Source organism: Trichococcus alkaliphilus (assembly GCF_003008695.1).
Lineage (GTDB): Bacteria > Bacillota > Bacilli > Lactobacillales > Aerococcaceae > Trichococcus > Trichococcus alkaliphilus.
In genome coordinates this window covers 57,672-173,014 of record NZ_PXZT01000001.1, presented here as the reverse complement: position 1 = coordinate 173,014, position 115,343 = coordinate 57,672, and the positions used below count along the sequence as shown (strand labels likewise).

103 protein-coding genes and 1 riboswitch are annotated in these 115,343 nt (G+C 46.9%); of the genes, 91 read left to right on the top strand and 12 right to left on the bottom strand.

All coding sequences use genetic code 11. The features are described from left to right. Positions 1–25 precede the first annotated feature (25 nt). Positions 26–1,342, top strand: a complete 1,317-nt coding sequence (locus tag C7R73_RS00755; protein ID WP_414718250.1) for a DEAD/DEAH box helicase — start codon at positions 26–28, stop codon at positions 1,340–1,342. A gap of 100 nt (positions 1,343–1,442) precedes the next feature. On the opposite strand, the gene C7R73_RS00750 is transcribed toward C7R73_RS00755, so the two are convergent. Further along, positions 1,443–2,174: a DUF1189 family protein gene (locus C7R73_RS00750; RefSeq protein WP_161525832.1), complete on the bottom strand. Its 732-nt coding sequence runs from the start codon at positions 2,172–2,174 to the stop codon at positions 1,443–1,445. Positions 2,175–2,373: 199 nt separating this feature from the next. On the opposite strand from C7R73_RS00750, the gene C7R73_RS00745 reads away from it, so the two are divergent. From C7R73_RS00745 to C7R73_RS00720, 6 genes are all read left to right on the top strand, one after another. Further along, positions 2,374–2,982, top strand: a complete 609-nt coding sequence (locus C7R73_RS00745; RefSeq protein ID WP_106448676.1) for a superoxide dismutase — start codon at positions 2,374–2,376, stop codon at positions 2,980–2,982. A gap of 213 nt (positions 2,983–3,195) precedes the next feature. Further along, positions 3,196–3,651, top strand: a complete 456-nt coding sequence (locus tag C7R73_RS00740) for a MarR family winged helix-turn-helix transcriptional regulator (RefSeq protein ID WP_106448675.1) — start codon at positions 3,196–3,198, stop codon at positions 3,649–3,651. A gap of 86 nt (positions 3,652–3,737) precedes the next feature. After that, positions 3,738–4,829, top strand: a complete 1,092-nt coding sequence (locus C7R73_RS00735) for an ABC transporter permease (RefSeq protein WP_106448674.1) — start codon at positions 3,738–3,740, stop codon at positions 4,827–4,829. 10 nt (positions 4,830–4,839) lie between these two features. Then, on the top strand, positions 4,840–5,517 hold the full coding sequence (locus tag C7R73_RS00730) for an ABC transporter ATP-binding protein (RefSeq protein ID WP_106448673.1): 678 nt from the start codon (positions 4,840–4,842) through the stop codon (positions 5,515–5,517). A gap of 35 nt (positions 5,518–5,552) precedes the next feature. Then, the gene (locus tag C7R73_RS00725) at positions 5,553–5,951 is read left to right on the top strand and encodes a DUF2177 family protein (RefSeq protein WP_106448672.1); all 399 of its coding nucleotides are present in this window, start codon (positions 5,553–5,555) and stop codon (positions 5,949–5,951) included. Positions 5,952–5,989: 38 nt separating this feature from the next. Continuing rightward, positions 5,990–7,783, top strand: coding sequence for a DAK2 domain-containing protein (locus C7R73_RS00720; protein ID WP_106448671.1), 1,794 nt, complete (start codon positions 5,990–5,992; stop codon positions 7,781–7,783). A gap of 75 nt (positions 7,784–7,858) precedes the next feature. Here C7R73_RS00720 and C7R73_RS00715 read toward each other — a convergent pair whose 3' ends face one another. Continuing rightward, on the bottom strand, positions 7,859–10,519 hold the full coding sequence (locus C7R73_RS00715) for a YfhO family protein (RefSeq protein WP_161525831.1): 2,661 nt from the start codon (positions 10,517–10,519) through the stop codon (positions 7,859–7,861). A 263-nt stretch (positions 10,520–10,782) separates the two neighbouring features. Here C7R73_RS00715 and C7R73_RS00710 point away from each other — a divergent pair, with 263 nt between their 5' ends. Further along, entirely contained in the window at positions 10,783–12,831 is a 2,049-nt protein-coding gene (locus C7R73_RS00710; protein ID WP_106448669.1) for a peptidoglycan D,D-transpeptidase FtsI family protein, read from the top strand. A 115-nt stretch (positions 12,832–12,946) separates the two neighbouring features. On the opposite strand, the gene C7R73_RS00705 is transcribed toward C7R73_RS00710, so the two are convergent. Both C7R73_RS00705 and C7R73_RS00700 read right to left on the bottom strand, forming a co-directional pair. Beyond that, complete coding sequence (locus tag C7R73_RS00705) at positions 12,947–13,453, bottom strand: hypothetical protein (RefSeq protein ID WP_106448668.1); 507 nt, start codon at positions 13,451–13,453, stop codon at positions 12,947–12,949. A 13-nt stretch (positions 13,454–13,466) separates the two neighbouring features. Continuing rightward, a complete protein-coding gene (locus tag C7R73_RS00700) occupies positions 13,467–13,832 on the bottom strand; it encodes a DUF6115 domain-containing protein (protein WP_106448667.1) in 366 nt (121 codons plus the stop codon). A 221-nt stretch (positions 13,833–14,053) separates the two neighbouring features. On the opposite strand from C7R73_RS00700, the gene rpmG reads away from it, so the two are divergent. From rpmG to C7R73_RS00670, 6 genes are all read left to right on the top strand, one after another. Further along, a complete protein-coding gene (rpmG, locus tag C7R73_RS00695) occupies positions 14,054–14,203 on the top strand; it encodes a 50S ribosomal protein L33 (protein ID WP_068560829.1) in 150 nt (49 codons plus the stop codon). Positions 14,204–14,305: 102 nt separating this feature from the next. Further along, positions 14,306–14,851, top strand: coding sequence for a 5-formyltetrahydrofolate cyclo-ligase (locus C7R73_RS00690; protein WP_106448666.1), 546 nt, complete (start codon positions 14,306–14,308; stop codon positions 14,849–14,851). Between the two features lie 35 nt (positions 14,852–14,886). Further along, on the top strand, positions 14,887–15,585 hold the full coding sequence (locus C7R73_RS00685) for a rhomboid family intramembrane serine protease (RefSeq protein ID WP_106448665.1): 699 nt from the start codon (positions 14,887–14,889) through the stop codon (positions 15,583–15,585). A gap of 29 nt (positions 15,586–15,614) precedes the next feature. Next, positions 15,615–16,583: an ROK family glucokinase gene (locus tag C7R73_RS00680; RefSeq protein ID WP_106448664.1), complete on the top strand. Its 969-nt coding sequence runs from the start codon at positions 15,615–15,617 to the stop codon at positions 16,581–16,583. Positions 16,584–16,631: 48 nt separating this feature from the next. Continuing rightward, positions 16,632–17,717, top strand: coding sequence for a YqgU-like beta propeller domain-containing protein (locus C7R73_RS00675; RefSeq protein ID WP_161525830.1), 1,086 nt, complete (start codon positions 16,632–16,634; stop codon positions 17,715–17,717). Positions 17,718–17,766: 49 nt separating this feature from the next. Then, positions 17,767–18,201, top strand: coding sequence for a rhodanese-like domain-containing protein (locus tag C7R73_RS00670; RefSeq protein ID WP_106448662.1), 435 nt, complete (start codon positions 17,767–17,769; stop codon positions 18,199–18,201). 63 nt (positions 18,202–18,264) lie between these two features. Here C7R73_RS00670 and C7R73_RS00665 read toward each other — a convergent pair whose 3' ends face one another. Then, the gene (locus tag C7R73_RS00665; RefSeq protein ID WP_106448661.1) at positions 18,265–18,399 is read right to left on the bottom strand and encodes a DUF4044 domain-containing protein; all 135 of its coding nucleotides are present in this window, start codon (positions 18,397–18,399) and stop codon (positions 18,265–18,267) included. 184 nt (positions 18,400–18,583) lie between these two features. On the opposite strand from C7R73_RS00665, the gene gndA reads away from it, so the two are divergent. The 3 genes from gndA to C7R73_RS00650 all read left to right on the top strand — a co-directional run bounded on the left by gndA (position 18,584) and on the right by C7R73_RS00650 (position 22,398). Next, positions 18,584–20,020 carry an NADP-dependent phosphogluconate dehydrogenase gene (gene gndA / locus C7R73_RS00660; protein ID WP_106448660.1) on the top strand — a complete coding sequence of 479 codons (1,437 nt, stop codon included), beginning with the start codon at positions 18,584–18,586 and terminating at the stop codon, positions 20,018–20,020. Positions 20,021–20,192: 172 nt separating this feature from the next. Next, positions 20,193–20,894: a response regulator transcription factor gene (locus C7R73_RS00655; RefSeq protein ID WP_068560548.1), complete on the top strand. Its 702-nt coding sequence runs from the start codon at positions 20,193–20,195 to the stop codon at positions 20,892–20,894. A gap of 22 nt (positions 20,895–20,916) precedes the next feature. Then, positions 20,917–22,398 (top strand): HAMP domain-containing sensor histidine kinase, encoded by a 1,482-nt coding sequence (locus C7R73_RS00650; protein WP_239992542.1) that lies wholly within the window; start codon positions 20,917–20,919, stop codon positions 22,396–22,398. Between the two features lie 102 nt (positions 22,399–22,500). Here C7R73_RS00650 and yidC read toward each other — a convergent pair whose 3' ends face one another. Continuing rightward, positions 22,501–23,433, bottom strand: coding sequence for a membrane protein insertase YidC (gene yidC, locus C7R73_RS00645; protein ID WP_106448659.1), 933 nt, complete (start codon positions 23,431–23,433; stop codon positions 22,501–22,503). A 62-nt stretch (positions 23,434–23,495) separates the two neighbouring features. Further along, complete coding sequence (locus C7R73_RS00640; RefSeq protein ID WP_106448658.1) at positions 23,496–23,771, bottom strand: acylphosphatase; 276 nt, start codon at positions 23,769–23,771, stop codon at positions 23,496–23,498. Positions 23,772–23,920: 149 nt separating this feature from the next. On the opposite strand from C7R73_RS00640, the gene C7R73_RS00635 reads away from it, so the two are divergent. From C7R73_RS00635 to queA, 23 genes are all read left to right on the top strand, one after another. Next, on the top strand, positions 23,921–24,217 hold the full coding sequence (locus C7R73_RS00635; RefSeq protein WP_106448657.1) for a DUF1033 family protein: 297 nt from the start codon (positions 23,921–23,923) through the stop codon (positions 24,215–24,217). 209 nt (positions 24,218–24,426) lie between these two features. Further along, positions 24,427–26,877, top strand: coding sequence for a DNA translocase FtsK (locus C7R73_RS00630; RefSeq protein ID WP_106448656.1), 2,451 nt, complete (start codon positions 24,427–24,429; stop codon positions 26,875–26,877). Positions 26,878–27,034: 157 nt separating this feature from the next. Further along, entirely contained in the window at positions 27,035–28,123 is a 1,089-nt protein-coding gene (locus tag C7R73_RS00625; RefSeq protein WP_106448818.1) for a BMP family lipoprotein, read from the top strand. A 264-nt stretch (positions 28,124–28,387) separates the two neighbouring features. Beyond that, complete coding sequence (locus C7R73_RS00620) at positions 28,388–29,962, top strand: ABC transporter ATP-binding protein (RefSeq protein ID WP_106448655.1); 1,575 nt, start codon at positions 28,388–28,390, stop codon at positions 29,960–29,962. Continuing rightward, positions 29,955–31,028, top strand: coding sequence for an ABC transporter permease (locus C7R73_RS00615; protein WP_106448654.1), 1,074 nt, complete (start codon positions 29,955–29,957; stop codon positions 31,026–31,028). The genes C7R73_RS00620 and C7R73_RS00615 overlap by 8 nt, the downstream gene beginning before the upstream one ends. Position 31,029: 1 nt before the next feature. Beyond that, positions 31,030–31,989, top strand: a complete 960-nt coding sequence (locus tag C7R73_RS00610) for an ABC transporter permease (RefSeq protein WP_106448653.1) — start codon at positions 31,030–31,032, stop codon at positions 31,987–31,989. A gap of 162 nt (positions 31,990–32,151) precedes the next feature. Next, on the top strand, positions 32,152–33,420 hold the full coding sequence (yfmF, locus tag C7R73_RS00605) for an EF-P 5-aminopentanol modification-associated protein YfmF (RefSeq protein ID WP_106448652.1): 1,269 nt from the start codon (positions 32,152–32,154) through the stop codon (positions 33,418–33,420). Further along, on the top strand, positions 33,413–34,714 hold the full coding sequence (yfmH, locus tag C7R73_RS00600) for an EF-P 5-aminopentanol modification-associated protein YfmH (RefSeq protein WP_106448651.1): 1,302 nt from the start codon (positions 33,413–33,415) through the stop codon (positions 34,712–34,714). Before yfmF ends, yfmH begins: the two co-directional genes overlap by 8 nt. Continuing rightward, positions 34,711–35,436 (top strand): elongation factor P 5-aminopentanone reductase, encoded by a 726-nt coding sequence (gene ymfI, locus C7R73_RS00595; protein WP_106448650.1) that lies wholly within the window; start codon positions 34,711–34,713, stop codon positions 35,434–35,436. Before yfmH ends, ymfI begins: the two co-directional genes overlap by 4 nt. An 86-nt stretch (positions 35,437–35,522) precedes the next feature. Further along, positions 35,523–36,398, top strand: a complete 876-nt coding sequence (locus C7R73_RS00590) for a helix-turn-helix domain-containing protein (RefSeq protein ID WP_106448649.1) — start codon at positions 35,523–35,525, stop codon at positions 36,396–36,398. A gap of 29 nt (positions 36,399–36,427) precedes the next feature. After that, complete coding sequence (gene pgsA / locus C7R73_RS00585) at positions 36,428–37,006, top strand: CDP-diacylglycerol--glycerol-3-phosphate 3-phosphatidyltransferase (protein WP_106448648.1); 579 nt, start codon at positions 36,428–36,430, stop codon at positions 37,004–37,006. A gap of 154 nt (positions 37,007–37,160) precedes the next feature. Continuing rightward, the gene (locus C7R73_RS00580) at positions 37,161–38,417 is read left to right on the top strand and encodes a competence/damage-inducible protein A (RefSeq protein ID WP_106448647.1); all 1,257 of its coding nucleotides are present in this window, start codon (positions 37,161–37,163) and stop codon (positions 38,415–38,417) included. Positions 38,418–38,521: 104 nt separating this feature from the next. Then, positions 38,522–39,592: a recombinase RecA gene (gene recA, locus C7R73_RS00575; protein ID WP_106448646.1), complete on the top strand. Its 1,071-nt coding sequence runs from the start codon at positions 38,522–38,524 to the stop codon at positions 39,590–39,592. Positions 39,593–39,833: 241 nt separating this feature from the next. Continuing rightward, positions 39,834–41,393 carry a ribonuclease Y gene (gene rny / locus C7R73_RS00570; protein ID WP_106448645.1) on the top strand — a complete coding sequence of 520 codons (1,560 nt, stop codon included), beginning with the start codon at positions 39,834–39,836 and terminating at the stop codon, positions 41,391–41,393. A gap of 144 nt (positions 41,394–41,537) precedes the next feature. Then, positions 41,538–42,344, top strand: coding sequence for a TIGR00282 family metallophosphoesterase (locus C7R73_RS00565; RefSeq protein WP_106448644.1), 807 nt, complete (start codon positions 41,538–41,540; stop codon positions 42,342–42,344). Further along, positions 42,341–42,715, top strand: coding sequence for a YlbF family regulator (locus tag C7R73_RS00560; protein WP_106448643.1), 375 nt, complete (start codon positions 42,341–42,343; stop codon positions 42,713–42,715). Before C7R73_RS00565 ends, C7R73_RS00560 begins: the two co-directional genes overlap by 4 nt. A gap of 33 nt (positions 42,716–42,748) precedes the next feature. Next, entirely contained in the window at positions 42,749–45,340 is a 2,592-nt protein-coding gene (mutS, locus tag C7R73_RS00555; RefSeq protein ID WP_106448642.1) for a DNA mismatch repair protein MutS, read from the top strand. Between the two features lie 9 nt (positions 45,341–45,349). Beyond that, positions 45,350–47,380 carry a DNA mismatch repair endonuclease MutL gene (gene mutL / locus C7R73_RS00550; protein WP_106448641.1) on the top strand — a complete coding sequence of 677 codons (2,031 nt, stop codon included), beginning with the start codon at positions 45,350–45,352 and terminating at the stop codon, positions 47,378–47,380. 74 nt (positions 47,381–47,454) lie between these two features. Next, entirely contained in the window at positions 47,455–48,060 is a 606-nt protein-coding gene (locus C7R73_RS00545) for a DUF937 domain-containing protein (RefSeq protein ID WP_106448640.1), read from the top strand. A 107-nt stretch (positions 48,061–48,167) separates the two neighbouring features. Next, positions 48,168–48,593, top strand: coding sequence for a peptide-methionine (R)-S-oxide reductase MsrB (gene msrB / locus C7R73_RS00540; RefSeq protein ID WP_086628073.1), 426 nt, complete (start codon positions 48,168–48,170; stop codon positions 48,591–48,593). A 169-nt stretch (positions 48,594–48,762) separates the two neighbouring features. Continuing rightward, positions 48,763–49,374 carry a Holliday junction branch migration protein RuvA gene (ruvA, locus tag C7R73_RS00535; protein ID WP_106448639.1) on the top strand — a complete coding sequence of 204 codons (612 nt, stop codon included), beginning with the start codon at positions 48,763–48,765 and terminating at the stop codon, positions 49,372–49,374. A 5-nt stretch (positions 49,375–49,379) separates the two neighbouring features. Then, a complete protein-coding gene (ruvB, locus tag C7R73_RS00530) occupies positions 49,380–50,393 on the top strand; it encodes a Holliday junction branch migration DNA helicase RuvB (protein WP_106448638.1) in 1,014 nt (337 codons plus the stop codon). 16 nt (positions 50,394–50,409) lie between these two features. Continuing rightward, positions 50,410–51,438: a tRNA preQ1(34) S-adenosylmethionine ribosyltransferase-isomerase QueA gene (queA, locus tag C7R73_RS00525; protein ID WP_106448637.1), complete on the top strand. Its 1,029-nt coding sequence runs from the start codon at positions 50,410–50,412 to the stop codon at positions 51,436–51,438. 72 nt (positions 51,439–51,510) lie between these two features. Here queA and C7R73_RS00520 read toward each other — a convergent pair whose 3' ends face one another. Beyond that, positions 51,511–51,690: a YjzD family protein gene (locus C7R73_RS00520; RefSeq protein WP_106448636.1), complete on the bottom strand. Its 180-nt coding sequence runs from the start codon at positions 51,688–51,690 to the stop codon at positions 51,511–51,513. 143 nt (positions 51,691–51,833) lie between these two features. On the opposite strand from C7R73_RS00520, the gene dnaE reads away from it, so the two are divergent. The 15 genes from dnaE to C7R73_RS00445 all read left to right on the top strand — a co-directional run bounded on the left by dnaE (position 51,834) and on the right by C7R73_RS00445 (position 68,959). Continuing rightward, positions 51,834–55,172, top strand: a complete 3,339-nt coding sequence (gene dnaE, locus C7R73_RS00515) for a DNA polymerase III subunit alpha (RefSeq protein ID WP_106448635.1) — start codon at positions 51,834–51,836, stop codon at positions 55,170–55,172. A gap of 322 nt (positions 55,173–55,494) precedes the next feature. After that, a complete protein-coding gene (gene pfkA, locus C7R73_RS00510; protein ID WP_106448634.1) occupies positions 55,495–56,457 on the top strand; it encodes a 6-phosphofructokinase in 963 nt (320 codons plus the stop codon). Between the two features lie 50 nt (positions 56,458–56,507). After that, positions 56,508–58,265 (top strand): pyruvate kinase, encoded by a 1,758-nt coding sequence (gene pyk, locus C7R73_RS00505; RefSeq protein ID WP_106448633.1) that lies wholly within the window; start codon positions 56,508–56,510, stop codon positions 58,263–58,265. A gap of 220 nt (positions 58,266–58,485) precedes the next feature. Next, complete coding sequence (locus C7R73_RS00500) at positions 58,486–59,352, top strand: CvfB family protein (RefSeq protein ID WP_106448632.1); 867 nt, start codon at positions 58,486–58,488, stop codon at positions 59,350–59,352. A 33-nt stretch (positions 59,353–59,385) separates the two neighbouring features. After that, the gene (gene fur / locus C7R73_RS00495) at positions 59,386–59,841 is read left to right on the top strand and encodes a ferric iron uptake transcriptional regulator (protein ID WP_106448631.1); all 456 of its coding nucleotides are present in this window, start codon (positions 59,386–59,388) and stop codon (positions 59,839–59,841) included. Positions 59,842–59,869: 28 nt separating this feature from the next. Next, positions 59,870–60,760 carry a site-specific tyrosine recombinase XerD gene (gene xerD / locus C7R73_RS00490; RefSeq protein ID WP_106448630.1) on the top strand — a complete coding sequence of 297 codons (891 nt, stop codon included), beginning with the start codon at positions 59,870–59,872 and terminating at the stop codon, positions 60,758–60,760. 45 nt (positions 60,761–60,805) lie between these two features. Continuing rightward, entirely contained in the window at positions 60,806–61,975 is a 1,170-nt protein-coding gene (gene deoB, locus C7R73_RS00485) for a phosphopentomutase (RefSeq protein ID WP_106448629.1), read from the top strand. Positions 61,976–61,989: 14 nt separating this feature from the next. Beyond that, a complete protein-coding gene (locus C7R73_RS00480) occupies positions 61,990–62,808 on the top strand; it encodes a purine-nucleoside phosphorylase (protein WP_106448628.1) in 819 nt (272 codons plus the stop codon). A gap of 118 nt (positions 62,809–62,926) precedes the next feature. Then, positions 62,927–63,319, top strand: coding sequence for a GNAT family N-acetyltransferase (locus C7R73_RS00475; protein WP_233442738.1), 393 nt, complete (start codon positions 62,927–62,929; stop codon positions 63,317–63,319). After that, positions 63,316–64,089 (top strand): segregation/condensation protein A, encoded by a 774-nt coding sequence (locus tag C7R73_RS00470; protein ID WP_106448627.1) that lies wholly within the window; start codon positions 63,316–63,318, stop codon positions 64,087–64,089. The genes C7R73_RS00475 and C7R73_RS00470 overlap by 4 nt, the downstream gene beginning before the upstream one ends. Continuing rightward, on the top strand, positions 64,082–64,702 hold the full coding sequence (scpB, locus tag C7R73_RS00465; RefSeq protein WP_106448626.1) for an SMC-Scp complex subunit ScpB: 621 nt from the start codon (positions 64,082–64,084) through the stop codon (positions 64,700–64,702). Before C7R73_RS00470 ends, scpB begins: the two co-directional genes overlap by 8 nt. Positions 64,703–64,736: 34 nt before the next feature. Beyond that, positions 64,737–65,474 carry a pseudouridine synthase gene (locus C7R73_RS00460; RefSeq protein ID WP_106448625.1) on the top strand — a complete coding sequence of 246 codons (738 nt, stop codon included), beginning with the start codon at positions 64,737–64,739 and terminating at the stop codon, positions 65,472–65,474. Between the two features lie 28 nt (positions 65,475–65,502). Further along, positions 65,503–66,228 (top strand): response regulator transcription factor, encoded by a 726-nt coding sequence (locus tag C7R73_RS00455; protein WP_334223627.1) that lies wholly within the window; start codon positions 65,503–65,505, stop codon positions 66,226–66,228. Then, a complete protein-coding gene (locus C7R73_RS00450; RefSeq protein ID WP_106448623.1) occupies positions 66,225–68,024 on the top strand; it encodes a sensor histidine kinase in 1,800 nt (599 codons plus the stop codon). Before C7R73_RS00455 ends, C7R73_RS00450 begins: the two co-directional genes overlap by 4 nt. Positions 68,025–68,134: 110 nt before the next feature. Further along, a riboswitch (FMN riboswitch) is annotated at positions 68,135–68,262 on the top strand. A gap of 124 nt (positions 68,263–68,386) precedes the next feature. Further along, the gene (locus C7R73_RS00445; protein ID WP_086628056.1) at positions 68,387–68,959 is read left to right on the top strand and encodes an ECF transporter S component; all 573 of its coding nucleotides are present in this window, start codon (positions 68,387–68,389) and stop codon (positions 68,957–68,959) included. Positions 68,960–69,064: 105 nt separating this feature from the next. Here C7R73_RS00445 and C7R73_RS00440 read toward each other — a convergent pair whose 3' ends face one another. Next, positions 69,065–69,301, bottom strand: a complete 237-nt coding sequence (locus tag C7R73_RS00440) for a ferredoxin (RefSeq protein ID WP_106448622.1) — start codon at positions 69,299–69,301, stop codon at positions 69,065–69,067. A gap of 37 nt (positions 69,302–69,338) precedes the next feature. Here C7R73_RS00440 and C7R73_RS00435 point away from each other — a divergent pair, with 37 nt between their 5' ends. The 18 genes from C7R73_RS00435 (at position 69,339) to nth (ending at position 89,323) form a co-directional block, all read left to right on the top strand. Then, positions 69,339–70,409 (top strand): helix-turn-helix domain-containing protein, encoded by a 1,071-nt coding sequence (locus C7R73_RS00435; protein ID WP_106448621.1) that lies wholly within the window; start codon positions 69,339–69,341, stop codon positions 70,407–70,409. Beyond that, positions 70,402–71,841, top strand: a complete 1,440-nt coding sequence (locus C7R73_RS00430; protein WP_106448620.1) for a RecQ family ATP-dependent DNA helicase — start codon at positions 70,402–70,404, stop codon at positions 71,839–71,841. The genes C7R73_RS00435 and C7R73_RS00430 overlap by 8 nt, the downstream gene beginning before the upstream one ends. Positions 71,842–71,906: 65 nt before the next feature. Beyond that, positions 71,907–72,503, top strand: a complete 597-nt coding sequence (locus tag C7R73_RS00425; RefSeq protein ID WP_106448619.1) for a LysM peptidoglycan-binding domain-containing protein — start codon at positions 71,907–71,909, stop codon at positions 72,501–72,503. Between the two features lie 61 nt (positions 72,504–72,564). After that, a complete protein-coding gene (gene cmk / locus C7R73_RS00420) occupies positions 72,565–73,260 on the top strand; it encodes a (d)CMP kinase (protein ID WP_106448618.1) in 696 nt (231 codons plus the stop codon). A 156-nt stretch (positions 73,261–73,416) separates the two neighbouring features. Then, positions 73,417–74,679, top strand: coding sequence for a 30S ribosomal protein S1 (rpsA, locus tag C7R73_RS00415; protein WP_106448617.1), 1,263 nt, complete (start codon positions 73,417–73,419; stop codon positions 74,677–74,679). Between the two features lie 177 nt (positions 74,680–74,856). Beyond that, on the top strand, positions 74,857–76,170 hold the full coding sequence (gene der / locus C7R73_RS00410; RefSeq protein ID WP_106448616.1) for a ribosome biogenesis GTPase Der: 1,314 nt from the start codon (positions 74,857–74,859) through the stop codon (positions 76,168–76,170). Positions 76,171–76,373: 203 nt separating this feature from the next. Next, positions 76,374–76,649 (top strand): HU family DNA-binding protein, encoded by a 276-nt coding sequence (locus C7R73_RS00405; RefSeq protein WP_068560639.1) that lies wholly within the window; start codon positions 76,374–76,376, stop codon positions 76,647–76,649. Between the two features lie 201 nt (positions 76,650–76,850). Next, positions 76,851–78,134: a tetratricopeptide repeat protein gene (locus C7R73_RS00400; protein ID WP_106448615.1), complete on the top strand. Its 1,284-nt coding sequence runs from the start codon at positions 76,851–76,853 to the stop codon at positions 78,132–78,134. A gap of 31 nt (positions 78,135–78,165) precedes the next feature. Further along, on the top strand, positions 78,166–78,717 hold the full coding sequence (locus tag C7R73_RS00395; RefSeq protein ID WP_106448614.1) for a YpiB family protein: 552 nt from the start codon (positions 78,166–78,168) through the stop codon (positions 78,715–78,717). A 63-nt stretch (positions 78,718–78,780) separates the two neighbouring features. Then, positions 78,781–79,569: a 4-hydroxy-tetrahydrodipicolinate reductase gene (gene dapB / locus C7R73_RS00390; protein WP_106448613.1), complete on the top strand. Its 789-nt coding sequence runs from the start codon at positions 78,781–78,783 to the stop codon at positions 79,567–79,569. Beyond that, positions 79,566–81,131 carry a CCA tRNA nucleotidyltransferase gene (locus C7R73_RS00385; protein ID WP_106448612.1) on the top strand — a complete coding sequence of 522 codons (1,566 nt, stop codon included), beginning with the start codon at positions 79,566–79,568 and terminating at the stop codon, positions 81,129–81,131. Before dapB ends, C7R73_RS00385 begins: the two co-directional genes overlap by 4 nt. 111 nt (positions 81,132–81,242) lie before the next feature. Beyond that, on the top strand, positions 81,243–81,719 hold the full coding sequence (locus C7R73_RS00380; protein ID WP_106448611.1) for a hypothetical protein: 477 nt from the start codon (positions 81,243–81,245) through the stop codon (positions 81,717–81,719). 273 nt (positions 81,720–81,992) lie between these two features. Continuing rightward, positions 81,993–84,740, top strand: coding sequence for a helicase C-terminal domain-containing protein (locus C7R73_RS00375; RefSeq protein ID WP_106448610.1), 2,748 nt, complete (start codon positions 81,993–81,995; stop codon positions 84,738–84,740). Positions 84,741–84,837: 97 nt separating this feature from the next. Continuing rightward, on the top strand, positions 84,838–85,314 hold the full coding sequence (locus C7R73_RS00370; RefSeq protein WP_106448609.1) for a cell wall elongation regulator TseB-like domain-containing protein: 477 nt from the start codon (positions 84,838–84,840) through the stop codon (positions 85,312–85,314). Between the two features lie 15 nt (positions 85,315–85,329). Beyond that, positions 85,330–86,520, top strand: coding sequence for a pyridoxal phosphate-dependent aminotransferase (locus C7R73_RS00365; RefSeq protein ID WP_106448608.1), 1,191 nt, complete (start codon positions 85,330–85,332; stop codon positions 86,518–86,520). Positions 86,521–86,567: 47 nt separating this feature from the next. After that, positions 86,568–87,851 carry an asparagine--tRNA ligase gene (gene asnS, locus C7R73_RS00360; protein WP_106448817.1) on the top strand — a complete coding sequence of 428 codons (1,284 nt, stop codon included), beginning with the start codon at positions 86,568–86,570 and terminating at the stop codon, positions 87,849–87,851. Between the two features lie 105 nt (positions 87,852–87,956). Then, the gene (locus C7R73_RS00355) at positions 87,957–88,664 is read left to right on the top strand and encodes a DnaD domain-containing protein (RefSeq protein WP_106448607.1); all 708 of its coding nucleotides are present in this window, start codon (positions 87,957–87,959) and stop codon (positions 88,662–88,664) included. Positions 88,665–88,675: 11 nt separating this feature from the next. Then, positions 88,676–89,323 (top strand): endonuclease III, encoded by a 648-nt coding sequence (gene nth / locus C7R73_RS00350; protein ID WP_106448606.1) that lies wholly within the window; start codon positions 88,676–88,678, stop codon positions 89,321–89,323. A gap of 72 nt (positions 89,324–89,395) precedes the next feature. On the opposite strand, the gene C7R73_RS00345 is transcribed toward nth, so the two are convergent. Both C7R73_RS00345 and recU read right to left on the bottom strand, forming a co-directional pair. Beyond that, complete coding sequence (locus C7R73_RS00345; RefSeq protein ID WP_106448605.1) at positions 89,396–91,960, bottom strand: PBP1A family penicillin-binding protein; 2,565 nt, start codon at positions 91,958–91,960, stop codon at positions 89,396–89,398. Between the two features lie 16 nt (positions 91,961–91,976). Further along, positions 91,977–92,591: a Holliday junction resolvase RecU gene (recU, locus tag C7R73_RS00340; protein WP_086985094.1), complete on the bottom strand. Its 615-nt coding sequence runs from the start codon at positions 92,589–92,591 to the stop codon at positions 91,977–91,979. 224 nt (positions 92,592–92,815) lie between these two features. Here recU and tig point away from each other — a divergent pair, with 224 nt between their 5' ends. From tig to C7R73_RS00290, 10 genes are all read left to right on the top strand, one after another. Continuing rightward, positions 92,816–94,096, top strand: a complete 1,281-nt coding sequence (gene tig, locus C7R73_RS00335; RefSeq protein WP_106448604.1) for a trigger factor — start codon at positions 92,816–92,818, stop codon at positions 94,094–94,096. Positions 94,097–94,340: 244 nt separating this feature from the next. Further along, positions 94,341–95,594 carry an ATP-dependent Clp protease ATP-binding subunit ClpX gene (gene clpX / locus C7R73_RS00330; protein WP_106448603.1) on the top strand — a complete coding sequence of 418 codons (1,254 nt, stop codon included), beginning with the start codon at positions 94,341–94,343 and terminating at the stop codon, positions 95,592–95,594. 145 nt (positions 95,595–95,739) lie between these two features. Beyond that, positions 95,740–96,348, top strand: coding sequence for a ribosome biogenesis GTP-binding protein YihA/YsxC (gene yihA / locus C7R73_RS00325; RefSeq protein ID WP_086628034.1), 609 nt, complete (start codon positions 95,740–95,742; stop codon positions 96,346–96,348). Between the two features lie 125 nt (positions 96,349–96,473). Continuing rightward, positions 96,474–97,748, top strand: a complete 1,275-nt coding sequence (locus C7R73_RS00320; RefSeq protein ID WP_106448602.1) for an MFS transporter — start codon at positions 96,474–96,476, stop codon at positions 97,746–97,748. A 118-nt stretch (positions 97,749–97,866) separates the two neighbouring features. Then, complete coding sequence (dnaG, locus tag C7R73_RS00315) at positions 97,867–99,744, top strand: DNA primase (RefSeq protein ID WP_106448601.1); 1,878 nt, start codon at positions 97,867–97,869, stop codon at positions 99,742–99,744. Between the two features lie 26 nt (positions 99,745–99,770). Continuing rightward, entirely contained in the window at positions 99,771–100,907 is a 1,137-nt protein-coding gene (gene rpoD / locus C7R73_RS00310; RefSeq protein WP_086628032.1) for an RNA polymerase sigma factor RpoD, read from the top strand. 138 nt (positions 100,908–101,045) lie between these two features. After that, positions 101,046–101,750: a tRNA (adenine(22)-N(1))-methyltransferase gene (locus C7R73_RS00305; RefSeq protein WP_106448600.1), complete on the top strand. Its 705-nt coding sequence runs from the start codon at positions 101,046–101,048 to the stop codon at positions 101,748–101,750. Next, a complete protein-coding gene (locus C7R73_RS00300; protein ID WP_106448599.1) occupies positions 101,747–102,880 on the top strand; it encodes a Nif3-like dinuclear metal center hexameric protein in 1,134 nt (377 codons plus the stop codon). The genes C7R73_RS00305 and C7R73_RS00300 overlap by 4 nt, the downstream gene beginning before the upstream one ends. A gap of 14 nt (positions 102,881–102,894) precedes the next feature. Further along, on the top strand, positions 102,895–104,136 hold the full coding sequence (gene pepT / locus C7R73_RS00295) for a peptidase T (protein ID WP_106448598.1): 1,242 nt from the start codon (positions 102,895–102,897) through the stop codon (positions 104,134–104,136). After that, complete coding sequence (locus tag C7R73_RS00290) at positions 104,133–104,396, top strand: DUF1294 domain-containing protein (RefSeq protein ID WP_192875226.1); 264 nt, start codon at positions 104,133–104,135, stop codon at positions 104,394–104,396. The genes pepT and C7R73_RS00290 overlap by 4 nt, the downstream gene beginning before the upstream one ends. A 44-nt stretch (positions 104,397–104,440) precedes the next feature. On the opposite strand, the gene C7R73_RS00285 is transcribed toward C7R73_RS00290, so the two are convergent. Continuing rightward, positions 104,441–105,292, bottom strand: a complete 852-nt coding sequence (locus C7R73_RS00285; protein WP_106448596.1) for a DegV family protein — start codon at positions 105,290–105,292, stop codon at positions 104,441–104,443. A 172-nt stretch (positions 105,293–105,464) separates the two neighbouring features. Between C7R73_RS00285 and truB the strand changes: the two genes are divergently transcribed. From truB to C7R73_RS00245, 8 genes are all read left to right on the top strand, one after another. Continuing rightward, the gene (gene truB / locus C7R73_RS00280) at positions 105,465–106,376 is read left to right on the top strand and encodes a tRNA pseudouridine(55) synthase TruB (protein ID WP_106448595.1); all 912 of its coding nucleotides are present in this window, start codon (positions 105,465–105,467) and stop codon (positions 106,374–106,376) included. A gap of 22 nt (positions 106,377–106,398) precedes the next feature. After that, positions 106,399–107,361, top strand: a complete 963-nt coding sequence (ribF, locus tag C7R73_RS00275) for a riboflavin biosynthesis protein RibF (RefSeq protein ID WP_106448594.1) — start codon at positions 106,399–106,401, stop codon at positions 107,359–107,361. Beyond that, positions 107,362–108,492, top strand: a complete 1,131-nt coding sequence (gene hemW, locus C7R73_RS00270; RefSeq protein ID WP_106448593.1) for a radical SAM family heme chaperone HemW — start codon at positions 107,362–107,364, stop codon at positions 108,490–108,492. It abuts the gene before it with no gap. Between the two features lie 135 nt (positions 108,493–108,627). Further along, positions 108,628–109,662 (top strand): heat-inducible transcriptional repressor HrcA, encoded by a 1,035-nt coding sequence (hrcA, locus tag C7R73_RS00265; RefSeq protein WP_106448592.1) that lies wholly within the window; start codon positions 108,628–108,630, stop codon positions 109,660–109,662. 22 nt (positions 109,663–109,684) lie between these two features. Beyond that, positions 109,685–110,221 (top strand): nucleotide exchange factor GrpE, encoded by a 537-nt coding sequence (gene grpE, locus C7R73_RS00260; RefSeq protein ID WP_106448591.1) that lies wholly within the window; start codon positions 109,685–109,687, stop codon positions 110,219–110,221. A gap of 45 nt (positions 110,222–110,266) precedes the next feature. After that, entirely contained in the window at positions 110,267–112,084 is a 1,818-nt protein-coding gene (gene dnaK / locus C7R73_RS00255) for a molecular chaperone DnaK (RefSeq protein WP_106448590.1), read from the top strand. 99 nt (positions 112,085–112,183) lie between these two features. Next, entirely contained in the window at positions 112,184–113,326 is a 1,143-nt protein-coding gene (dnaJ, locus tag C7R73_RS00250; protein ID WP_106448589.1) for a molecular chaperone DnaJ, read from the top strand. Between the two features lie 213 nt (positions 113,327–113,539). Beyond that, positions 113,540–115,186 carry a phosphoenolpyruvate carboxykinase (ATP) gene (locus C7R73_RS00245; RefSeq protein WP_106448588.1) on the top strand — a complete coding sequence of 549 codons (1,647 nt, stop codon included), beginning with the start codon at positions 113,540–113,542 and terminating at the stop codon, positions 115,184–115,186. Positions 115,187–115,343: the final 157 nt, after the last annotated feature.

Genomic DNA, 115,343 nt, shown 5'->3' with positions numbered 1-115,343 from the left:
CAGAAGAAAAACAAGAGGTGTAAACGTGGAATTTAAAGACTTTCAATTGAAGCCATTTTTGCTGGAGGCAATCAGCAAATTGAATTTCAAAGAACCGACCGATATCCAAAAACAAATTATCCCGATCATTCGAACAGGCAAGAGCGTGATTGGTCAATCGCAGACAGGAACAGGGAAAAGCCATAGCTTTTTGCTGCCACTGATAGATGACATCGATCCAACAAAAAATGAAGTCCAAGTTGTCATCACTTCACCTAGCCGTGAGCTAGCTGAGCAACTGTATCAAACAGCCAGTCAGCTGGTCTCAAATGCTCCCGAGGAAATCCGTATCGTCAGCTACGTAGGCGGCACAGACAAAAAACGTCAAATGTCGAAACTGGTCAACAACCAACCGCATATCGTCATCGGAACTCCCGGCAGGATCCTTGACCTGATCAATGAGCAAGCACTGAAGATCCATACAGCTAAAAAGATGGTCATTGACGAGGCTGATATGACGCTGGATCTGGGCTTCCTGCATGATGTCGATCAGATTGCCGGCCGCTTGCCGGAGAAACTCCAGATGCTTGTATTCTCCGCTACGATCCCAGAAAAACTGAAGGGCTTCTTGAAGAAATACGTCGAAAACCCTGTCGTTGTCCAATTGAAACCGGAACATATCATTGCACCGGCAATCGATAATCTGTTGCTGTCCACTAAAGGACAAGCAAAAATTGATGTTCTGTATCAAGTGTTGACGATGGGAGAACCGTATCTGGCATTGATTTTTGCCAATACAAAACAAAATGTCGAGGAAATCGCTGATGGACTGAGACAACGTGGCATCCAGCCGGCTGTCTTGCATGGCGATGTGCCGGCTCGTGAACGCAAACGCATCATGAGAAGAGTCCATAATCTGGAGTACCAATTCATGGTGGCTACTGATTTGGCGGCACGCGGCATCGATATCGAAGGCGTTTCACACGTCATCAACTATGAATTGCCGAAGGATATGGAATTCTTCGTACACCGTACGGGCAGAACGGGACGCAGCAACTTAAAAGGAACTGCGATCACTTTGTACGCACCGGGTGAAGAAAAGGCAATCGATGATCTGGAGAAGTATGGTGTTGTTTTCAAACCAGTCGCTATCGAAAAAGATCAACTTGTTGAAACTTACGAAAGAAAACGCCGTGAGATGAGAAACGCTCCGAGTCAATTGGAACCCGATCACCGCATCCGCGGAATGGTAAACAAGGCTAAGAAACAAGTGAAGCCTGGCTACAAACGCAAATTGAAAGAAAATATCGCCAGCCAACAGAAACGCAAACGAAGAGCAAGCAAAACCCGCAACCACGGGTAAAAAATAAGAAAAGAGGCCGCAGCAGATGATCGAAAGATCATTTGCTGCGGCCTCTTTTTGGGGTGGAACCGGACGTTGCCGAAAAATTGCGGCTTTCCTGCTATTCTTTAAGGGCTCTGTAGAAATAGAAAATACCGATGAGCGCAATCGCTTCATCCTGAATCATAGGGTAGAGGCCGAATCCGTTCAATAGGCTGAAGAAAACCACCGGGACGACGGAGGCTATCAGCGCCATCCTTAGTATTTCGCGGAACGGGAGTTTTTTCCGCATGAATCCTGTCAATACATTCGCGAACAGCGCGATAATCAACAGCGTCAGAAGCACACTGAACGAAGAAATGAAAAGACTGAACAAGAGCATGATTACGCCGGAAAAGAGCTGATCGCTGGAAAAATTTCCCAGCAACTTTTTGAACGACTGGTCCGTAAGGTCATCTGACTGCTCATAGGGCAACCTGAATGGGACATCTTGAGCGTAGAGAGTGAAGGCATCCTTTGAAAATACGAGACTCAAAATCAAAATAGGGGATGACATTTCTTTTTCGATTTCTCTCTGTGTGTAAACTTCCTGACTATCGAAAGCCAACAGGACTGTGTCGGTTTTATAAATGAAACCTCTTTCCGAGGGATTCTCCAACTGCAATTCGCTGTCCGAAATAGTGAATGAAGGTATTTTGTCTGCTATCACGCCCGCATCTGCCGAAAATTTTTGCAGCGTGGCATACCCATCCAGAAACAGGGGGATGCTGACGGTCAGTGAGAGCAAGATGAAGAGCAAAAAGGCAGGGCCTTTTTTTAATGTCTTGGCACCCAACAATTGCTTTGGATCCATAAAACTGTCTTTGACTAAACTAACGATTGAGATTGTGATCACCGCTTTCTGCATCATACTTGTCCAGTCTATCGAAAATGGATTCATTTAGCAATCAAAAATTGCTACGGCTTCGAGGCTTTATTTTTGATAAAGTGAGCAATTGATGATACAGTGAAATCAGTCAGAAATCACTAAACTATTTTAGGAGGAATTTATCATGGCTTTTACATTACCAGCATTACCTTACGCGTACGACGCTTTGACACCATACATCGATGAGGAAACGATGCATTTGCATCATGAGAAACATCATAATACCTACATTACGAATGTGAACGCAGCATTGGAGAAACACCCTGAGTTGGCTGAAAAAACGATTGAGGAATTATTGGCTGACTTGAACAGCGTTCCGGAAGACATCCGTACGGCTGTCCGCAACAACGGTGGCGGACATGCAAACCACAGCTTATTCTGGACAGTTTTGGCGCCTAATGCAGGCGGAGAACCTACAGGAGCTGTCAAGGACGGAATCGAAGAAGCATTCGGCAGCTTTGATGCCATGAAAGAAAAATTCGCTGCGGCAGCAGTAGGCCGTTTCGGATCCGGATGGGCTTGGCTGGTAGTTTCCGATGGTAAATTGGAAATCACCTCCACACCAAACCAAGATTCGCCGATCAGCGAAGGCAAAACGCCGATTTTGGGCCTTGATGTATGGGAACATGCATATTACTTGAACTACAAGAACGTGCGTCCTGAGTACATCAAAGCATTCTGGAACCTTGTGAACTGGGATGAAGTCAACAGCCGTTTAGCTGCAGCAAAATAAGCAACAAAGTTATTGCAATCCACTTAAAGGATTCAGGGCACCCGCTCTGAATCCTTTTTTTCTTGCTATCGTAAAATTGCTTTTTCGGAATTTTTTTAGTTTGCGGCACTTCCAAGTGCGATTGTTTTACTTTCCAGATTTTATCGATTAATATATATCTTGTAAGATGTATATTGATCGTTGAGATAAATTTGGAAAGGAGGCGGTATCAGGATGGATGAATCTATTTTTGAATGGCCGCTTGAGGATCAGCTTTGTTTCGAAGTCTATCGGGCTTCAAATGGTTTCGGCAAAATATATAATCGTGCATTGAAAGATTTCCATTTGACATTCCCGCAATACCTCGTTTTGCTTGCTCTATGGGATGAGGACAATATATTGATCAAACACATCGGAGAGCGGTTAGGGATGGGGATCGGGACGTTGAACCCCATATTGAACCGTCTCGAAAAACAGGGTTGGCTCACGAAGGAACCGTCTCTTTTGGATAAGCGCGCTACGATCATTTCATTGAGTGAAAAAGGGGTCACTTCTAAGAAGGCGATCAATTTGGCTATTTTGTCCGAAGTGAATGCCTGCAACCTTGAAGGCATCGATGGCTTGTTTTTGATGAAGCAGTTGAAAATGCTGAACAGCGCGATGAATCAGGGAGATGCCGGTGCAAGCTAGGAGTGTGTAGGCATCCTACTTGCGGAATCAATCTATTTTTCGTCAACGATAGATAAAATAACAGAAGAAATGAAGGAGTTGCAAAAATGTTCTTAGCTTGGAAAGAAATTAAGCATGCAAAAACAAGGTTTTCGCTGATCATCGGCGTCATGGTGCTGGTGTCCTACTTGGTGTTCTTTTTGGTGGGTCTTGCCTATGGTTTGGCCCAGGACAACCGGACCAGCGTAGATAAATGGGATGCGGACGGCATCATTCTGACGGACGAATCGAATACAAACATCAACATGTCGATGCTTCCGAAAGGCGCGATCGATGAAGTTGCGGCGGATGAGGCTGCAGTAATCGGGATAGCACCGAGTGTCGTCAACAAAAAAGGAACATCAGGTGATGATGCCAAAATCGATACGACTTTCTTCGGAATCGAAGCGGATCAATTCCTGATGCCTGAAGTGATTGAAGGGGATTCCTTCCAAAACGATGATGAGGTCGTCGCCGACATCAGCTTGAAAGAAGAGGAGGGCATCGAATTGGGCGATATCCTGCAGCTCGCGGGTTCCGACAAAGAAGTGACGGTTGTCGGATTCACGGAAGATGCCAGATTCAGCGTCGCACCAGTGCTTTATACAACAGTCAGTTCTTATCAGGAAGTCCGCTTCGAGCAAATCGACGAATCGGATGAAGGGCGTGTCAGTGCCATTGTCGTTAGGGACAATGGTGATGCCATCGCAGAGGTGGACACTGGAAGTGCGGACTTGAAAATTTATTCGATAGCGGACTACATCAGTGAAATTCCGGGCTACACTGCGCAAGTGTTGACGTTCGGACTGATGATCGGCTTTCTGATCGTCATCGCTGCCGTGGTGATCGGCATCTTCATCTATGTGCTGACTATGCAGAAAACCAGCATGTTCGGTGTGATGAAAGCGCAAGGGATTTCGAGCGGCTATATCGCAAAATCGGTCGTCATCCAAACGTTTTTATTGGCTGCTATCGGAGTAGGCATCGGGTTATTGTTGACGGGCGCAACGGCAATGGTCTTGCCAGCAGCCGTACCTTACCAAACGAACCTGAATTTCCTGGGCATCATCGCGGCCTTGTTGGTCATCATGGCTATGGTCGGCGGTGCATTTTCAGTACGGGCAGTAGTCAAAATCGATCCATTGAAAGCAATCGGATAGGAGTGAGCATATGAAATTAATCGAATTGATAGATGTATCCCGTTCATTCGGGGAAGGCGAATTAAGGATCGACGCATTGAAGTCAACCAATCTTGCTGTTGAAGCCGGAGAATTTGTTGCAATCATCGGGCCGAGTGGGTCGGGTAAAAGTACATTTTTGACCATTACGGGTGGTTTGCAGTCCCCTTCCGAAGGTCGGGTACTGATCAACGGCAATCCCTTCAGTGATGTGAGCGAGAAAAAACGGGCAAAATTGCGGTTCGAGGAAATCGGCTTCATCCTCCAAGCCTCCAATCTGGTCCCGTTTCTGACTGTCCAGGATCAGCTACACTTAGCCAATAAAGTCGAACGTAGCAAAGTGGATAAACAAAAACGGGATGAATTATTGAAAGAATTGGGTATCTTCGAATTGAAAAATAAATTTCCGAGTGACCTCTCCGGCGGCCAGAGGCAACGTGTCGCAATCGCCCGTGCCCTCTACCATGACCCTGCTGTCATTCTTGCGGATGAACCGACCGCCAGTCTGGATACGCAAAAGGCATTCGAAGTGGTGGAGATTTTGGCGAGGGAAACAAAGATGAAGAAAAAGGCTACGATCATGGTGACGCATGATGAACGTTTGATAGACTATTGTGATAAAGTTTATGTAATGAAAGACGGCATTTTGACGGAAAGAATCGGAAGCTGAAGCAACATCGGATTACGGAAAGGGAGGAAGAAATGATGGACAGCATCAAATTGTATTTCTTGACATTTTTTGTGTTCTTTTTAGTGGATATTGTCTGGCTAGGAGTGCTATCCAAAAATATTTACAGCAAGTATTTGGGCCATCTCATGGCTCCGAATGTCAACTGGATGGCGGCAATAATCTTCTATCTGTTGTTCATAGGCGGTCTCGTATTTTTTGTGGTCCATCCGGCCCTTTTGAAGGAAAGCCTGCAGTATGCCATTTTGGCTGGCGGTTTTTTCGGATTGGTTGCGTACGCGACGTATGATTTGACCAATTTGGCCACTTTGAAGGATTGGCCGATCACGATTACCCTGATCGATTTGGCGTGGGGAACTTTTTTGAATGCGGCAACTGCCGGCATCACGTATGTTGCGGCACAAAGATTTCTTTGAGCAACCAAATAAGCCTAAGAGCGGACGGGGGAAGACTAATGGACATTTCAAAATTGGACAGCGAAAAGCTTTACTATTCTTTTGTGTCGGGTGCACAGGAGGTCATAAAAAACAAAAATAGCCTGAATGAAATCAATGTGTTTCCGGTTGCTGACGGGGATACCGGCAGCAACCTTTCTTCAACCATGCATGCGATCATCTTGGAGGCGAAAATTTCCGGATCCGTCAAGGAAACGATGAACAGCATAGCCGATGCCGCTTTGACGGGGGCCAGGGGGAATTCCGGCATCATCATTGCCCAATACATCAACGGGATCTTTCTCAGCCTGTTGGATGAGGAGACGATAACCATCCCTTCATTTGCGGAAACGGTGAAAAATGCGGTTCCTTATGCCTATCAGGCCATTTCCGATCCGGTGGAAGGGACAATCATCACCGTCATCCGGGAATGGGCGGATGCGGTCTACAGCCATAAAGACCTTTCGGCTAACTTCTCCGAATTGTTTTCAAAATCGCTGATCGCGGCCAACAAATCTTTGGAAGCGACGACCTCCCGTTTGAAAGTGCTCCAGGATTCCAAAGTCGTCGATTCCGGCGCAAAGGGGTTTGTCTACTTTCTGCAAGGATTTGCGACATTTTTACGCACCGGAAAAGTGGACTTGGAGGTCAGTGATGAACCGGAAGATCTTTCTTTCAATGAGGAATTGATCCATAGCCAAGGGGAGATACGCCATCGCTACTGTACCGAAGCGCTATTGTCAGGGGATTCGATTGATTTGGAAGCATTGAAAGCGGAACTGGCACTCTACGGGGATTCCTTGATTGTGGCTGGCAACAACCACAAAGCCAGGATCCATATCCACGCCAATGCGCCGGAACAGGTATTCCAGGTTTTGCGCAAAAAAGGCATCATCCTGCAGCAGAAGGCGGATGATATGGTCAGACAGAACGAATCCGCTTTTGACCGGAAATACGACACTGCATTGATCACGGACTCGATTGCGGACATTCCGCAGGCAATGCTCGATCACTATCAAGTGCATATGTTGCCGCTCAACCTGAATTTTGACAACACTTCCTATCTCGATAAGGTGACGATGACGCCTGAACTTTTCTATCCTTTGTTGGAAGAAGCCATCGAATATCCGAAAAGTTCACAGCCGAATCCGATCGTTGTCGAGAAATATCTGGAAACGGTGCTCTCCCATTACGATAAAGTCATCATTTTGACTGTCGCAAAAGAGCAGAGCGGAACCAACAGTGTGTTCCAGAATGCCGTCTCGAAAAAACTGCACGCAGGCAAAAAAATTGCCGTGATCGATTCGAAACGGAATTCCGGTGCGGAAGGGTTGCTTGTCATGAAAGCGGCAGAAATGATTGCGGCGGAAACGCCTTTTGATGAAATCGTTGGAGCGATTGAACGCTTGAGGGACCGTACAAATATCTTAGTCAGCGTGAACAACTTAAAATACATGGTGAGATCCGGACGGTTAAGTAAAGTTTCCGGGATGGCGGCGATGACAATCAATCTCAAACCTGTCGTTTCCATCGATGCAGAAGGCAAAGGTTCAATAGCTGAGAAGGCTTTCAGCGAAAAAGGAAATGAAAAGAAGCTGTTCCGATTGCTGGAAAAAGTGGATGCACAGGAGAAGATTTCGAGATATGCGATTGTGCATGCCAATAATCCCGAAAAAGCTGAAGAATATCGTAAGCGCAGCTTCGCCTTACTTGGCAAGGAACCTGAATATATCATGAACATTTCTACAATCGTCGGAATGAGTGCCGGTGTCGGCACTGTGGCGATTTCATATATGTGTGAGGAGGAATTATAAGATTTTTCCCATGGTTCCCAAAATGACGAACAAAAGATAAGAAAAGCGGCTGGGATTGTGTCCCAACCGCTTTTCTTATTTATTTTTACGATATTTTCTCAATAATAAGGCGCCTGCGATTGAAACCCCGCTGATGGACAAGCCGGTCATAAGATAAGGGGTGCGGTACGTCAACGCGATGGTATGCTTGCCTGAGCTGATCGGCACCGCCAGCAGGCCATTCAGAGCGGCGGTTGTTTCTGCAGTTGCCCCATCGACCGTCACTTCCCAGCCTTCGCTGTAGGGAATCGTCGTCAACAATATTTCATCTTCATCCTCGATCGTGACGGAACCCGTGATGTGCGTCTGGCTGAAAGAAGTGATTGTCATGGCTTCAGCCTGACGATCTGAAATGGTTTCCTCGAACAGAGCTTTGTTCAATTCGTAAAGTTTCAGGTCCTGAACCCGAATAGAGTCCTCGCGCAGTTCGATCGTGAAGGTGATGTTTTCACCCTGCTGGTTGCTTGCGATGTTGATGACCTGATCGTTCCGGAAGGTCGTATAATAATCCAACTTCACATTATTCACATAAAGGGTTGCGTCATCGTCGTCGATGCCCGCATCCAGTATCAGATAATAAGGATTGTCGCTGGTAGGGGTGAACTGGAATTCGATCCTGGAGATTGCCCCATCCACAGACCGATAGTAGGTTGTGTTCTGTGCATCCTCAGCAGCGGATGTGACATTCTGGAAGACGTTGGAATCGAACGGACGCAATGAGAAATAAGGTTCGATGCTTTCCTGATTGTTGAAGGCATCCAACAGCTGTTCCTGCATCAATATGGGCTGATCCTCGATCAACTCGAGATCCAATACACTTTCGGAAACCCCGAATGCCAATGACAACGCGTAGGGATTCTCAAAGGTGGTGGTTCGGTCGGTCTCGGAATAAAGATTGTATTGGGTCAAATCCGGGCGGGTGGAGTTGCGCTTCAAACGGTACACGCCGTCATTGAGGTCATAAAATGTTTCCGGCAACTTCTTGTCCTGGATGAAATATTTTATGCCGAACAATGCATCCGTAAACAAAGTCCCGGTTGAGTATACGATAAATCCGTTCCCGTCCGGAAATCCCAATGATCCGAACAAGCCGGGAATCTCCTTTTCGAAAGTGGAGCTGAAATGATTGATTCCCGCATAATTGGCTTGGAAGCTGTCGTTTTTGGAGCGTTGGAACGTTTTTTCGATCCGGTAGAATGTGTCTTCGGGTGTCCGCACATCCGCCAACATCGTATTCAGATTCGCTTGATAATCGGAGAATTCGTCCTGCTTGACGTAGCCCAACCGAAACAGGTCGATGGCTGCATTTGCCGTCATCTCTGCGGTGACCACGAAAAGCAAAGCGTAGGTCAGCCATTTTCGGGGCTGGTCCCTGAGCATCAGCAACACCAGGACAAGGACGGAAACGATTGCACTGATCAATACCTGGACAGGCTCCAGAAATTCAAAGTCCTTTTTCAGTACATAGATGGCAGTGACTGCATTGGCGATCAAAAGACAGCAGGCCAGCGAAAAGGGAAAAGGACGATAGGAACGCAATGCTCGAAACCCGTTCAGCAGGAAAAAGAAACAAACGGTGAACGAAAAACGATAAGGGTACCAGATCGGATATTGTCCGGCATGCCAAATTTTATTCAGAAACTGGACGTTCATCGCCAGAAAAAAGAGGGCGGTCAGCGCAAATGAGGTGAACCGTTCTTTTTTTGAGAAGGCGGGATGAAAAAAGTAATAGATGTACGCAGTCAGAGCGACAGTGCCGATAAAGAGATTGGGATGTCCGCTGGGCATCTGGTCAAAATTGAACGCTCCGATATAAAACTTCGAAACGACTTCGAAAGGATCATAGGCGAAACTCCAATCGATCAGGTTGTTGGCATAGCTTGCCTTGCTTCCCAAGAGCGAATAAAAGGTGGGCAGCAGCAGGACGGCGGCAAAGCCAGCTCCAAGCAAGGAATAACCGATGAATCGGGCTGCTTGGGTGAAGAAGTGCTTCAGCTGCGCTTTCAGATTGTTCGGGCCGACAACTTCTTGTCTGGAAAATGCGAAAAGGTAATAGAAGACAAGGAAAACACAGATCATGAATCCGATATAATAATTGGAAATCAGCATCACTCCGAGAAGTAGGCTATAGTACAGGCCGCTTTCACCCGACATCAGTTTCTCAAAACCAAGAATGATCAGAGGCAGGAAAACGATCCCGTCCAGCCACATGACGTTCAATTGATTGACGATGACGTAACCCATCAAGGCATAACTCAAGGCGAAGGATGGAACCAACAAGCCTTTGCCTTCGAACCGGGAAATCAACAGATGAGCAAAAGTCAGTCCTGACGCCGAAACCTTCATCAGAATCAAAATGGTTACCGCCAATGGCAACTGGGACTGCGGGAAAAGCAGAAAAATGAGATTGAACGGACTCATAAGATAGTAAGCCCACAGCCCCAACATCTCGCCGCCGAATGATTTTGTGAATGAAAAGAAAAGGGCGGAAGGATCAGACAATAAGGTAGTACGGTAATAACTGAAAAAATCCACATATTGCTGGCCGAGATCGACCGTCAGCAAGGTGCTGTTGCTGAAAGGATAAACGCCCATGGTGGCATAAATGACCATCATCACAAACAAGGGCAGTAAGAACGAAAGGTAAAGCATATTTTTTTGCGGGGATAGGGTTGTGAAAGTGAAACGCTTCAGCATGCTGCACATTCCTCCTTAAAATGAAATTTTTGCGGCGTTCCTGCAGAGTCGCCTGACAATGAGTGGACGCTCGGGATAGTTGAATCGAAAATTTCACAAGTGCTTCTGCTATTTTAGCATATCCCGCTGGTTTTATGAAGAATCCGAGGTTGCCTGGGCACATCCAACAAAGGCACATCTTTAAATATTTATTGCGTCGTTTGTAATGCATGCTTTTTTTGCTATAATAGGTTGTCGAACTATGGTTTTAGGAAGGTGTAAAATTGGAAGATAATACCCAAAGCAAAAGAAAGAGAAAATCGCATATCCCGTTTCGCTTGAACCTGCTCTTTTTTATCGTGTTCTCGCTGTTTTCTGCGGTGATATTCCGGTTGGGATACCTACAGATCGTTCGCGGAGATGAATTCGAAGCCATCGTGAAACGCACAGAAACGACACTTGTGACGGAATCAGTGCCGCGCGGTTTGATATATGACAGAGACGGCAACATCCTTGTAGGTAATGAACCCCAGCATTCCATAACCTACACCAGAGGAGCAAACACAACAGCCGAGGAAATGGCGAAGGTCGCCTCTTCATTGGCTGGTCTGATAAACGTCAGCATTGATGAACTGACGGAGCGTGATCTGAAGGATTATTGGATGGCCGTAAATAACGAGGTCATGTTGAAGCGTCTGTCGGATGATGAAAAGTTGTTGCCGGGCTCCGACTTGTATGAAGTGGAGCTCGCAAAAATAACGGCGGAGGATATCGCCTATTCGGATGAAGAAAAAGAAATTGCCGCCATTTTCAAGCGGATGAACAGCGCGTACGCCTTGTCGACCACCAGCATCAAAAACAAGGATGTCTCGGATGAAGAACTGGCACAGGTGAGCGAAAATCTGTCCGGTTTGTCCGGAGTGGATGTCGCCACCGATTGGGTCAGGATTTATCCCGAATCCGACTTGCTGAAGAGTATTTTGGGTGGGGTGACCAGCGAGAAAATCGGTTTGCCGAGCGACAAAGTCGCCACCTATTTGGCAAAAGGGTACGCTAGGAACGATCGCGTCGGCAACTCCTATTTGGAGCAAGAATACGAATCCGTTCTCTCAGGCACGAAATCACAATGGGAAACGATCACGGATCAATCAGGCGAGGTTGTGACGCGGGAGGAATCCTACGAAGGAAAAGCCGGGGATAACCTGGTTCTGACCATCGATATCGATTTTCAGAAGGAAATCGAACAGATCGCGACGGATTTCCTGAACAGCAATGTCGATCCTTATAACGACCGGATTTACATTGTGGCATCGGATCCGAATACTGGTGAAATTCTGGGCATGACCGGGAAGCAAGTTTCGACATCCAACGAAATTGTGGATGATGCATTGGGCGTCATCAATTCCAGTTACGGGATGGGTTCGGTTGTCAAGGGCGCTATGGTGCTGACTGGATACATGAGCGGTGTCATCAGTACGGACAACAATGTCCTCGTCGATGAACCGCTGCAATTCCAAGGTTCAAATCTGAAAAAATCAGTTTTCAACCCGAGCGTCGGCAGCCAAGTGGCCATAAACGACATCGACGCGTTAGCCCGCTCATCGAACGTTTACATGATCAAATTGGCGATGCTGATGGGGGGACAATCCTCCTATGAATCGGGAGGTACCTTGAATATTTCCGCGGATCTGATCGACGAACTGCGCAGCTACTTTGCCCAGTTCGGTTTGGGTGTGAAGACGGGGATCGACCTGCCGAATGAAGGCAGCGGACTTACCGGGTTCAGTCAAGGCGCGGTTAACGTAATCGACCAATCATTTGGACAGTACGATCTGTACACGACCTTGCAATTGTCGCAATACGTCAATACTATTGCCAACGGCGGCACCCGTTATGCTCCCCAACTGGTTTCGGAAATCCGGAGCACGGATGCGAACGGATCGCTAGGGGCTTTGGAAACGACACTGGAGACTAAAGTGATGAATCAGGTCGACGTCGACGCGGAAGCGATGGATCGTGTCCAACAAGGATTTTACCAAGTGACCCACAGCGCGACCGGAACGGCATATTCGACCTTCGGGAAGGACTCGAACAACGTTGCCGCCAAGACAGGTACGGCAGAGGCCTTCTATGACGGCAACAACGAGAATCTGAAGGGTGAAAGTGTCTTCAACTCCACCTTCGTCGGTTATGCGCCATTCGACAATCCGGAAATCACTGTAACCGTTGTGGTCCCTTATCTCAGCACGGAAACGGGAAGGGCTACACCGATAGCCAAGAAAGTTTTTGATGCCTACTTCAATACAGGGGATTACGCAACGCCAGCGGAGTAACCGGCCAGCTCGGAAGCACCATCGGCTGACGACTACCAAATGGACAAAAAGAAGGTGCCGGAACAAGGAAATTGCAATCCTTGTTCCGGCACCTTCTTTTTTGTGGGCTGGGTTATTATTCCAGTGTGATCATATCGGCGATGACTTCATAGCCCATGTCCTGGGACAATTGGTACTCTCCGATATTGATTTTCGTGACAAGATTCCGGTCATTCAGGTACTGTTCAAAGACAGCCCGATCGGTAATGAGTCCCGCACTGACCAGATTGTCGATGACGACGGACGTCGGTTGTCCGGAAGTGATGACAAACGTGACGGGTGTGTTTGCGGCAGGGGCAGCTGAGCTTTCGGCAATGCTCGCTGTTTCAGCCGGAGCACTGGAGGCCACTTCAGCTCCCTCGGCAGGAGCGCTGCTTGTTGTTGCTTCATTAAGTTGCTTCTGCAATTCCAATTCCGCCAAAGTACTTTCATATTTCTCTTGATAATCCGTTGAATCGGCATTTGCTTCTCCGTTGAGGGTGCTGCCAGGGAGAGCTTCCGGATAGAAGAGCTGGAAGCCGGCCAACAGTACGGCAGACAACAAAAAACCGATGGATATAAAACGAAGCTTTTGTTTGTTCACTTTATTTTCTCCTCTATACGATTGATTGCTCTATGTAGTTATCGACAACGAGTTGCACGGTGGTGATAGGGACGGACAGTTGCTCTGCAATCTCATCAAACGTTCTTCCGCTTGTATACAAAGTGATGATGTGTTGCTTAGTCAGATTGTGTACTTTTTTGACGTTCTGCGAATCTTCGGAAACGGGTACTTCTTTTCCTAATTCTTCCTCCACAGCGATGAGTCGTTGCTTCAATTCATGGATTTCTTCCGTTAATTGTAAAGTGTATTCACTCATCTCATCGGCGAATTTGCGATCATTATCCTTAACGAAAAATGATGCAAACAGCAATATGATTGCGATTGTCAGTAAGACAATCACGATGGTCCATTGTTCCATCTTTGTCACCTCAATTCTTCTTTTTGACGCCTGATAACATTCTAATGAAATTCGCTTGTTTCTGCAACCTTATCTGGGATTTTATTGGCTTAAAGCTCAAAAAAATTGGACTTGCGCAGAAGTTGTTCAAAAAAAAGTGGCATAATTTTTCCATAAGTGATACAATGAGAAACGCAGAAGATGATTCGATCTTCAATTTTTTTATGTTTGGAGGGAAGAATATGCGGTTAAATATTACATTGGAATGTACGGAGTGTAAAGAACGTAATTACTTATCAAAGAAAAACAAACGTAACAACCCGGACCGTCTTGAAGTGAAAAAATATTGTCCACGTGAAAGACGCGTGACTTTGCATCGTGAAACAAAATAATTAAAACGACAACAGGATATCCTGTTGTTTTTTTATTTTATCCGGAAGGATGTTTTATACAGTAAAAACGGCTTGTGAGAGACCGCTTAAGGAGGGATTCTGATGAAAGAACAAATAAGAAAAGAGATGTTGGGGAGATTGAGGGATTTGCCGTCCCAAGATCGGATCCGGATGGAGCAAGAGCTGACGACAGCAGTCTGCACCAGCGAAGAGTGGCATGACGCAAAGACGATCGGCGTCACATGGTCCAATTTTCCGGAAATCGATACGCACAAAATCATCCAAACGGGGCTTGAAGAAGGCAAGCGGATTGTCGTTCCCTATTCCGGCAAGGACCGCGTGATGACCTTTCATGAATACTTGCCGGATACTGCCATGTCAAGGAGCAAATTCGGCATCATGGAACCTGTCGACAAGCGTAACCCGGTTCCGCCCGAAGCAATCGATCTGCTGCTTGTTCCCGGATTGGCGTTTTCGGAAATGGGTTACCGCATCGGGTTCGGCGGCGGTTATTATGATCGCTATCTCGCTGCATACAACGGTCATACCTTGTCGGTGCTGTTCCCTTTCCAATTGTTCAAGGATCCTCATTGGGAAATCGAAGCGTTTGATGTACCGATCCAAAAGTTGTTGACGACAGCATTCTAGTATAAAATAGGATAATAATGGAAGGGAGTGTCACGATGCGGGCATATAATACCAAAAGATCCTATTTACCGGATAAATTTTCTGTAACACACTTGTTCTTGGCCATTCAGATCCTCATTTTCCTTTTGATGACCCTGAACGGGGGAAGCACCAATGTACTGACCCTTATCCTGTTCGGCGCCAAATTCAACCCAGCCATCGCGCAAGGGGAATGGTGGCGTTTGATTGCGCCTATGTTCATCCATATAGGCTTCACGCACATTCTGGTGAACAGCATTACCTTGTATTATTTGGGTACGCAGATGGAGATTCTCTACGGCTCTTTGCGTTTTGCGCTGATCTATCTCCTGAGCGGCTTGATGGGTAATCTCATGAGTTTCGCCTTCAACGATTCGATTTCAGCCGGGGCAAGCACCTCTTTATTCGGGTTGTTTGCCGCAGCCATCGTTCTGGGCCGTCAGTTTCCGAACAACTCCGGGATCCAGCTTATGGCCCGGAATTTTACGATGCTGATTTTCCTGAATTTCTTCTTCGGATTTTTTTCATCAGCAGTCGACAATTTCGGGCATCTTGGCGGGGCACTGGGCGGAGCGCTTTCGGCCGTGTTCATCGCGATGCCGCGCACTGCCAAAAGCCAAAATGGACTAAGACTTCTTTTTCTTATCATTTATTTTGTGAGCGCTATATTCTTTGCTTATTCGGGTTTAATGCGGACCGGTTTTGCGTTATACTAGATACAAATTGAACAATTGGAGGAAATGACGTGTATAAAAAATTTATCGGTATTGATTTAGGCGGCACTTCAGTGAAATTAGCTATCTTAACAGCAGAAGGCGATATCCAGCAAAAATGGAGCATCCCTACGAACATAAATGATGAGGGGACGCACATCGTACCTGATATCATTGCTTCGATCAAACACCATCTGGATCTCTACCAAATGACAGCTGAGGACTTTCAGGCGATCGGCATGGGCTCGCCAGGAGCGGTGGACCGTGAAGCGGGTACCGTCGAGGGGGCCTTCAACCTGAACTGGAAAACGCCGCAGCCTGTCCGTGAAGCAATCGTGCGGGAAATCGGCATCCCTATTTTTATTGATAATGATGCAAACGTTGCCGCGCTTGGGGAAAAATGGCGAGGCGCCGGTGCGGATGATCGCGACGTCGTATTTGTGACACTTGGCACAGGTGTCGGCGGGGGAATCATTGCGGAAGGTAATCTTATCCATGGTACTGCAGGTTCCGGCGGCGAAATCGGCCACATGACTGTAGAACCAGGCGGATTTGACTGTACGTGCGGGAAGAAAGGCTGTTTGGAAACTGTCGCCAGCGCGACAGGCGTTGTCAAATTGGCCCGCAAACATGCGGAAGAATATGCCGGCAACTCGCAGCTAAAGTTCATCATCGACGATGGACAGGAGATCACTTCAAAAATGATTTTTGATTTGGCGAAAGAAGGAGACGAGTTGGCTGTTCTTATAGTCGATCGCGCTGCCTATTATCTTGGTTTGGCCTGCAGCCATATCGGCAATCTTTTGAATCCGGCTTATATCGTCATCGGTGGCGGTGTATCCGCAGCCGGGGAATACCTTTTGGAGCAAGTAAGAACCTATTTTGCTGAATTCTCATTTCCGAACGTCAAGAAGACTACGCATATCAAATTAGCCGCACTTGGAAATGATGCCGGAATAGTTGGAGCAGCTTATCTTGCACTGACTGAAATCAGCAAATAGAGCCTGAACATTTTCGAAAAAAGAAAATGCGGGAGGATGGAGGGTGGCATGGGGAAAAGAGGACTAGCATGGTTTATTCTCTCACTCTCAAGTGTTCTTATTCTGGTGGCCTGTACCCAACGGTTGACATATCCCGACCAGCCTGACGCAAGTGAGCCGGATCTTTCCTCCGGCAGCAGCCTTTCAACGATTTCCAAGGATGAATTCCTTTATGCTGTAGGCTGGTTGGACGACAAAACTATTCTTGTCGCATTGGAATCAAATGGAGAATACGGTTTGTACAGCCATGACCTGCTCACGGGGGAAGAACTGCTGATCCGGGCTTTTTCAGATAGGCTTGTTTTTGCTGCGCTTTCCGCAAACGGCCAGCGGATGCTGGTCCAAGTCGCAACGCAACAAGGAAATAACGTCATGATGATCGACAAGTCAGGGAAATCACTGGCTGATTTTCATTTTTCTGAAGGTGTTTTGAAGAGCGTTTCCTGGAATCCGACAAACGAAGGGCAGTTGTTCCTTTCCGTCCAAAAAACAATGGGAAGGCCCGTCAATTACCTTTGGGATATATCGAATAGCGAATGGATTGAAATGCTGGATACAGAGGATATGCCGGTTTGGTATTCAGAAAACATGTACCTCCACAAAAAAAACGGGAATGATGGCGCTTCTGTGCTGGTATTGAGTGACATTCGTTTTCCAGGCAAAGATACGGTCATTGATAGGGAAATACTCGCTTACGGACTGGAAGGCGAATCCGTATGGGTAGTGACACCTTCAGATTTCAATGAGGAAGAGTTGCTTGTCATTTCCTACTATCCGCTTCTGATTACCCAAGGCTATGTTACCCTGCCGCGCATCCCCGATGGAACCGGACTTGTCATCCCGGAATTTACAAAAGGGAATGACTCGGATGAAATGTTTGCTGTCATCCCGAAACAGGAGCCGGAGAGTGTTGCTGGCATCAGCTTCGAACTTGCGAAGGTCGATTTTTCAGGCAACGCTTCAGAGGAGCTGACAGAGGTCGAGCGAATGGATCCGATTTCGGCATCGCCGGATGGGTCCTATGTGCTTTACGGAAAGCGTTATGAGTATCTGTACGATGTGGAACGCAATGGCTGGGTACAATTGGCGGAATAGAAAAAAAGTCGTTAAAACTGTAGCAATGCGCCTTCTACAAGTGTAAAATATGAGAGCAAGAGTATCGAAAGGATGGATTTATTTGAATTTAACAGGAATAGATATTTTTAATATCGCATTATGGATATTCATCATCGGATATGCCATTTATCAAGCTTATTTTTATTTCCAAAGAAAGAATGCAGCTACAACGCTGACTGCAGAGGAATTCAGAAAAGATCTGCGTAAAGCGCAATTGATCGATGTCCGAGAAAGAACGGAGTTCGATGCAGGCCACATTTTGGGAGCGAGAAATATCGCTTATTCAGCTTTCAAGCAACGCTATCAAGAAATCCGCAAAGACCAACCGATTTATCTGTATGATCAAAATTCCATGTTGAGCGGACGCTGCGCAGCGATTTTGAAAAAAAATGGCTACAAAAATATTTTCATCCTGAAAGGCGGCTATGCCGGCTGGGACGGAAAAGTCAAAAAAGGCATCTGAGTCAATTAAAAAGGTTCCCGGAATCAGCTAGTGGATTCCGGGAACCTTTTTGAATGGTGCTTCTTAGATATTTATGAACAAAGAGTACAAGACAGAAAGGATCGTTCCGCCGACCATGGCCAGCAACATGACCCAGATGATGAATTTACTGAATTTATTGAATTTTGAAGAGGTAGCGCCAGTTTTCTTTATCAACATTATTCCCACCTTTTGTTTTTTACATGGCATAGTTTACAACAATAACATCTAAAAGTAAACGTTGGAGAACCAGGCAAAAGAAAAGAAAGCCATTATTTTCAATTGTTTGCTTTCCATTTAGGCGAATTTTTGTTAGGATTAAGATTATAAAATGATGTGTTCATCATGAAGGGAGTATTTATTTATGTCAAAACAGCAAATTGGCGTTGTCGGTATGGCCGTAATGGGCAAAAATCTAGCATTGAACATTGAAAGCAGAGGTTATTCCGTATCTGTATTCAACCGTTCAGGTTCGAAGACTGAGCAAGTAATCGCAGAAAATCCAGAAAAGAAACTGGTTCCTACTTATACGATTGAAGAATTTGTCGAGTCTTTGGAAAAACCAAGAAAAATCATGATGATGGTAAAAGCTGGGGAAGCAACCGACAAAACGATCCAATCGTTGCTGCCTCATTTGGATAAAGGTGATATCCTGATCGACGGAGGGAATACTTTCTACAAAGATACAATCCGCCGCAGCAAAGAATTGGAAAACTCAGGCATCAATTTCATCGGAACAGGCGTTTCCGGTGGTGAAGAAGGCGCATTGAAAGGCCCATCAATCATGCCGGGCGGACAACGCGACGCATACGATCTGGTGGCACCGATTTTGGAACAGATTTCCGCTAAAGCTCCGGATGGCGAACCCTGTGTAGCTTACATCGGCAAAGGTGGCGCCGGACACTTCGTTAAGATGGTCCACAACGGAATCGAGTACGGCGATATGCAACTGATCGCAGAAGCCTATGACATCATGTACAAGTACCTTGGCATGTCAGTGGAAGAAATTGCTGCAGTCTTCATCGAATGGAACAAAGGCGAGTTGGACAGCTTCCTGATCGACATCACTGCTGACATCTTGACTAAATACGATCCTGAAACAGGGAAACCAATGGTCGAGATCATCTTGGACCGCGCCGGCAATAAAGGCACGGGTAAATGGACTTCCCAAAGTGCGTTGGACTTGGGTGTTCCGTTGCCGTTGATCACCGAATCCGTTTTTGCCCGTTACATTTCCGCTTTGAAGACAGAACGTGTCGCTGCCAGCGAAATTCTGACTGCTCCTGCTGTTACAGCTAAAGAGGGTCTTGATAAAGCAGCATTTGTGGAGAGTATCCGCAAGGCACTGTACTTCAGCAAAATCATGAGTTACGCGCAAGGATTCGCTCAAATGCGCGTTGCCAGCGAAGAAAATGATTGGGATCTGAATTATGGCGAAATCGCTAAAATTTGGCGTGCTGGCTGCATCATCCGTGCGCAATTCCTGCAGAACATTACCGATGCTTACGTGAAGAATCCTGAACTGCAGAACTTGTTATTGGATGACTATTTCGTGGAAATCACGAAACAATACCAGGGAGCTGTACGTGAAGTAGTTGCTACGGCTGTGGTTGCAGGCGTTCCTGTACCGACATTCTCATCTGCAGTAGCTTATTTCGATTCTTACCGTTCAGCTGTATTGCCTGCAAACATCATTCAAGCGCAACGCGACTACTTTGGAGCGCATACGTATGAACGCACAGACAAAGCTGGTTCTTATCACTTCGAGTGGGATAAAGAAGTGGAAGTTCCACAAGACTAAAGCGATATAGCGCCATTCTGGCCTACACTTATGTCATCCGAAGCCGTGCTTCGGATGACATTTTACTATCAGGAGCATTTAATTAAGACTAATTCCCGACAGTATGTTAAAATAAAATGAAATTGTAATGGCATGTTGTTATTATTCAAATGAGACATTAGGGGAGAATTCTATGGAAAATAGAGACAAACAAAGAATATTGATTATCGAAGATGAAAAAAATCTGGCGCGTTTCATCGAGCTTGAGTTAAAGCACGAAGGCTACGAAACGGAAATTTGCTACAACGGCAGAGCCGGCCTTGAAGCTGCCATGAACCAGGACTGGGATGTCATCCTGTTGGATCTGATGCTTCCTGAATTGAACGGCATCGAAGTTTGCCGTCGTTTGCGCCCGGTCAAAGATACGCCTATCATCATCATGACCGCCCGCGACTCCGTCATCGATCGTGTATCCGGTTTGGACCACGGAGCCGATGATTATATCGTGAAACCATTTGCCATCGAAGAGCTTTTGGCAAGGGTCCGTGCTTTATTGCGCCGCATCGACATCGAAGAAGAGCAACGCAAAGTGAAGCAGACGACAGTCACTTATCGTGATTTGACGATCGAAAAAGAAAACCGCGTCGTGCGCCGTGGCGACGAGCACATCGAATTGACCAAACGCGAATACGAATTATTGTTGATCCTGATGGAAAACATCAACGTTGTCCTTTCAAGGGATGTATTGCTGAATAAAGTATGGGGATACAAAACAGAAGTGGAAACAAACGTAGTGGATGTATATATCCGATATCTGCGCAACAAAATCGATGTAGCCGGCCAAGAAAGTTATATCCAAACGGTTCGTGGCACCGGATACGTCATGCGCTCATAATACTATGCGCAGAATCAATTATATGCCAACCAAAAAAAGAGGAAATCCCAAGTCCATTCGGTGGAAATGGGGTTTTCTTTTAAGTATAGCTTTCTTCCTGCTGTACTTTCTGTCCGCCATGCTGATGCTGAATGTCTACAAAGGCTATCAATACGACGAACAAAAAGACGATGCCGAGAAGCTGCTGTCTTCGGTCCAAAACGCGCTGTCTGAGATCGATACGAAGCTTTCGGTCAACAGCGTCGAAAGCATGTTCGAGAAAATTTCTGTTTCCACCGTGACGAAGGGTCTCCAGTCTGTAGGGAACTACCCGTTTTTGGAGGATCTCAAGGATAGAGGGGCGAACATACGCGTATTCGATACAGATGGACAGTTGCTCTATGAGACGCAGAAGAGCTATACGACATTCATCAAAAATCCCGATACTTATTTGCGCGAGACAAAACTGAACGATCTTGAAGCATTTGTCGCAGGCAGTCCGATCCTCAGCCAAGAGGACTCCTTCCTGTTGGGGTATGTCCAGATCGTTTTCCGATTGAATGATTATCATAAAATCGTCTCACAGATGACGCGGTATTTCTGGTTAGTCACGGCAATCGTGCTCGTTTTGTCGGCGGCTGCTGGCTACGGCATCGCGATTTACTTCTTCAAGCCCATCAAACAGATGGTTGACACGATGGATGCGATCGAGGAGGACACGCTGTCGGAGACCCGCATCAAAATATCGAAAAGCAAGGACGAATTTACTGACCTTTCTGTCCACATCAACGGCCTCCTGGATAAGATGGCGCTGTACGTCACCCAGCAAAAGCAGTTTGTGGAAGACGTTTCGCATGAACTTCGGACCCCCACAGCCATTGTCGAGGGGCATCTGAAATTGCTGAACCGTTGGGGCAAGGAAGATCCGCAAATACTGGATGAATCGCTTGCCGCATCCTTGACCGAAATCCAGAGAATGAAGACTTTGGTTCAGGAGATGCTGGATCTTTCCCGTGCGGAACAGGTCGAAATCCATTATAAAAATGAAGTGACACCGATCCGGAATGTCGTGCTGCATACGTTCCATAATTTTAAGATGCTGTATCCGGATTTCGTGTTCAATCTGGATGATGATCTGAACCGCGAAATCTATGTGAACATCTATCGCAACCATTTTGAGCAAATCTTGGTGATATTGATGGACAACGCCGTTAAGTATTCGACTGACCGGCATGAAATCCATCTTTCGATTTCCGAATCCATGTCCTATGTCCAGATTGCCATCCAAGATTTTGGCGAGGGGATGTCCCAGGAAGATCAACAGAAGATTTTTTCGCGTTTTTACCGCGTTGATAAAGCCAGATCGCGGAATAAAGGCGGGAACGGTTTGGGCCTGTCGATTGCGAAAGAATTATTGGAAGGCTATAAAGGCGACATCACCGTCGAAAGCGTATTGGGACACGGATCTGTTTTCCGTATCCAACTGCCGATTCTGAAGAATTATGTGCCGGATGAGGAGTTATAGGATCCCGACAGAAGAACGCCATTTATCAAAAAAAGCCTGAAATAAAAAAAGCAGGAAGCGAACTCATAAGTGAGCCGCTTCCTGCTTTTTAATTAGCTAAGATTAAAATTTTGATTGTTTGCCTGCGTTGCGGCCTTTTTTGCCGTCCGTTTGTTGATTCTTGGAGGACAAAGCTTTTACGGCTTGCGTAGGTGCTGAAGAGGAAGCCGGCTTAGCCATTTTCACGTTCTTCTTGACCGGACGATCCTTCATTTCTTCTTCAACTTGCTTCTGGATTTTAGGTTTGATCATGTGATTTTGAAGGGCGGTCTGGGCTGCGGCGAAAATACCGCCGGCCAGCCAATAAAGTGCCAACCCTGCTGGTGAAGACCAAGAGAACATGAGAATCATGATCGGGTTCATCAGCATCATTGATTTCATCTGTGATTTGGTTTCTTGCGGCATGCCGATTGTGGAAACATAGCCTTGGATCACATAAGCCACACCTGCCAAGATTGCCAGCAACGGACTGCTGACACCAAGGTTGATGCCAAGGAATGTGCTTGCAGAAATTTCCGGCGTCAAATTGACGGCTTGGTACATGGCGGTAAAGATCGGCATCTGGATCAGAATCGGTAAGCAACCGACGCCGCCTGTCATGCTGATGTTGTTTTCTTTGTACAAGGCCATCATTTCTTGCGAAACCGCCGCTTTTTCTTCAGGCGACTGGGCATTTTTTTGACGGAATTGGATATCTTCCAATTCTGGTTTGATATACTTCATTTTTTCTTGCTGCACCATCGTTTTTTTGATCTGGCTAAAGTTCAAGGGCATGATGGCCAAGCGGACAATGATTGTGATGGCGATGATGGCCAGCCCATAATTGCCGTTAAGCATTTCCGCTAGCATAACGATCAAATTGCCTGTAGGCACCACTAAATAGTCGTATATGAAGCCGGTTGGGTTTTTATTCTCATCATATTGCATGCAGCCTGTCAGGACCACTAATAAGGCCATCATTTCCGCGGAAAGCAATAACTTCTTTTTAAGTTTCATCGTTCACGTTCCTTTACAATTTTTCGATAACATTACCACTATACCTGAAGGGGGAAATATATTCAATTGGTTACGCGAAAACTTATGTAATTCTCAATGTTAGCGTCTTCATGGATAGTAAAGGCATTGACTCTTCCGCTTGGCGAAGGGCTGCGTTTGACTGCCGCGATGAAGGCGTCAATCTTATCGCTAGGTCCGACGGCTTCGATATAGACGCTTCCGTCATCCTCGTTCCTGACGATGCCGGCAATACCGATCTGGTCAGCCACCATTTTTGTCATGTAACGGAACCCGACGCCCTGTACCCGACCACTTACGGTCATCTTGATTTTTTTCATTCAGATTACCTCCAGATTCTAGGATGAGCATACGCTGCAACTTTTAATTTCAGTTTACCGTCTTCGTCAAGAAGTTTCAATCCCGATACCTTGCGCGGGAATAATTTTCCGGGCTATGCTATACTTTTTACAACAAAGAGGGTGATAGCGTGTACCAGGTGATACGGACCGAGGGAGAATATGAACCTTGGTGGTTTTTTGAAGATTGGATGGATTTCATTGTGGAATCGACAGATTATGCCGATTTCCAGGAGGCAGTCGCTGCCTATGAGCGGGCAGCGGAAAAACTATCGGTAGTTTACCCATTCCAAAAAACAAAGGAAACCTATCTGACTGCCTACTGGTCAGACGGAGAAATCCGGTTTTGTGAGAATTGCGATGACGATGTGCAATTATATCATGGACTGATGCTTCTGCAGGACAGGAAAAAACTTCTTCAAGAATGACGGATCAAATTCCAAAAAGCTTCTGTTGCCTGCATTGACGGGAAACAGAAGCTTTTTGTCCGCGCGGATTGATTAAAAAATAGCCTCGTAAAGGGTTCGTTTTGTAGTATAATGAACCGATACGGGTAATCAAACGAACAATTTATGGGCCGCTGTTTTATGCAGACGGGCAGTGGTTTTGAGTAAATGATAAAAAGGAGTTGACATGTTTGGCGAAACGAACGACGACAACAAGAAAGAAAAAGAAGGCGACCGGGCAGAAGATATCCTACGAGCTTATCGGCGTGCTGTTTCTTTTCAGTGCAGCCCTAGGGATCGGGCAACTCGGTTTTGCCGGTATAGCGCTGGCGAATTTTTTCCGTTTTTTTGTCGGCGAAACCTATCCGGTCAGCCTGGCGCTGTTCGGCGCCTATGGTCTGTACCTGATTTTGAGAGGGAAAGAACCAAAAATAAGAAAGAACTGGCTGATCAGTGGCATCCTACTTTATTCAGCAGCGCTGCTTTATCTCCATTCACTGGCTTTTGAGACAGTCGTCACGGAGGGCGCGTCGGTCGTGTCCGTTACGCTTGCCCGCTTTTTGGTCGACGTCAGGCAAGCGGATACGGCTTCAGAAATGGGCGGGGGGTTGATCGGGGCAGCCTTTTATACAGGAACCCATTTTTTGGTTTCGCAATGGGGCACTTACATCATCATCGGCCTGCTTGTATTTTTTGGTGTGGCGGTCATATTCGGCTTCACGACGCATGACGTCATGGAAGTCGTGCGAAAAGTTGCCTTGATCTTCGGGCACAACAGCAAGCGAGCGGTGCTTTTCACGAAAGATAAAGTGGCCAGCTCGATCATCGAGTCGAAAACAGTGAAAAAACCGACCAGGTCCAACAGTGTTCCGGCTGAAAAGAAACCTTCAATAGTCGAAAAAGCCAAAAATCAGATCAAGAGCGAATCGGCAGCGAAGAAATTGATGAAGGAGGAAGCGGAAGCTTTGAAAGCAACGGAAAAAGAAACGCTCGCCGAAAAAGAGCGCGAACCCGTTCAGCTGAGAATCGACAGTTTCCAACAGCAACTTGAAAAAGCAGCCGAACACAAATATGCGGACAATGAAAAGAGCGTGTCCGCCCAACATTCCGCCCAAGCAAAAACAACGGCGGAAGGCAACGAGGAAGACAACAGCGGCGATCTTGAGTTCGAAATCAATGCCGAGCAGGAGAACAGGGATTACCAATTGCCTCCTGTCACCTTATTGAATGAAATCGAAGCGATCGATCAATCAAATGAATATGCAACAATCGAAAAAAATGTCAAAAAGCTGGAAGAAACCTTTGCTAGCTTCGGTGTGGATGCCAAAGTCACGAAAGCGAACCTTGGACCTGCCGTGACAAAATACGAGATCCAACCAGCCGTCGGGGTGAAGGTCAGCAAAATTGTGAGCCTGAGTGATGATTTGGCCTTGGCGTTGGCGGCGAAAGACATCCGCATCGAAGCGCCGATACCCGGGAAATCCTTCATCGGCATAGAAGTGCCGAACAGTGAAGTCAGTGTCGTATCCTTCCGTGATGTCATGGAAGGTCAAAAGCACACGGACAAGCTGTTGGAGGTACCGTTAGGCCGGGACATCTCGGGCGTCGTGCAAAGCGCGAATCTGACGAAGATGCCCCATCTCCTGATTGCGGGTGCGACCGGAAGCGGAAAATCCGTCTGCATCAACGGCATCATTACAAGCATCTTGATGAAAGCCAAACCGAACGAAGTGAAGATGATGATGATCGATCCGAAAATGGTGGAATTGAACGTCTATAACGGGATTCCCCACTTGCTGACGCCGGTTGTCACGAATCCCCGCAAAGCGGCGCAAGCACTCCATAAAGTTGTAACGGAAATGGAAAGAAGATATGAATTGTTTGCCGGTACCGGCATGCGTAACATCGACGGCTACAACAATCTGATTGTGGAATACAATCTGGAGAATGGGGAAAATAATCCTACGTTGCCATACATCGTGGTCATCGTGGATGAGTTGGCCGACTTGATGATGGTGGCCAGCAATGAAGTCGAAGATGCGATCACCCGATTGGCGCAGATGGCACGGGCTGCAGGAATTCACATGATTTTGGCTACGCAACGGCCGAGTGTCGATGTCATCACCGGCATCATCAAAGCGAACGTTCCTTCCCGGATCGCGTTTGCTGTATCCAGTTCGATCGATTCCAGAACGATAATCGATGGCTCCGGAGCAGAGAAGTTATTGGGCAGAGGCGATATGCTCTTCCGTCCGATGGGTGAGAACAAACCAATCCGTGTGCAAGGGGCGTTCATTTCCGACGAAGAAGTGGAGCACATTGTCACTTTCGTCAAAAATCAGCAAGAAGCGAACTATGTCGAGGAGATGATGCCGACTGAAAATGTTGCGGTTGCAAGTGAGGAACCGGAAGATGATCTCTTCGGGGAAGCTGTAGAATTCATCAGATCGGATGAAACGGCAAGCATTTCCAAATTGCAGCGGAGATTCCGGATAGGCTATAATCGGGCAGCGCGGCTGATCGACGAGATGGAAGCGCGAGGGATCGTCGGACCGGCTGATGGAAGCAAGCCCAGAAAGGTGAACATTAGCGAGGGGATATATGAAAATGATACGGATATACCTTACGATTCCGAGGTTTGATCCGGTCGATTCCGACAAATATATGGATATTAAATGAAAAAACGATTACAAAACAAGTCAATATTATTTATTTTTTAAAGAATACATGATATGATATTTTTTGTAAGAAGCTTGTACTTACAAGTTCAAAAAATTGAAGTTTATTGGAGGGGTCATGGTGAAGAAGCAAAAATATGTTAGTTTATTGGCATTAGGGTTAGGTGTCAGCACAATCCTGGCAGCTTGCGGCGGCAACGGCGACACGGCTGACAGCAGTGCAACAGGTTCCAGCACAGCAGGGGGAACGGAAGATAACTTCACTATCGCAATGGTTACCGACATCGGCGGCGTGGATGACAAATCATTCAACCAAAGCGCATGGGAAGGCCTTGTTGCATGGGGCGAAGAGAACGGCAAAGAAAAAGGAATCGATGGATATGATTATATCCAATCAAACGCCGATTCGGAATTTGTGACGAACTTGAACACTGCCGTAAACAGCAATTTTGATCTAGTATTCGGTATCGGATATAAGTTGAAATCAGCGATGCAAGATGTGGCAACACAGAACCCGGATACAATGTTCGCCATCATCGATGATGTCATCGAAGGCGAAAATACAGTTTCTGTATCATTCAAAGACAATGAAGCTGCTTTCTTGGCTGGTGTCGCTGCTGCTAAAACAACCAAAACCAACCAATTAGGCTTCATCGGCGGACAAGAGAGTGTAGTAATCGATCGCTTTGAAGCTGGATTCGTAGCTGGTGCACAATCAGTAAATCCTGATATAGATGTAAAAGTTGAATATGTCGGCTCGTTCGGCGATGCTGCCGGCGGAAAATCAAAAGCTGCCGCAATGTACGCAAGCGGAATCGATGTCATTTATCAAGCTGCCGGAGATTCAGGCAATGGCGTATTCTCGGAAGCTAAGGATATCGTAAAAGCTGATCCATCAAAAGAAATCTGGGTAATCGGTGTTGACCGTGACCAAACAGAAGAAGGCTTGCTGACTCTTGATGACGGCACTGAAAGAAACCTTACTTTGACTTCAACATTGAAGGGCGTAGGCACTGCAGCCAAGGATATCGCTACATTAACGATGAACGGCGAATTCCCGGCAGGAGAAGTGTTGAATTTCGGGTTGGCTGAAGAAGGCGTCGATTTGACTGCTGGCCAATTGAGCGAAGAAGCTTTGACTGCTGTCAACGATGCGAAAGCAGAAATTTTGGAAGGAACGCTTGCTGTTCCGGAGTCTCCAGAAAACTAATCACGTTTTAAAATTTTATGAAGCAACTTGATTCCGGTTAGGATATTGAGTTGCTTCTCTTTTTTTCGCGCATAGTCCCCAATTTAAACCGTTCCGAAAACTAAACAATTGTTTAGTTTTCGTGATAAACAAAAGTGGATAGGATTTTGGAAATACTCTATAATAGGTGTGAAATGGTGTTTTACGGTATTATATTTTATAAGCGTGTCTCACTGCTGCATGAGGGAATGCATGCATTCAATATTAGTAAGGGGTGGAATCAGCATGACAGAAGAAAATTATGTCATTGAGATGATTGGCGTAACAAAAGCTTTCGGCAATTATAAAGCGAATGATGATATTTTTCTCAGCTTGAAAAAAGGTGAAATTCACGCTTTGTTGGGTGAAAATGGGGCGGGCAAGTCGACTTTGATGAATATTCTCTCTGGACTTTTGGAACCGACCAGCGGAACCATTAAAGTCAAAGGGCAAGAAGTCAAAATCAGTTCCCCGGGTGTTGCCGATAAATTGGGGATCGGAATGGTGCACCAACATTTTATGCTGGTCAAGGACTTCACGGTCACGGAGAACATCATCTTAGGCAGCGAGCCGAGCAGACTCGGCGTTTTGAATAAAAAGGCAGCCGCTGACGTGATTGCAGATCTGTCCAATAAATATCGTTTGGCAGTCAATCCTTCCGCCAAAATCGAGGACATCACTGTCGGGATGCAACAAAGGGTCGAAATCCTGAAAACATTGTACCGCGGGGCGGACGTGCTCATTTTTGACGAACCAACGGCAGTGCTGACACCCCAAGAAATCGACGAATTGATGTCGATCATGCGGGAATTGACAAAAGAAGGCAAGTCAATCATCCTGATCACGCATAAACTGGACGAAATCAAAGCTGTGGCTGACCGTTGCACGGTAATCCGCAAGGGCAAGAGCATCGGCACCGTCGACGTGAAGCAGACATCCCAGCAAGAACTGGCCGATATGATGGTGGGGCGTTCCGTCCTGTTCCGCACAGTCAAAAAACCATCCCAACCGAAACAGGCCGTGTTGGAAGTTGAGGGATTGACGGTCAAGGAAAGCCGCGGTCTGGAAGCCGTGCGTAATTTGAATCTTACGGTAAGAGCCGGCGAAATCGTCGGAATCGCCGGGATAGACGGGAATGGCCAAAGCGAACTGATCCAAGCCATCACTGGCTTGCGGAAAGCCGAGAGCGGAACCGTCAAGCTGAACGGTGAAGCCATCACGAACTTGGCTCCGCGCAAAATCACTGAATCAGGTTTAGGGCATATCCCTGAGGACCGACAAAAGTTCGGTCTGATCCTACCGATGCGTCTGGATGAGAACATCGCCCTGCAGACTTATTATCAGGAACCTTACAGCAAAAACAGCTTTCTGAACGATAAAGCCATCGAGAGCCATGCGATTGAATTGATCAGAGAGTTTGATGTGCGAACCCAAAGTGAAAAATCGACGGCAGGTTCATTGTCCGGCGGGAACCAACAAAAAGCGATCATCGCCAGGGAAGTCGATCGGAATCCTTCGTTGTTGATCGCGGCCCAACCAACCCGAGGATTGGATGTGGGGGCGATCGAATTTATCCATAAACGCTTGATCGAGCAAAGGGATAAGGACAAGGCGATCCTCCTGATGAGCTTCGAGTTGGATGAAATCCTGAATCTCTCCGATATCATCGCCGTGATGTTTGAAGGCGAGATTGTGGCCTACGTCAAGCCGGAGGAAACCTCCGAACAAGAACTGGGCTTACTGATGGCCGGTTCTTCATTGGAAAAGGCCCGTGAAGAATTGGAAAAAAACAAGGAAGAGGAGGGAAGCATTCATGAGTAATCAACAAGGAGCGAATCGCATCCAGGGGATTATCGTACCTTTGCTTTCAGTCGTATTAGGTCTGTTGATCGGCGCAATCGTCATGTGGTCTTTCGGTTATGATGCCATCGCGGGTTATTCAGCCATGCTGAAGGGAGCATTCGGATCGCCGTTTTATATAGGCGAATTACTGCGTGAAGCTACCCCTTTGATTCTGGTCGCATTGGGTTTTGCGGTAGCCAATACAGCGGGTTTCTTCAATATCGGTGTAGCGGGCCAAACCTTATTCGGCTGGCTGGCATCCGTCAGCGTCGCCCAGATGCTGCCTGAATTGCCGAAAATCGTATTGTTGCCTTTATGTATTTTGGCGGGTGTTGCCGCCGGAGCTTTATGGGCGGGCATCGCCGGCGTTTTGCGTGCCTATTTCAATACAAGTGAAGTGATTGTCACCATCATGCTGAATCATACAGCTCTATACATCAACAACCACATCGTCAGGAATGTTTTGACGGATTCCGGGGACTCCACAGCCAGAATCACAGAAAATGCCAGTCTAAGGGTGCCATTCTTATCAGAAGTGACGCGCAATTCGACGCTGCATGCCGGTATCTTCATTGCCCTCATCATGATTGCGGTAGTTTGGGTGCTGATGAAGAAAACAACTTATGGCTTCGAATTCCGTTCAGTCGGATTGAATCCTGATGCAGCCGATTACGCAGGGATGAACGCCAAAAAGAACATCATTTTGGCCATGTTGATCAGCGGCGGATTGGCTGGTTTGGGAGGCGCAATGGAAGGTTTGGGGAATTTCCAAAACATGTTTGTTCAAGGTGCGATGCCGGCAGTCGGATTCGATGGCATGGCCGTAGCCTTGTTGGGCATCGGCAGTCCTGTTGGCATCCTCTTTGCTGCACTTCTGTTCAGCACGCTGAAAATCGGCGGAACGAGTATGCCGCTTATGTCCGGCGTACCGGTGGAAATCGTCGATATCGTGATTGCGTCAATCATCTTCTTCGTCGGCGCGAGCTATATCATCCGACTATTGGTCAACAAACTGTCCAAAGTCAATAAAAAGGAGGTGGCGTGAGATGGACTTGCTAGCGATTCTATCTATTATCGTATCCTCGGCTTTGATCTATTCAGCGCCTTTGATCTTCACCGGCCTTGGCGGAACATTCTCGGAACGGAGCGGTATCGTCAACGTGGGACTGGAAGGCACGATGGTCATGGGAGCCTTCTCAGCCATAGTTTTTAATTTGAACTACGCCGACAATCTTGGCAAGATGACTCCTTGGGTTGCGTTGTTGGTGGCTGGGGCAGTCGGCATCTTCTTTTCGATCATCCATGCAGTTGCGACCATCAATTTAAGAGCGAACCACATCGTTTCCGGAACGGTCATCAATATGCTTGCCCCTGCGCTGGCGGTGTTTTTGACTAAGGTTCTTTATGAAGGGAAAGGCCAAACAGCCTTCATCATCCAGAACTTCGGGAAAACCAGTTTCCCTATCTTGAAGGATATCCCGATCATCGGTCAGATATTTTTCACGAACACATCAGCTCCAGCCTATGCAGCGATTGCAACAGCGCTTGTCTGCTACTTCATCATCTTCAAGACGACTTTCGGCTTGCGTCTGCGTTCAGTCGGGGAACACCCACAAGCGGCAGATACATTGGGGATCAATGTCTACGTGATGCGCTACGCTGGCGTTTTGATTTCCGGATTTTTGGGCGGTGTGGGCGGTGCCATCGTCTCCCAGTCGATCAGTCTGAATTTTTCCGGATCAACGATTGCCGGTCAAGGCTTTATTGCCATGGCTGCAATGATTTTCGGCAAGTGGAATCCGATCGGTGTTATGGGTGCGGCAATTTTCTTCGGTTTTGCCCAGAGCTTGGGGGTCATCGGCAGCTATATTCCGATCATCCAGAATATCCCTTCCGTCTACCTCCAGATTGCGCCTTATGTCATTACGATCATTGTGCTTGTAGGTTTTATTGGTAAATCCAGAGGCCCAGCCGCTAACGGTACGACTTACATCAAATCAAAGTAATCTCTGACAGCAAGAAGGGTTGGCTCAAGACGAGTCAGCCTTTTCTTTTTGCGCTAAGCATGGGAGCAGAGTGGACAAGGAATGGCTTAATTGAAAAATAGTCTGAACTAGAGTATAGTTTTCCCTATCGACAAATAAAATAGCTTACAGGACGTGAAATGGATGGAATATAAATTAAAGCAAGGCGTTACGGCCTATATCGAGCCTTCCGACAAATACAAAACCGTAATGATCCAGTACAAATTCAGGACGAGTTTCGGCGGGAAAACTGCTACGGAACGTTCTTTGGTGAAGAACATGCTTGAAACGAACAGCAAGCAGTACCCTAGCCAAAACGAGATGGATCTGAAAATGGCCAGCCTTTACGGTGCGACGCTGCATACGCAATCCCAGCGCTTCGGCAAGCAGCATGTGGTGACGATGAGCCTGTCCGTCGTCAATGATAAATTCATCGGAGGCGACGATACACTTTTGGAAGAGGCGTTCGCTTTTCTGGAAGAAATCATCTTTAGGCCCAATGCTCAGGACGGCAAGTTCCACGAGAAGACTTTTCTGAGGGAAAAGGAAAATCTGAACAACTATTTCGAATCTCTGATCGAAGACAAATCAGCTTATGCGCGCAATCGCTTGAACCAAGTGCTGTTCGAGGGGACGGATCAAGCTTATCAAGGCATCGGTGATGCCGGGTTCCTTGAGGATATCACTGCGGGCAGCCTGTTCGAATGCTACGAAGAGATGATCGGATCGAATCAATTGGATATCCTCGTCTCGGGTGATGTTGCACCTGAACGGATATTGAAAATATTGGCAGCCCAGAAGCTTTCGGACAGGAAAGAAATCGAAAAAGAGGTATTCTATTTCCGCGCAAAGAACACGGAACCCGTTACTTCGAGTGAATCCCAGGACATCAATCAAGGCAAGTTGTTTTTTGGCTTCTCTTCACCCGTCTATTACATGAATGACCACTATTTTGCCGGCTTGGTTTTTGATGGACTTTTTGGGGGATTCCCTCATTCAAAATTGTTTCAGAATGTCCGTGAAAAGGAAAGCTTGGCTTACTCGGCTTCAAGCGGATTGGACTTTTTGCGTGGGGTCATGACTGTCGGCACCGGCATCGAGTTTGATAAACGGGAGCAGGTCGAGAATATCGTTCTGGCTCAACTGCAGGATATGCAAGCAGGGGATTTCTCGGATGCATTGATCGCTCAAACCAAAAGCATGCTGATCAACCACTACAAACAAAATGATGATTATCAAGGCAGAAGCTTGGCGAAACAGTACCAGGATATCCTCATCATAGAAAACCCTCTTTCGCAGGAGCAATGGATTGCTGGCTTGAATGCGGTGACGAAGGAACAGATCATGGCTGTTGCGGAAAAAATGACTTTGCAGGCGATATTTTTCTTGAAAGGCGAGGCTACAGATGAATAAAGTACACTATGAGGCACTGAACGAAACAGTCTATACGGAAGTATTGGAAAACGGATTGCAGGTAGTTTTGATTCCGAAAAATAAGTATTCCAAAACCTATGGCATCTTCACCACCGATTTCGGCTCAATCGACAACCAGTTTGTTCCGATAAACGGAGACAAGGAAATCAAAATTCCGGACGGCATCGCACATTTCCTTGAACATAAGTTGTTTGAAGGCGAGGATCATGACGCTTTTGAAGACTTCGCGAAGTATGGCGCTTCAGCGAATGCTTTCACTTCTTTCACTCGGACAAGCTATCTCTTTTCAGCCACGGATAATATTACAGAAAACACAAACAGCCTGCTTGACTTCGTTCAAGATCCGCATTTCACGGAAGAAGGCACTGAAAAGGAAAAAGGCATCATCGCCCAAGAAATCCGCATGTATGAAGATAATCCGGGATGGCAACTATTTTACGGTCTGTTGCGTAATCTTTATCCCGAACATCCGCTTTCCGTCGATATAGCCGGAACGGTGGACAGCATCCAAGCGATCTCGCCGGAACTGCTCCAAATCTGTTATGACACGTTCTACCATCCATCCAATATGAATATATTGATGATCGGCAATTTCGCTCCCGAAGAAATGATGGAAACGATCAGACAAAACCAAGCCGGCAAGACATTTCTTCCCGCAAAACCGATCCAGCGCACTTTGCCGCCAGCCTCGATCCAGGACATCATCCCGTACAAAGCAATCGAAATGGATGTGCAGCGCCCGAAAGTGATGCTTGGTGTGAAAGGTTTGGATGCGGATGTGACCGGAAACCAAGCCGAAAAATACAAAATCTATGGTTCGCTGTTGCTGGAATTGCTTTTTGGCCGGAGCTCCACGCATTTCATTGAGCTTTATGACAATGGTTTGATCGATGACAGCTTTGGCTACTCCTTCAATTTGGACCGTTCCTTCCATTTTATGGCTGTCGAATCGGATACGGAAGAACCGAAACAGCTGGAAGATAAGCTGAAACGGATTCTCTTGGATTGGAAAACGGATGCTAACCTGACGAATGAGAAATTTGATTTGCTGAAGAAGAGCATGATCGGAGAACAATTGCAGGCTTTCAATTCCCTGGAATACATCGCAAATCACTATAGCACGCTGCTGTTTTCTGGAGCGGAACTTTTTGAAGTCGTTCCATTGATCGAAGAAACCAGCCTGGAGGACATCCGCAGGTTCGCCGAGGGCTATCTCAAAGAACAAAGCATGAGCACCTATGTGATCCTCCAGAAGGGAGCAAAACAGCAATGAAAGCTGCTTTGGTGACGGGGGCCTCCGGTGACATCGGGACCTCCATCGCAAGGGATTTGGCCAGTTCAGGCTGGTCGCTTTACCTGCATTATCATTCCAATCAAGAAAAAATCAATCTGCTGCTGTCAGAACTGCAATCGGCCTATCCGGAACAGGAATTTTATCCGATTTGCCTGGATTTTACCAAAGAAGCTGGCGTTTCGACACTTGCTGACCATATTTTCTCGCTCCAAGCGATTGTTTTTGCGCACGGCACGACGGAATATGGGTTGCTTCAGGATATGACGTCCCTGCAAATGGACGTCTTGTGGGAAATGCACGTCAAAATGCCGATCTTGATCATCCAAGCGCTACAGGAAAAAATCGCCCGCTCGCGCAACGGCCGCATCGTCTTCATCAGCTCCGTCTATGGAGAAGTAGGCAGCGGGCTCGAAGTGCTCTACAGTACCGTCAAAGGGGCGCAGATCGCCTTCGTTAAAGCCTATAGTAAAGAAGTAGCCTCACTGGGAGTAACAGTCAATGCCATCTGCCCGGGAGCAATCGATACGCAAATGAACGCTCATCTGGAAAACGATGAAAAAGAGGCTCTTCTTGAGGAAATCCCTCTGGGGAGGATGGGGAAACCGGATGAAATCAGCTTCTGGGTATCCCAACTCCTGAAGGAAGAGAGTCGCTATATGACGGGACAGGCCATTTACGTATCAGGTGGCTGGCTCAGGTAAAACAGCATTGGAACTTCTGGTGAGGGAATTTTATGGTATAATATCCATGGTAACTTCAGGATTTGCAAGTGAAGGCAGGTGAAGAAATGGTTCAAATTGGGGAAATCCTAAAAAGTGCTAGACTTTCCAAAGGATACACATTGGATGATCTACAGCAGATGACTAAAATACAGAAGCGGTATCTGATTGCGATAGAAGAAGGCGATTTTGAGATTATGCCGGGCAATTTCTATGTTCGTGCCTTCATCAAGCAGTATGCTGATACTGTGGGCTTGGATGGCGATCGCTTGTTGGGGGATCATGCAAGTGTGATTCCGGAAATACACGGGAGCAGCCAAGCGGAGGATTCCGGTTCTTTTTCTCCCAGTCGCTCCGAAACTAAAAGAGCTTCAAAAAAGACGAATTTTAATTATGGCGGCTCCGTCCAGAGCCAGTTGCCTACTTTTCTGTTGGCTGTGTCGGTAATTGCCATCGTGCTTGTGGTCTGGAGGGCTACATTGAACGATGATGATGAGCAGGTTCAGATCGAAGTGGCTTCGAACATCAGCCAAACAACTATGGCATCGCAAGCGACGGTTTCTAGCGGCACAGAGCAGGCAGACAGTGCCGTTGTCGCAGAACAAACTGCGCAGGTGACCTTGGTCTCGTCTGCCGATGGTTATGCGGAATATGACGTCACCAGTTTGTCGTTGCCATCAGAGTTGAAAATCTCGGCTGTGGCAGGAGGAAGTTCCTGGATCAGCGTAAGCGTGAACGGAATCGTCCAAGAGCCTTCCGGCATCGTAGGCAGTGAAAACCCGTTGACGGTCACACTACCGTTGAACACAAGCGAAATCGAAGTGGTAGTCGGCGTGATGCCGGCAACAATCATCGAACTGGATGGGACAGTTGTCGCGATGCCAGCCGATCATCAAGAGATTCAGACCCAAACCTTATCCTTTACCGTAAAAGGTGTAGAATAAGTCAGGGAACATTAAAGGAGTTGCAGAAGTTGAATTTACCTAATAAATTGACAGCGTTGCGGATTTTTATGATTCCGTTGTTCATGATCATCACTTTGGTTCCTTTCGATTGGGGTACGCTTGCGGTTGCCCAATCACAGATTGCCGTCAACCAACTTGTCGGAGCCATCATTTTTGCCATCGCCAGTTTTACGGATTGGCTGGATGGTTATATCGCCAGAAGGGACGGCTTGGTCACCAACTTCGGGAAATTTGCTGATCCGTTGGCGGACAAGATGCTTGTCGCCACTGCCTTAATCGTACTTGTCGGCCAAGGGCTGGCTCCATCGTGGGTCGTCAGCATCATCATCAGCCGTGAGTTGGCGGTCACAGGCTTGCGCCTCTTGCTTGTGAAGGAAGGCGAAGTCATGGCAGCAGCATGGCCGGGGAAAATCAAAACAGTGACGCAAATGGTAGCCATCATTTTGTTGTTCCTGAATAATTTTCCTTTTCAGGCGACCGGCATCCCGGTCGCGGACATCATGCTGTATCTTTGCTTAATTTTCACCATTTACTCAGGGGTGGATTATTTCGTCAAGAATAAACATGTTTTTGTCGGATCCATGTAGTTTTTTATAAATAAGAAGGGCTGGGTTGCATCAGGTTGCAATCCGAACAAAAGGAAACGCGATTCTTTTGTGCCCTTCTTTTTTCTTTATCTTTTTTATGTGATTGAAGCTTTTGTTTTATTTGAGCGAATACTATGGATGTGAGGGATTAAATATGAATGCAGAAATCATTTCAGTCGGAACGGAATTATTGATGGGGCAAATAGTGAATTCGGATGCGGCATTCATCGCCAAGGAACTGACAGGTTTGGGCATAGACTCCTATTTTCAGACGGTTGTCGGCGATAATCCGGGAAAAATAAAAGATGTGATCAAAATAGCTGAATCACGAAGCGACCTGTTAATTTTCACTGGAGGGCTCGGACCCACCCAGGATGACTTGACCAAACAGACAGTGGCGGATCACCTCGAGGAAGAGCTTGTCATGGATGAAGCGGGATTGGCGCACATTCGGCAATGGTTCGATCGTTCGGGAAGGAGTATGACAAAAAACAATGAGCTTCAAGCTTTAGTGTTCATGGGCGGTATTGTCTTCCCGAACCCGATCGGACAAGCGCTCGGCACCTATACCGAAAAGGATGGGAAAGGTTATTTGCTGTTGCCGGGCCCGCCAAGGGAACTTGAGCGGATGTTCCTGCAATTTGTGAAGCCGTTCCTTTCCAGCAAGTATGAAGATCAGCAAGTCATCTCATCGAAGACGCTCCGCTTTTTCGGAATCGGCGAATCTACATTGACAACGGTGTTGGATGAACTGATCCGCAATCAGACCAACCCGACGGTAGCCCCATATGCCGGGAAATACGAAGTGACCTTGAGACTCACCGCAAACGCTGCAACAGAGGCGATCTGCGGGCAGCTATTGGATGAAAAAAAATCGGAAATATTGGCGCTCGTCGGGGAATATTATTACGGCGACGGCGACGAATCCAGCCTTGCCGAAGTGGTAGGGAAGAAATTGTTGAAGGGCAAAAGAACCATCAGCGCGGCTGAGAGCTTGACCGGAGGGCTTTTTCAAGCTGAACTTGTCAAGGTTCCCGGCATAAGCGAGGTCTTCGCGGGCGGCGTCGTTTCTTACCAAGAAGGCGCTAAGCAACAGGTCCTTGGCGTTCCGGAACACATTCTCGAGACTTACGGAATGGTCAGCCCGGAGTGCGCGGTTGCGATGGCGGAACGTGCGCGCGAACTGTTTGATACTCAGTTGGCCATTTCTTTCACGGGCGTTGCCGGGCCTGACCAATTGGAGAACAAGCCAGCCGGGACGGTATGGATTGCCTTAAGCCAAAAACAGGGACCGACTGCCGTCCAAGGCTTCCGATTTTCCCGCGATCGCCTCGGGAACAGGGAACAGGCAGTCATGCAGGGTTTTGATATGATTCGGCGGTATTTGCTGGATCCTGATTTTGAAAAATAAAAAACGAACATCTGTTCACTTTATTCTTGCTTTTTTGTCCGGAAAAGGATAGTATTACGTTGTGGTGTTAATGCATGCAAATGAAAGCTTGGAGGAAACAATAGATGGCTAATTTAAATGAAAATAGACAAAAAGCCTTGGATGAGGCTCTGAAAAAGATAGAAAGAAATTATGGTAAAGGTTCCGTCATGAAGCTCGGCGAAAAAGTGGACACGCAAATATCCACTGTGCCAAGTGGTTCATTGGCTCTTGACGTTGCGTTGGGTGTAGGCGGCTATCCGAGAGGCCGTATCATCGAAGTGTACGGTCCTGAATCATCAGGTAAAACAACCGTTGCGCTGCATGCGATTGCCGAAGTGCAAAAAAAGGGCGGCGTTGCTGCCTTCATCGATGCTGAGCATGCTTTGGATCCAAAATATGCTGCAGCTTTGGGTGTGGATATCGACGAATTGTTGCTTTCCCAACCGGATACAGGTGAGCAAGGCCTGGAAATCGCTGATGCTTTGGTTTCATCAGGGGCTGTCGACATTGTGGTCATCGACTCGGTTGCCGCATTGGTTCCGCGCGCTGAAATAGAAGGCGAAATGGGAGACTCCCATATGGGTCTGCAAGCACGTCTGATGTCCCAAGCTTTACGGAAACTGTCCGGATCGATCAACAAAACAAAAACGATCGCAATCTTCATCAATCAAGTCCGTGAGAAAATCGGCATCATGTTCGGAAATCCGGAAACGACTCCAGGAGGAAGAGCGCTTAAATTTTACGCTACTATCCGTCTGGAAGTCAGAAGAGCGGAACAGATCAAGAGCGGAACAGAGATCATGGGTAACCGCACAAAAATCAAAGTGGTGAAAAATAAAGTTGCGCCACCATTCAGGACAGCTGAAGTGGACATCATGTACGGGGAAGGCATTTCCCAAGTCGGTGAAATCATCGATATGGCTTCAGAGAAGGATATCGTCAACAAGAGTGGCGCTTGGTATGCCTACAAAGGGGAACGCATCGGCCAAGGCCGCGAAAATGCCAAGAAATTCCTGACTGATCATCCAGAGATGAGAGCTGAAATCGAGAAACTTGTCCGTGACGAATACGGCATAGGCGATAAAAAAGCGGTAGATGCAAAAGAAAAAGAAAAAGACGAGCCCGTTGAATCGGTCGATCTGTTGGACGAGTAAAAAATATTTTTCAAGAGGCCGGGACCAAAATCCGGGCCTCTTTCTTTTTTCAAAAGCGGAAAAAAGGGCAATATCGAAACAGGATTAAATGTATTTTGGTTATGTTACCGTTTTATCGTTGACATGTCAGTATTCTACGTTTAGAATGAATTTATGTGTATCGCTTCATTCTGCACATTGTAAAACTAATTTTTATTCATTTTTTTTGACAACAAAATTAAATAGATACGGAGGTGAAACTATGGATATATGGACTTTAGCCTTCGCTATCATAGCTTTAATTTTTGGTGTCGTTGTCGGATATTTATATCGAAAATCGAATCACGAAAAAGAAATAGCTGGTGCCAAAAATACCGCTTCCCAAATTCTTGAAGATGCTCGTAAAGAAGCAGAAACAGCGAAAAGAGAAGCTATGTTAGAGGCGAAGGATGAGAACCACAAATACCGCTCAGAAATAGAAGATGAATTACGCGAACGACGCGGTGAGGTTCAAAAACAAGAAAATCGATTGATCCAAAGAGAAGAAAATTTGGATAGAAAAGATACCAGTCTTTCGAAACGTGAGCAATCTATCGAGTCAAAAGAGGATAATCTTGTCAAAAGACAAAACGCTTTAGTTTCTGAGGAAAATCGCATTCAAGCATTGGTGGAAGAGCAACAACATGAACTGGAAAGAATCGCTACCTTATCACGTGAAGATGCAAGAAACATCATCATGGACGAAACGGAAAATCAACTTTCGCATGAAATTGCGGTCATGATCAGAGAATCCGACCAAAAAGCGAAAGATGAAGCAGATCGTAATGCGAAAAACATTATCCTGCAGGCGATTCAAAGAAGTGCAGCCGATTTAGTTTCGGAAGCAACGGTTTCAGTTGTTACACTGCCTAACGATGACATGAAAGGCCGAATCATTGGCCGCGAAGGGAGAAACATTCGGACTTTGGAGACCTTGACAGGTATTGACCTGATCATCGATGATACGCCAGAAGCTGTCGTGTTAAGCGGATTTGATCCTATCCGAAGAGAAATTGCGAAAATGGCTTTGGAGAAATTAATTCAAGATGGACGTATCCATCCTGCGAGAATTGAGGAAGCAGTTGAGAAAGCCCGTAAGGATATGGATGAACGCATAAGAGAAATCGGCGAACAAGCAACTTTTGAAGTTGGCATCCATTCTTTGCATCCTGACCTGATTAAAATTTTGGGACGTCTGCATTTCCGCACTAGTTATGGACAAAATGTCCTGAACCACAGCATCGAAGTCGCAAAACTTTGCGGCGTAATGGCTGGGGAACTAGGCGAAGACATCAATCTGGCCAAACGTGCAGGTCTGTTGCATGACATCGGAAAAGCTCTCGATCATGAAATAGAGGGTTCACACGTTGAAATCGGCGCAGAAATCGCCCAGAAATACAAAGAAAATCCGGTTGTCATCAATGCAATTGCCTCACATCATGGCGATGTTGAAGCAAACTCAATCATATCAGTATTGGTCGCATCTGCTGACGCTTTATCTGCTGCTCGTCCGGGCGCAAGAAGTGAATCTCTGGAAAACTACATCCGCCGTTTGGAGAAACTGGAAGGAATTGCGAACAGTTTCGAAGGCGTAGCAAGCAGTTTTGCTATCCAAGCAGGAAGAGAGATCCGCGTCATGGTCAAGCCAGACCAACTTGACGATTCTCAAGCTATTCGTGTAGCTCGTGAGATTAGAAAGAAAATCGAAGAAGAACTAGATTATCCGGGACACATCAAGGTTACGGTTATACGCGAAACAAGAGTAATTGAATATGCCAAATAATGAAATACCAAACGGGACATCCTATTGTCCCGTTTTTTGCTTTTTTTATGTATATCCCGGTTGATGGGCAAGGGTGCAACGGCTTATCTAAACAGACAAAATATGTTACTATAAAAAGACTAGAATTTAGAGAAGAGGCTGAAGATGAAAGTATTATTTATTGGGGATGTCGTAGGTTCAATCGGCAGACAGATGCTGCAGGATACACTCCCACAACTGAAGAAACATTACCGTCCGCAAGTTACGATCGTGAACGGAGAGAATGCTGCAGGCGGAAGAGGCATAACGGAAAAAATTTACAAAGAATTTTTGCAGACCGGTGTCGACGTCATCACCATGGGGAACCATACGTGGGATAACCGTGACATATTCGAATTCATCGGAACAGCGAATAAGATGATCCGTCCGGCTAATTTCCCGGAAGGGACTCCTGGCATCGGCTTTACGATCATAAAAGTGAACCAACTGAAATTGGCTGTGGTGAACCTGCACGGCCGTGTCTTCATGAACAGTCTGGATGACCCTTTCCGCAAAGCGGATGAAATACTGGAGCAGGTACGGAAAGAAACGAATTGCATCTTTGTCGATTTCCATGCCGAAACGACCAGTGAAAAACAAGCGATGGGCTGGTATTTGGATGGGCGCGTTTCTGCTGTGGTCGGTACGCATACGCATGTACAGACAAATGATGCGCGTATCTTGCCGGAAGGGACAGGCTATCTGACGGACGCCGGAATGACCGGGGCTTACGACAGCATTTTAGGCGTCGAAAAAGAAATCATCATCCAAAAATTTCTGACGCAAATGCCGATTCGGCATGAAGTGCCCGAAAAAGGCAGGAAATTGCTTTCCGGGTGCTATATTGAAATCAATGATCAGACCGGCAAGTGCGTAAAAATCGAGAACATCGTGATCAATGAAGATCGCCCATTTGGAGGGGAATTCTATTGACCCAAGAACTGCCTATCGAAGGCCCGGCAGAAGCAGAATTGAACAGACTGATCGAAATGCTGAAAAAAAATGAAGTGATTGTCCGCTATCAAGAGGCCGAAGAAAACACAAAAGACAATCGAGCGCTGGAGCAATTGGTCGAAACCCTCAAAAGCAAGCAAAAAGAAGCCGCGGCTTTTGAACATTATGCTAAACCGGCAGCGGCAGAAAAAACAGCCGCTGAACTAGCGGAGCTGAACAAGCAATTGAAGGACAGCATAGCGGTCCAACAATACCGCGAAGCTTTATGGGATGCCAACGAACTATTGGAAAATGTCATCAGCATCATCCAACGCGGCGTCGATGACGCTATCGAAAAAGATGAAGCATGAGGACTGAAGAGATATATTAATTGAGGTGAAAGAATGCCACAGAAGACTAAAAATACGCCCATGATGGAGCAATACTTATCCATAAAAGAACAGTATCCGGATGCGTTTTTGTTCTACCGCTTGGGCGATTTCTATGAATTGTTCCATGATGATGCCATGAAGGCCGCAAAATTACTGGAAATCACGCTGACGAGCCGCAACAAAAATGCCGATGAGCCGATTCCCATGTGCGGGGTTCCCTATCATGCTGCAGCGGAATATATCCGGAGACTCGTGGAAATGGGGCACAAGGTCGCCGTTTGCGAACAGATGGAGGATGCCAACCTGACGAAAGGCATGGTGCGGCGGGAAGTTGTGCGGGTCATAACGCCCGGAACATTTCTGAATGAGAACGGCAGTGAAAGCAAAACAAATAATTACTTGGCCAGTGTCATCCAAAACGAAGCAGGCGGGTATGCGCTGGGATATGTCGATATCGGAACAGGGGAGCTGAAAGTGACCCTCCTGACCAACGAAGACGCCGTATTCAACGAGCTCCAGACATTGCCTTTCAAAGAAATCGTCCTGGACACAAAAACAGCTGACGATCTGACGGAAAAGTTGGAAAAACATTTTGGTATCCTGGTTTCCATTCAGGCGAAGCTGATTCCGGAAACGGACTTCCACGATCTGGTTGCGGAATTGCCGCAACAGTCTGAAAAAGATGTGCTTGTTCTGTTGTTGAGCTATCTTTCGGAAACCCAAAAGCGCAGCCTGTCCCACCTTCAGAAAGCCGTCGCCTATCAAACGGATGCTTTCCTGAAGATGGATACCTATGCGCGGCGCAACCTCGAGTTGTCCGCATCCATCCGGACGCAGCAGAAGAAAGGCAGCCTGTTGTGGACGCTGGATGAAACAAAAACGGCTATGGGCGGGCGCATGCTGAAACAATGGCTTGAAAAGCCGCTGATCAACCTGAGCGACATACTCGAAAGGCAACGGAAAGTGGAGTCATTGGTCAATCACTACTTTGAACGAATGGACATCAACGACGCTTTGACATCGGTTTATGATCTGGAACGTTTGGTCGCCAGAGTATCGCTAGGCAATGTCAACGGCCGCGATCTGATCCAGCTGAAAACCTCTCTGCAGCAGATTCCAGGATTGGTCCAAGCCATCGCTGCAATCGACGAACCGGATGTTTGGCAGGATGTCATCGACAAGTTGGAAGCTTACCCCGATGTCATCGAACTGATCGAGCGGGCGATCACGGATAATCCGCCTATCCAGATCACGGAAGGCAACATTATCCGCGATGGCTACCATGAGCAATTGGATCGCTACCGCGATGCGATGAACAACGGGAAGCTTTGGATAGCGATGTTGCAAAAAGAGGAAAGAGAAAAGACTGGCATCAAAACGCTGAAAATCGGCTACAACCGCATTTTTGGCTATTACATAGAAGTGACGAAGGCGAACCTTGCGGCGCTGCCTGAAGGCACGTATGAGCGCAAACAGACGCTCGCCAATGCGGAACGTTTCGTCACGCCTGCATTGAAGGAGAAAGAGACGCTTATTTTGGAGGCTGAGGAAAAGTCTGTCGAATTGGAGCATGAGCTGTTTGTCGCTTTACGGGAAGAGATAAAAGGATACAGCCGACAGTTGCAGGCACTTGCCAAACTGGTGGCGGAGATCGATGTCCTGCAGTCGTTCGCCCACGTCAGCGAAGCCTATCATTTTTCCAAGCCCGAATTGAGCAACAGCGACCGCAATCTTTCCATCAAAGAAGGGCGCCATCCGGTTGTGGAACGCGTCATCGGCAAAGATAAATTTGTGCCAAACAGCATTTCCATGGACAAGGATAACCATATCCTGCTGATCACCGGGCCGAATATGTCAGGCAAGAGCACCTACATGCGCCAGGTTGCCCTGATTGTCATCCTGGCCCAAATGGGTTGTTTTGTACCGGCCGAGAAAGCCCATTTGCCTATCTTTGACCAAATCTTTACCCGCATAGGCGCGGCTGATGACCTCTATTCCGGTCAGAGCACATTCATGGTCGAAATGGTCGAAACGAACCAAGCGCTGCGATTCGCCACCGATAAGAGCCTGATCTTATTCGACGAAATCGGCAGGGGGACGGCAACGTATGACGGCATGGCCTTGGCCGAAGCGATCCTGCGTTACATCGATCGCACAATCAAAGGCAAGACACTGTTTTCGACGCATTACCATGAGTTGACCCAACTCGAAGCCGATTTGGCGGGGACGAAGAATGTTCATGTAGGGGCAATCGAAAAAGACGGAGAATTGGTGTTTCTGCATAAACTGATGCAGGGACCAGCAGACAAAAGCTATGGCCTGCATGTGGCCAAGTTGGCCGGCATGCCGCATGAATTGATCGCCGAGGCGCAGATCATCCTCAATTCATTGAATGAACAGCACGTGCTGCATGCGGGAACGGGCATACCTGTTCCGGATGATACGGTCGAACAATTGGCACTGTTCCAGGAAAGCGCGATGCTTCCGAACGAGAAGCACGTCCTGGATGAATTGTCGGACCTGGCGCTGGAGGATTGCACACCGATGCAAGCCATGCTGATGATAGACAGTTGGAAGAAGTTGCTGAAATCGCAAAAAAAGTAGGTGAGAACGATGGCCAAAATCAGGGAACTTTCCCAAATATTGACGAACCAAATCGCTGCCGGTGAAGTGATCGAACGCCCGGCATCGGTCGTAAAGGAATTGGTGGAGAATGCGATCGATGCGAACAGTACGCAGATCGATGTCTTCATCGAGGAGGCGGGATTAAAAAAGGTGCAGGTAACCGACAACGGCGACGGCATCGCGGCGGACGAGGTGAAACTTGCCTTTACGCGGCACGCGACCAGCAAAATCTACACGCAGGATGATCTTTTCCGCATCCACTCGCTGGGGTTTCGGGGTGAAGCTTTGCCCAGTATCGCTTCCGTCGCCAAAGTTTCGATCGAAACGGCTGTCGCTGATCAAAGCGGCACCTATTTGTCGATAAAGGGCGGCGTCATCGGAGAGGAAAGGCCGAACAAATCCCGTAAAGGGACGACAATCATCGTCGAAGACCTTTTCTACAACACGCCAGCCCGGCTGAAATACATCCGTTCCCTGCAGGCTGAGTTGTCGAACATCACAGACATCATGAACCGGATCGCCTTGAGCCATCCGGAGATCGCTTTCCGTTTGCATCATGAAGGCAACCAACTTCTGCATACGGCTGGGAATGGCGATCTGCGCCAGACCATCGCGGGCGTCTACGGGACACTGACGGCCAAGAAGATGAAACTGATCGAGAACGAAAATCTGGACTTCAAAGTGAAGGGCTACATCAGTTTGCCTGACACGACGCGGGCAAGCCGCAACTACATCACCTTGATACTGAACGGACGTTTCATAAAAAATTACGCCTTGAACAAAGCCATCATCGATGGCTATGGATCCAAGCTGATGGTCGGGCGCTATCCGCTAGCCGTCATTGTGATGGATGCGGATTCCCTGCTTTTGGATGTGAATGTCCACCCATCGAAAAAAGAAGTCAGGATCAGCAAAGAAAAAGAGCTAGGCGAATTGATCGAAAACGCAATCGCTGCTGTTTTGCGGACGGAAGAACGCATCCCGAGCGGCATAGAAAATCTGAAATTCAAACGCCAAAGTCCTGTTGAACCGGTTCGGACCGAGCAATTGAGCGTCTCTTTCCGGTCATTCGATCAAGAGCTCGTGCAAGAAACGGAAACGAAGCTGCCGCCGACAAGCGAAAATGAGGATTTCCGCTCTTTGGAGACAGCATGGGACAACGGGCCGGTTCATAATGAAAACGCAGAACGCGAACAAGATTATATGGGTTCTGAAGAAACCGCGCCTTCGGAGGGCCTTCCAATTCCAAGTGAAGAACAAGAAGTTTACGTTGTTCCGTTCAGTGGCCAGCCAAAACAGGACCGCAATGAACCAAGCGCGCCTTACTTGTCCGGCGAACAAAAAAATCCGGCTGCCCATGAAGAACCGATCATGAAAACCGTCCAGAAAGTCGAAGCGGAGGCAGAAAAGGGTCCGGCTAGCAAGCGGCCTTTCCCGGAGTTGCACTTTTTCGGCCAGATGCACGGCACTTACCTGTTCGCGCAGAATGAAAATGGCCTCTATATCATCGATCAGCATGCTGCCCAGGAACGCATCAAATATGAATACTACCGTGAGGAAATCGGCAAGGTTTCCACCGATCTCCAAGGTTTGTTGATACCGATCATACTGGATTACCCGGCGAATGAATTCCAGTTGATCCAGGAAAGCCGCGAGGTGCTGGAATCGATGGGCTTGTTCCTGGAACCGTTCGGCCAGAACAGTTTCATCGTCGAAAAGCATCCTGCTTGGTTCACTCCGGGTGAGGAGGAAGACATTCTGAAGGAGCTGGTGGAGATGTTTTTGGCTGAAGGCGATATCTCCATCAAAAAACTTCGGGAAGCAACAGCCATCATGATGAGCTGCAAGCGCTCGATCAAGGCGAATCATTTCCTCAGCGACAAAGAAGCGCGCCAACTGTTGGCCGATCTTGCCCAAACGGATAATCCCTACAATTGCCCGCACGGCAGACCGGTGCTGATCCAATTCTCCAACCAGGATATGGAGAAGATGTTCAAGCGGATCCAGGACCCGCACTGAGAGCGTATCATTTCTTATTTCTGCTTATTTATTGTAAAATCAGGATAGTTAAATAACAGATAGGAGTGGAAAAAATGGTGCAAATCAATGACATTTCCGAAATGATGGGCGAGCTGAACAAAGAAAGTTCAATCCAGGCCTTGGGCAGCAAGACGGGCGTTGATGCAAGCATTTTGCCGAAATTGGCTGTCGTTGCAATTCCCTTGATCCTTCGGGCATTAAGTAAAAACGCAGAGTCAAAAGCAGGGAAAGATTCCTTATCAAATGCATTGGAAAAACACAAAGGTCAAACCAAAGACGTGTCCTCGATCGAAGATGTGGTCAAGAAAGCCGATACGGATGATGGCGATAAAATATTGGATCATGCCTTCGGTGACAAAGATAAGGTCGTGGATCAGATTGCTGCCCAAACAGGCATCAGCAAATCCGAGGTTTCCAAGGTTTTGGCTTCCATGGCGCCGATGATTCTGGGCATGCTGGCGGACAAAAAGGCTGCTGACGGATTGGATTCCGACGGTGTGGCCAAACAGACCGACATCTTCTCCAAAGAAGCTGAAGAAGCAGCCACGAAAAATTTCGACATCACCGACCTCTTCCCTAAGCAATCCGGAACGACGACGCCAGCTGCAACGGGCGGATTGGGCGGCATTCTGGGAAGCATTTTGGGGAACCTATTCTGATCCACTCCTGATGACACATGGTTGAAGCAGAACAAGACTTTTTTGTTCTGCTTTTTTGTATTTTTTGATATACTGAAGCAATGAAAAGAAAGGGGTCAGATATCACGATGGATAATAAAGAGGAACAATTGAAGCGCTTGACGCCTTTACAATATGAAGTGACACAGAACGAAGCTACGGAGAGACCTTTTTCCGGCGAGTACGATGATTTTTATGAAAAAGGCATCTATGTTGATGTCGTGAGCGGAGAGCCGTTGTTCAGTTCTGCCGACAAGTACGATGCCGGCTGCGGTTGGCCTTCTTTTGCAAAACCGATTTCCACTCTGAAGGAGTTGGAGGACCGCAAACTGATGCGTAAACGCACAGAAGTCCGCAGCCCTCAAGGCGACTCCCACCTGGGGCATGTCTTTGAGGACGGCCCTGCAGAGTTGGGCGGTCTGCGCTATTGCATCAATTCGGCAGCGATGCGCTTCGTTCCTTACGACCAATTGGACGCGGAAGGCTACTCTGAATACAAACAATTATTCGAATAAGCAGCAAAGGAAAGTCCCATGGCTACCGGTCCTGGGATTTTTTGTTGCTTGCACCTGCCAAACGAATGTTCCCGCACAGAAGATGACACAACGGCTGTCATTTCCATTCCGTTTTATGTTATGATAGAAAATGAATGACAATCAGGAAATGAAGAGTAGGAGCCAAATGATGTACGAATATATAAAAGGTAAATTAGTCTATGTGGGGCCGCTTTATGTGGTGCTGGAGAACGGTGGCATCGGCTACCAATTGCAGGTGGCTAATCCTTTCCGGTTTTCCGGAAGCCTAAACCAAGAGCTGACGTTTTACATCTATCAGGCGGTCCGCGAGGATGCGATCACACTGTTCGGTTTCAAGGACTACACGGAAAAGCAGTTGTACTTGAAACTGATCAGCGTCTCCGGAATCGGACCGAAAAGCGGCTTGTCGATATTGGCGAGCGATGATCATCTGGGTCTGATCCAAGCGATCGAAACGGATAATGTGGGTTATTTGGTGAAATTCCCGGGTGTGGGCAAAAAGACAGCCTCGCAGATCATCTTGGACTTGAAAGGCAAACTAGGCGAATTGCTGCCCGATACGTATTGGATGGAAGAGCATCCTGTCCACGAAACTGCTGGCGGACAGTCCGCTGTGTTGACGGAAGCATTGGAGGCATTGGCCGGGTTGGGATATTCGGACCGTGAAGTGAAGAAAATCTTGCCGACATTAGAAAAAGAAAACTATTCCAGCGCAGAAGAAGTGCTTCGTACGGCGTTCAAGCTACTTTTAAAAGGGTGATATAGATGACAGCTGAAAACAGGATCGTTTCCGGAAATACGGAAGACCTAACTGAAGATTTGATTGAAAAAACATTGCGGCCGCAAATGATGGCGCAATATATCGGCCAAGATAAAGTGAAAAATGAACTGAAAGTGTATATCCAGGCCGCTAAAGCGCGAAGTGAAGCTTTGGATCATGTGTTGTTGTACGGGCCGCCCGGGTTGGGGAAAACGACACTGGCAATGGTCATCGCCAAGGAATTGGATGTCCGCATCCACAGCACGAGCGGGCCCGCAATCGAGCGGCCAGGCGATTTGATGGTATTGCTCAATGAGCTGGAAGCGGGGGATGTCCTCTTCATCGATGAAATCCATCGCTTGCCGCGGATTGTGGAAGAAGTGCTCTACTCTGCCATGGAGGATTATTATGTGGACATCATCATCGGGCAAGGGCCGACAGCCCATCCCGTCCACTTTACCTTGCCGCCGTTCACGCTGGTAGGTGCCACGACCAAAGCCGGCAGTCTGTCGGCCCCCTTGCGTGACCGGTTCGGGATTGTTTCGCGGATGGAATATTACAGCCTTGAAGATCTCCGACAGATCGTCCATCGCTCTTCGGATGTTTTGTCCACGAAAATCGATGAGTCAGGCGCTGTCGAAATCGCCTTGAGATCCAGAGGCACCCCGCGTGTTGCCAACAGGCTGCTCCGCCGTGTGCGCGATTTCGCCCAAGTCTATCGCGATGGCCTGATCACTAAGGAAATCGCTGACAAAGCTTTGTCCATTTTGAGCGTGGACAACAAAGGGCTTGATGACTTGGATCGGCAAATATTGATGACGATGATCCGATTCTATAACGGCGGCCCCGTCGGTCTTTCGACGATAGCCGCCAACATCGGCGAAGAAATGGAAACGATAGAGGACATGTACGAACCCTATCTGCTCCAATTGGGATTCCTGCAGCGCACCCCGCGCGGCAGGGTAGCGACCCCTATGGCATATGACCATTTGGGGATCACGTATGATACAGAAAAATAAGTGAGGTATTTTATCAATGAGGACAAGTGATTTTGATTTTTATTTGCCGGAAGAACTGATTGCGCAGACACCGCTGATGGATCGTTCGTCATCCCGGCTTCTTGCCCTGGACTCCAAGACTGGAGAAATCACGGACAAACATTTCACCGACATGGTGGAGGAACTTCAGGAAGGTGACGCGTTGGTACTGAACAACACACGTGTGCTGCCTGCGCGACTGCATGGCGTCAAACCGGATACCGGCGGGCATATCGAAGTCCTGCTTTTGAACAATATCCAAGGGGATGAGTGGGAGACGCTCGTCAAACCAGGAAAACGGGTCAAAGTCGGGACAGTCATCTCTTTCGGGGACGGACGTTTGACTGCGGAAGTGACGCAATCGTTGGATCACGGTGGCCGCATTTTGAATTTCAAATATGACGGCGTATTTTTGGAAATACTGGAATCGCTGGGCGAAATGCCTTTGCCGCCATACATCAAAGAGACGCTGGATGATCAGGAACGTTATCAGACCGTTTACGCCAAAGAAGTCGGCTCCGCAGCTGCCCCGACAGCAGGGCTCCATTTCACGCCCGAACTGCTTGAGGAAGTAGCCAATAAAGGCGTCAAGATCGTCTATCTGACGTTGCATGTGGGCTTGGGGACTTTCCGTCCGGTATCGGTCGATGATATCGCCAGCCACGAAATGCATTCGGAATTCTACCAGCTGACGGACGAGGCGGCGCAAACGCTGAATGAGGTCCGTTCCAACGGAGGCAAAATAGTCGCTGTGGGCACGACTTCCGTGCGGACACTGGAAACGATCGGCACGAAATTTGATGGGGAAATCAAGGCGGATAGCGGATGGACCAAAATTTTCATTTCGCCCGGCTATTCATTCAAGGTTGTCCAAGGCATCATCACCAATTTTCATCTGCCGAAATCGACCTTGGTCATGCTGGTCAGCGCTTTTGCCGGCAGAGACAACGTCCTGTCCGCCTACGAGCACGCAGTCAAAGAAAAGTACCGATTCTTCAGCTTCGGCGATGCCATGTTCATCAAATAGAAAAAAACCTTCAGGAAATTGATCCCTGAAGGTTTTTTCGATTTTAATGCCGACTTTGGAACGAACTGTCGGTTATTTATCGGAGGCCGTCTTCGGCATCAACGCAGAAACAAGAACTACGATCAGCGCGGTAAAGATACCCGTCATGGTTGCGATCATAAAGTCGTAGCTGCCGCCGGATAAGGCGCTGCCCAGATAAACAGATACTTGCCCTAAGATAAATCCCCAAAAAATGATTGCAATATATTTCATGTCGTTTACACCTCTTCTCGAAATTCATTTTATCACTTTTTTTGGAGATGACAAGCATTACTTGCCCAACGACTTTTTCGCTTCTTGGATTAGGACGGGTACGCTATAATGATAATATTGATTAGAAAAAGGAGGTCTCAGACATGTCTTTTGTGCATTTGCAGGTCATCAGTGCCTATTCTCTTTTGCAGACGACTACCCGAATAGAGGATTTGGTGCGCAGCGCCAAGGCAAAAGGCTATCAGGCCATCGCATTGACGGACCAAAATGTCCTTTATGGTCAAGTCGACTTCTTCAAACTTTGCAAAAAGTACGCTATCCAACCCATTCTGGGGATCCAACTGGATTTGCCCGGAATCATCAGTAAAGATCGCCCCTTTCCTCTGGTCTTGTTGGCGAAGGATTTTGAGGGCTACAAAAAGTTGATGGCTTTGTCGACTGTCAGGAATCAGGACGCTTCGGATAGGGAATTGCTTTCCCTTTTGGAGGATGATTCAAGCCGCATCATCGCGATCACCCCAGGAGAAAAGGGCGAGATCGAAAGCTTTTTGAACGGAAACGATCAGGAGAACGCCAAAGCAGCCAGTTTGGCCTGGAAAAAAATCTTCAACCACGGCAATTTTTATATAGGCGTTCAGCTCCACGAGAAAATGAAACAGATCATTCCGCAATTGAAGCGTTTATCGCAGGCGACAAACATTCCGACAACAGCTATGCATGATGTCAGATATCTGGAACCGAGCGACAATTTCAGTTGCCGTGTCCTGAAAGCGATCGAAGCGAACGAAAAGGTGGATCTGCAGTCGGAAGCTTTGGACGGTACGTATTACTTGCCGTCTTGCGGAGAAATAGAAAGAAAATTCCGGGAAGCTGATTTGGTCGAGTCGGCTGAAACGACCCAGAAAATTGCGGACGAAATCGAAATCGATCTGCCGCTGCATCAGTCGTTGTTGCCGCGCTACCCGCTGCCTGCCGGGACGACACCCCAAGCATACCTCAGGAGACTCTGCGAAGAAGGGCTGCGTCAGCGGATCACTGCCCCGGATGCAGCATATGAAAAACGCTTGGCATACGAATTGGAAGTCATCCATGAAATGGGCTTCGATGATTACTTCCTTATCGTTTGGGATGTGATGGCGTATGCCAGAAAAGCGAAAATCATGCCGGGAGCCGGCCGGGGATCTGCCGCCGGTTCGCTCGTGTCATACGTCCTGCGCATCACCCATGTCGATCCCATCAAATACAATCTGTTGTTTGAGCGTTTTTTGAACAAAGAACGCTACAACCTGCCGGATATCGATTTGGATTTCCCGGATAACCGAAGGGATGATATTCTGCATTATGTCAGGGACAAATACGGTTCGGACCATGTCGCCCAGATAGCCACATTTGGGACGCTGGCAGCAAAAATGTCTTTGCGGGATACCGCCAGAGTATTCGGACTAACGGTTGCGGAGGCGCAAGCCTGGTCGAATGCAATCCCGAATCAATTGGGCATCAGTCTGGCGGAGGCAAGACAGAAATCGAAAGAACTGCAGCATCTGATCAGCACGAACGATGTGAATCGCCTCCTGTATGAGACTGCCGAAAAAATCGAAGGCGTCCCGCGGCATGTCTCCACTCATGCGGCTGGCGTCGTCATCAGCGACAATCCGTTAAGGGACATTGTGCCTTTGCAGAAGAAAAACAGCGATCTGTATCTGACGCAATACACGATGGGCAACATCGAAGAAATCGGCCTGCTCAAAATGGACTTCCTGGGGCTGAAAAATCTGACGATACTGAACGATGCGGTGCAGTTGGCCAGCGCTGCGCACAATGAGAGCATCAACATTTGGGAAATACCGATGGATGATGATCGGACGCTCGATATATTCCGAAAAGCGGATACGAACGGGGTGTTCCAGTTTGAATCCCCAGGCATAAAAAATGTGTTGCGCAAGCTCGGGCCGGAATCGATCGAAGATGTCGCCGCCGTCAATGCGCTTTACCGGCCGGGTCCGATGGAACAGATCGACCTCTTCATTTCGCGGAAAAAAGGGTTGGCCGAAATCGATTATCTCCATCCCGATCTGAAATCGATCCTCGAGGTAACCTACGGGGTAATGGTCTATCAGGAACAGGTCATGCAGGTGGCTTCCCGGATGGCTGGCTTCAGTTTGGGGGAAGCGGATATCCTCAGAAGAGCGATAGGCAAAAAACAAAAATCGGCCATTGATGAAGAAAGAAGACACTTTATTGAAGGTTCGCTGCAACAAGGCTATTCCGAGCAGACAGCCGAGCAAGTGTACGATTACATCGAGCGGTTCGCCAATTACGGGTTCAACCGTTCGCATTCGGTCGCCTATTCTTTCATAGCCTACCAACTTGCCTACATGAAGGCGCACTTCCCGGAAGCATTTTTCGCCGCTTTGCTAAATTCCGTCAACCAACACTCGGATAAGATGAGGGAGTATTTCATCGAACTGAAAAGGCGCAACATCAGCATTTCCTATCCGGACATCAACACAAGCAACTGGAAGTTTGCGCTGCAGCAGCAGACAATCCAATTCGGCTTGGGCGGGATCAAAGGTCTCAGACGCGATTTTATCCAGGAAATCATCAAAGAACGCCAAGGTCATGGGCACTATAAGGATTTCGTTCAATTTTTGAGAAGGATCCATCCGAAGTGGCTGAGGAACGAAAATATCACACCGCTCATCTATAGCGGGGCGTTCGACAGTTTCGGGCATTCGCGCGCGACGCTGCTTGAGTCGCTGCCGGGTATGCTGAACAGCATCGATTACAGCGGAAACAACATCGATCTCTTTTCGATACTGGAACCGAAATATGTCGAAACGGAAGAACTGCCCCTGTTGGAATTGCTGGATTTGGAGGAAGCTGCACTGGGCCATTCTTTGAAGGGCCATCCGATCGACCAGTTCGGCAATTTGTACAACAACGGTGCAGTTGTGTACATCACCGAGCTGGCATACGACAAAAAAATGCGCACGATGGGATTGATCAAAGACATCCGAAGAATCCAGACAAAGAAGGGCGACCCAATGGCATTCGCAAACATGACAGACAGTACCGGCGAAATCAGCGTCACGATTTTCCCCGAGTACTATATCCGGTTCATGAAACTGCTGAAAGCAAACCAGTTGCTTGTCGTCGAAGGCAAGCTGGAGCGGTCGAAACAAGCCGACAAAACGAATTTTTTGGTCACGCATATTTGGGATGCCGAAGCCTATCAGGAAATGATGGGTAAAAAAAAGGAGAATGTCTTCATCCGTTTGACGGCGGAAAACAACACGCCTGAATTGTTCGGAAAAATGTATCGGATCCTGAACAAGCAACCAGGGGATCATCCTGTCATCCTTTACAATGAGGCCACAAAACAAACGATGCGCTTGACGGCAGAAAACTGGGTCGACATTTCGGCCGATCTGCTTGATTCACTGCAGGCCATTTTTGGGAGCGGAAATGTTGCTGTCAAATGAAAGTGAAAAGTTGATATCCGTATACTGTTTTCATAAAAGCGAAAGCTGCCTAGACTTGTTCTGCGGTATTGGTTGATCCTATCTGCGTCGGATTCGTTGGAGTCAGGCGGTAGTAATAACAATTTGTCCGAATGTGGCGATATTCCGGACAAGAAGCCATTATTTTTCATTGTTTCTTTTTTAACAATCAAAAAAACGTGAAATTAAAAGACATTTTCATAAAAAGATGATAAGATAGTGAAGGACAAATTCAAAAAATATTTAATGCACGGATTTTTTTGGAAATTGAGAGTTTTTAACTTTATTGATGAGGTGAAGTCTAATGAAACGTATTGCAGTATTAACTAGTGGTGGAGATGCACCAGGAATGAATGCCGCCATTCGCGCAGTTGTGCGCAAAGGCATTTATGACGGTTTGGAAGTATATGGCATCAATTATGGCTATGCAGGTATGGTAGCCGGAGATTTCCGTCGTCTGACGATTGATGACGTCGGAGACACAATCAGCCGTGGGGGCACAATTTTATATTCTGCCCGCTATCCGGAGTTCGCAAAACTCGAAGGACAGCTTAAAGGGATCGAGCAGTTGAAGAAATTCGGCATCGATGGCCTTATCGTAATCGGGGGAGATGGATCCTACCGTGGAGGAGCAGCGCTTACTAAGTTAGGTTTCCCGACAATCGGTATCCCAGGAACAATCGATAACGATATTCCAGGAACGGATTACACGCTTGGTTTTGATACTGCGATCAATACAGTATTGGAATCTGTGGACAGAATCAGAGATACGGCAACAAGCCATATCCGTACATTCGTTGTTGAAGTAATGGGCAGAAATGCCGGCGACATCGCTTTATGGACTGGTATCGGCAGTGGCGCGGAATCTATCGTCATTCCCGAGAAAGAATTTACAATGGAAGAAGTAGTTGCTGAAATCCAGGAAGGCAGAGCGCGCGGCAAAAAACATACGATCATCATGTTGGCTGAAGGCGTAATGTCAGGAAATGAATTTGCGGAGAAACTTTCCAAATTCGAAGAATTCCATACACGTGTCACTGTTTTGGGCCACGTGCAACGAGGCGGATCCCCATCAGCGAAGGACCGCGTATTGGGAAGCATCTTCGGCTACAATGCCGTTAAAATGTTGGAAGAAGGCAGAGGCGGAATCTGTGTGGGCGTCAAGGGCGATGAAGTTGTTTTCAACGATATCATCGATACACTTGAGAACCAAAAACACTTGCCATTATTGTCGCTTTACCAAATCAACAAAGAAATTTCTTTCTAACCAGAAGTTGATTACGTTTTACAAAATATAAAATGAGGTGCTTATTTTCTATGAAAAAGACAAAAATTGTATGTACGATCGGGCCTGCCAGTGAATCTGTAGAAACACTTGTTAAATTGATGAACGCAGGCATGAACGTTGCCCGCTTGAACTTCTCGCACGGTGACTTTGAAGAGCACGGCGCTCGTATCGTCAACATCCGCGAAGCATCAAAAATCACAGGTAAAATGTGCGCTATCCTATTGGATACAAAAGGGCCTGAAATCCGTACAAACAACATGAAGGACGGCATCGTTTCCTTGATCACCGGCGAAACAGTAAGAATCTCCATGACAGAAGTTGAGGGTACGAAAGATAAATTCTCTATCACTTACCCAGAATTGATCAACGATGTTGTTGTCGGAAACCACATTCTATTGGATGACGGCTTGATTGACCTTGAAGTGACTGAACTTGACAAAGAGAACAATGAAATTGTTACTTTGATCAAAAACTCAGGTATCTTGAAAAACAAAAAAGGTGTCAATCTTCCTGGTATCAAAACAAACTTCCCTGGTCTTACACAAAAAGATGCTGACGATATCATCTTCGGTATCGAAAATGATGTTGATTTCATCGCAGCAAGCTTCGTGCGTCGCGCAAGTGATGTATTGGCTATCACTGAAATTTTGGAAAAACATAATGCAACCCACATCCAAATCATCCCTAAAATCGAAAACCAAGAAGGTCTTGATAACATCGACGAAATCTTGAAAGTTTCTCAAGGTTTGATGGTTGCCCGTGGTGACTTAGGAGTGGAAATCCCTACTGAAGAAGTTCCTATCGCACAAAAAATGTTGATCAAAAAATGTAACGCTTTAGGCAAACCAGTCATTACAGCAACTCAAATGCTGGATTCTATGCAACGCAACCCACGTCCTACACGTGCTGAAGCAGGAGACGTTGCCAACGCTATCTTCGACGGAACGGATGCAGTTATGCTATCCGGAGAAACAGCTGCTGGTGATTACCCGGTTGAAGCTGTTACGACAATGGCTACAATCGCTATCCGTACTGAAGAAGCGATCGTTGGACAAGATGCATTTGCTTTGAAAGCATACAGCAACACAGATATGGCTGAAGCAATCGGTCAATCAGTTGGACATACTGCACGCAATCTTAACATTCAAACAATCGTTGCCGCTACTGAGTCTGGACATACAGCGCGCATGATCTCTAAATACCGTCCGAAATCACACATCGTTGCAATCACTTTCTCGGAGCGTCAAAGACGTGGATTGGCCCTTTCATGGGGTGTGTATCCGTTCGTAACCGAAAAACCAGATTCCACTGATGAAATGATGGAATTGGCTGCAAAAGTTGCCAAAGAAGAAAACTTCGCTAAAGAAGGCGACTTGATCATCATCACTGCCGGCGTACCAGTAGGCGAACGCGGCACTACCAACTTGATGAAGATCCAATTGATCGGAACGAAATTGACTTCCGGCCAAGGTATCGGCGACAAATCTGTCATCGGTAAAGCTGTCGTGGCCCTTTCAGCTGAAGAAGCAATCGCTAAAGTGACAGAGGACTGCATCTTAGTGTTGAAGAACTCTGATAAAGACTATACGCCTGCATTTGAAAAAGCTGCAGCGGTAATCGTTGAAGCTGGCGGCTTGACAAGTCATGCTGCTGTAGTCGGCATCGCAAGCGGCATTCCGGTAATCGTAGGAGCAGAAAATGCGACTACATTAGTGCAAGACAATGAATTGATCACGATCGATTCTCGTCGCGGCATCATCTACCGCGGTGCAACTACTACCATCTAAGTTTAACTAAATTAGAGAGCATCTTTGGGTCTGGGACGAGAGTCTCGGACCCATTTGCTTTGCTTAAGCATAATCGGCCTCTGTTTCAACAGGCCGATGGGATATAATGCATAAATATCAAAAATATGACAAGCTCACAACAACGACGCTTTGGAAATCATTTTGTGATATGATAAAATGGAAGAAATACAGCGACGGAAAGACCGTCTGGAGGAAAAATATGAGTAAAGTACTGGGTACAATCATTACAGGTGTGATCGTGGACGAGAACGAAAAAAGTGTGTTCGTTCAGAAAGACGGCATCACCTACAGATTGGATAAAGAAGAGTCGGAAACGGCATTGCAATTGGGTGACACTGTCAAAGGATTTGTGTACGAAGGGATGAACAAGCAACTTCGCATGACCTTAAAGGAGCCAGCGAGCCAAGTGGGCCAATATGGTTGGGGAACAGTTGTGGCTGTCCGGAAAGACTTAGGCGTGTTTGTGGACATCGGCCTGGACGACAAAGAAATTGTTGTTTCCTTGGATAACTTGCCCGACATCAAATCGCTCTGGCCGAAAAAGGGAGACCGACTTCTGATCGCCCTGGAGCAGGACAGCAAAGACCGTTTGTGGGGCATCATCGCCGACGAACCGGTATTCCGTTCCATTTCCCGTATTCCGGGTGAGGAATTGAAAAACAAGGACATTACCGGAACCGTCTTCCGTTTGAAATTAATAGGGACGTTCATCTTGACGGACGATGGTTACATCGGATTCATCCACCCATCCGAGCGGGAGATTGAACCGCGCTTGGGCGAAGTCGTCAGCGGGCGGGTCGTCGGCATCAGTCAACACGGCATGCTGAATCTGTCCTTGAAGCCGCGTGCGCATGAAGCGATCAGTGAGGATGCAGCCATGATTTTGGTATTGTTGGAGCAGAGCCCCACGCACAGTTTGCCTTATTGGGACAAGAGTGATCCGGAAGCAATCAAAGAATACTTTGGCATCAGCAAAGCGCAATTCAAAAGAGCCTTGGGCCATTTATTGAAGGCCAGACTGATCATCCAAGAAGATGGACACACTAAATTAATCAAAAAGGATTAGGTCTTCAACCTGTCCTCAAAGGAGCCGACAGCAGTGACGGAATTGTCATTAAACACCATCAAAAAACAATTGCAAGAGGCAGGATTCAAGCTCACTCCACAACGGGAAGCGACTGTCGGCGTGCTGCTGGAAAAGGAAAAGGAGCATCTCAGTGCGGAGGAGATTTTCCTGCTGTTGCGGCTTAAACATCCTGATATCGGCCTTGCGACGGTCTATCGTACATTGGAAATCTTGACCGAATTGAACATCACGTACAAAGTAGTGTTCGAAGATGGCTTATCCCGCTACGATTTAAGAAGGACCAGCAATGAGCATTTCCATCATCATCTTTTGTGCATCGAATGCGGCAACATCGAGGAAATACACGAGGATCTGCTGGGTGAGGTCGAAAAAGATGTCGAAGCCCGCTATCAATTCGTGGTAAAAGACCATCGCTTGACTTTCCATGGCATCTGCCGCGAATGCCAACAAAAACTGAGGAATAAATAGCCTCAAAAGGATGAAATGGGTTACCGACATGGAAGAAGAAATCAATGAATATGGGCGTTATTTGAGGATCGAGCGCGGGTTGTCCGACAATACAATCATCAGTTATCAGCGGGACCTCAGAAAATACAGCCATTTTTTGGAAAAGAATGCCATTCACGCATTCGGGGATGTGACCAAGCCGGATGTGCTTTTGTATCTTCAATTTTTGAATGAAGAAAAATTGGCGACAGCTTCTATCGGCAGGATGATCACGAGTCTCCGGAGATTCCATCAATATTTGAAGCAAGAAGGATTGATCGCCAACGATCCGATGGTCACCATCCAGCTGCCGAAAAAACAACAAAAGTTGCCGAAAGTGCTCTCGATGGCTGAAATCGAACGCTTGATGGCTGCTCCGGATGTCAAAACCGTCCTGGGCCTGAGGGATCGCGCCATATTGGAACTGTTGTATGCCACCGGTCTTCGCGTCAGTGAACTCATCCACATTACGATGAGCGAAATCCATCTGGATATCGGGTTCATCCAAACGATCGGCAAGGGCGATAAGGAAAGAATCGTGCCTTTGGGGGAGGAGGCCGCCTTCTGGATTGCGGAATACTTGTCGGACAGTCGTCCGGCTTTGGCGCATGGGAGGAAAGAAACGGCCTTCCTGTTCCTGAATTTCCATGGCAATGGGTTCACCCGTCAAGGGATCTGGAAAAACCTTAAGCAAACCGTGCGGGATGCCGGCATCCAAAAAAATGTATCGCCGCACATGCTGCGCCATTCCTTTGCGACGCATATTCTGGAAAACGGGGCGGATCTGCGGATCGTGCAGGAACTGTTGGGGCATGCCGATATTTCCACAACCCAGATTTATACGCACATCACAACAGAAAGAATGGCAGAAATCTATCAAAAGTATCATCCTCGTGCTTGAAGCGCAACGGATCAAGTCCGCTGAGGATAAGGGAGGAACAGGATCATGAAATTTAATCGCATCCATTTGATTGTGTTGGATTCAGTCGGAATCGGTGAAGCCCCTGATGCCGACAAATTCGGCGATGTCGGCTCGGATACGCTTGGGCATATCGCTGAAGTTGCCGGACTGGCAATTCCTAATCTGGAAAAGTTGGGTTTGGGCAACATCCGCGAACTGAGCGGCGTCAAGCCGGACAGCGCATCCATCGGCTACTATACAAAACTCGAGGAGCAGTCCGTCGGTAAAGATACGATGACAGGCCATTGGGAAATCATGGGGCTGAACATTCAGTCGCCATTCCGCGTTTTTCCTGAAGGGTTCCCGCAGGAATTGATCGAGAAAATCGAAAACCATACAGGCCGGAAGATTATCGGGAACAAGCCGGCAAGCGGGACCGAAATCCTGGATGAGTTCGGTGAGCACCAAATGAAGACCGGTGATCTGATCGTCTACACCTCGGCGGATCCGGTGCTGCAGATTGCTGCACACGAAGACATCATTCCGCTTGAAGAATTGTATGCAATCTGCGAATATGTCAGAGCAATCACTTTGGAAGACCCCTATATGATCGGCCGGATCATCGCCAGACCGTATATCGGGACTCCAGGTCATTTTACCCGCACAAGCAATCGGCACGATTACGCCTTGGACCCATTCGGGCAAACAACATTGGATCATTTGAAGGAAGCCGGCTACGATGTCATCGCAATCGGTAAAATCAATGACATCTACAACGGCCAAGGCATCACGGAATATGTGCGTACGAAAAGCAATATGGACGGCGTCGACCAGCTGCTGATGGTCATGGAAAAAGATTTCCGGGGCCTGAGTTTCTTGAACTTGGTTGATTTCGATGCTCTGTTCGGGCATCGCCGGGATGTGAAAGGGTATGCTGAGGCAATCGAAGATTTTGATGCGCGCATTCCGGAAATATTGGCTGCTTTAGCGGATGATGATTTGCTGCTGATCACAGCAGATCACGGGAATGATCCAACGTTTCCGGGAACAGATCATACGCGCGAATATGTTCCATTGTTGGCTTATTCGAAAAAAATGGCAGGCCGCGGTAAGATGGATCAAGGCAAGTTTGCGGATATCGGCGCGACCGTATCCGATAATTTTCGGGTGGCCGCTACTCAAAATGGCCGCAGCTTTTTGGATGAATTGGACTAGTGAGGTGTGGGAATATGACAAATGATCAAAACAATGTGCGGATAGCCGCCGAATTTTTGGAAGAAAAAGGCTTATTGGAACCTGAATTCGGCCTGATTTTGGGTTCAGGCTTGGGTGAGTTGGCTGATGAAATAACGGATGCGATTGCGATCCCGTATGAGGAAATCCCTTATTTCCCCGTATCGACGGTTGAAGGACATAAAGGCCAACTTGTGTACGGGAACCTGAGCGGGAAAAAAGTCATTGCCATGCAAGGGCGCTTTCATTTCTATGAAGGCTACGGGCTCGAAGCGGTCACTTTTCCGATCAGGGTAATGAAGCATCTGGGCATCCATTCCTTGGCGCTGACAAATGCGGCCGGAGGTATCAGTTATGCCTTCACGCCCGGGGATCTGATGCTGATCACGGACCACATCAATCTGACGGGCCAAAACCCATTGATCGGTCCGAATGACCCCGAGCAGGGTCCGCGTTTCACGGATATGAGCCAAGCCTACGATGCCGAATATCAAGAGACAGTCAAACAAGTCGCTGCTGAGATGGGATTGGATCTGAAGGAAGGCGTTTATCTTGGACTGACAGGTCCGACTTATGAAACGCCAGCCGAAATCCGCATGTGCCGGGGGCTGGGTGCTGACGCTGTCGGCATGTCCACAGTGCCGGAAGCCATAGTAGCGCGTCATGCAGGTTTGCGCATTTTTGGTGTTTCCTGTATAACTAATTTAGCTTCAGGCATGCAAGCGACCCTAAATCATGAAGAAGTCGTCGAAACGACTACCCGAGTCAAAGAAACATTCAAAGCCTTACTGAAGAATGTATTGGCTGCTCTGTAACAGACGGGTCATGAAAACAACTCTCTCGCACAGCGTCGCTGCGAAGAGTCGCAACCGTTCAGAATGATGCATCCCAGAACGGCTGTCGGGGTAAATACAAAGTGAGAAGGAGATTGAAGTGTTCATTTCTTATAATCAATCATGTGAAAAAATAGCTATGGGTCTGCTTTCTTATGTGACAGATCTAAAAAATGTAGCGAGGCTGAAGCCGGAAATGGAAAGCTACATTGAAAATGTCGATAGGAAACTATTCTTGTGGAAAGATGAAGAGACAGATAACATCGTTGCTTTGATAGGTGTGCAAATACATGAAGCAATGGTGTTGGTTCGTCATATCGCTGTCTCGCCTTCTTTCCGGAAGGAAGGCATCGTGCATCGGTTGCTGGATGGCTTGCAGCAAAACTATCCAACAAGCGCAATCAACGGGACTCTGGAAACCGCGCCGTTCATCGCCAAATGGAACCAGAAACAGCAGAACCGAAACGATGAGGAAACGAGTGGATCATTGTGAGCGAACAAAATGAACTCACCCTCATATTGCCGGATTTTGAGGGGCCACTGGATCTGCTCCTGCACTTGATCAAAGAGCTGAAAGTCGATATTTTCGATATTCCGATTGCGGAAGTGACTTTTCAATATCTGCGTTACTTGGACACGATGCAGGAGATGAAATTGGATATCGCCGGCGATTATCTGCTGATGGCTGCGACGTTGTTGGAGATAAAGAGCCGCATGTTGCTTCCGAAAAAAGAAGTGACCTTCGAAGAGGAGTTCTATGAAGAGGGCGAAGATCCAAGGGAAAGCTTGATTCAACAATTGGTGGAATACAAGCAATTCCAGGAAGCCGCCAAGGCATTGAAAACCATGGAACAAGAACGCGGCCTGTATTTCACAAAGCCGGCAACGGATCTGGAGGACCTCCAACAAGCAGTCCCGCTTGCTCCAGGCGAAGTTTCTGCGGCGGATCTGATTGCCGCTCTTCAGAAAATGTATCAGAAACTGCAGAAGAAAAAGCCGCTTCAGGCCAGAATGGAACAAGATCAATATACGGTGGATCAGACGATGAGCTGGATCATGGAGAAGTTGGAGAACCTGCCGCATGATTCTGACCAAAGGCTACCATTTACGGCTTTCTTTGAAGTGCAGACCAAATCGCAGATCGTGAATACATTTTTGGCGATGCTGGAATTGGTCAAAGAAAGAAAAATCAATTTTTCGCAAGAGAACACATATGGAGACATTTATATACTACGCAATATGGGAGTTTTAGCAAATGAATAAAAAAGGGGCACTGGAGAGTCTGCTGTTTGTGGCAGGGGATGACGGCTTGAGTATGGATGAAATCACCTCTTTATTGGAGACCACCCCATTGGAAGCGCAAAATTTGTTGACCGAAATGCGGGCGAGTCATAACGACAACATCCACTCCGGTTTGACGCTTATCGAAACCCGCAAAAGATACCAACTCGCCACAAAAAGAGAGTATGCAGAGCTCATAAAAATGTACGCTGTTTCGCCATTCGCGACCCACTTGTCGCAAGCTGCCCTGGAGACGCTGGCGATCATCGCATACAAGCAACCCTTGACGCGGATGGAAATCGATCAGATCCGCGGTGTGCAGTCAGCAGGATTGGTCCAAAGGCTGTTGCTGAGAGGCTTGATAAAGGAAATCGGCCGTTCGGAAACACCAGGAAGACCAATCATTTACGGCACAACCGATTATTTCATGAATTATTTCGGGTTGACCACAATTGATGATCTGCCGAATGTGGACGAATTATTCCAGATGCAGGATAATGAATCCTTCGATCTTTTTGATTTTCCTGCGGACGAAGATACAGATAACCAACTTGCTTTTTTTAAGAAAGATTCCATCATATCGGAACAAGAATGACCGAAAAAAACAAATAAGAATAATAGGTGAATAAATGGAAAGATTACAGAAAGTCATTGCACATGCAGGAATAGCTTCACGGCGGAAAGCCGAAGAACTGATCACTTCTGGTGCAGTCAGCGTAAACGGAATCAAGGTAACGGAATTAGGCGTAAAAGTTTCAAAAAATGACAGAGTGGAAGTGAATGGCTTACCGATTTATCGTGAACAGCCTGTTTACTACTTGTTCTACAAACCAAAGAATACCCTCTCTTCCGTTAAAGATGATAAAGATCGGACTGTCGTCACTGATTTCTTTAATGTAAAAGAGCGGATTTATCCGATCGGAAGATTGGACTATGATACGACCGGTCTGCTTCTTTTGACCAATGATGGCGAGTTTGCGAATCTGCTGACCCATCCGAAATACCACATCGACAAAACATATGTCGCTAAGGTAGGTTGCATCCCTACGCGCTCCGATCTGAACAAATTGGAGAACGGGATCGTGATCGACGGCAAAAAAACTGCGAAAGCGCGAGCTAAGTTGATTTCTGCCAATTCCCAAAAAAATACAGCAATCATTGAATTGACCATCCATGAAGGCTGGAACCATCAAGTCAAAAAAATGTTCGAAAAAATTGATTGTCCCGTCGAAAAACTGAAAAGGGAATCGTTCGGTTTCCTTACGCTCGGCGATCTGAAACCGGGGCAACACCGAGAGCTGAAGGCGTTTGAAATCGAGAAGCTGAAGAACATGGCTCTTGCGAACGAAAAGGCATCGAAAAGGTAGTTTTCTTATCGAATCAGAGAGGATGATCATGATGACAAATTCCAGCGGGAAAATATTGATTGTGGATGACGAGGAACGTATCCGTAGATTATTGAAACTCTATCTGGAAAAGGATGGCTACGAAACAGCCGAGGCAGAGGATGGAACAACAGCGGTGGAAATGATCTTGAACAACCATTACGATTTGGTGTTGTTGGATATCATGCTTCCTGGGATGACAGGCATTGAAGTAGCCAAAGTTGTCCGCAAGGAAAAAGAAATACCGATCATGATGATCACTGCCCGCGGCGAAGAGAACAATCGCGTGGAAGGATTCTTGTCCGGAGCGGATGACTACATCGTGAAGCCGTTCAGTCCAAGGGAAGTCATGTTGCGGGTCGCAGCCATCCTGAAGCGGACGAAGCCTTCAGAATCGGAATCGAGCACAATCGAATATCCGCTGCTGAAGATTTTTCCGGATGCCAGAAAAGTGCTGGTTGACGAGGTGGCCATCAATTTGACGCCCAAAGAATTTGAATTGCTTCTTTATCTTTCAAAGTCCCCAGAGAAAATTTTTACGAGGGAAGTTCTTTTGAAAGAAGTCTGGAAATATGAATTTTTCGGGGATCTCCGCACAGTCGACACGCACGTCAAGCGGTTGCGTGAAAAGCTGTTGAAGCAATCGAAAGCTGTTTCGAAAATGATAGTGACCGTTTGGGGGATGGGTTATAAATTTTCTCCGAATGATGACCAAGCAGCAGACGACAAACAATGAAAAGGACGAGCATATTCCTCAAATCATGGGTCCTATTGACTTTTTTGACTGTAGCCATCATGACTTTGATGTATATCGGCCACGCAATCATCAGTGTGAACTCGATCGAAGATACTTATAACAAACTGCTGCAGGAGAAAATCACAGCGTACAAGGATACGATTATGACCGATCCTGAAGTTTATCTCACCCAAGCTGAGGTCGCGCAATCGCTGGATCCAGAATTGTCCTATTTCATCAAAATAGCGGATCAGAGCCGTTTTGTCGTACAAAACCCGGATCTGCAAGGGCAGTCCGAGCTGCTTCTCGAGAACATTCTGGCGAATGATGAAATTTTGGATGCGATCGACAGTAGCGTTGATGATTTCAGCAGGATCACCATAGAGGATGAGGAAAATAATCCCTTGCTTTTGATGGTTTTTGTTCATACTTTTGAATTGCAGGGACAAGCCGGAATGCTCGTCATCGGTTACGAGCTGGATGAATTTCAGGCTTATGATCTGAACGCAAAAAGCATCACTTTGTTGTTGTTGACCGTCTATCTCATGGGGACGATCATCTACTATCAGTATCTGATCAGGAATGTTGCCGAACCGTTGGAGGTCATGACGGACATCGCCTTCAAATACTCACGGAATGATTTTTCCAAGAGGATCACGTTCGAATCCTATGATGAGATATCCGGATTGGGCACCGCCATGAATAAGTTGGGAAAGACCCTCCAAGCCACGACGCTGATGAACAGGGAGGAACGCGAACTGTTGAATCATCTGTTTGATTCTTTGCCGGCAGGGATCCTTTACTTTGACCAAAATTTTCATCTGAAATTAGTGAACGGACCTGGACAAGAGTTTTTGGATTTTTGGCGAAGGGTGGATCCCGATGCGGAAGCTAAAGCGATACCGCATCAGTTCAAGGAAATGGTACAGCAAGCCTTCACCACGACAGCCGGATCGGAAGCGGATCTCAGCTGGTCTCAGCGGCATTACAACGTAAAAGTGACGCCGGTCATCCAAACCGATCTGCAAAAAACTGCCGGCGTCCTGATTGTGTTGCAGGATGTGACGAATGAACGGCAATTGGATATTATCCGCGGTGATTTCATCACGAATGTATCCCATGACTTGCGGACGCCGTTGCAGATGATCAAAGGGTACAGCGAAGCCATTATCGACAACATTGCCGAAAGCAATGACGAGAAAATTGAAATGGCCCAAATCATTTTGGACGAAACGACCGAAATGAACAAAATGGTGAACAACCTTCTTGATCTGTCTCGCATGCAAGCGGGGTATATTGACCTGAACCGGCAAACTGTCGATCTCGCAACTTTCTTCAACCATTTGGCGGGCAGGTTCGAAAACAGTTTCAAAGAAGCAGGCATCCAATTCTCTTATGAACTTGCGGATGGCATCAAAACCTATCCTTTTGACGAAGAGAAAATGAATCAGGTATTTTACAATCTGATCGACAATGCGGTACGTTATTCAGCCGAAATCGGCACCCGCAGGCAAAAATTCATCCATATCACTGTCCGTTTGGAGGACATGTTGGATAAAGTTGTCTTTGAAATCAGCGATAACGGCATCGGTATCCAAGCGGAAAGTTTGCCTTTCATTTTCGAGCGTTTTTACAAAAATGATAAATCGCGGACATACTCGAAACAAAAAGGAACCGGCATCGGGCTTTCGATCGTAAAGACAATCGTGGAGGCGCATGACGGGGAAATAGAAGTCCATAGCGAACCGGGTGTAGGGACGACTTTCTTGGCCCGTTTTCCATTCCACGCGGGTTGAGGAAAGCGATCCGAAGATAGTCTTAAAATAAATATCTCGAAACTGTGATATTCTTCTTGACAATCATGCGTGCATCGCTTATAGTTTGTATATAACAAAATATAAATAAGATTCGTCTTCAGGGCAGGGTGAAATTCCCGACCGGTGGTAAAAGTCCACGACCTCGCAATGTTTCATTGCGGGCTGAACTGGTGTAATTCCAGTACCGACAGTACAGTCTGGATGGAAGAAGATGGGGTTTCTTTGAATTGCAATTTCAAAGGCTCTATTTTTATGTGTCCATTAGCGGATGATAAGGATAGGGTCTTTTTGGATTTGGAGAAACCCATCTCTGAGACAGTCAACAGGGAGGATTCATTAACATGCAACAAAACAAAACAAAAAGATTGGTCGGTATTTCACTATTTGGGGCATTGGCATTTGTGCTGATGTTCATCGCATTCCCGGTAATTCCAGCATTTTCGTATCTGAAGATTGACTTCAGCGATTTACCGATTCTGCTTTCATTTTTCCTTTACGGTCCAGCCGGGGGAATCATCTCCGCTGTCATCCGATCCGTTTTGCACTACCTTCAAACAGGCGGGGATATGGGCTATCCAATCGGGGACTTCGCAAGTCTGTTGGCGACGCTCTCTTACACTTTGCCTGTCTACTACCTATTGAACAAAGCTAAAACAAAAACAGCCGTCATTCTGGCGCTGTTGACGGGTACTTTGGTTTTGACGGTTGTCTTATCGGTAGCCAACTGGTTCATCATCACCCCGTTGTACATGTACTTGTTGAATTTTGAAATGGGTTCTGTCAAAGAGTTGGTATTGGCTGGCATAGTGCCTTTCAATATTATCAAAGGACTTGTCGTCAGTGCAGTCATCCTCTTGGTGATGCCGAAGTTGAAACCTTGGCTGGCGCATAATAAAGTTCCGTTTGCTCAGTAATAATTTTCGGTTTCTGAATTGATCTTTTCAAAAACAAGAGGCTGCACCCGAATCAGTGATGATTCCGGGTGCAGCCTCTTTTGGTACAACAAAGAGAGTTCAGAATCACTGTTCCGTTGGAGGGAACGGTGATTCTGAACGCAAGATGGCACCGGTCGGGCATTTGCGGTAGGCATCCAGAAACGCATCAAAGCGTTCGGCAGGTATCGGTGCGTTTCCCGCATTTGAATCCATTTTGGTGAAAGCTATCCCTTCGGAAGTGTAGTCGAAGAGATCCGGTGAAATTATTTGGCAAAGTCCACAAGCGATGCAGTTATCCTGATTTACTTTGGTATAATACATACAGTAACCTTCTTTACAAAAATTTGGTGGTGATGATATGAAAGGTTTGACATACATAGAGTATCTTTTTTTGGATTGCATTTCAACCGGGCGCCCCATCAAGGAAGCGACTCTTTTCTATAACCTGATCGGCAAGCGGACCGTGTCCACCATGCTCCAGTGCCGCCAATATGATCTGGAAGCCTATTTCACTGTCATGCCGGGCATGAAACCGACAGCGTTGAAAAAAGGCCTCGAGCGTTTGGTTTCGGATGGTCTGATCAGCGGCAACGATGGCGAGGGCTTTCTTCTCACCGAAGCCGGCAGCGCGAAAAAAGCAGATTTTTTCAGCCGTCACGCGCATTTTTCTTTAGGAAGCCAAATGGAATTTGCCCTCGTGCAAGGCGTTTTACGCCGCCGGATGCTGTTTCTGATCCAAATCCTTTCCGAAATGCTGCATAAAAATAAACACTATTATCCCATTGAGAGAGAAGCGAAGGAACAGCTTTGGATGAAGCGGTTGTTGACGCAGCATGCCGGAGATAAAGCCACTTTTGCACGCGCTTATGGAGAAGAATGGCGTACCTACTTGTCACGGTTGCCCGAAAGGGATGCCGGGCTCTTTGCGCTGCAATTTGAAGGCACTGACCACTTGAGGAAAACGACCGGTCAAATGGCTGGACTGTTCTCGTTCGAGGAAGCGGAAGTGAAAATACTGCTGCACCAAAATTGGCTGAGGCTGTATGGCGCATTGGAAAAGGAACCGGGAAAATTCCCTGTCCTTTCTTCGGTCATGTTGATGACAATAAAGGAAAACGGCTTGGCTTCCGCCAGCGCTGAAACGACCATGGGTTATTTCATGAACGGGCATGGCATGGAGGAAATCATTTCAATGCGGGGATTGAAACAGAGCACGATCCAAGATCACTTTGCCGAAATCGCCCTGATCTATCCGGAATTCCCGACGCAAAAATTTTTGGATAAAGAGAAAATACAGTATCTGCAACAACTCGTGGAACACAAAGTTCGTGTCGATTACCGGGAAATCCAAAAAGTATTTCCCGAAATCAACTTTTTCGAGTCCCGGTTGATACAAATAAGAAGTGAGGTTGCTGCTAAACATGGATGAAGCAAAATTGAAATCGGAACTTCAGAAACATTTCGGCTATACGGCATTCAAGGAAGGACAATTGGAGCCCATCCAATCCGTTTTGGCAGGCAAGCACACCTTGGCGACTCTGCCGACGGGAACAGGGAAATCCTTGATATACCAATTGAGCGGCTACCTTTTGGAGGGGATTGTCGTTATCGTTTCGCCTCTGTTGTCTTTGATGGAAGATCAAGTGGCCCAACTGAAATTCATGGGTGAAAAAAGGACGGCCTCATTGAACAGCATGCTGCAGTTCGAGGAAAGGCAAAGATTATTGAGCAACCTGGATCAGATCAAGTTTTTGTTCCTTTCCCCCGAGATGCTGCAGAACCAAGTTGTATTGAACAAACTCAAGCAGATCCCGCTCGCTTTGTTTGTGGTCGATGAGGCGCATTGCATTTCCCAGTGGGGCTTGGATTTCCGGTCCGATTATCTATTTTTGGGGGCGGCAAGGCAAGCATTGGGCAATCCTCTGACGTTGGCGCTCACTGCGACAGCGACGCCGGCCGTGATGGACGATATCATCGCTTCCCTGCATATCGACGGGAATGACTTGAACGTATTTGAGGGCCCGGTCGACCGTGCCAATATATACTACAAAGTCGCCGCAGTGCCTCCAGAAGGGAAAAACGAGTACCTCCTGGGACTTTTGGAGAAGTATCCATCTCCGGGCATCATTTACTTCTCAAGCAAGGCACAAGCTGATGCGGTCGCATTCATGATCCGGAAAAAAACAAATTTGCGCGCGGAAGCCTATCATGCCGACCGGACAAATGAAGACAGGATCACCATCCAGCATCAATTCCTTCAGGATGAGTTGGACGTCATTTGCGCCACCAGTGCATTCGGAATGGGGATCAATAAGCCGAACATCCGCTACGTAATCCATTACCATATGCCGAATTCGCTTGAGGAATATGTGCAGGAGATAGGGAGAGCCGGGCGGGATGGGCAACAGAGCACGGCGGTACTGTTGTATTCGGAAACGGACTTCAACTTTAAAGTGAAGATGCTGCAAAGCGATTTTCCGAATGATTATGCGCTTGAAAGTGCCCTCAAAAACAAGGCGATTAATCCAGAATATGGGAGTCCGACCGAGCACACTTTGTTGTTGCATATCCTGCGTCAAAATTTCACAAAAGCGGAAGCGAAGCAATTTATTGCCGCCCGCCACAATCTGAAGAAAAACTTGCTGAGGAGCATGAAGGGATTTGCCGAAACCGACGCATGCAGACGTGATTACATCTCCGCCTATTTCGGGAAAAACAATCTCGGCAAACCTGAATACTGCTGTGATAGCTGCGGGAACGAGGATCCATCGCTATCAGGGGAAGTCAGGTCGAGGAATACGGTTCCAATGACAGAAGCGCCGCATTGGGAAAAAATCCTGTCAGACCTTTTTCTTTTATAAAATTTAACCCAAAAATTGCGAAAATGTGCTACAATTAGCATGAATCACTTATAGGAGGAACCCGAATGGATAAAAAGAATCGCAATCGCAATAATGGAGAGCCATGGTCACGTAAATTCGGCGAAGATGAAAATCTGAAGAGCCGGCAGTATTCACGTTCGGCCAGAAATACAAAAAATAAAGAAGTAGCACCTCTATTAAAAGTATTGCTGTTTCTCTTTTTGGCTATTCTGATTATTCCTTTTGCAACCATCTATTTTAATAAACAGAATCAAAATACTCCCGCACCCAAGAGTGCTGAACAAGTGATGATCAACAAACGAGTGGCCAGCTCCAGTGTCGAAAGCAGTGAAGAAGCGTCTTCCGAAGAGACCTCAGAAGTAGTTTCGAGCGAAGTTGTGGAGAGCACAGTGGAGCCCGAATCTTCGATTGCGGAAACACCAAGTTCGAGCGCAGCGCCTGCAGTGGTCGAAACACCGGTTGAAACAGTTAAAGAACCGGAAACGGCTACCGGGGTATACAATAATTCATACACCATCCAAGCGGGTGACAACCTTTACCGGATTGCTCTGAACCATGGGATGACATTGGATGAATTGATGCAGGCCAACGGGTTGAGCAGCACTGAAGCACAAATCGGTATGGCATTGAAAGTTAAATAGCGAAAGCCGTCTGACAAGGCGGCTTTTTCAATGAAATCGAACAGAACGAAGTCGGAGGTTTATTGTGAAAAAAATGAATATTGCCATCGATGGTCCAGCATCGGCAGGAAAAAGCACCATAGCGAAAAAAGTTGCGGAAAAGTTGGGATACATCTATCTGGACACAGGCGCGATGTACCGAACGTTGACTTATGCGGCTTTATCCAACGGAAGCGATCTTCAAGATGAAGAGGCATTGCATAAGTTGTTGCAAGGAATCAGGATAACCTTTTCGACTGCCGAAAACGAAATGCAACGTGTTTTTCTGAATGAGGAGGACGTGACCGAATCGATCAGATCGGAGCAAGTGACCCAAAACGTCTCGCTGGTTTCGTCGTTTGCGAAAGTGCGTGAAGAGATGGTTGCCCGCCAGAAAAGCATCGCACGGTCCGGCGGCGTCGTTATGGATGGACGGGACATCGGGACTGTCGTGTTGCCTGATGCTGAGGTCAAGATATTCATGACAGCCACAGCCGAAGAAAGAGCGCTGCGTCGCTACAAAGAAAACATGGCGAAGGGTATGACCACTTCCTTGGAAGAGTTGACGGAAGACATGAAGCGCCGCGACCATTTGGACAGCACCCGGACGATTTCACCGTTGAAAAAAGCGGATGATGCCATCGTTTTGGACTCAACGCATCTGGAAATCGACGAAGTGGTGAAGAGGATTCTCGGCATTATCGAAGCGAACCTAAAACCCTTACAAACATTGGATTAACAATACTAGACGATTTTAAGCAAAGATGTTAGAATGATTGTATGCAGTATTACGCTTTCAAAAATATAGAGTCAAGGATTAATTTCTTAGCCGTAAGGCGAGGAGTTAAGGGAACTAGCCAATCGGTTGCCGCAGACTTTTAGGAGGAATAGTTACATGTCAGATTACATTGAAAACCCAGAGTTAAATGAAGAAGAGTCCAATAATGTTGAGCAGACTATGCAAGATGTGTTGGATGAAGCATTATCCATTGAGGTGGGCGATACTGTCAAGGGGGAAGTTTTAAGCATCCAAGATAGACAAGCCATCGTAGGAATCATTGGGGGCGGGGTTGAAGGAGTCATTCCTTACAACGAATTATCTGCAAAACCATTCGATGAAGTTACAGAAATCCTAAACGTAGGTGACGTTGTGGATCTGGTTGTCATAAAACAAATCAAAGATAAAGAAAATGGAAGCTTTTTACTTTCGAAGCGTCGCGTTGATGCTAAAATCGTTTGGAAAGATATCCAAGATAAATTCGAAAACAACGAAATCATCGAAGCGCCAGTCAAAGACGTCGTAAAAGGCGGATTGGTCGTTGATGTCGGCGTGAGAGGTTTTGTTCCGGCTTCAATGGTTGAAGACCATTTTGTGGAAGACTTCAGTTCTTACAAAGGAAAAGTAATGACCTTCAAGATCGTTGAACTTGAACCTAGCGAAAACCGCCTGATTTTATCGCATAAAGCGGTTGTGGAAACAGAAAAAGAAGCCAATAAAGGCAAATTGATGGACGAATTGGTTGCCGGAGACATTGTCGAAGGAACTGTCGCTCGTCTGACCAACTTTGGTGCATTCGTCGATTTAGGCGGCGTGGATGGTTTGGTCCACATCTCTCAAATTGCCCACGAGCATGTGAAAAATCCTGGTGACGTTTTGGCAATCGGCCAATCCGTCAAAGTCAAAATTTTATCCATCGACAAAGAAAATGGCCGTGTATCCTTAAGCATCAAAGACACATTGGCTGGTCCTTGGAATGCGATCGCTGAAAAAGCACCGATCGGAGCTGTATTGACTGGTGTTGTCAAACGTTTGACAAGCTTCGGTGCATTTGTGGAAGTTTTCCCTGGCGTTGAAGGTTTGGTGCACATTTCCCAAATTTCCCATCAACACATTGCTACTCCGCATGAAGTGCTGCAAGAAGGGCAAGAAATTCAAGTCAAAGTGTTGGATGCAAAAGAAGATGAACAACGCCTATCTTTAAGCATCAAGGCTTTGGAAGAAAAAGCTGCGAATGAAGCGCCTGCAGCTGAAGAAAAAAGAGAGAAAAAAGAGAAGAAAACCGAAGAATATGTTGCTGACGATTCGGACGGAAACTTCACATTAGCAGATTTATTAGGCGACAAGCTTTCAGGTTTGAAAGACGATTCTGAAGCCTAATCAGCAAGGAAAATGAACATGTGAGGGCATGGAATTCCATCCATGCCCTTTTTTTGTTGTTATTATTGACGGATGTGTGTTATAACTGACATGGACGAAAACATTGAGAAAACCATACACAGTGAGCAAATACCCAAAAAGTTTTGTGTTGTAGAGGAAAAGAAAGGCGGAGGTTAGATGCCAAATCCAGTAGTAGCCATAGTAGGCAGACCAAACGTAGGAAAATCAACAATATTCAATAGACTGGCAGGAGAGAGAATCTCCATAGTCGATGATGTCTCAGGTGTCACACGCGACAGAATTTATGCAAAAGGAGAATGGCTGGGCAAAACGTTCAATATCATCGATACAGGTGGGATCGATATCACGGATGAGCCTTTTATGAGCCAAATCAAATTGCAGGCGCAAGTGGCGATCGAGGAAGCAGACGTCATCATCTTTTTGACATGCGTCAGAGAAGGTGTGACGGATGCAGATGAAAATGTCGCAAGAATCCTGTACCAATCCGATAAACCTGTCATATTGGCGGTAAACAAAGTGGATAACCCGGAAATGCGCGCCGAAATATTCGATTTTTACAGTCTGGGATTAGGCGAACCCTATCCAGTATCAGGCAGCCACGGCTTAGGTCTTGGGGATCTGCTTGATGCGGTTGTAGCGAATTTCCCATCAGAAGAAGAGAATGCGGAAGAAGAAGGCATCATCAACTTCAGCTTTATCGGCCGTCCGAATGTAGGCAAATCTTCCTTGGTGAATGCCATTTTGGGAGAAGAGCGCGTTATCGTATCGGATATTGCGGGCACTACCCGTGACGCAATCGATACGATGTTCATTGATGATGAAGGTGCCAAATTCCGAATGATCGATACAGCCGGAATCCGCAAAAAAGGCAAAGTATACGAATCAACGGAAAAATACAGCGTCATGCGTGCCATCCGTGCCATCGAGCGTTCGGATATCGTTATGGTCGTGCTGAATGCGGAAGAGGGCATCCAGGAGCAGGACAAAAAGGTTGCCGGATACGCGCATGAAGCAGGCAAAGGGATCATCATTCTTGTGAACAAATGGGATACCTTGGAAAAAGACAATCATACAATGAAGGAATTCGAGGAAAAAATCCGTAAAGAATTCCAGTATCTTTCTTATGCGCCTATCATGTATGTTTCCGCAGTAACGAAACAGCGATTATCAAACATTCCCGCTAAAATCAAGGAAATCAGCGAAAATCAAAACCGTCGTATTTCTTCATCCTTATTGAATGATGTCCTGATGGATGCTGTCGCGCACAATCCGACGCCGTCCGACAAAGGACGTCGTCTGAAGATTTACTACATGACGCAAGTGGCCGTAAAACCGCCGACATTTGTTGTTTTTGTCAACGACCCGGAATTGCTGCATTTCTCTTATGAGCGTTTCCTTGAAAACAGAATTCGGGATTCGTTTGATTTTGAAGGAACACCATTCCATTTGATTGCCCGACAAAAAAAATAAATTACCTTCCCGAAGGCATTAAATACACTATAATCGTTGCAGTAGCACGGTTTGTGTGATATTCTTTATTAGAAATATCTTTTCAACTTGACTGCGGTATTTCAGAACTATTTTTGGACCACTCAAAAATAGTTATTCCATGTTTTGTTGTGTTATCAAAGAAAGCATGTATTCTTCTTCTTTAAAGGAGGTGAAAGGACAACATGGCAAACAAAGCTGAATTAATCGAAAGAGTTGCTGGAAAAACAAACTTGACTAAAAAGGATGTTACAGCAAGCGTTGATGCATTATTTGAAGTGATTCAAGAAGCATTAAAAGACGGTGAAAAAGTTCAAGTCATCGGTTTTGGTAATTTTGAAGTTCGTGATCGTGCAGCTCGTAAAGGACGCAATCCTCAAACTGGGGAAGAAATCCAAATCGAAGCAAGCAAAATCCCTGCATTCAAACCAGGTAAAGCATTGAAAGATGCAGTTAAATAATCAGTAAAAATGAAGTTGGGGCCTTACGGGGCTTCAACTTTATTTTTTTTTGACATTGATGAGTGCGTCTTTCAGGTGTGTTTGCTATGGCCTTGACGGAGAAAAGCCTGAGGAACAAATAGATACAGATGCTGAACTTTATGATAAAATATAAAGGAAGAGCACCAGCAAGCAGAGTGTATTTGAAGGAGCAGTAGACGAATGAATAATGAAGCACATGCAATGATAGAAGCCATTCAAAAGAATGATTTGGATGCGGCTGTTCAACTGTTCAAACAATCAGTTGAGCAATCCGTCCTGGAGAACAACAGCGCTGATTTGGCCGAATTGGCAGAAACGATGCATGCCTTGGGCTTCCTGAGTGAAGCAAAAGAGGCATATGGAGCATTGAACTACCTTGCCCCGCATATACAGGAGTGGAATATCGCCTTGGCAGAAATCGCCATCGACGAAGACGATTACGATCAAGCTTTGGATATACTCCTAACGATCGATAAAGAAAGTGACGTGTATCCTCAGGCTTTGTTGACGATGGCTGATGCTTATCAAGTACAAGGTTTGTACGAAGTCAGCGAAAAGAAAATTTTTGAAGCAATGGCGCTGTTGCCGGATGAACCCATATTGGATTATGCTTTGGCGCAGCTTTACCATTCGATCGGGGAGTACAAGAAGGCAATCCCGATCTATGAAGAACTTTCATACGGAAACGGCGAAATCGCATCCGCAACCCAGCTGAATTTTTTCCTGGGCGACTGCCACAATGCTATCGGTGCGTTCGAGACGGCTTTGCAGTATCTGGAAAAAATCCCGGCCGATGAACATTTCCCGGACAGCTATTTCCAACTCGGCTTCACCTATTTCCAACTTAAGGAATATGCACGCGCCATCACCATTTTTAATAAATTGCTCGAAGCAGACAATGCTTACCTGAGCGCATATTTGTATTTGGCGAATGCACTTGAGGCTGAATTGGAGTTGGAAGAAGCGCTCGCAGTGATGGAGCAGGCCATCCTACGGAATCCTTATCAGCATGAATTTTATACGACAGCGGCCAAACTGCAATTGAAACTGAACAGAGAGCAGGATGCGGAACGTAATTTGCGCGAAGCCGCAGCGCTTGAACCGGATCTTGCCAGTATCCATTTGGCCCTGGGAAATCTGTTGCTGAAACAAGAAAGGTTTGAGGAATTGATTGCTTTGATTGCAGACCGGGCAGATCAGGAAGACAACGATCCGCAATACAATTGGTTGCTGGCAGCCAGCCATAATGCCTTGGAGGACTTTGACTCGGCAAACAAAGAATACATGGCGGCTTATCCGCATTTTGCCGATAATGAGTCATTTTTACTGGAGTATGCAGCATTCTTGAGAGAAGAAGGCAATTGGGAAAAATTGAGTGAGGTCATCCACCAAGGTTTGGCTCTTTATCCGGCCAATACTGAGTTGCTTCAACTCCATGATGATCTGCACGATTCAGATCAATAAGTCATCATCCCATCGGATAGGAGGTTTTAAAATGATGAATCCTACTTTGGAGGAGAAAAAAAATTTTATTTCTTGGTTTATTCAGAATTATCAATTGAAGCGCAGAGAGTCCCTATGGATACTCAATTACCTGCTCAATCATGAGATTTTATTGAAGAATATCCATCTGATTGAGGAAGTCCATACAACGAACAGAGGAATGGGGTTTGCCGTAGTCGGTAATCCAAGAGATGCCTTCATGTACTACAAAGAAGGAAAGACTTTCGAAGATCCCGAACAGGCATTCCACGATCTGCGCTTGAATTGGAAAGAGGATTTTTATCTGGAGTTGTTCTTTGATCAATCCTACCAAGTCCTTTCATTTTTTGGTGTTCTGGAGGACAATCCGTACATCCAAGAATCCGAAATTTTCGATAAGGATCTGGAAGAGATTGTAGAAAAATCATTGGAAAAGTTGGCGGTGAAGGATCGCATCCATTATCTGAAAAAACAGATCGATATCGCGCTGATCCAATACGATGAAACCAGCTTCAGAAAGTTCACGAAAGAATTAAAAGAGTTGGAAGAAAAAAATATGATCTGATACAACGTGGATATGGCGCGGAACAAGCGTGCCGGCAGCGTTGAACGGAAGGGAACGTGTAGAATGAAAATTGTAGTTTCGGGATTTAAAGGCAAAATGGGAACAGCCTGCACAAATATGGTCTTGCGTCAGGAAGACTTTATTCTGGCAGCTGTATACGATCCTTTCGCAACAGAGAAACAACTGAATGAATTACCGCAATATGCCGGACATCCTGTGAAAGTGTTCAGTGACAAAGCGACGCTCGTCAAGGAAGTCGAAGCTGATGTTTGGATCGATTTCTCAAGACCGGACGCAGCCTATGACAACACGCGTTTCGCACTTGAAAACGGCATGCGCCCCGTAATCGGCACTACCGGCTTTTCCAGCGAACAACTTGAGGAATTGACCAACTACTCTAAAGAGTTGGGTTTAGGCGGCTTGATTGCCCCGAATTTTGCGATCGGTGCCGTGTTGATGATGGAATTCGCAGCAAAAGCAGCGAAATATTTCCCGGATGTGGAAATCATGGAATTGCATCATGAGAACAAATTGGATGCGCCGAGCGGAACAGCCATCAAAACAGCCGAATTGATTTACGAAGTGAGGGGCGACCATCCACAAGGGCATCCGGAAGAGAAAGAATTGATCGAAGGTGCAAGAGGGGCTGATTACCACGGCATGAAAATCCACAGTGTCCGCCTGCCGGGCCTGGTTGCGCACCAGCAAGTGCAATTCGGAAGTGCCGGTGAAGGTTTGATCATCCGCCACGATTCATATGACCGTGACTCTTTCATGAACGGTGTAGCCCTTTCCTGCAGAAAAGTAATGGAAATCGATCGTCTGATCTATGGATTGGAAAACTTCCTATGATCATAAACGCACCGGAATTTCAAAAAGCGATACCGATCATCGAAGCCATCGAACGGGCTGGATATGAAGCCTACTTTGTTGGGGGAAGTGTGCGTGATACGCTGCTGCATCTGGATATTTCGGATGTCGACATCGCATCAAGCGCCATGCCTGAAGAAATTCAGCGGATATTCCCGATCACCTTTGATGTAGGCATCCAACATGGAACGGTGATGGTTTTACATGAGCGTGAGACATACGAAATAACAACTTTCCGGACAGAATCAAAGTATGAAAAGTTCCGCAGACCAGAGAAAGTCCAGTATGTGCGCAGTCTGCAGGACGACTTGAAAAGGCGCGATTTTACGATCAATGCGATTGCGATCGACCGCCACGGGAACATAAAAGACTACTTCAACGGGCAGGAGGACTTGGCGAATAAATTGATTCGGGCAGTCGGCAATCCGGAAGAACGCTTCAGGGAAGATGCCTTGCGCATGATGCGCGCAGCCAGGTTTGTGAGCCAGTTGGATTTTGAAATCGAGCAAGCGACGAAGGAAGCCATCATTGAGTATCATCCGCTCCTATCAAAAATCGCGGTAGAGCGTGTGCGCGAAGAGTGGAACAAGCTTCTCATCGGAAGGAACCGCAAGGGCGGAATCAAGTTTTTTGTCGAAACACGTTTATTCCAGATGTGTCCAGGCTTCCAAAATCGGGAGAAGGCATTGATCGATTTGGCCCTGTTTCCGCTGCAATTCAAAGGGACGACGATCGCTTGGACTGTGTTGATCCATTTCCTTGATCTGAAGGACGAAGCAATCGAGCCATTTTTGCGCCAATGGAAGTGTTCCCGCAAGGAAATCATGGATATTCGCATAGGCGTGCAGGCACTCAACAAACGCCTGCAACAATTCTGGGACTATCCACTCCTATTCGAAACAGGGATCGAAATCGCCATGCAGATAGAAGCCATCATCGAAGGGTTCGGTTTGCCGAACCAGAGCGAAAATTTGATCGAATTGAATGAGTCCATGCCGATCCATACGCTGAAAGACCTGGCCTTGGACGGAAAAGAATTGATGTCCTTATTGGGCATCCAACGTGGCGGCCCTTTCGTGGGCGAGATATTCGAAGAATTGAAAACGCTGGTCTTGGCAAACAAACTGGAGAATAATCACCCCGCGCTAAGGGATTTCATTATGAAAAGAAGGATGATTTATTTGGATGAGACATTCGCCGCCGTTTATACCGTCGGGCAAAAAGATTTAGCTTCCGAAATCGGTTCTGGGACATTGTCGGTTCTGGCAACTCCGGCATTGCTGGCCATGATCGAAAATGCCTGCATGGGAATCGTTAAGGAACATCTTTCCGAAGGCGACACGACAGTCGGGATACACTGCGATCTGCATCATAAAAAAGCTTCTCCCATCCACGCAGAAATAACGGTGACGGTCAGAGTTACGGAGCACAGAGGAAACAAATATTTCTTCGAATGCGCAGCCCATTCACAAGGTCATGAAATCGCATCGGCGAAGCACACAAGGGCAGTCGTCAACGCAAATGAATTCATGGCTAGCCTGTAGCAGCTTAACTTACTTTTTTCTAGTCTTCGGAAGTGTATTTGTACCCACTTTTTAAAAAATATGATAAAATAGTTATATATTCAAAAAGTAAATATATCAGGAGTGATTTCGATGAAAAAAGTAATGACAGGTTTGAGATTTATTTTTAGAAACGGCGAAACATGGACGATCAAGCGTGAATATATCGGAGATCTATGGATCAAACAAGTCACAACAAGCTATGGCCGAATCGGAAACAGTGATTTCCAAGAAATTCACCCTTGCGAATCTTTGCGTATCGAAATTAACCAAGAAGCGGATCATGTCAACACGAGCGATATCAACTTGGGCGGACTTGAGCAAGGCATGTTCGATCGCGTTGCGAGCCATCAAGACATCGAAAAAATGGATATCCTGTACCAGGATGAGGATCACCCAAAATCCGACGTCATTGTGGAAGTGGACCGCATCTACTTCCCGTATAAAGCTACGGATACCGATGGATTCGACAATGAACATCAATCTTCATTCGTTTCATCCGAAAACAAATTATATATCGTAATCGATCCGGAAAAAAATGTAAAAGATATTTATCCTGACATCGTTTAACGGATCTTAAAAAATGGGCCCTTGCTGATAAAGCGAGGGCCCGTTTTTGTGGTGTCGGCTAGGCAACCTATCCCTGCAAGCCATCAAAAAAATCCGACAATTATCGATTTTACGGTAACAATATCCACGACATAGGATATAATGAGGTCAGCTGCATACAATGCACAGTTTGATCGGAGAGGCTCCTGTTTTTATGAGATATTTTCAGGGAAAGTCTTGCAGAAAGAAATACCGGAACAGGAGAAGCTTCTGTTTATTTAGGAGATTGTTTTTATGAAGAAAACCTATGCCATTGTCGATCTTGAGACAACGGGATCCAGCTTCAAGCGGGGGGATCGGATCATTCAATTCGGGTGTACCTTGCTTCAGGCCGGCAAAATAGTTCAGGAAATCAATATAACCATCAATCCGGGCAGAAAAATCCCGGATATCATCGAGAAGTTGACGGGAATCAGGAATAAGGACGTCAAAGAGGCGCCTTATTTTGAGGACGTCTGCGATTTCATCTATAACACGCTCGAAGGCTGCATTTTTGTAGCGCATAACGTGCATTTCGATTACCATTTTTTGGACAACTCCTTCCATGAAGTCGGCATGCCGCCGCTTTCGCTGCGCGCGATGGACACGGTGGAGTTGACGAAAATCCTGTATCCGACCTTGTCCAGCTATCGGTTGGGTGATTTATCAAACCACTTCGTTCTGACGCATGACAGTGCTCATGATGCCGCAAGCGATGCGCATGCAACTGCGGAACTTTTTCTCCATTTGAAGGAGAAGGCCAACAACTTGCCGTTGGTCACGCTTGAAAAGCTGAATTTCTTATCGGCGCATTGTCAGGTGGACAACGATTCCTTTTTCTATGAGAGCTATGAAACCGCCAAAGAGATGCGCTCGCCTCTTCCGCAGAAAATCTACGTCAAAAATGGGTTGGCGCTGAAGGAAAAGGACTTACTCTTGGAACAGACCGCTTACAGGGAAAAAGAAATTTCCGATTTCTCGGAAGTGGCAAAAAGCCTGATGGGAAATCACGGCTTGGAAATCCGTTCAGAGCAGATCGAGATGATGCAATCGCTTTTTGACTTCCACCAAGCCGAAACTTCCCAAAATCTGGCAATCGAGGCTGCGCCTGGCATCGGGAAGACTTTAGCCTATCTGTTGCCTGCCGCTTATCAGGCGACGCCCGCAAACAAAGTCCTTATCAGCACCTCCACGCTCCTTTTGCAGGAACAGATCATGGATAACGAGATGACCCGGTTGCGCAAAATGCTGCCTTTTGAGCTGCAGGTAAGCTCATTGAAAGGGAAGACGAACATCATCCATCTGGAGAAATTGGCCGAATTGACCCTGGAAGCCCTCACCAAAAAAGAATCCTTGATCATGATGAGCATTTATGTCTGGTTGACCGAGACGGAAACCGGGGATATCAGCGAATTGAGCCAAGCCCAGAACTTTGATTTTCTCGGGGAAAAGTTGACCTTTGACAGCCACGAGGCCCCTTTGAAGGGAAAATGGGCAGCTGACGATTTTTTTGCCTTCAACAACAAGAGAGCGGAACAATCCAGCCTGATCGTCACGAACCATTCCTTTTTGAGTCATCACATCGATGATTTGGCTATTTTTGACCATTGTGAATCCATAAACCTGATCCTCGATGAAGCACATCAGTTTCCGCGCGTCTATCAGGATGCGCACAAGAAAAGTGTGGCTCTGTCCCTCCTGAAACGGCGATTGAAGCGCTTCGGCTACTTCCTGCGGGATTATCGCGAGGCAATAGAGAAGGCGCCGAATGGCGATTCCTTGGACTATGATTTGTTCAACCTCGAATTCGCAATCGATCAATTACAGCAGGAATGTGCCCAGTCAGAAGAAGTATTGATGCTTTCCCTAATCCATGAGGTGGGGGAAAAGGGTGAAGTTTATCTCGATGAGAATTTTCTGGTTGAAAACGGCCTGAAGAAAATCTTCAAGAAAATGTACCAGTACATACAGGAGACTAGGCTTGCCGCCACGCGTTGCCTGGATAAAGCCGGCTTGAGGAATGATCCGGTTATGGGTCCGCGCGCAAAGGCGCTGCTGGATGACTTGGATGCGGTCCAAAGCAATCTGCACTATTTTTCTGAAGATCGCTTAGGCACGTATCATGTGCTGCACTACACTTGGGATAATGACCTGCTTTCGTTGGCGATCGAAATCAACCAGATCGACCTTTCGGAAGAAATCCACTCCAAAATAAATGAGCGATTCAGCAGAACCGTTTATTTGAGTTCGACGCTCAGAGTGGATGGCTCGATCGACTATTTCAAAAACAAAATCGGCGAAGCCGAATTACAGGAAGCGTATTTTGCTTCACCCTACAAGTTGAGCGAACGCTTACGGATCTTCCTTCCGACAGACATCGCTGCCATCACGTCGTTGGATGACAAACAAGCGGCCAGACAGATCGTTTCGACTATGCAGGAAATCGTACTCCCGCAACAAGGCAAAGCTTTGGTTCTGTTCACCTCCAACCGCTTGCTGGAGGAAGTCCATAACCAGCTCAAAAATGCTGTCTCTTCCGGATTCCCGGGTACGGAAATACTCGCGCAAGGTTTCTCCGGCAGCCGGAGAAGGATGCACAATCGTTTCATGTCGGCTGAGGCTGCGATTTTGCTGGGCTCTGCTTCTTACTGGGAAGGCATCGACTTTTCCGATCAAGCTGTTGAGATCCTGGTGATCACCAGACTGCCGTTCGATCCGCCGCATCGTCCGGAAAATGCCGCCTTCCAAGCGTATCACCACGACAAAGGCAAGAAGGCATTCTATGAAGAGTTTCTTCCGCGAGCGATGATCCGCCTGAAACAGGGGATAGGCAGGCTCGTCCGCTCCAGAAATACGAAAGGTGTCGTCATTTGCCTGGACGACAGATTGATTAAAAGCAATTATTCCAAACGGATGCAACAGATGCTTCCGGAGGGCGTAGGGATAAAAGTAGCCGGTCAAGCGGAAATAAATGCGGAAATTCAAGAATTTCTGAAAAAATAATGCGGCGGGATATTCCATCAGCATGAAGTTTAAGGTATCATTAATAATTAGGTGAGATTGCGATTAAATTTCAACCAAAGACAAGGAAGTGGAAGATGTGAAGAAGAATGTCATTGTTGGGACGATTGTGCTTCTTTTCCTGATGATCGTCAGCTCCTACACGATATTTTACCGAAGCCAGCAGCCGATGCTGCAAGCGGAAAAAGAAGCAACAGCCATTGCGGAAACGAACGCCAATATCCAGAAAGTCCAGGATTTTTATTGGTACAATGGATCGGAGACTTATTTCACGCTAGCTGGCATCGATGACAACAACGAAGAATTATATGTCATCATCAAGAAAGACGGCGGTGAAACCACTATCCTGAACACGGCGGAAGTCATCACCGAAAGTGAAGCCAAGTCAATCACTCAAGCGGACAAGAACCCTGAACGGATTCTGGAGGCAAGACTGGGGATAGAGAACGAAGAACCGGTTTGGGAAGTCACCTACAAAAATGCAAATGATACGATTGGTTACTATTTGATATCCGCTATTTCTGGTAAATGGCTCAAAGATATAGAAAACATATAAATTGGAGTGATTGAGATGGTAAAAATTTCTGAAAGAATGAAAAAAATAAGCGAATCCCCGACATTGGCGACGTCAGCTAAAGTCAACGTCATGAAAGCGCAAGGGAAGGATATCCTGAACTTGACCGTAGGGGAACCGGACTTCGATACGCACGTTTCAATTCTGAATGCTGCAGTAGAGGCGATCCAATCGAACAAAGCAAACCACTACACCCCGACTGCCGGTATCCTGCCATTGCGTCAAGCAATTGTTGATTATCATCAGAAGTATGACGGAGTCACTTTCGCCGTCAATCAGGTCATCGTGACCGAAGGTGCCAAAAATGCTTTGTTTGCGCTATTCCAGGTCATTCTTAATCCCGGAGATGAAGTCATCGTCCCTGCACCGTACTGGGTAAGCTATACGGAACAGATCAAACTGGCTGGCGGCGTAAACGTTCTTGTCGAAACAGCGCCTGAAAAAGGCTTTAAACTGACTGTTGAAGACTTGGAAAAACATCGCACCGAAAAAACGGTTGCTTTGCTTTTGAATTCGCCATCGAACCCTACCGGTATGATCTATACGCCTGAAGAACTGAAGGCGATCGGCGAGTGGGCAGTTGAACACGATGTCTTGATCATCGCCGATGAAATTTACTATCGATTGACTTATAACGGAAATGAAGCCATCTCAATCGCTTCCCTATCAGAAGAAATCAAGAACCAAACGATCATCATCAACGGAATCTCCAAAACCTACGCAATGACAGGCTGGAGAATCGGATATGCAATCGGAAATGCGGAAATCATCAGCAAAATGATCGAATTGTCCAGCCATTCGACAAGCAACCCTGCCGGACCAAGCCAATATGGCGCGCTGGCTGCTTTGACCGGACCACAGGATTTTGTTGAGGAAATGCGCGCAGCATTCGAGGCGCGATTGAACTTCTTCTATCCGCTTGTTGCGAGCATTCCTGGTTTCAAGGTAACGAAACCTCAAGGAGCCTTTTACCTGTTCCCGAATGTGAAGGAAGCCGCCGAGATGTGCGGTTTTGCAGAAGTGAAAGACTTTACGCTGGCTCTGATCGAGGAGGCAAATGTCGCTTTGGTTTCAGGCGATGGTTTTGGATACCCTGATTACGCCAGAATAAGTTATACTGTCAGAGAAGAGCTACTTGCAGAAGCAGTAGATCGCATCAAAAAATTTATCGAAACCCATAAAAAATAAACTGTTTTTTGTGGAAAAAGGGGTAGACTAGATTGACACTTATCACAATGGATCAAGCGAAAGAATATTTAGGGCAAGAGATTTCCATTGGTGCTTGGGTAACCAACAAAAGAAGCAGCGGGAAAATCGCTTTTCTGCAATTACGTGACGGCACTCATTATTTCCAAGGCATCGTTATGAAAAATGATGTCGGCGAAGAGTTGTTCGACGTCGCAAAATCGCTGACGCAGGAAACTTCTTTGATCGTCAAAGGGATCATCCAAGAAGATACCCGTTCAAAGCTTGGATACGAATTGCTCGTCACCGGTATCGAAGTGCTGGGAGAAAGCCAAGATTATCCGATCACGCCTAAAGAGCACGGGACAGATTTCCTGATGGACCATCGTCATCTCTGGCTGCGTTCATCCAGACAGCACGCCATCATGAAGGTCCGCAACGAAATCATCCGCGCCACTTATGAATTCTTCAATCAAGAAGGCTTCATCAAGGTGGATCCGCCGATTCTGACCGGCAGCGCACCTGAAGGGACGACCGAGTTGTTCCATACCAAGTATTTCGATGAGGAAGCATACTTGTCCCAGAGTGGACAATTGTACATGGAGGCGGCAGCGATGGCCTTCGGAAAAGTATTTTCATTCGGTCCGACATTCCGTGCCGAAAAATCGAAGACGCGCCGCCATCTGATCGAATTTTGGATGATGGAGCCGGAAATGGCTTTCATGCATCAGGACCAAAGTCTGGAAGTCCAGGAAAAGTATGTCGCTTATCTGGTCCAATCGGTGCTGGATAATTGTGAAATCTACTTGGATACGCTGGAGCGCGATAAGGAATTGCTGAAAAAATACACGCAGTTGCCGTACGAGCGCATCAGCTATGATGATGCCGTGGCCTTATTGAACGCTAATGGATTCGACGATATCGTCTGGGGCGATGATTTCGGTTCGCCTCATGAAACCTTTATCGCGAACCAATCGGAAAGACCGGTATTCATCCTTAATTACCCGAAAGCGATCAAGCCTTTCTACATGAAAGAGCATCCGGATCGTCCGGAAGTCGTTCTGTGCGCGGATATGATCGCTCCGGAAGGATACGGAGAAATAATCGGCGGCAGCGAACGTGAAGTAGACTACCAACGCCTAAGCGAACAGATCGAGAAATTTGGGCTGAGCAAGGATGACTATTCATGGTATTTGGATCTGCGCAAATACGGTTCAGTGCCTCATTCCGGATTCGGATTGGGACTTGAAAGAATGGTGACTTGGATCTCCGGAACCGAACACATCCGTGAGTCGATTCCGTTCCCTCGTCTACTGAACAGAATCTACCCTTAATCAGGGCGTTTCGTAAATCTGAATTTAATCACAACAGAATGGGAGTGGGGCAAATAGCAGCTATTTGTTCCACTTTCTGTTTTCCCAAAGGAGTTTTTTGATAAGATGTCATACAATGAATTAACCAAATGGATCGAATCTGGGCAGACGCTGATCCCTAATTTTTTGCTGCAGAACTACAAAAGGATCGGGCTTGCGGATACGGAATTCATCTTTGTGCTGCAGCTGAAAGCGTACATCGATAAGAACATACCGTTTCCGAATCTGGCACTGATCGCCGAAAATATGGGCATTGCCGAAAAGGATGTCTTTTCCTTGCTGCATAATCTGATGCAGAAGCAAATGATCTTGATGGAGACGAAAAATGATCTCGCCGGCAAAGTGGAGGATTCCTATTCCTTGGACCCGATCTATCAACGGCTTTTCCAATTGATGGAGCGTTCCGAGAAAAAACAGCCCATCCAGCAACAGGGCAAGAATATCATGACCATGTTCGAACAGGAATTCGGGCGGAATTTATCGCCCATCGAGATGCAGACCATTGCGAGCTGGATCGATATGGACCACTATCCGCTCGAACTGATCGAATCGGCTTTGAAAGAAGCGGTGTTGAATCGCGTCTACAGCCTTAAATACATCGACCGCATCCTGTTGGCCTGGGAGAAGAAAAACATCAAAAGCGTAAAAGATCTGATCCAGCAACAGTCGACGCGGCCCCAAAGCAATCAGGACAAGTTCGATGAAAAAGCAGGAACGGATGCGCCGATGGAAGTGCCGCTTTACAATTGGCTGGACACTGACGCGGACGCATAGGTGGGTGAAATATGTTATCGAAAAAAAAGACTGTAGAAGCGCTGGATGAGATGGCGGCGCTATTCCCGAACGCGCAGTGCGAACTGCTGCATCAGAACGTGTTTCAGCTGTTGATTGCGACGCTCCTCAGCGCCCAGGCAACGGATGTTTCCGTCAACAAAGTTACGCCAAGCCTGTTCGGCCGATTCCCTACGCCCGAGGCTTTCATTGCGGCCCCGCTTGAGTCGATCATGCAAGAAATCAGGACGATCGGCTTGTACCGGAACAAAGCCGCCAACATCCAAAAATGCTGCAAAATGCTGCTGGAGGACTTCGGCGGCGAAGTGCCGCGCACTCTTGAGGAATTGACCAAGTTGCCCGGAGTGGGGCGCAAAACAGCTAATGTCGTCATGAGTGTCGGTTTCCATATCCCGGCGATCGCGGTGGATACCCATGTGGAACGGATATCCAAACGATTGCGGATCGCTCCCCAGAAAGCATCGGTTCTGGAAGTGGAAGAGTTGCTGATGAAAAAAATTCCGAAGGAGCGATGGTCAGATGCGCATCACCAGATGATTTTCTTCGGCAGATATCATTGCACAGCCAGAAACCCCAAGTGCGACGTTTGCCCATTGCTTTCGATGTGCCAGGAAGGGCAGAAGCGTTTGGGTTTGAAATGATACGGATCCGTGTAGCTTTCGGCATCCGGAACAAAAAAACAGCCAGTTCCCGATAAAGGAACTGGCTGTTTTTTATGGATTCTGATTTTCTTCTTCGTCATCCTGTGCAACGGAGGATGCTTGGTCGCTTTCCGCTGAAGAGCTGGATGATGAAGAAGAGGAGGAGTCACTTGCTTCGTCGTCTTTGGAATCCTCTTCGGACGATTCTTGCGCCGGATCGGCGATGGTCAACTGGATGGTTGAAGCCGGTGATGTGCTTGAGCCGACTTTGACGAGCAACGAAATCGTGATTGTGCCTTTATCAGGATTATCAATGACGACTTTGGTATCCGTTGTCGTTTCGGATGTGCCGCCTGCTGTCACCGTGTATTGCGCTTGTGCATTGGAGTCGGTGCCGCTGGCTGAATATTTATCCCATTCGACGGTCAATTCGTCCTTATCAGTATTGTAGCTGGCCTTCAAACCGGAAGGCGCCAACAGCGTCACACCGTACTTCTTGGATGTGGAAGTAGGTTCCGTTCCTTTGACGAAAAGTTCTGTGGCAATCAGGCTGCTCGGCGTATTTGGACCGGGCTTCATGATCGGATCAGTGTACTTTTCGATTGAGACTTGGCTGACCGATGCAGGCAGCGTCCAATCGGCATAATCGGTATCCTCGGAGACGTAGGACATCAACTCACGATAAATATCGCGCGTCAGACTTTGAGTCGGGTAATCCAAAAAGTTTCCGTATTCCTTGGAATTGTCATAACCGACCCATACCGAAATGGAGTAGCTTGTCGAATATCCGGCAAACCAGGCATCAGGAGCGGCATAAGGCACGTTTGTCCCGCCGACTGCGGCCAATTCATCATCCGTGTAGTTGGTTGTACCGGTTTTGCCGGCCTGAGGCAAGCCGGATATCTGGGCGTTCTTAGCCGTTCCTTCGGTGATGACGTCCTTCAGCATATCAGTGATCATGTAGGCCGTGGATTCCTTCATCGCTTCGGTTCCGGTCGGTTCGAAGGTGAATTCTTCGCCTTCAGCAGTCGTTACGGATTGGACCGTATAAGGCTCGTAGTAAGTGCCCCCGTTGGCGAAGGCAGCATAAGCTGCAGAAAGCTCGATCGGTGTCGCTTCACCGCCGATGGCATTGGATTCAACCAAATATTCCTGGTCATCGTTTGTGATCGTGATACCCAATTTTTGCAGGAACGAAAAGGCGTTATCCGCGCCGACTTCCTGGAAAGTCTTCAATGCCGGAATATTGCGCGAATCGACCAATGCTTCGCGGATGGTTTGGTCGCCTTTGTACTCGTTGTCGTAGTTGTTTATTTCGCTGCCATCAGAGTAACTGTATTCCTCGTCGACGACCAATGTGCCTGTCGAGTAATCCAAGTATTCGATTGCCGGTCCGTAGACCGCCAATGGTTTCATTGTCGAACCGATGCTGCGCTCAAGCGTGGAGGCGCGATTGAGCCCAAGCTGGACATTCTGGTTGCGCCCGCCGATGACTGCTTGGATGGCGCCGGTGTTGACATCGACCATGGAAACACCGGTCTGCAGCAGATCGTCAGGGAATTCGATATAGTCGTAAGTATTCACGATATCGTACAGATGTTGCTGCGCATCCATATCGATGTTGGTCGTAATCGTCAGTCCGCCTTCGTAGACGTCCAAGCCGGTTTTCTCCGTGACTTCATCGATGACGAGTTGGATATAAGGGTCGATCACAAGTGATGTGTTGACATCGCCGGTGTGATCGATGATGCTGCCTTCTATTTGTACCGTCTTAGCTTCAGCGCTTTCTTCGGCTGTGATTTTTTCGTTCTCGACCATCATGTCCAGAACAAGATCGCGTCTGGCTTGAGTGGCCGACGGATTATAGATCGGATCATACTGGGAAGGGGCTTGCGGCATGCCCGCCAAAGTGGCTGCTTCTGCGAGCGTCACATCGGTGATGGATTTGCCGAAAAAGTATTCAGCGGCTGTACCCATGCCGTAGACGTTGTTGGACATGTAGACTTTGTTGATGTAGAATGCCAAAATCTCGTCTTTCGTATATTCGCGTTCCAGCTGCATGGACATCCAGGCTTCCTGCGCCTTTCGTTCCAATGTCTGGTCTTCGGAACTGGTTGAAAAATAGGATAATTTTATCAATTGCTGGGTGATGGTGCTTCCGCCTTGCGAGATGCCGCCTTGCTGGAGATTCGCGAACAGGGCGCCGATGATCCGGATCGGATCGACACCGTTATGATCGTAGAAACGCTGATCTTCTATCGATACGATGGCGTCCTTCAAGACTTGCGGGATTTCATCAGCGGTGACCAATGTCCGGTTCTGATCGTTGCCTCCGATTTCCTTGATCTCATTTCCGTCCGCGTCCAAAATGGTCGATGCCACCGTTCCGACCAACTTTTCTTCGGTCAGTTCGGGAGCGGAAGAAACATAGTAGAAGAAGAGACCTGCTCCGGAAGCGAGTCCGATAATCCCCAAGGCCAAAACACCTAAGAAAATTTTCTTCCAGAGCGGCATCCCGGTTTTCTTCGCCTTCGCTTTCGTTTTAGCTTTCACGGCCGTTTTGCGTGGGCCTTGCGTTGTTCCGTTCTTCTTCCTGTTGTTTGCGCGTGATCGTGTATTATTGCCTTCATTCGGCATGTGGTTCACCTCTTAATTATTTGATAGTGCGTTCAAGCATTTTATCCACTGCATCCAGATAATCCAGTCGGGGATTGAATCCGTATGCCACTTCGATCCCATTGTCCTCAATAAAAGCCAATGGAATCGATTTACGGCCATTATTCAATGTATTCTCCCAAAAGTCAATCAGATAGGAACTGTTCAGTAAGAAAACGCGGTTAAAGCAGGAAAACCGGATCAGTACGAACGTGATTCCTTGCTGTTGGATACACCTTTTCATGTGGACAATCTGGTGCTCGTGGAAGTTGCTCAAAGGTATGGCTGTCTTATTTTTTGTTTCTTTGGCCTCAAAGTCCAGGTATAGCCCTTTGTAGACGCCATTGTAGTCGGTAGTGGAGGACTGCCGATAATAGGCTTCTTTTATGACGGCTGCGCTTCTTTTGGGGTAATCCACTTTGACGACTTGGATAGGCGTCGGCTTTTTATGGATGACGGCTTTGCCTGATGAAAGGTAATGCTCATTGCTGCTGTTGATCTCTTCTTCAAGCGTCATTCCCCGGTTGCTGTATACGAAGTCTTTCCTCTTTGCAGTTTTCGGTATATGCGACTCGGCATGGAACTTTTTGCCGTTCGGATAATTTACGGCCACTGACGATCACCCCCATTGAATGATTATACCAAAAACATATGCTGAAAGAAATCTAAGAAAGCATTAAAATCGAAGGTCAAAGCGTTGATAGCGGGCACATTTTTTGCATGAATACGGAATAATTAAGCACTTTTTGTTTACAACACCGCTTTTCTAGTGTAGTATTGGAGAGTGTGCAATATCAAATTAATTGCAATAAAATCAAGATTTTTGGAGGAAAGTAAATGACTGCAAACTGGGAAAAAACAGGCACTAACGATGGTGTCTTAACATTTGAAATTTCAGAAGAAATCATCAAACAAGAAATGGATAAGGTCTTCAACAAAGTGAAAAAGAACGTTTCCGTTCCTGGATTCCGTAAAGGTAAAGTTCCTCGTCACGTATTCAACAATATCTATGGTGAAGAGTCTTTATTCGAAGATGCATTGAATGGCGCTTTGCCTGATGCTTATTCACAAGCTATCGAAGAAGCTGGATTGGATCCTGTTTCTCAACCAAAAATTGACATCAAGAGCATGGAAAAAGGCCAACCTTGGGTCATCGCTGCTGAAGTTACAGTGAAACCTGAAGTGAAGCTTGGAGAATACAAAAATCTTAAAGTTGAAAAACAAGACCGCGTCGTTACAGATGAGGATGTAGAAAACAACTTGAAAGAAAAACAAGAGCGTCAAGCTGAATTAGTCCTTAAAGAAGAAGGCGCAGAACTTGGCGACACAGCTGTAATCGACTACGAAGGATTCGTTGACGGTGTGGCTTTTGAAGGCGGCAAAGATCAAAACCATTCTTTAGAGTTGGGATCTAATCAATTCATCCCAGGTTTCGAAGAACAATTGGTCGGCGTTAAAGCTGGAGAAGAAAAAGAAGTTGTCGTGACTTTCCCTGAAGATTATCAAGCTGAAGATCTTAAAGGAAAAGAAGCTACGTTTAAAGTAATCGTACACGAAATCAAGACAAAACAATTACCTGCTTTGGATGACGAATTCGCAAAAGATGTCGACGAAGAAGTAGCGTCATTGGACGAATTGAAAGCTAAAATCCGCAGGGAATTGGAAGAAAGCAAAACGGCTGCAGCTGATGAAGCAGTTCAGGATCTGGCTTTGAGACAAGCAGTGGACAATGCTGAAATCGTTGAATTGCCGCACGTAATGGTTCACGATGAAGTGCACCGTCAAATGGATCTATTCCTGAATGATATGCAACGTCAAGGGATCTCTCCTGAATTGTACTACCAAATCACAGGTACTACAGAGAAAGACTTGCACGTCCAAATGGAATCTGATGCTGATGTACGCACGAAAACATCACTAGTATTGGAACAAATCATCAAAGATGAAAACATCGTCGTTTCTGAAGAAGAAGTCGCTGCAGAAATCGAAGAATTAGCAAAACAATACAACATGGATGCAGACCGTGTCCGTGGATTGGTCAGCCCTGATATGTTGACTAACGACATCCAAATGAAGAAAGCGATGAGCATCATCACTGATTCAGCAATCGAAGAATAAGAAAAGTTGAAATAGAATAAAGAGATCGGGACATTGTCTTCCATAGTCAGTGTCCCATCTGTTTATATTCAGGGATATATTCGGGCTGTAACCCCACAAGGTAAACGAATCATATTCTTTTTCAATTTTTCCTTTCTGTGTTAAGATGTAAACCGTTCGAAAGCGGTCAGGGTCACCGCGCCACAACAATTGGCGGATCCTGGTAAGTTCTGCTGGATCGGAAAGTAAGTATATAGGGAGGAGAATGATTGTGTTCCATGATGAAAGTGTCGGGACAATACATTGTTCATTCTGCGGAAAATCTCAGGACCAAGTGAAAAAGATTATTGCGGGGCCGGATGTATATATTTGTAACGAGTGTGTAGATCTATGCAAAGAGATCATCGAAGAAGAGATCTATGCGCCAAGCGAAGCGGTATTCACCGAGGTGCCAAAACCGCAGGAAATCCAAAAGATTTTGGGCGAATATGTGATTGGCCAAGAAAAAGCCAAACGGACGCTGTCTGTAGCGGTCTATAATCACTACAAGCGTATCGGCCAAATGAGCATGATGTCAGAAGACGATAATGTAGAGTTACAAAAAAGTAATATTTGTTTGATAGGCCCGACAGGTTCGGGTAAAACCTTCCTTGGCCAAACATTGGCGCGTATCCTGGATGTCCCATTTGCGATTGCAGACGCGACAAGTTTGACGGAGGCCGGCTATGTTGGGGAAGATGTCGAAAATATCCTCTTGAAGTTGCTTCAGGCTGCCGAATTTGATGTCGAACGGGCTGAACGGGGAATCATCTACATCGACGAGATCGATAAAATCGCCCGTAAAGGTGAAAATGTATCGATCACAAGAGACGTAAGTGGCGAAGGGGTTCAACAAGCGCTGCTTAAAATTTTGGAAGGCACTGTTGCGAACGTTCCGCCGCAAGGGGGCAGAAAACACCCGCAGCAAGAGTTCATCCAAATCGACACGACGAACATCCTGTTCATCGTTGGAGGTGCCTTTGACGGCATCGAAACGATCGTGAAAGAGCGTCTTGGCGAGAAAGTCATCGGGTTCGGCTCACCTCAAGCCAAACATTTGGAAGACAAGAGCATCATGCAGCAGATCATACCGGAGGATTTATTGAAATTCGGTTTGATCCCTGAATTCATCGGTCGTTTACCGATAATGGCTGCGTTGGAAAAGTTGACAGAAGACGATTTGGTTCATATTCTGACACAACCAAAAAATGCCTTGGTAAAACAATACAAAAAATTACTTGAGTTGGATGGCGTCGAATTGGTATTCGAAGATGACGCATTGCGCTCCATCGCCAAAAAGGCACTGGAAAGAAACACGGGTGCCCGTGGATTGCGCTCCATCATCGAAAACATCATGTTGGACATCATGTTTGATATCCCTAGCAGAGATGATGTCGTGAAGTGCGTCATAACGGATAACATAGTGAACGGCATCGGTACGCCGATGCTGTTCGATGAAGACGGCAAACAGATCAACTAAACATGAGCTTGCGTTTGAAGTCCGGCGAATCAGACAATTTCCAATCTGATTTCCGGATTTTTTCGCATAATCAAGGCAGTCGGTTGCAGAAATAGTTTTAAGCGTCGTTTCAATTGCAGACGGCTTTGAAAAGGAGTGGAAATAAATGCACGTAAAAGATGCGGAAATCGTAATGAGCGCGGTCGATCCCAAACAATATCCAACCACCGGCTTTGCTGAAATCGCTTTGGCGGGACGGTCCAACGTGGGCAAGTCATCGTTCATCAATAAACTGATCAATCGCAAAGCGTTGGCACGGACATCAAGCAAACCGGGGAAGACCCAGACTTTGAACTTCTACTTGATCAATAATTCATTTTATTTTGTGGATGTTCCGGGTTACGGCTATGCGAAAGTTTCGAAAACGGAACGGGCGAAATGGGGCCAAATGTTGGAGACGTACTTCACACAAAGGGATACGTTGCGACATGTCTTTTTGATCGTCGATTTTCGTCACGAGCCTACCGAAGACGATATTCAAATGAAGGATTTCATCGAATATTATAATCTTCCTTATTCGGTCATCGCCACCAAATGCGATAAAATACCGCGGGGGAAATGGAATCAACATTTCTACCGCATCAAGAAAGCTTTGAATCTTCCAAGTGATGAGTCTTTGATCATGTTCTCAAAGGAGACGGGTGAGGGTTTTGAAAAAGCCTGGACCTTTATTGAGGGAATATTGGCCGAGTATGATGAAGCGGCACAGGAATAGAGATAAACAAGAGAAAAACAATGGGCAACATCCTACTATTGGATGTTGCCCATTCTTCGTTCATTCGTTATGATGGGATAGACAAGGTGCTTGTCGTCAAACCGAATAGGACAGGGGAGGGTAATATGGGAACTGAAAAAAAGCTAAGCCGTTACACGACTGAAGAAAAAAGTTGGATCATGCAGGATTGGGCGAATTCGGCATACTCCATCATGATCACAACGGCAGTATTCCCTTTGTATTTCAAGTCGATTGCGGAAAGTGGCGGATTGACGGACGCTGACTCGACAGCGTATTGGGGTTATGCGAATGCGGCCGCTACGCTTGTTGTGTCGCTGCTTGCGCCTGTACTGGGAGCTGTCGCGGATTACAAAGGCTTCCGCAACCCGCTGTTTACGGGCTTTACATTGGCCGGTATTTTCGCAACGATCGGGTTCGTATTTGTGCCTGCTGCAAATTGGCTGTTTCTGTTGGGACTGTACATGTTGTCTGTTGTCGGTTTTTCCGGAGCGAATATCTTCTATGACGGCTCCTTGATGGACGTGACGACCGATGAACGGATGGACCGCATTTCCTCTGCGGGATTCGGCTGGGGTTATATCGGCAGTTCCATCCCTTTCGTCATCTTCATTTTTTTCCAATTGACAGGTATTTTGCCAGTGGGCACGAGCGGCATCGTGAAAGGCGGCTTCATCCTTACCGCGATTTGGTGGTTCGTCTTCACCATCCCTTATTGGAAGAATGTCAAACAGAACTATTACATCGAAAAAGAACCGCGTGTGATCCGCAAGAGTTTCATCAGATTATGGGAAACGCTGAAGAACATCAAGGAATACAGACAAGCCTTTTTGTTTTTGTTGGCTTATTTCTTCTATATCGATGGGGTTGGGACCATCTTCAAAATGGCGACTGCGGTCGGGTCGGATATCGGGCTCTCCTCGAATGAACTGATCGTTGTCATGCTGGTTGTCCAGTTCGTGGCTTTCCCGTTCTCCATCCTTTACGGCCGTGCATCCAAACGGTTCGGCAACAAGAACATGATTTTTGTAGGTATTGTAACGTATATTTTTATCTGCATCTACGCTTTGCAGTTGGACTCATTGCTGACATTCATCATTTTGGCTCTGCTCGTGGGTACAGCCCAAGGAGGCGTGCAGGCGTTGAGCCGATCCTTATTCGGCCAACTGATTCCGAAAGAGCAAGCGAACGAATTCTTCGGATTTTACAACATCTTCGGGAAATTTGCGGCTGTGGTCGGTCCGCTGATAGTCGGACTCATCTCGCAGCTGACCGGAAACTCGTTGGATGGCGTTTTTTCCCTGATCATCCTGTTCGTGATCGGCGGGATACTGCTGTTTTTTGTGAAAGTCCCGAATCTGAAAGGAGAACAGCAGAGCTGAACGCTTGATGACCGTCTGAAAAAACATTTGCATGTGTTGCGCAGATGTGGTAAAATCTAATTTGCATCTTTATGCGCGTTTTTATAAAATGAAGATATTTCTTCAAGGTGGGAGACATTTGGCAGAACGTATTTCAGAAGAAAAATTAGCGCAGATCAGAACCGAAACTAATATTGTTGATGTCGTCAGCCAATATGTACAACTAAAAAAAAGAGGCAAGAATCATTTTGGATTTTGCCCGTTCCATGACGAGAAGACCCCCTCTTTTTCTGTAGCAGAAGAAAAACAGATTTTCCACTGTTTCAGCTGCGGAAGAGGAGGGAATGTTTTTACTTTTTTGATGGATGTCGAGGGTATTTCATTCGTTGAAGCAGTCATTAAGACAGCCGAATTGAGCAACATTGAGTTGGATTTCTCATACGAAAACAATGCGCAGGATAATCCACTGCAGTCGAAGAAAGAAAAACTGATCCAAATCCATGAGGAAGCGGCGGCTTTTTACCATCAGGTCCTCATGAATACCGTTACGGGGCAAGCTGCGCTGGATTACATGATCGAACGCGGCTTCACGCCGGAGACACTGAAAGAATATCAAATAGGTTTTTCTCCATCCAATCGGACGGCGCTCTTTCAAATGCTGAAAGCGAAGGCATTCGATGAAGGACTCCTTCAGGAAAGTGGTATTTTCACGGATAGGCAAGGCCAAAACGGACTTTTCGATCGGTTCTCAGCCCGGATCATTTTCCCGTTGCGGAACGCGAAAGGAAAGACCGTCGCTTTTTCCGGCCGGATTCTGCAGGCTACCCCTGCGGATGACACAGGTTACCATGAAGCAAAATACCTTAATAGCCCCGAAACACTTTTGTTCAACAAACGGGATTTCCTTTTCAACTTCGACAAAGCCCGCAGTGAAATTCGGAGACATTCAGAAGTGATCCTTTTTGAAGGGTACATGGATGTCATATCCGCTTGGCAAGCGGGTGTTAAAAATGGCGTCGCCTCGATGGGAACCAGCCTGACGGATGAACAGAACCGGATATTGACGAAGACGGCCGATAAAATAGTCATTGCCTATGATGGCGATCGTCCCGGTGTCGAAGCGACTAAGCGCGCCATAGAAATATTGGAACGCAACAAGCACTTCGATATCTCGATTTTTCCGCTGGAAGCAGGCATGGATCCGGATGAATACATCCAACAAAAAGGTCCGGAGTCATTCGTTAAAGCACTGAAAAACAGCCGGGAAACAGTCATTCAGTTCTATTCACGCTACCTCAAGATGAATCTGAACCTGGATTCCGAAAAAAATCGCATCACTTATATCGAAACCATGCTTAAGGCATTGGCTCCCTTGGATTCTCTGATCGAAAGAGAGCTTTACATGAAGGATATCGCGGATGAATTCAGTATTCCGGTAGATATCCTGCAGAAGCAATTGAAGGGATACCAACAAGAAGTGATTCAGCAGCGGCCTGAACGCGAGCCGGTCAGGCGAACCGCGCCGCATGATGCCGCCCCTCATGCAATGTATCCAAGCACGAACAAACGCAAAGTGACCCAGGCAGAGCAAAGTGAAAAGCAACTGCTTTACCGTCTGTTTCATTTCGAGGAAGTCTGGTCGTATCTGAATGAGATTGACGCAGATTTCAATTTCATCCACGATGACTATCAGACGATCTACATTCTGTATGAAGAGTTTTTCAGGCAGACAGGGTTGGTCGGGAATATCGACCAATTTTTGGACCGCATCAATAATCAAGCTCTTCAAAATGTGATTACGGAGATTGAATGGTTCCAATTGGATTCGGAAGTCACCTATCAGGAAATTCAGGATCTCGTCCATATCATCCGGGATAAGTCGTCCCTTCAGGACCAGCTGACCAAGAAACAGGCAGAAATGAAGGAAGCCCGAAAGAAAAATGACAACGAGCGTCTGAAGACAATCATGTTGGAAATCGTTTCCCTCTCAAAAGAATTAAAAGCAACAAAGAAATAGCCCGCATCGAATGGAGGAATCATTTTATGGCAATCGAAAAAAATGATCAAGGTTTCACGTTAGAACAGGTAACCAAAAAGCTGATCGCAGAACACAAATTATTGGGGTCAGTCTTCTACGACGAATTGGCCGATAAGATAGCTACACCTTTCCAATTGGACGCGGATGCAATGGATAAGCTGATACAAAAAATGGAAGATGGCGGTGTCAGTGTCGTAGACGCAGACGGCGGTCCGACTGCCCGTCAACTTGCCAAAGAAACAGTGAAGCCTGAAAAACCAGCGGCAGCCAAAAAGGATGAAGAAGAAGACCCGATGGCTGTGCCTCCCGGAGTGAAAATCAACGACCCGGTCCGCATGTATCTGAAGGAAATCGGCCGTGTGCCTTTGTTGAACGCTGAGGAAGAAGTCAATTTGGCTCTCCGCATCAAAGAAGGCGATCAGGAAGCGAAACAACAATTGGCTGAAGCCAACTTGCGTCTGGTCGTTTCCATCGCAAAACGTTATGTGGGCCGTGGAATGCAATTCTTGGATCTGATCCAGGAAGGGAACATGGGTCTGATGAAAGCTGTCGAAAAATTTGACCACACCAAAGGGTTCAAATTCTCCACCTACGCAACTTGGTGGATCCGTCAAGCCATCACCCGTGCCATCGCCGACCAAGCCAGAACAATCCGTATCCCTGTGCATATGGTTGAAACAATCAATAAATTGGTCCGTATCCAACGGCAATTGCTGCAGGATCTGGGACGCGAACCGACACCGGAAGAAATTGGTGCCGAAATGGACCTTCCGACTGAAAAAGTCAGAGAAATCCTGAAAATCGCCCAAGAGCCAGTTTCCTTGGAAACCCCTATCGGGGAAGAAGATGATTCCCATTTAGGCGATTTCATCGAAGATCAGGAAGTCCTGAGTCCGGCTGACCATACTGCCCAAACGCTTCTGAAGGAACAACTTGAGGAAGTGTTGGACACTTTGACCGACCGCGAGGAAAATGTCCTGCGTCTGCGCTTCGGCCTTGATGACGGCAATGTGCGGACATTGGAGCAAGTTGGGAAAGTATTCGGCGTCACCCGCGAACGGATCCGCCAAATCGAAGCGAAAGCGTTGCGCAAACTGCGCCACCCAAGCCGCTCGAAACAATTAAAAGATTTTCTTGAGTAATAAGCACCCTAACCCGAGGTATTGCACTCGGGTTTTTCTTATGCCATTTTTCGGAACGATGTTAGGATTAATGGGATATATGAATTGGAATTATGCTAAAATAGTACTATCAGCAAAAATGGAAATGGAGGGATGAGGTTGAATAATCAACAATTATCCGTAAGACTCGAGACGGTCGCAGGTTTTGTGCCTGAAAATGCCAGATTGGCCGATATCGGCTCGGATCACGCTTATCTGCCTTGTGTTTTGGCAGCGCGCGAGGTCATCAGTTACGCATTGGCAGGGGAAGTTGTGAAAGGCCCCTTCGAATCGGCAGCGGAACAGATCAGAACATCAGGAGTCGGCGATCGTGTCAGCGCCAGACTTGGCGATGGCATGGATGTGATTGAGCCGACGGATCATATAAACGTCGTCACCATCTGCGGGATGGGTGGGGACTTGATTTCCAAAATTCTGGAAAAAGGCAGACTGAAAGATAAATTGGACGGTGTGGAACGGTTGATCCTTCAGCCCAATAATGGAGAAAAGAAACTGCGTGAATGGTTGATCGCCCACCAATACAAAATCATCGACGAAACGATATTGGAAGAAAACGGAAAGATTTATGAAATCATCGTTGCCGAAAAGGCAGAGACACCGGACAACTACACTGATCTGGAATACAGCTTCGGCCGTTTCCTGCTTCAGAATAAAAATGAAGTTTTCCGCAAAAAATGGTTATCCGAAATCGACAAATGCCAATACATATTGGACAGCATGCAAAAAGCAAGCAATGATCTGAACGAAAAAGAACAGCAAGTGATCAATAAAATCAATGAAATTAAAGAGGTGCTGAAGTCATGAAAAGCATTACTGGTTATGAATTCATCGAGTTATTCGAATCGCATGTTCCGACTTGGCTGGCAGAGGAGGGGGATCCGGTGGGACTCCATTTGGGAGACTTAAGCCGTCCGGTCCGTAGTATTTTGGTGACGCTTGATGTCCGTCCGGAAGTCGTTCAGGAGGCCATCGAGAAGCAAGTCGATTTTATCTTCTCCCATCATCCGCCGATCTACAGACCGTTAAAAAATCTGGACGTTTCAGACAAGCAAACAAAGATGTACGTGGATCTGCTGAAACATGACATCAGCGTCTATGCGGCCCATACGAATCTGGACAATGCGAACAACGGGATGAACGATTGGCTCTCTGAATCGTTGGGGCTGTTGGATGTCGAAATCATGGATGTCACGAAGCGCGTGCCTGTGAAAAAAATATCCGTCTGCGTGCCCAATGCGGAATGCAATCGTGTCCGTGTGGCTATGACAGATGCTGGCGCGGGGAACATTTCCGACGAATACAGCCACTGCTCCTATGAGGCGCAAGGAGTTGGCCGCTTCACGCCGCTTGAAGGCGCAAAACCTGCCATCGGACACATCAATGAACCCGAAGCGGTGCAAGAGAAAAAAATTGAGATGCTCGTCGAAGACAAATACTTGGCGGAAGTTTTGGAGGCGCTGTATGAATCGCATCCTTACGAAGAACCCATCTACGAAATCTACACGATCAATAATTTCCAGCGCGAATACGGTCTGGGGAGGGTCGGTAATTTAGCCTTGCCGATGTCGTTGCGTTCCTTTATCCAGTACGTGAAGGATGTTTTCCAGATCGAAGGCATGCGCTTCATCGCAGCCGATTTGGATCAGACGATCACCCGTGTTGCCATCTGCGGCGGGGATGCCGGCAAATATTATCGGAAAGCCATCAAAAAGGGTGCGGATGTCTATATCACTGGCGATGTCTACTACCACACGGCCCACGATATGCAGGCTGATGGGCTGACCGTCATCGATCCGGGCCATCACATCGAACAGATTTGCAAACCGAAATTATTGGAATTATTCAATGAATGGAAAAAGGAAAATGAGTGGGATCTGGAAGTCATCGCTTCCGAAATCAACACGGATCCTTTCATTTTCGACAGTCAATTATGAGAGGATGTCAATGAATGCAAGAAAAATTAGTGGACCGTTTTTTGAAATACATTAAATTTGAGACGAGATCGGATGAAAAAAGTCTGACGGTGCCTTCTACCCAAAACCAGGTGGAATTCGCAAAAACGGTTTTGATGCCGGAACTGGAAGCCATCGGACTTTCGGATATCCAATACAATGAGGCCAATGGCTTCGTGACGGCACTTTTGCCGCGCAACTCCCAAAAAGCGTTCCCTACTATCGGGTTCATCGCCCATATGGATACAGCTGATTTTGAAGCGGCGCATGTAAATCCGCTTATTTGGGACCATTATGCGGGCAACGATCTGATCTTGAATGCTGAAACACAGCTGATCCTTTCACCGAAGGACTTTCCTTCTTTGAAGAACTACATCGGCCAGACTTTGATCACTACCGACGGGAAAACATTGCTGGGTGCGGACGACAAAGCCGGCATCGCCGAAATCATCACAGCGTTGGAAGCGATAAAAGCAGCGGATGATTTGGAACACGGGGACATCAAAGTCGCTTTCGGACCGGATGAGGAAATCGGCCGTGGAGCTGATCTTTTTGATGTGGCTGGTTTCGACTGCGACTTTGCCTATACGATGGATGGCGGACCATTGGGAGAACTTGAATTTGAAAGCTTCAATGCCGCGCAAGCTATCGTGACGATCCGTGGCAAAAATGTGCATCCAGGCACTGCCAAAGACACGATGGTGAATGCAATCAAGTTGGCCATCGCTTACGACAGCGCGTTGCCGCAAAAGGAAGTGCCTGAACAAACCGAAAAGCGCGAAGGTTTTTATCACTTATTGGGTATCGAAGGCAATGTGGAAGAAAGCAAGATGACCTACATCATCAGGGATCATGACAAAGAGCTTTTTGAGAACAGAAAAACCACTATGCTTGCATTGGCGGAGCGCATGAACAAGGAATTGGCTGAAGAACGCATCTCTGTCGAAATGCACGATCAGTACTACAACATGGGTGAAGTGCTGAAGGAAGATATGCGCCCAGTCGATCTGGCCGAAGCGGCGATGAAGTCTTTGGGGATCACCCCAATCATCGAACCGATCCGTGGCGGGACGGACGGATCCAAATTGTCCTTCATGGGTCTGCCCACTCCGAATATCTTTGCCGGGGGAGAAAATTTCCACGGACGTTATGAATTTGTGTCTGTCCAATCAATGGAAAAGGCAGTTGCGGTAATCGTGGAGATCATCAGACAGAGCCAAGGATACGGAGAACAATGAGAAATCCAGTGATCATTTACTTCATCCTGGTGAACCTTGTGCTATTCATTTTGATGGGCATCGATAAAAAGAAAGCGCGGCAAAAAGCTTGGCGCATACCGGAACGCAATCTGCTCCTGCTCGGATTTTTTGGTGGCGGCCTGGGTGGCCTGCTGGGGATGCATCACTTCCGCCATAAGACGAAACACCTGAGTTTCAAGGTAGTCTTCGCTTTGGGAACAATTTTAACGGGGATAACATCCTACTTCTTATACCTATGAAAAAAAATGCCGCTATTTCCCATTCAGGAGATAGCGGCATTTTTTTATTTGTTTTTCATTAGGAATTGGAGGGATACGGCTTCAGGGCCGGCGTGGGTCATGACGCTGGCGCTGGCGTAGGACGTGTACATCTGGGCGTTGGGGAACGCAGCCTTCAGCATGTCGATGATTTGGTTCGAATATTCCGATAGCCCGACATGCGTAATGCCGATTGCTTCAACATCCAAGTATTTCTGCTTCAGCTCTTCGATGATCTCTTCATAGCGCTTGACGATTGCTTTTGTGCCGCGGCCTTTGATATCAGTAGTCAATGCGCCGTCGATCATTTTCAGGTTGGCTTTGATGTTCAGCAACGTCGTGATGCGTCCCATTGTTTTTCCGATGCGTCCGCCTTTGACCATATTGTCCAGGTTGACGACGCAGATGTAAAGCAGGGTGCGGTCCTTAACGGCAGCGATCCGAGGCAATGCTTCAGCTACCGTCAATCCTTCTACGGCACATTTGGCTGCTTCCAATACTTGGAAGGCGGCTGCTCTTGCGCAAAACTTTGAATCAATGACAGTGACTTTACCGTGGGCAAGTTTAGCCGCCTGAAGAGCAGAATTCACGGTTCCGCTCAATGATTCGGTGACATGGATGGACAGAACTTCGCTGCCATCAGCTGTCAATTCATTGTATTTATCTAAAAAAGTGCCCATGGCTGGTTGGGATGATTTTGGCAATTCCTTGCTGTTCATCATTTTATCGAGGAATTCGGGTTTGGTTATGGTGACGCCGTCGTAATACAGCACGTTATCGATCATGGATGAAAGTGGGATTACGGTGATTCCATATCTGTCAATTTCTTCTGCGGACAATTCCGTTGTGGAATCGGTCACAATTTTGAAGTTTGGCATGATGATTCTCCTTCATTGCAGTCTTATTTCCTTAAGCATAGCAGATTTTCCAGGAAAAGTAACGCAGTTATCACTATGATTGTAAGCATATTCTTCTATTGTTGATGTTTTTTCGTGTAGAATAGATTATGCTATAATAGGTTAGTTGTAGAAGAAAGTAGGTTGCAGACATATGGACGGAATATTACCTTTATGGAAAGAACGCGGCATGACAAGTCACGACTGCGTATTCAAACTGAGAAAAATACTGAAAACTAAAAAAGTGGGGCATACCGGTACACTGGATCCGGAAGTTGATGGCGTTTTGCCGATCTGCATCGGAAAAGCCACCAAAGTTGTCGAATTTTTGACTGACACGGACAAAGCTTACGAAGGGGAAATCACTATCGGAGTCGCCACAACGACAGAGGACAGCCAAGGCGAAACGATTGCGAAGGCGCCGGTTGCGCAAGACCTGTCTTTGGCTGAAATCGACGCTGCGATGGAAGCCATGGTTGGCGAAAGCATCCAAGTTCCGCCGATGTATTCCGCGGTCAAGGTGAACGGAAAAAGGCTGTACGAATATGCCCGCAATGGTTTGACCGTCGAAAGGCCGCAAAGAAGCATCCACGTCATGAGTTTCGAGCGGATTTCAGAACCCGTCTATCATGCGGAAGAGCAAACGATGTCCTGGAGCTTCCGGGTAACATGCGGAAAAGGGACCTATGTGCGGACCTTAGCTGTCGATTTGGGCGCATCATTGGGTTATCCGGCGTACATGTCCAGCCTGACGCGCACGATGAGCGGATCCTTCACGAAGGATGATTGCCTCACGCTGCAGCAAGTGGCTGAAGCAATGGCAAACAACGAAATTGACGCGCACCTGAAGCCGATCGACTCGGTATTCGAAACGTATCATCAGATTGCGCTTGACGATGAACTGTGGGATAAGGTGAAAAATGGTGCGGTTCTTCCGAAAGAGGGACTATTTGAAACCATGGATGCCCCCGTTTTGTTCACCTACCAGGGCAAAATCGTGGCGATGTACGAACCGCATCCGACCAAATCCGGTTTCATCAAACCCAGAAAAATGTTCCTATCATAAACAGCAAGGAGTTGCCTTAGCAATGGAAATAATGCATATACATCATCCCTATGACCAAAAACTGATACCAGACGAGCCAGTCGTGTTGGCGTTGGGATACTTTGACGGAGTCCATCGAGGACATCAAGAAGTGATCAAAAGGGCAAAGGAAGTTGCCGAAAAGAAGAACCTCAAACTTGCCGTCATGAGCTTCAATCATCACCCGAGCATCGTTTTCCAGAAGATGAACCCGGAAACGATGCAGTATTTGTCGACAGTCAACCGCAAAGCCGAAATATTCGAAAGCTTGGGCGTTGATTATTTCTTCGTCATCTCATTCACATCTGCCTTTGCCTCTTTGAGACCGCAGGAATTTGTCGACCAATACATCAGCGGCCTGCATGCTGCCGCAGTCGTTGCCGGTTTCGATTACACCTATGGGCCCAGAGAAATCGCGGATATGAAGCAATTGGTGAACTATGCAAAAGGCCGCTTCGAAGTCATCGAAGTTTCCGAATTGAAGAACGAAGCCGAAAAAATCAGCTCCACCCATATCCGGGAAGCATTAGCCGAAGGGGATATGGAAAAAGCGAATGCATACTTAGGCTATATCTATCAGATCGACGGTACAGTCATCCATGGCGATGCGCGAGGCAGGCTATTGGGTTTTCCGACTGCCAATATCCAGACCGAAAAACACACACGCTTGCCAAGGAATGGCGTATACATCGTGAGCATCAGAGTGAACGGAACCTGGTACCGCGGCACGGCTTCGATTGGGCACAACATCACTTTTGAAGCTGGCCGCGATAAATCCGTGGAAGTATATATACTGGACTTCGATAAAATGATCTACGGTGAGGATGTAACTGTCAGATGGCATCATTTTATCCGCAGCGAAATCAAATTTTCAGGCGTCGACCAACTGATCTCGCAGCTTAAAAGTGATGAAGCGGATACGATCGCCTATTTTAAGGAGCACCCCTTGGATGAGGTGACCCTCTAAATGGCAGCGGCTTATATGCATATCCCTTTCTGCGAACATATTTGTTTCTATTGCGACTTCAATAAAGTGTTCTTGGAAGGCCAACCGGTCGATGAATACGTGGATGCTTTGATAAAGGAAATGCAGCTGTCGAAACAGCTGCACCCGCGAGAAGAAATCAGCACTTTCTATATCGGCGGCGGCACACCGACGACACTGAATGAGCGCCAGCTGGAGAGGCTGCTGAACGGAATCCGCAGCACCTACTCCTTGCCGAAGGGCGCCGAGTTCACGATGGAAGCCAATCCGGAAAGTATTTCTTTCGAGAAGCTGAAGATCATGCGTGATTATGGGGTCAACCGTTTGAGTATGGGGGTCCAATCGTTCAATAACGACATCCTGAAAAAGATCGGCCGCATCCATACAGCCGAGCAAGTGTACACTTCCGTGGCCGATGCCCGCAGAGCCGGATTCGAAAATATGACCATCGATCTGATCTTCCGCCTGCCGAACCAAACGATGGCCGATTTTGAAGACAGTCTTAAAAAAGCCTTGGAATTGGATTTGCCGCATTACTCGATCTACGCTTTGATCCTCGAGAATAAAACGGTTTTCTATAACTTGATGCGTCAGGGGAAACTGCCGTTGCCTTCGGAAGACACAGAGGCAGATATGTACGCCCTTGCCATCGAGACGATGTCAAAAAATGGCAGGAATCAATACGAAATCTCCAACTTTGCGCTGCCGGGCTATGAATCCCAGCACAATCTTACCTATTGGAAAAATGAATCCTATTTCGGTTTCGGGGCAGGTGCGCATGGCTATATCGATGGGATCCGCTACCATAACCATGGACCGATCCAACAGTATTTGGCGCCATTGCGCGAAAATAATCTGCCGATCATCCGTCAGCAGCAATTGTCGAAACAGGAACAGATGGAAGAAGAAATGATTCTGGGTCTGCGTACGATGGTTGGCGTCAGCCAAAAACATTTTGCCGATAAATTCCAGACCCCTCTATTGGACCAGTATGCTGCCGTCATCGCGGATTTGGTTGCGGACGGCCTGCTTCTGGTCGATGGCGACAGGATCCGTTTGACCCAAAGAGGTGTTTTCCTCGGTAACGAAGTATTCCGCTCTTTCTTGATGTGAATCCTTTCGTTGCCTGTAGGGTGCCCATAATCTTATGAAAAATGATTGTATTCCGTTGACAAAGCCTGTTACCCATGATAAATTTATTTATGGTTAGCACTCATTATGGTCAAGTGCTAAAGTGAGGTGAAAATCTTGTTAACAGAAAGACAGTTGCTAATTTTGGATTTAATTGTCAGGCATTACATCGAATTCGAGGAGCCGATCGGTTCGAAGACGCTTCTGAAGGAATCTGCATTGTCCTTGAGTTCCGCTACGATCCGCAACGAAATGATGCGGATCGAAGAACTGGGCTTCCTGGAAAAAATGCATTCTTCATCCGGCAGGATACCGTCCATCCAAGGCTACCGTTACTATGTCGATCAACTAATGGGCAAAGAAAGCGAAGAAGTCGCTGACGATGTCAAACAGACGATCAAGCATGGTTTTCAGAATCCTTACCGGGAAGTGCAGCAGGTCGTCGAAAAATCAGCTGAAATGCTTTCCTTTTTGACGAATTATACCGCTTTGGCGATCGGCCCCGAAACAAAGGACAGCCGATTGACGGGCTTCCGCTTGGTCGCGCTCAATGAAGGCCATGTGATGGCCATCTTGGTGACTGATAAAGGACATGTGGAAAACCAAATTTTTTCTGTTTCGCCAGGCTTCTCAGCCTCTGAGATAGAAAAAATCGTCAACATCTTCAATCAGGAACTTGTAGGCCGCACGCTGCAGGAAGTATTCATCAAACTGCAAACGGACATTCCGGTGATCATCCGGAAGTACGTCGATGCAAAAATCGATTTCACAGCGATCTTCAATGACATCGTGGCGAAGTTGGAGCATGACCGCTTCCATGTAGGCGGCAGCATGAACCTCCTGAATCATTTGGATGCGACGATGGACAAGAATAAAGTCAAAGCCATTTTAAGCATGCTGAACGGGTCTCCGGACATCCATGCGCTTTTTTCAAACCCCAACGATGGCGTCGGCGTCAAGATCGGAACGGAATTGGACAATGAACTGTTGCATAATTTTAGCCTGATTACGGCTACCTATGACACAGCCGGCAACGGTAAGGGCCTGATCGCATTACTGGGGCCAACCAATATGCCTTATCAAAAAATGATCAGTATCATGAAATTTATGCGTTACGAACTTTCTGATAGCTTGAATGATCTGAACAAATAAGCACGACAAAGGAGATTTTGAAGTGGATAATAACGAAGAATTAGTGGACCAGGAACAAGCGACCGTTGATACAACGGTTGTGGAGGGTCAAGAGACGGTTGCGGAAGCAAGTGAGGTTGAAACCTTGAAAGCAACCTTGTCCGAAACGGAGGACCGTTTGTTGCGCCTGCAGGCAGAACTTGCCAATATCCAGAAGCGCAACGCGAAAGAAAGACAGGATGCGGCGAAATTCCGTTCCCAGTCATTGGCCCAGGAATTGTTGCCGGTGATGGACAGTTTGGAGCGTGCATTAGCGATTGAAGTGGAAGATGAAAAATCTTTGAACCTGAAAAAAGGTTTGGAAATGGTCATGAACCTATTCACGGAAGCTTTCGCCAAAGAAGGGATCTCTCCGATCAATCCGATCGACCAGCCTTTCGATCCGAATTTCCATCAATCCATTCAAATGCAGCCGGCTGCTGAAGGTCAAGCGCCTGATACAGTCGTCGCGGTAGTCCAAAAAGGCTACACCTTGAAAGAACGCGTTTTAAGACCCGCAATGGTTATTGTGGCAGAATAATTTTATTGATAAACATAAAAATTTCATATAGAGGGGAATAACATCATGAGCAAAATTATCGGTATTGACTTAGGTACAACAAACTCAGCTGTCGCTGTATTAGAAGGCGGAGAAGCTAAAATCATCCCAAATCCAGAGGGAAATCGCACGACACCATCAGTCGTTTCATTCAAGAATGGCGAAATCCAAGTGGGCGAGGTTGCAAAACGCCAAGCAGTGACAAACCCTAACACAATCAGCTCAATCAAACGCCATATGGGCGATGCTGGCTACAAAGTGGAAGTGGAAGGCAAAAGCTACACACCGCAAGAAGTATCAGCGATGATCCTGCAATATCTGAAAGGCTACGCAGAAGACTACCTAGGCGAAAAAGTTGATAAAGCCGTTATTACAGTTCCAGCTTACTTCAATGACGCGCAGCGTCAAGCAACTAAAGATGCCGGAAGAATTGCCGGACTGGAAGTAGAGCGTATTGTCAACGAGCCGACTGCTGCAGCTTTGGCATACGGTTTGGATAAAACAGATAAAGACGAAAAAATCCTTGTATTCGACTTGGGCGGCGGTACATTCGACGTTTCCATCCTTGAATTGGGCGATGGCGTATTCGACGTGTTGAGTACAGCCGGCGACAACAAATTAGGCGGAGATGACTTCGACAACAAAATCATCGACTACTTGGTTGCGGAATTCAAGAAAGAAAACGGAATCGATCTTTCAAACGACAAAATGGCGAAACAACGTCTGAAGGACGCTGCTGAAAAAGCCAAAAAAGATCTATCAGGCGTTACTTCAACGCAAATCAGCTTGCCGTTCATCACTGCCGGCGATGCAGGTCCGTTGCACATGGAATTGACGCTTACCCGCGCTAAATTCGATGAAATCACTTATGACTTGGTTGAACGTACAAAAGGTCCTGTGCGCCAAGCATTGAAGGATGCAGGTCTATCCACTTCCGAAATCGATGAAATCATCCTTGTCGGTGGTTCAACACGTATCCCTGCAGTCATCGAAGCAGTCCGTAAAGAAGCAGGCAAAGAGCCTAACAAATCCGTTAACCCGGATGAAGTTGTCGCAATGGGCGCTGCTATCCAAGGCGGAGTCATCTCCGGTGACGTTAAAGACATCGTATTATTGGACGTAACACCTTTATCATTGGGTATCGAAACAATGGGTGGCGTGTTCACTAAATTGATCGACCGCAATACAACAATCCCTACTAGCAAATCACAAGTCTTCTCGACTGCAGCCGACAACCAGCCAGCTGTTGATGTGCATGTCCTGCAAGGTGAGCGTCCAATGGCAAACGACAACAAAACATTGGGTCGTTTCCAATTGACGGATATTCCATCAGCTCCTCGTGGTGTTCCGCAAATCGAAGTATCATTCGATATCGACAAAAATGGTATCGTCAATGTTCGCGCGAAAGACTTGGGAACTCAAAAAGAACAAACAATCACCATCAAATCCTCTTCCGGTCTGACTGACGAAGAAATCGAAAAAATGGTGAAAGATGCAGAAGCTAACGCTGAAGCAGACAAATTGCGCAAAGAAGAAGTTGAATTGCGCAACGAAGTGGATCAATTGATCTTCCAGACTGACAAAACTTTGAAAGAGCTTGACGGAAAAGTCGACGCTGATGAAGTGAAGAAAGCTGAAGAAGCTAGAGACGAACTGAAAGCAGCAGTCGAAGCAAATGATTTGGAACAAATGAAAACGAAGCGCGATTCGTTGAATGAACTTGTCCAAAACCTGACTGTCAAACTTTATGAGCAAGCTGCTCAAGCGCAACAAGAAGGCGCGCATGACACAGCAACTGACGACGGTGTCGTTGATGCCGATTTTGAAGAAGTAGACGACAAATAGTCAACTCTAACGAGAGGAAGCCAACGCATAACTGCATTGGCTTCTCTCACTGTATAGAGATAAAATGTTCAGATGAAGCCAATCAATGGAGGCGAAACAATGGCGAAAAGAGATTATTACGATGTCTTGGGTGTGTCGAAGGATGCCACAGACGATGAGATAAAAAAAGCTTACCGGAAACTTTCCAAGAAGTTCCACCCGGATATCAACAAAGAAGCGGGCGCAGAAGACAAATTCAAGGAGCTTGCTGAGGCTTATGAAGTCTTGAGTGACGGCAATAAACGCGCAGCCTATGACCAATACGGCCATGCCAGTACCGATCCCAACTTCGGCGCAGGCGGCGGTTATGGTGGCGGCGGCTTCGGCGGTTTCTCAGGCGGTTTTGAAGATATCTTTGATTCCTTTTTCGGCGGCGGAGGCGGTCGCGGCAGAAATCCGAATGCCCCCCGTCAAGGTTCTGATCTACAGTACCGTATCCACCTTACATTTGAAGAAGCCATTTTCGGGAAGAAAGAAACCATCCGTTACAAACGTGATGAAGAATGCAAAACCTGCAGTGGTTCCGGAGCAAAACCCGGCACGCAACCGAAAACATGTTCGAAATGTCATGGTTCAGGTGCGGTCGGTGTCGAAAGGAATACTCCTTTCGGCCGCGTAATGACACAAGCAGTCTGTGATGTCTGCAGCGGAACAGGCAAGGAAATCACCGATAAATGTACAACGTGCCACGGACGTGGGCATGTCGAAACTGACCACTCTGTGGCAGTCACTATCCCTCCAGGCGTCGACGATGGACAACAGATGCGCTTGAACGGCCAAGGCGAAGTCGGCAGCAATGGCGGCCCGTATGGCGATCTCTATGTCGTTTTCCAAGTAGAACCAAGCGATATTTTCGATCGCGAAGGGACAGAAATCCATTACACACTTCCGATCAGCTTCGCCCAAGCAGCTTTGGGTGATGAGATTGAAGTGCCGACTGTGCACGGAAAAGTCAAGCTGAAGATTCCTGCCGGGACACAAACGGGCACGAATTTCCGACTGAAAGGCAAAGGGGCGCCACGCTTGCGTGGAACCGGAAATGGTGATCAGCACGTCAAAGTGACTGTCGTCACACCGAAGAACCTTAGCGAGAAGCAAAGAGAGGCAATCCGCGCATTCGCAGCAGCAGGCGGCGATACGCTGGTGGAAGACGACGCCAATTTTTTTGATAAAGTAAAGGACGCCTTCAAAAACAAAAAATAAATAAACCAAAAGAACCGGGGCGCTGGAAACAGCAAGCACCGGTTCTTTTTTTGTCCCTAGACTATTCTGTTAGAGTTTTTGTAACTAACATGAGGTCAAACAACACTTTTTTTATAGAAAAAGAGTAAATATTCGCTAATTTCGGTATGTAAGGGGTTACATTTCAGGGAAATAGGATTATAATGGAATTATCAAATAAAAGAGGTGACTTAAATGGCTACTATAGAATCGTTCAATAGATCCGAATTAAAGAAGTCCAACCCTTTACTTACGAAATTCCGGACAACGGTCGAAACAGCTTTTTATGGCAAAAACATGCAGGAAGTCACGGACATGACGGAAGCCTATGAACTTGCACTGAACGCTGGCGGTGTGGTCGTGACCGACCTCCCTGTGCTACATGCAAAAGAACTGGGCTTGCCGGATGATGCCAAGGTACTTGTCGAAAACGGCGGCAGAATCATCGGCCGTACTGCCCGCGCCAAACGGATCATCGGAGAGAACAAGGAAGAGGACGAAAAACTTCAAGCCATCATCATGGATGTCATTTACCAAAATAGACTGCGCCATTATTATAAAGCGACAGGCTATGTAGGTTTGGATAAAGATTTCATCATCAAGGCGCATATCGCTTTTCCTGAAGGAAACGAAAACAATCTTTACTCCTGGCTGTTGAACTTCCAGTGGGACAGCCCGGAATATCAGGAAATGTATGCACATTCAAAAGCATACAATGAAGGCGACATCTACATCTACACAGATCCCGACTGGCGCCATCCGGATTATCCGCTAGGTGTGGCTATCTTCGAGCCTGACAAAAACGTGGCCTGTATCCTCGGAATGCAATATTTCGGTGAGTTCAAAAAAGGCACACTGACGCTTGCTTGGGGAACCGGCCATCGCAATGGCTTTGTTGCTTGCCATGGTGGCCAAAAACACTTCCTTCTGCCTAATGGCGGTTCGTATGTTGCTTCCTTCTTCGGGCTTTCGGGGTCAGGCAAATCGACTTTGACCCATTCGAAGCACGATAACAAATATGAAGTGAAAGTGCTGCATGACGATGCCTTCCTGATCGATTTGACGGATGGCTCATCCATCGCGTTGGAACCTTCCTATTTCGATAAAACCCAGGATTATCCCGCCGATCACCCTGAACAGAACTATTTCGTTACTGTCCAGAATGTGGGCGTGACAAAGGACAACGATGGCAAAATTGTGTTGGTCACCGAAGATATCCGCAACGGCAACGGCCGGACGGTCAAATCACGCTATTCCACGCCGAACCGCGTTGATAAGTTCGAAGAGCCGATCAATGCTGTCTACTGGATCATGAAGGACGATGCCTTGCCGCCTTTGGTGAAGGTGGACGATGCGGTCTTGGCGGCAACTTTCGGCACGACGCTGGCCACGAAACGCACGACTGCGGAAACGCTGAAGAAAGGTGAATCGACCGACACGCTGGTCATCGAGCCATTCGCAAATCCGTTCCGGGTTTATCCATTGGTTGAGGATTATGATGGCTTCAAAGAACTGTTGGCTCACGAAGGAGTGGACTGCTACATCATCAATACGGGATTTTTCATGGGGAAAAAAATACCGAAGGAAGTGTCTTTGGGCGTTATCGAAAGTGTTGTTGAAGGGACCGCATCATTCATACCATTCGGTACCGCACCGCATCTCAGCTATCTGCCGGTGGAAGGCTTCAATCCCGATTTTGAAGACAAAGACTATACGAAGTTGGTGAGAAGACGCATGCAGCTGCGGGAAGATTTCTTGGAAGAATTCAATGCTATTCATCCGAGTATGCCGCTGCCTGATGAATCCATCCAAGCGTTGCAAAATATCATTGATGCTTTTTAAGTTTCTATGGGAAAGAATCCGGTGGGGAGCCTCCGGATTCTTTTTTCGCTTATTAGCCAAACATTAGCCAAACAAAAGCGAGAAAGACTTGCCAATCTGAGGCGGCATCTTGTCATAAATGCTTTAGATTGGTATAATTTCCAAGTGAACGAATGGA

What these genes read in the sequence shown, in the direction of transcription:
- C7R73_RS00750 (WP_161525832.1), bottom strand. Translation starts at nt 2,174, where the DNA reads ATGGATCCAAAGCAATTGTTGGGTGCCAAGACATTAAAAAAAGGCCCT.
- C7R73_RS00745 (WP_106448676.1), top strand. Translation starts at nt 2,374, where the DNA reads ATGGCTTTTACATTACCAGCATTACCTTACGCGTACGACGCTTTGACA.
- C7R73_RS00740 (WP_106448675.1), top strand. Translation starts at nt 3,196, where the DNA reads ATGGATGAATCTATTTTTGAATGGCCGCTTGAGGATCAGCTTTGTTTC.
- C7R73_RS00735 (WP_106448674.1), top strand. Translation starts at nt 3,738, where the DNA reads ATGTTCTTAGCTTGGAAAGAAATTAAGCATGCAAAAACAAGGTTTTCG.
- C7R73_RS00730 (WP_106448673.1), top strand. Translation starts at nt 4,840, where the DNA reads ATGAAATTAATCGAATTGATAGATGTATCCCGTTCATTCGGGGAAGGC.
- C7R73_RS00725 (WP_106448672.1), top strand. Translation starts at nt 5,553, where the DNA reads ATGGACAGCATCAAATTGTATTTCTTGACATTTTTTGTGTTCTTTTTA.
- C7R73_RS00720 (WP_106448671.1), top strand. Translation starts at nt 5,990, where the DNA reads ATGGACATTTCAAAATTGGACAGCGAAAAGCTTTACTATTCTTTTGTG.
- C7R73_RS00715 (WP_161525831.1), bottom strand. Translation starts at nt 10,519, where the DNA reads ATGCTGAAGCGTTTCACTTTCACAACCCTATCCCCGCAAAAAAATATG.
- C7R73_RS00700 (WP_106448667.1), bottom strand. Translation starts at nt 13,832, where the DNA reads ATGGAACAATGGACCATCGTGATTGTCTTACTGACAATCGCAATCATA.
- rpmG (WP_068560829.1), top strand. Translation starts at nt 14,054, where the DNA reads ATGCGGTTAAATATTACATTGGAATGTACGGAGTGTAAAGAACGTAAT.
- C7R73_RS00690 (WP_106448666.1), top strand. Translation starts at nt 14,306, where the DNA reads ATGAAAGAACAAATAAGAAAAGAGATGTTGGGGAGATTGAGGGATTTG.
- C7R73_RS00685 (WP_106448665.1), top strand. Translation starts at nt 14,887, where the DNA reads ATGCGGGCATATAATACCAAAAGATCCTATTTACCGGATAAATTTTCT.
- C7R73_RS00675 (WP_161525830.1), top strand. Translation starts at nt 16,632, where the DNA reads ATGGGGAAAAGAGGACTAGCATGGTTTATTCTCTCACTCTCAAGTGTT.
- C7R73_RS00670 (WP_106448662.1), top strand. Translation starts at nt 17,767, where the DNA reads ATGAGAGCAAGAGTATCGAAAGGATGGATTTATTTGAATTTAACAGGA.
- C7R73_RS00665 (WP_106448661.1), bottom strand. Translation starts at nt 18,399, where the DNA reads ATGTTGATAAAGAAAACTGGCGCTACCTCTTCAAAATTCAATAAATTC.
- gndA (WP_106448660.1), top strand. Translation starts at nt 18,584, where the DNA reads ATGTCAAAACAGCAAATTGGCGTTGTCGGTATGGCCGTAATGGGCAAA.
- C7R73_RS00655 (WP_068560548.1), top strand. Translation starts at nt 20,193, where the DNA reads ATGGAAAATAGAGACAAACAAAGAATATTGATTATCGAAGATGAAAAA.
- C7R73_RS00650 (WP_239992542.1), top strand. Translation starts at nt 20,917, where the DNA reads ATGCCAACCAAAAAAAGAGGAAATCCCAAGTCCATTCGGTGGAAATGG.
- yidC (WP_106448659.1), bottom strand. Translation starts at nt 23,433, where the DNA reads ATGAAACTTAAAAAGAAGTTATTGCTTTCCGCGGAAATGATGGCCTTA.
- C7R73_RS00640 (WP_106448658.1), bottom strand. Translation starts at nt 23,771, where the DNA reads ATGAAAAAAATCAAGATGACCGTAAGTGGTCGGGTACAGGGCGTCGGG.
- C7R73_RS00620 (WP_106448655.1), top strand. Translation starts at nt 28,388, where the DNA reads ATGACAGAAGAAAATTATGTCATTGAGATGATTGGCGTAACAAAAGCT.
- C7R73_RS00615 (WP_106448654.1), top strand. Translation starts at nt 29,955, where the DNA reads ATGAGTAATCAACAAGGAGCGAATCGCATCCAGGGGATTATCGTACCT.
- C7R73_RS00610 (WP_106448653.1), top strand. Translation starts at nt 31,030, where the DNA reads ATGGACTTGCTAGCGATTCTATCTATTATCGTATCCTCGGCTTTGATC.
- yfmF (WP_106448652.1), top strand. Translation starts at nt 32,152, where the DNA reads ATGGAATATAAATTAAAGCAAGGCGTTACGGCCTATATCGAGCCTTCC.
- yfmH (WP_106448651.1), top strand. Translation starts at nt 33,413, where the DNA reads ATGAATAAAGTACACTATGAGGCACTGAACGAAACAGTCTATACGGAA.
- ymfI (WP_106448650.1), top strand. Translation starts at nt 34,711, where the DNA reads ATGAAAGCTGCTTTGGTGACGGGGGCCTCCGGTGACATCGGGACCTCC.
- C7R73_RS00590 (WP_106448649.1), top strand. Translation starts at nt 35,523, where the DNA reads ATGGTTCAAATTGGGGAAATCCTAAAAAGTGCTAGACTTTCCAAAGGA.
- C7R73_RS00580 (WP_106448647.1), top strand. Translation starts at nt 37,161, where the DNA reads ATGAATGCAGAAATCATTTCAGTCGGAACGGAATTATTGATGGGGCAA.
- recA (WP_106448646.1), top strand. Translation starts at nt 38,522, where the DNA reads ATGGCTAATTTAAATGAAAATAGACAAAAAGCCTTGGATGAGGCTCTG.
- rny (WP_106448645.1), top strand. Translation starts at nt 39,834, where the DNA reads ATGGATATATGGACTTTAGCCTTCGCTATCATAGCTTTAATTTTTGGT.
- C7R73_RS00565 (WP_106448644.1), top strand. Translation starts at nt 41,538, where the DNA reads ATGAAAGTATTATTTATTGGGGATGTCGTAGGTTCAATCGGCAGACAG.
- mutS (WP_106448642.1), top strand. Translation starts at nt 42,749, where the DNA reads ATGCCACAGAAGACTAAAAATACGCCCATGATGGAGCAATACTTATCC.
- mutL (WP_106448641.1), top strand. Translation starts at nt 45,350, where the DNA reads ATGGCCAAAATCAGGGAACTTTCCCAAATATTGACGAACCAAATCGCT.
- C7R73_RS00545 (WP_106448640.1), top strand. Translation starts at nt 47,455, where the DNA reads ATGGTGCAAATCAATGACATTTCCGAAATGATGGGCGAGCTGAACAAA.
- msrB (WP_086628073.1), top strand. Translation starts at nt 48,168, where the DNA reads ATGGATAATAAAGAGGAACAATTGAAGCGCTTGACGCCTTTACAATAT.
- ruvA (WP_106448639.1), top strand. Translation starts at nt 48,763, where the DNA reads ATGTACGAATATATAAAAGGTAAATTAGTCTATGTGGGGCCGCTTTAT.
- ruvB (WP_106448638.1), top strand. Translation starts at nt 49,380, where the DNA reads ATGACAGCTGAAAACAGGATCGTTTCCGGAAATACGGAAGACCTAACT.
- queA (WP_106448637.1), top strand. Translation starts at nt 50,410, where the DNA reads ATGAGGACAAGTGATTTTGATTTTTATTTGCCGGAAGAACTGATTGCG.
- C7R73_RS00520 (WP_106448636.1), bottom strand. Translation starts at nt 51,690, where the DNA reads ATGAAATATATTGCAATCATTTTTTGGGGATTTATCTTAGGGCAAGTA.
- dnaE (WP_106448635.1), top strand. Translation starts at nt 51,834, where the DNA reads ATGTCTTTTGTGCATTTGCAGGTCATCAGTGCCTATTCTCTTTTGCAG.
- pfkA (WP_106448634.1), top strand. Translation starts at nt 55,495, where the DNA reads ATGAAACGTATTGCAGTATTAACTAGTGGTGGAGATGCACCAGGAATG.
- pyk (WP_106448633.1), top strand. Translation starts at nt 56,508, where the DNA reads ATGAAAAAGACAAAAATTGTATGTACGATCGGGCCTGCCAGTGAATCT.
- C7R73_RS00500 (WP_106448632.1), top strand. Translation starts at nt 58,486, where the DNA reads ATGAGTAAAGTACTGGGTACAATCATTACAGGTGTGATCGTGGACGAG.
- xerD (WP_106448630.1), top strand. Translation starts at nt 59,870, where the DNA reads ATGGAAGAAGAAATCAATGAATATGGGCGTTATTTGAGGATCGAGCGC.
- deoB (WP_106448629.1), top strand. Translation starts at nt 60,806, where the DNA reads ATGAAATTTAATCGCATCCATTTGATTGTGTTGGATTCAGTCGGAATC.
- C7R73_RS00480 (WP_106448628.1), top strand. Translation starts at nt 61,990, where the DNA reads ATGACAAATGATCAAAACAATGTGCGGATAGCCGCCGAATTTTTGGAA.
- scpB (WP_106448626.1), top strand. Translation starts at nt 64,082, where the DNA reads ATGAATAAAAAAGGGGCACTGGAGAGTCTGCTGTTTGTGGCAGGGGAT.
- C7R73_RS00460 (WP_106448625.1), top strand. Translation starts at nt 64,737, where the DNA reads ATGGAAAGATTACAGAAAGTCATTGCACATGCAGGAATAGCTTCACGG.
- C7R73_RS00455 (WP_334223627.1), top strand. Translation starts at nt 65,503, where the DNA reads ATGATGACAAATTCCAGCGGGAAAATATTGATTGTGGATGACGAGGAA.
- C7R73_RS00450 (WP_106448623.1), top strand. Translation starts at nt 66,225, where the DNA reads ATGAAAAGGACGAGCATATTCCTCAAATCATGGGTCCTATTGACTTTT.
- C7R73_RS00445 (WP_086628056.1), top strand. Translation starts at nt 68,387, where the DNA reads ATGCAACAAAACAAAACAAAAAGATTGGTCGGTATTTCACTATTTGGG.
- C7R73_RS00440 (WP_106448622.1), bottom strand. Translation starts at nt 69,301, where the DNA reads ATGTATTATACCAAAGTAAATCAGGATAACTGCATCGCTTGTGGACTT.
- C7R73_RS00435 (WP_106448621.1), top strand. Translation starts at nt 69,339, where the DNA reads ATGAAAGGTTTGACATACATAGAGTATCTTTTTTTGGATTGCATTTCA.
- C7R73_RS00430 (WP_106448620.1), top strand. Translation starts at nt 70,402, where the DNA reads ATGGATGAAGCAAAATTGAAATCGGAACTTCAGAAACATTTCGGCTAT.
- C7R73_RS00425 (WP_106448619.1), top strand. Translation starts at nt 71,907, where the DNA reads ATGGATAAAAAGAATCGCAATCGCAATAATGGAGAGCCATGGTCACGT.
- rpsA (WP_106448617.1), top strand. Translation starts at nt 73,417, where the DNA reads ATGTCAGATTACATTGAAAACCCAGAGTTAAATGAAGAAGAGTCCAAT.
- der (WP_106448616.1), top strand. Translation starts at nt 74,857, where the DNA reads ATGCCAAATCCAGTAGTAGCCATAGTAGGCAGACCAAACGTAGGAAAA.
- C7R73_RS00405 (WP_068560639.1), top strand. Translation starts at nt 76,374, where the DNA reads ATGGCAAACAAAGCTGAATTAATCGAAAGAGTTGCTGGAAAAACAAAC.
- C7R73_RS00400 (WP_106448615.1), top strand. Translation starts at nt 76,851, where the DNA reads ATGAATAATGAAGCACATGCAATGATAGAAGCCATTCAAAAGAATGAT.
- C7R73_RS00395 (WP_106448614.1), top strand. Translation starts at nt 78,166, where the DNA reads ATGATGAATCCTACTTTGGAGGAGAAAAAAAATTTTATTTCTTGGTTT.
- dapB (WP_106448613.1), top strand. Translation starts at nt 78,781, where the DNA reads ATGAAAATTGTAGTTTCGGGATTTAAAGGCAAAATGGGAACAGCCTGC.
- C7R73_RS00385 (WP_106448612.1), top strand. Translation starts at nt 79,566, where the DNA reads ATGATCATAAACGCACCGGAATTTCAAAAAGCGATACCGATCATCGAA.
- C7R73_RS00380 (WP_106448611.1), top strand. Translation starts at nt 81,243, where the DNA reads ATGAAAAAAGTAATGACAGGTTTGAGATTTATTTTTAGAAACGGCGAA.
- C7R73_RS00375 (WP_106448610.1), top strand. Translation starts at nt 81,993, where the DNA reads ATGAAGAAAACCTATGCCATTGTCGATCTTGAGACAACGGGATCCAGC.
- C7R73_RS00365 (WP_106448608.1), top strand. Translation starts at nt 85,330, where the DNA reads ATGGTAAAAATTTCTGAAAGAATGAAAAAAATAAGCGAATCCCCGACA.
- asnS (WP_106448817.1), top strand. Translation starts at nt 86,568, where the DNA reads ATGGATCAAGCGAAAGAATATTTAGGGCAAGAGATTTCCATTGGTGCT.
- C7R73_RS00355 (WP_106448607.1), top strand. Translation starts at nt 87,957, where the DNA reads ATGTCATACAATGAATTAACCAAATGGATCGAATCTGGGCAGACGCTG.
- nth (WP_106448606.1), top strand. Translation starts at nt 88,676, where the DNA reads ATGTTATCGAAAAAAAAGACTGTAGAAGCGCTGGATGAGATGGCGGCG.
- C7R73_RS00345 (WP_106448605.1), bottom strand. Translation starts at nt 91,960, where the DNA reads ATGCCGAATGAAGGCAATAATACACGATCACGCGCAAACAACAGGAAG.
- tig (WP_106448604.1), top strand. Translation starts at nt 92,816, where the DNA reads ATGACTGCAAACTGGGAAAAAACAGGCACTAACGATGGTGTCTTAACA.
- clpX (WP_106448603.1), top strand. Translation starts at nt 94,341, where the DNA reads ATGATTGTGTTCCATGATGAAAGTGTCGGGACAATACATTGTTCATTC.
- yihA (WP_086628034.1), top strand. Translation starts at nt 95,740, where the DNA reads ATGCACGTAAAAGATGCGGAAATCGTAATGAGCGCGGTCGATCCCAAA.
- C7R73_RS00320 (WP_106448602.1), top strand. Translation starts at nt 96,474, where the DNA reads ATGGGAACTGAAAAAAAGCTAAGCCGTTACACGACTGAAGAAAAAAGT.
- rpoD (WP_086628032.1), top strand. Translation starts at nt 99,771, where the DNA reads ATGGCAATCGAAAAAAATGATCAAGGTTTCACGTTAGAACAGGTAACC.
- C7R73_RS00300 (WP_106448599.1), top strand. Translation starts at nt 101,747, where the DNA reads ATGAAAAGCATTACTGGTTATGAATTCATCGAGTTATTCGAATCGCAT.
- pepT (WP_106448598.1), top strand. Translation starts at nt 102,895, where the DNA reads ATGCAAGAAAAATTAGTGGACCGTTTTTTGAAATACATTAAATTTGAG.
- C7R73_RS00290 (WP_192875226.1), top strand. Translation starts at nt 104,133, where the DNA reads ATGAGAAATCCAGTGATCATTTACTTCATCCTGGTGAACCTTGTGCTA.
- C7R73_RS00285 (WP_106448596.1), bottom strand. Translation starts at nt 105,292, where the DNA reads ATGCCAAACTTCAAAATTGTGACCGATTCCACAACGGAATTGTCCGCA.
- truB (WP_106448595.1), top strand. Translation starts at nt 105,465, where the DNA reads ATGGACGGAATATTACCTTTATGGAAAGAACGCGGCATGACAAGTCAC.
- ribF (WP_106448594.1), top strand. Translation starts at nt 106,399, where the DNA reads ATGGAAATAATGCATATACATCATCCCTATGACCAAAAACTGATACCA.
- hemW (WP_106448593.1), top strand. Translation starts at nt 107,362, where the DNA reads ATGGCAGCGGCTTATATGCATATCCCTTTCTGCGAACATATTTGTTTC.
- dnaK (WP_106448590.1), top strand. Translation starts at nt 110,267, where the DNA reads ATGAGCAAAATTATCGGTATTGACTTAGGTACAACAAACTCAGCTGTC.
- dnaJ (WP_106448589.1), top strand. Translation starts at nt 112,184, where the DNA reads ATGGCGAAAAGAGATTATTACGATGTCTTGGGTGTGTCGAAGGATGCC.
- C7R73_RS00245 (WP_106448588.1), top strand. Translation starts at nt 113,540, where the DNA reads ATGGCTACTATAGAATCGTTCAATAGATCCGAATTAAAGAAGTCCAAC.